This window comes from Psychrobacter sp. FDAARGOS_221 (assembly GCF_002313155.2).
Classification (GTDB): Bacteria; Pseudomonadota; Gammaproteobacteria; order Pseudomonadales; family Moraxellaceae; genus Psychrobacter.
Map to the genome: position 1 here is coordinate 57,672 of NZ_NWFK02000001.1, position 115,343 is coordinate 173,014.

Consider the following 115,343-nt stretch of genomic DNA (forward strand, 5'->3'; position numbering starts at 1 on the left):
TCGCTGAGCAAACGCCGTTTTATATGATAAAGCCATTAATGGTACTAAGCAGTGTGGGTGTCAGTGTTAATGTGCAGTTCGAAAGTACTAAGTGCACGGTTACGTTTACAGCTCTTAACTATCGATATAGAGACTTTTCAAAAACTAAAGTAATTATTGGAGTGTACTAATGTTCGAGGTGTATAACTCTGATGGATCACTACAAGTGACTGCAAACCAAGCTTATGATCTGTCACTGACATCAACTATTATACAACAGCAAGCAAGTGCTACTTATATCGATCCAAGTAAAATATACGCACTGCAACCCGTTGCAGATGACGATAGCGGTGTTACTCACCTGTTCTTCAATCCCAATAAACCAGACGGATTGATTCAGATAGCTGGTAGTACAGGTGCTAAAGTGCATATATTTGATTATATGTTGCCTCAGGCACGACAAAATGAGTATGGGCTAGAAGTATATGACAGCGATGGTGTAATTACATTTAGTAGTCGCTACCCAAGTCTGAATGTTATTGATCATATCAAAGCTGATGCTGGGATTGATGCTCAAAGACACGGCAGACGTAATTACGGTACTACTAACTTAGCAATTGTCCCTAATAAAATACCATTCATCATCCAACTTGGAGGTGTTGCTAATCTCGCGTACTTTATTACTACGGTATGGACTATAGAACAAGGAGAGTTGTGCTGGTATACAAAAGCAGTAACCACCGCACCCCCATTCGAAAACTTTGAATCCAGCTCCGCAATCGACTTTTTGGTTATCGACACAAGCCACTTTTAAATAAGTACAGCTTGGACTGACGATTAAAGCATCTTTAAATGCTATTTATAATAGCCTCAAAGATGCTTTAACAAGGTTAGTATATACAATACAAAGCAATAAAAACCAGTTAAAATGGGAACGTTTAAAAGGCGTTTTAACTGGGTTTTTTGTTCTCATTTTGACTGGTTGCGATTCTCATTTTTAGCGACCGGCTACATGGGATGAAACCGTATACGGTCTCAATCGGGAAAATAAATTGTTTGTCACTGTAGTTGTTTTTACACAGCTGTAAGTATTGCAATAGCTCACGACGGAACTGGCGATAAATACCTTGATGACGATGAGAGCGTAAGTGGTGCTGTGTCGCGCGGCCACCATCAACAGTCGCATTCTCTGGTCGCATTAGCTTGATTACTTTATTATCATCCTCTGGATGGGCATAGACCAGCTTTTGTGTGCCTTTACCAAGTAATTCAAGTTCTTCTACTGCAATCATGTTGATCTCGCTTTATATGCTATGTTGGTTCAAATAAAATAAATCTGACTTTAAACAATGGTCTATAAAAACAGCGTCTATCGAAAAGGTATTGATTTGGCAAATAGGGCGTCTTTGGTTTGATCTACCAATCTATTGGCTTCACGGCGTATTTTAGCCAACCCTTTTTTCTTTTCTGAGCGCATACGTTTACGACGGTCCTCTTCTAAAGTACTGGGTAACACCAATGCTTCTGCAGATTTATTTAGAATAATATCTTGGATACAAAGTGCTGGTACCATTTGATATACCGGCATGACGTTTTCGTTAATTAAATCTCTAAACACAGTTTCATCAATCGGAAGCATGATGTGCTGTAGCGTATAATTCAGCACCTTTTGAGCGCCCTGTCTTGAAAGAGTATAAGCACCAGCACCTAAGTGCTTGCCTTTTAAAGGGATTAATTGACGCTGTTTTTCGATAGATGTTTGTTTTTTGGTGTTTAACAGTACTTTGTTATCTACTGTTTCAATCTTAATGATATCCCAACTCGGCTTAATCCAGTCAGAGTTGTTTAGAAAAAAAGCAGCATCTTGCCCTAAATATACATCGTCCTCAAAAACTGTGAAGTGAGATACGCCTTCATCAAGTGCTTTTTTCCATACCGCCACATGACTCATCATGCAAGCCAATTCAACCGGTGTTAAATGATCAGGCTCAAGCTCAAAGGGTAGGGCTTTGTCAGTAATATACTGCTTAGCCGTCTCAGGCGTTAGTGCATCAAAAAACTCAAAATCGACTTGCTGCTTGCCAAATTCTTTTTTGATATGTTGACGGCGCTCTGTTGCCGACTTTAGACTAATGACATAATTTTTCATAACAAAGTGACCTATGGCAGTTATTTCGATTTCGCTTTAGCGGTCGCTAAATGTTTCATAGCTGCAGATTTATTTTTTAACATGCGCATTTGCTTCTTAAGGTTATAGCTGGCGTCTCTTTTTTCTCTATCTTTACGCTCAATATTTTGTTCAGTCACTGAGCCTAAGATATCGCTATCAATGCCTAAAGGTCTGACCGGAGCTGGCCAAATACCCAAACCTTTACCATTTGCACTTAGCCAATTTTGGAAAAAGATATCAACTGGCATGGAGATAGGTTTGCCTTTGGCAACGAATTCAGCAGCACCTTGACGTGACCAAATCAGTCCAAGACCGCGAATTGGAAAATAAAAGGCATGCCATAAGCTATGACCCTCTAGTGTCGTGATGTCATGCGCTAGCTTTTTCTTCTTTGAAGCCAGATTCACCAAATACCAGTCTAGTTCAGGATGCTCATGTAAATAGGCTAAAGTCGCATCGATAATCCTCTTAAACTCAGATGTGATTTTCAAGTCATCTTCAAGCACAACCAAATAATCAGCATCAGTCTGCAAGAATTTCTCGGCACATTGGTAATGGCTTAAATAACAGCCAATTTCAGAGTTTAGTAAACGTCGACCCAGCTGTTTTCTAGTTTTAGTATCATCATAGTCCTCAAACTCTGATAGCTGTTTGCCGCGTCCATCATAAGCCGAGACACGCTCAAAAGGCCAGTTCACAGCGTTTAGCTGTTCTGTTGCTTGCTTTAAACGTTCTTCGCTACTGTCTAGATTAATTAAATAAGTGACTGTTTTCATATGATGGTCTTAACCGATTAGAGATGATAAATAACACATTAAACCGCAACATATTGTCAGCTCTTAGCTTGAATATAGGGCGGTAAATATAAAGACATATCCTTAATATGAGGATGGTGTTACGAGTTTGCAAGCAATGCCGATGGAAGGTGCGACTCAAGCTTTTTATTCATGGCCTCGCTGACTTGATCAAACAAGCTTGGATCAAGTTGATCCATACTCTGAATACAACCATATTTAATGGATGGGTCAGACAAATCTTGCAAAAACTGGGGAACACTACTGTCATTTTTTAGATAGTTCAAATTAAGATTAGGCAGCAAAGTGGCTTGATTTTGCTTAATTTTAATATGGTTCATTAATGACACTGGGTCAAATTGATTGATGTCACGAAATTTGTGCTTGATCTGGTTTTTAAGTAGTTTTGGATTATCGAGTAAATATGACTTAATGGTTTGCTTGTCATTGATATGAGGGTAGTGGTGAATTTCAAAAAACTTATTACCTGCGTAGACCTGCTCGGCACCCAGCATTTGTGCAGTGGTGTATTTGGGTTGTAAGGTCTTATTAAATACGTCGTGTAAAAAGGTGCGATATTTTAACTTAGTCTTTAATATGGTCTTTTTACGCCAATGACCACGAATAATAATATTACCGTTGCTGTCAATGAAGTCACTCACTTGAGCGGGCGAGTTAAAGAAAAAGTCATCATCAAGACTGATGAAGTAGTCAGTTAAGCCAGGAATATTCCATAGCATGGTTTCAATAGACAAGCTGTTAAAGGTCGGCAGATACTGCTCATAACCATCAAATATTTGTTTGTGATCAATGATTTGAATTTTGTCTTTGTCACAAATGCCTTCTGTCACAAAGTCATCAATAAACTTAGGTTTTTGGCCATCAGTGACGATATAGATATGACGACAAAACGGGACGTACTTTAAAATAGAGGCCACGTTGTAGTATATTTCATTGACGCTATTAAATCGGGTCGGACTAATGGCATTCGATGGAATATCATCTTGCTGCAGATAAGGCGCTCGTTTTTTATTTAAAACGGGATCATCACCATCTACCCAGGTGAGTACTAGGTCAAATTTTTGATCGCTTTGAGACATGATTTCTCCGTTTTATAGGGTTGTGCTTGTTTACAAGATATTTATAGGGTGTATTGTTATAACGTTTTTAGCTAATTGCAGTTTTTAAAACAATGGACTTCATAACGGCATTGTTTAAAATAAGGGTTGTTTTAGACTACTGCCAATAATCTTTCAGCCAAGGGCTAGGCTTCACATGGCGATACCATTTACCGCCGCCACCTTTGATTGCATCAGGTGGATTAATTTCACCATGGAAGATGACGATTTTAGCGCCTTCTGGTAAACGCGGTGCCTTCACAAAGTTTAACGGACTAGGTGCCATGCACTGGTATTTGAAGCTGACACACCAAGTCTTATCCCAATATTCTAAGTGATGATGTTTACGCAAGTAATTAGATAAGTAGGCCTGTTCATGACGCACTTCATTACGTATGGTAGAGAAGTTAGTTTCAAAGTTGCTTAATAAATTCGGATAAGTATTCTGTCCTACTTTAAAGCGATATACAGAACTGTTACCAATCATACGCCAGGGCTTCTTCCAATCACGAATAATCACCACGCTGTCATCATGCTTGGCTTTGTATTCGAAGAAAGCATCGATATTATCAACAATCACAATATCAATGTCTAAAAACAAAGCTGTGCCTTTTAGATCATACAGCTCAGGCTTAAAGGTAGTTAGTTTTTTCCAGCCACGTTCAGGCAAACCTGAAGGCAAATTTAACTCAGGGATAGGGTAGCAGGTTACATTGCTATTAATGCCAGTTGAGTCGTCAGTTAAGCAAACCATTTCAAAGTCTAAGGTTAGGTTACGCTTAACCATGTTGTACAAGCGGTTGACGTATTCAGGGCCATATTTGGTACCCCATTTCATGCAAATGATATAACGCTTATCATCGCTATCATTTAAGTGATGATTAGATTGACTATCAGGCTGAACGCTGGTCTGGGTATTACTCATGGAAGACTCGTGCAAATAAGTGATTTATTTAAATAGATTTTAGCAGATTATGCAGCTATTTGGCTGTTGTATTTTAATCGCACTGTTTTTCAGTTACTTAATAATTGTAAATATAGTCAGCGAACTAAAAAAAAGTGCCCCCACTTATGATAAGCAGGGACACTTTTTAGTCTTATGGTATAAAACTTTGAATTTTGTAAAACTTAGGGCTATTACCAATGACTACTCTTTGTAGACTGATACAACACTAGGTAATACATACAGCAAAGTTGTTATTATTCGTCAGCCTTTGGCTTTTCACGTAAACGAATACCTAGCTCACGTAACTGACGGTTGTCAACTTCTGCAGGCGCTTGAGTCAATGGATCTTCTGCTGTCTTAGTTTTCGGGAAGGCAATCACGTCACGGATTGAGCCAGCACCAACCATTAACATGATTAGACGATCTAGACCGAAGGCTAAACCACCGTGAGGAGGCGCACCATATTTAAGCGCGTCTAGTAAGAAGCTAAACTTCTCATCGGCTTCTTCTTTAGAGATACCTAGGGCATCGAATACTGCACGCTGCATCTCAACCGTGTTGATACGTAAACTACCGCCGCCAACTTCAGTACCGTTTAATACCATGTCGTAGGCAATAGATAATGCCGTTTCTGGGCTATTTTTAAGCTCTTCAACAGAGCCTTTTGGCATGGTGAATGGGTGGTGCATTGCTGTCCACTGGCCATCATCTGTTTCTTCAAACATTGGGAAGTCAACAATCCATAATGGTGCCCACTCACAGGTCTCCATATTCATATCAAGACCGATTTTGACACGTAGTGCACCCATCGCATCGTTCACAACCTTGGCTTTATCAGCACCAAAGAAGATGATGTCGCCATTTTCAGCGCCAGTACGCTCAACCAAGCTCACCAGAACCTCATCGCTCATATTTTTGATGATAGGTGACTGTAGGCCTGACTCTTTGTCAACACCATTATTGATGTTGCTAACGTCATTTACTTTGATGTATGCCAAGCCGCGAGCACCATAGATGCCAACATACTTAGTATATTCATCAATTTGCTTACGCGTTAATGAACCACCGTTTGGAATACGTAGCGCAGCAACACGGCCTTTAGGATCGTTAGCTGGACCTGCAAACACTTTGAACTCAACGTCTTGCATCAAGTCAGCCACGTCGACTAATTTTAATGGAATACGTAAGTCAGGCTTGTCTGAAGCATAGTCACGCATAGCGTCAGCATAAGTCATGCGTGGGAACTTGCCTAGGTCAACATCAAGCATCTTTTTGAATAAGTCTTGGATTAGACCTTCGTTGATGTTCATGATGTCTTCTTCATCTAAGAAAGACGTTTCGATATCAACCTGAGTAAATTCTGGCTGACGGTCAGCACGTAAGTCTTCATCACGGAAACACTTAGCGATTTGATAGTAACGGTCAAAGCCAGAAACCATCAATAGCTGTTTGAATAACTGTGGTGACTGAGGTAGGGCAAAGAAGTTACCTGGACGAGTACGTGATGGCACAAGATAGTCACGAGCACCTTCTGGAGTAGCACGCGTTAAGATAGGCGTTTCAACATCTAAAAAGCCGTGATCATCAAGATAACGACGGATAGTAGAGGTCGCTTTGGCACGGAACATCATACGCTCAAGCATTTGCGGACGGCGCATATCTAGATAGCGATACTTTAAGCGTAGGTCTTCGTTGACTGTGGTATTGTCATCATTCAGTGGGAATGGCGGTGTTTCTGATTTCGCCAACACTTCAATTTCTTTGGCCAGTAATTCAACTTTACCACTGGTCATATTTGGGTTTTGAGTGCCCTCATAACGCTCACGAACACGGCCTGTAATTTTTAATACATATTCAGGACGTGCCGCATCAGCAGTTGCAAACGCTTCTGGTGTATCTGGATCGATAACAACCTGCAAAATACCTTCACGGTCGCGCATATCCAAAAAGATCACGCCACCATGGTCACGGCGACGATGAATCCATCCTGCTACAGTGATGGTTTGCTCTAGTAACGCTTCGGTTACTGCCCCACAATACTCGGTACGCATCATAAATTGTCCACTACCTATAATAAATTATAAAATTAATAAACTATAAAATTAAGAAGGTTCTCTCAATAAGAATTTTTATCAAACGTACATTATGCCTAATCTTGGCAATTGTTACAACCAAAACCCCCTTGAAATTATGCAAAAGCAAACGCATATTACTATCACCAGACAGATTATTTATAAAGGCGTGCTTTAAACATCAACGCATGCCATATTATTGACCGATTAAGGACTATTTATGTTGTTTCACCCTGCAAAAAATCCCGTTGAGCTTAAAGTTATTCATTTAAACAAAGTTCAAAATGATCGCCGTAAAAGTTTAATCCATGTGATGGAAGACAAAAATGCGGTCAAACAGTTCCAAAAGAAATTGGCCAAAAAAGCCAAGCATAAGCTCAAGGAAAAAGGCAAATCAAAACAACAAAAACGTATTTTTGTGCTTGATTTTGATGGTGATATCAAAGCCAGTGCCGTCAAGCACCTACGTGAGGAGATTAGCACCATCATCAGCACAGCCAAAAAAGGTGATGAAGTTGTTGTGCGCTTAGAATCAGGCGGCGGCATGGTACATAGTTATGGTTTAGCAGCGGCGCAATTAGTCCGTTTAAAAGACGCAGGGCTAACTTTGACCATTGCCGTCGATAAAATTGCTGCCAGCGGCGGTTATATGATGGCCTGTGTTGCTGATAAAATTTTAGCTGCGCCATTTGCCGTGATTGGCTCGATTGGTGTGGTGTCGCAAATACCTAACTTTAATAAGTGGCTCAAAAAGCACGACATTGATTATGAGATGTTTACTGCTGGTGAGTACAAACGCACGGTGACTGTGTTTGGTGAAAATGATGATGAAGACCGCGCCAAATATCGCGAAGAGCTTGAGCAAACCCATAATTTGTTCAAACACTTTGTCACCACTTATCGCCCACAGCTAGACCTAGCTAAGGTAGCCAATGGTGATCATTGGTATGGTGAAGATGCGCTACATTTAAGCTTGGTTGATGAGTTGAAAACCTCTGATGCTTATTTATTAGAGCAAATGGACAGTCATCAAGTGTATGCCATTATGTCGCGTCAAAAGCCAACGCTTGCCGAAAAGCTAGGCTTTGCTAATGCAGCTCATTCTGCGGTATCTGGTTTGGTTAACACTGCCACTCGATCAGCGATTGGTGTGCTGGGTGATAAACTGCCTGAAGTCATGAGCAAAATTGAGCAAGACAAACGCTTAAAGTTTTAATACTGTGATTATTTTTATTGCTGAGCTCTTTATTGCTGAGTTGCAAGTTGAGTAACTGGTTGAATGACCTGCTAGGCTAAAAACAGACGCCAAAAAGTTGGCATAACACGCTACAAAACAGCAGCTCAGTAAATAGCAATCATGGTTAAATATGCTCAATGATAATAAAAAGCGACCTTAAGGTCGCTTTTTTGTGTGGATTTATTGAGTAACAACCTGAATGATAAGGGTCAGTAATCAATAACCACGGATGGGTATACTATGAGTAATGCATTGAGTCATAAATTGTTTTTAAAGTCCCCTTCAATTTTAAAGGCGGGTATCACAGCAGCATTGACTGCCTCTGTTGCCCTAGGTTCTGGCTGTGTCTGGAAGCCTGATTTGGCAGCGACTCAGCTTAAGCAATGGGAATTGCCAACCAGTCGTTATGTTGAAGTATCTGATGCTAAGGTGCATGTGGCTGAGTCGGCTTTGTGTCACAGCACAGCAGTGACAGACTCAAACAAGGCTTTAGCTGCCAGTGCTGCTAACGGTAATAGTAGCAGCACATTGCTGCGTCACCCCAGTACGATTAACTCACAACCTCATCAAACACAAACTCATCACGCTCAAGCTGATCCATCACAATCAAGCCCAGCACAAGCAGCGACGACTGGTGATGGGGTAGAGACTTTAGTTTTAATTCACGGTACTTCCGCAAGCTTACATACCTGGAATGGCTGGACCCGCGAGCTTGAGAATGACTACTGTGTGGTGCGCTTGGACTTGCCAGCCTTTGGATTGACCGGACCATATACTGAGCCTAGCAAGCGCTATAGCATGGACAATTATGTCACCACGGTTGTGCAAGTGATGGACAAGATTAACATCGATAAAGCAACCATCGCCGGTAACTCATTGGGCGGTGGTGTGGCCTGGTTAACTACGCTTCAGCATCCTCAGCGTATTAATCGCTTGATATTGGTTGACTCGATGGGCTTTAAATTTGAACCTAAGCACATTCCTGTCGGTTTTAAGCTAGCACAATATCCGGTTCTTGATCCTATCGTTGCCAAAGTTCTGCCCAAAAGTTTAGTACGCAAAAGTATCGAAAGTGTCTATGTTGATGACAGTAAGATTAGTGATGATCTGGTGACGCGCTATTTTGAATTAACCCGCCGTGAAGGCAATCGTCAGGCATTAACCCAGCGTATGCGTGAGGGTATTGTGATGGATGAGGTCAGTGAACTTGGCCGTATTCAGCAGCCGACTTTAATTATGTGGGGTAAGCAGGATGACTTGATTCCTGTTGACAGTGCTTACAAATTTAAGCAGGCTATTCCTAATAGCAAACTGGTTATATTTAATAATTTAGGCCATGTACCCCATGAAGAAGATCCTAAAGCTACTGCTGCTGTGGTAAAGCAATTTATGCAATGAGGTGTTTGTGACGTTAATCACAGATGTCAGCACAATATGTTATAAAATTAAGCTCGCTATTTCGATACAGCATCTCAGTTTATAAATACAGGGAAGTGACATAAAATGACTAACAATAATAAAATTCAAAACTCATCATTGAAGAGCAAACAAAAGACCAAAAAACTGTCGACACCTATCAAATTAGCTGGCTTGACACTAACTGCAGGCGCGCTTGTTGCCAAAGCAGTATGGCGACCTGATATGTCGCTTGAGCAATTGCATCATTGGCAACTCCCCAACAGTATGTTTGTACCTATTAAAGATGCCAACATACATGTGGTGATGTCTGGAAAATGCATCACCAATACAGATGATGCTTACAAGTCGACTGAAACCATCGTTTTATTACACGGCACCTCAGCAAGCTTGCACACTTGGGATGGCTGGACCAAAGCGCTTGAGTCGGAGTATTGCGTGCTACGTTTGGATATGCCGGGATTTGGATTAACTGGGCCATACACCGATGAGAATAAGCGCTACACATTAGACAATTATGTCGATACCGTGATTAAAGTTATGGATGCGCTTGGTATCGGTAAAGTATCGATTGCAGGTAACTCATTGGGCGGAGGTGTGGCATGGCTGATGGCATTAAAATACCCAAATCGGGTGAATAAGCTGATATTAGTCGACGCCTCAGGGCTTAAATTTAAATCTAAAAGCGTGCCGATTGGTTTTAAACTGGCGCAATATCGTATGCTCGATTCGCTCATTACCAAGGTGCTGCCTAAGCGTCTTATTCGCGACAGCGTACAAAGTGTTTATGCGGATACCTCCAAGGTTACTGAAGCGCTGGTCAATCGTTATTATGAATTGGCATTACGCACAGGTAACCGCAAAGCATTGATTCAGCGAATGCGTGAGGGGTTATCGACTCGGCAAGTGGGGCAGTTATCTGATATCACACAGCCGACGCTCATTATTTGGGGCAGGCAGGACAAACTCATTCCAATCGATAGCGCTTATCGATTTGAGCAGGCGATACCCAACAGCCAATTGGCAATTTTTGATAACCTAGGCCACGTTCCTCAAGAGGAAGACCCAGAGGCGACAGTTGCAGTGGTGAAGCAGTTTTTGCAGTCATCAGCGTTAAATGATTAGACTTTAGTTCAGCAAAACGATTAGCTGTTTATCTGCTAGTCAGTAGTTTATTTTTCTATTTTGTGATTAGTCTGTGTCTTGTGACTAGTCTGTGCTTAGCACCGGCAATTGGTCATGTTTTAAACTCGCATTGTAAGACCATATGGCCTTTAAAGCGGGCAGTTTATCTAGGTCAATTGAGGTGTAGTCACCTTTGACATTTAACTGTCGATAGTCAGGTGCCCGCTTTAGTATCGATGTACCACTGAAAGAATAGCTGATTTTTTGCTGCTGGTTATCGGTGACTGTGATGGTAATACTGTTGGAGCCTTCCTTTCCGCCTAATGATTGCCGCCAGCGATTGTTATGCAGACTGTTGAGGTCTTTTACTATTGCTTCAACCGCCTCAGGGTGTTGTTGAATATTGTAGGAGATTGTTTTGCTGGTAAAAGGATAGGCTATGTCAATGGCAGTGACCTGTTGATGAAGAGGCGGCGGCTCGCTCGTCAATTCACTTCTAAGCTGAAAATAACTTTCTAAAAAATAAACAGCGGCGATGGCTGCTAGTATCACAGTCGCTAAAACAAGATAATTAAATGGTTTGGCTGATTTCATAAAGCGTCATTTATAGTGCGTAAAAGGAGTGGATGCAAAGTCGATAGTGAGTATACTGTACACCAGCTTTTGAGATTAGCAAAAAGGCAATCTAAAAACCAGACGAGTTTAACCTGAAAGCTGATAGTAAAGGGTAGAGTCGATGAGTATGCACCAATCACGCCTTGATTTTGAACAGTTTCACCCTCATAGACTCTCTAATTCATCATATAATATTTTGATAATCGTGATTTTTTAATCGCAATGTTTTAATTTTTATTTTATTTTTTTAATACTACGTTCACCTTTTAACAACACGCTTAATAACACTCTTTTATTGATACTTATTCTTATAATGACTAGTCAACGAACGGCCAAATGCTAAAGTATTTAACCTTGCGACGTTTATTTATAATGTAGCGCGCATCTGGTTAATTTAATACCATTTAACCTTCTTTGACTATGACAAAAATAGCTGACCCAAGCCAAAATTATGACAAACGATACCAATAGTAAACCCTCTTCTGATCAAGACATGACAGATCAAAATAGCTCGAGTCAACATACGCAGCATAAAGCGGATAACCGTCAAAAAAATCAGCAACAGCAATCAGATAAATCAGCAGTAAAACCGGTTATTACGCCGACCAATGACATTTTGACTGCTAAGCAACTAAATGAGCTGCCAGTTTTGGCAAAAGACCGTCATTTTTTAAGTCGTTTGCAGCGTGAGATTACTCGTCCTAACAAAAACATACCGCCAAAAGTTGTGGCTGAAAAACAAGCCAAGTTTGAACAAATCAAACAGCGTTCGCAGCAAGCGGTACAAGAGCGCATGGACAGCATTCCTGATGACATGCCAGCGCGTCTTAATCATGAGCTGCCGGTCAGTAAGCGCGCTGAGGATATTGTCCAAGCCATTATCGATCATCAGGTTATCATTGTGGCCGGTGAAACTGGATCGGGTAAGACCACTCAGCTGCCCAAGCTTGCCATGATGGCAGGGCGTGGTGTGACCGGTCAAATTGGTCATACACAGCCCAGACGTTTGGCAGCGCGTAGTGTGGCTAACCGTATCGCTGAAGAGCTAGAAGAGCCACTGGGTGATACGGTCAGCTTTAAGATTCGCTTTAATGAACAAGGCACGGCCAAGTCGGTAGTCAAATTGATGACCGATGGTATCTTATTGGCTGAGCTTGGTCATGATCGATTTTTGTCTCGATACGACACCATCATTATTGACGAGGCGCATGAGCGAAGTCTAAATATTGACTTTATCATGGGTTATCTTAAGCAGCTGCTGCCTAAGCGCCCAGATCTTAAAGTCATCATTACTTCGGCCACATTAGATACCGGCCGCTTTAGTGAATACTTTGCGCAATATGATAAAGCCAAAAAGAAAATGATTCCGGCGCCGGTTATCGATGTCGAAGGTCGTGGTTATCCAGTAGAAGTGCGCTATCGTCCGCTAACTGACACGCCTGTGGGCAGCTCTGATGATGACAGCTATGATGACTTTGAGGACAACTTGCCTCGAGCGGTAGTGGCAGCGGTAGAAGAGTGTTTTGAAGATGCGGTAGCCAAAGGGCATCCTGAGCATGCTGATATCTTAATCTTTGCAGCTACCGAAGCTGAAATCCGAGAGATGCAGGAGGTATTGATTGCGCATGGGCCGCGTCATACTGAAGTGCTGCCGCTGTTTGCGCGTCAATCTTATTCTGAGCAGCAGCGTATTTTTAAGCCATCGGGTCGTGGCCGGCGTATTGTGATTGCCACTAACGTTGCTGAAACCGCGTTGACCGTACCAGGTATTCGTTACGTCATTGACTTAGGTTTTGCTCGTATTTCACGTTATTCGTATCGTTCACGGGTGCAGCGTTTACCGATTGAAGCCATTTCCCAAGCGGCAGCCAACCAGCGTAAAGGTCGCTGTGGTCGTGTGGCACCTGGTGTGTGTATTCGTCTATATTCAGAAGAGGACTTTGCCAGTCGTCCTGAATACACTGAGCCTGAAATTCTGCGCACCAACTTAGCATCGGTTATTTTACAGATGGCCAATCTACGCTTGGGCTCGGTTGAAGACTTTGACTTTATTGAGCCGCCAGACAGTCGTCTGGTCAAAGATGGTCGTAAACTGCTTGATGAATTAGGCGCGCTTGCACCCAAGCGTCCGGACGCTAAAAAGCCATTGGCAAAGCAGACCTTAAATGATGTTAAACTGACGCGTGTTGGTCAGAAGATGGCGCGCATGCCTATTGATCCAAGGCTGGCGCGTATGTTGGTTGCCGGTAGTGACTTTGATTGTATGCTAGAGATGCTGATTATCGTTGCGGCACTTGCGGTTCAAGATCCGCGAGAGCGTCCGGCTGAGAAGCGAGCACAGGCCGATCAAAAGCATGCTTTATTCCGTCAACCAGACTCTGACTTTTTGTTTTATTTAAGTCTATGGCAAGCGCTGTATGCCGGAGGCAGTAATAAGCTAAGCAGCAGTCAGCGCCGTAACTTTGCCAAAAAGCACTATCTAAGCTTCCCGCGTTTGCGTGAATGGGAGCGTACTTATCGTCAGCTAGAGCAGATGGTCACTGACTTAAAGCTGCTGACTGACTCGGGCACCGCACAAAAAGATATGCCCAAAAGCTTGCCGCAAGCAGCACTTAATGCAACAGCGCAAGCCAAAACCGCTAACAAAAAAGCCTCTAAATCAAAATCTGCTAAAGGCAAAAAGACTTCACAAAATCAGTCGTCCAATCAAATCAGCACCCAAGTGTCTCCAGTACTGATTGCCGACGCTGATGACGTCAATGATGAGCTGCGTGCGGTGAAATATGCCAACTTGCATAGAGCCTTATTAACTGGTTTGCTATCCGTGATTGCACACAAAACCGATCAGCGCGGTGAATACCTAGCTGCTCGACAGCAAAAAGCCAAGATTTTCCCTGCCAGTACTGTATTTAAGCAAGCACCTGCTTGGGTGATGGCGTTTGAAATAGTTGAAACCTCGCAAGTGTTTATGCGTACTGTGGCGAAGATTGAGCCGGAATGGATTGTCTCGGCTGCCGGTGATTTGCTTAAGTATCACTACTTTGAGCCGCACTGGTCGAAGAAGACCGGTCGAGTACGTGCTTACGCACAGATTAGTTTGTTTGGTCTGATTGTGGTCGCCAAGCAGTTGACTAACTATGAGCAAGTCAATCTAGAAGAGTCACGCGAGATCTTTATTCGTGATGGCCTAGTCACGGGTAATTTCGGTCGCCAAGCACCGTTTTTACAGCATAACTTAGAGAAGATTGCCGATGTTGAGCGTATCGAAGATAAGCTACGTCGCCGAGACTTATTGGTTGATGAAGAAGATCTGTATCAGTTTTATGAGCGTAAAATCCCCGCGCATATTGCCAGCCGTAAGGCCTTTGAAGACTGGCGTGCTGAAGTAGAAAAAGAAGATCCGCAGTTCTTATTCTTTACCGATGAAGATGTGCTCAAAGAGACGGCACCAACCACAGGGGAGTTCCCTGAGATTTGGCAATTGGGTGATTTAAAACTGCCGCTTAAATACGTTTTTGATCCAGCTTCAGAAGATGATGGAGTCAGCATTCGTGTGCCATTGGCGGCCTTACCACAGTTAGATGCGGTCGAGCTGCTATGGGGTGTGCCAGGTTGGCGCTATGAGCTGGTATTGCAGTTGTTAAAATCTCTGCCAAAAGACATTCGCCGTAAGATTGTACCGATTCCAGATACCGCCGATCAGCTGTATGACGAGTTAGAAAAGAATCACCAAGTAGGGCTGCTCAATCAATTGTGCCAAGCCTTACAGCGTCGAGGCGTGGTCGGGGTGACGGCCAATGACTTTAATCCTTCAGCCATTGATCGTTATCTACAACCACAGATTTGTGTGGTCGATGATAAAAACCGCATTATCGAAAAGGGTCGTGACTTAAAGGCACTGCAGCAGCGTCATGCATCAGAAACCAGTCAAGCGCTAAGCTCAAGCAAAGACACTGAAGGGGTACATACTGAGTTCCCAGAGCACTTTAGATTCAGTAAGAACCGCCATAGTGCCGGTATTGTTATGAAGGAGTTTTCGGCCTTAGTCGCTGATGAGGCGGGCGAAGCGGTTACTATCCATCAGTTTACTGACGTGACTGCGGCTTTAACCGCGCATCGCAAGGGCGTGCTGACCTTAATCAGGCTGCAACTGGGCGCCAAACAAAAGCAGCTGACCAGCCAAATTGATAAGACCTTCAAGCTGGCATTTGCACCACTTGGCGATATGGAAAAGTTAAAGACCATTCTCGTCGATGCCACTTTAGATGCGACGATGGAAATTCATGCGCCGCAGTACAATGATCACAAGCAGCTGCTACCGGATAATGCCGATCAGGCTGCGTATAAGCTGGCCAAGCAATTGCCATTTGATGAGATTGATTTTAACAAAACAGCCGAAGTGCTATTGGCGCAGTTTTTATTGCAAGGGCAGACGGTTCTTAAGCTGTTAAAAGAGGTCTATAGCCGTTGGCAGCGTATCCGTCGTAGTCTGCTGATGCTCGATCGTGAGATATTCGGCGAGTCGATTGATGATATTGAAGATCAGCTCGATGATTTGCATTTATCGGACTTTGTGTACCGTATGGATTATGAACATTGGCAGCAATATCCTCGCTATTTAGAGGCGTTAGAGATACGCATTGAGCGCCTTGAGCACAATCTTGATGGTGACCTAGATGCGGTTTATGAGCTGGATGTGCACATGGAGCGTCTCGCTGGCCGTGCTGACGATGACAGCATTAGTGAATACCGCTGGCTGGTTGAAGAGTTTCGCATTCAGCTGTTTGCACAGCCAATGAAAACCCGTCAAGCCGTATCACAAAAGCGTCTGGAAAAAACGTGGGCCAAAGTGACTGCCCGTAAATAGCTGTTTGGGCTGGATAATTTGGAGCCAATCTCGCTTTTCGCTACTATCTGCCAGTCAGGATGCGGCATTCGCTAAGCGATACACTGTCTCTTACTGCGTGAGCCAGTGTATCGCAAGCTGCTGCAACCCATCTTGACCGTCAGTATATCCGCTACAATCGAGGCTAAACCGCATCCCACGGCCACATTCAAAGCCTTTAAAAATATCGTATATAGACTGGCATCGAGTTTGTTGGATTTCGTCCCTCGACACCAACCTACAAATTATACAAGATACAGATCCCTTCCTTTGTTAAAGGAAGGGTTGGGATGGATTCTATCTCGTCACGTGCTCTTTTTTATCAATACGGAATAAATTTAAACTAAGCCTATGCATTCTCGTAACGAACCATCTATTAAGCTCGCCGACGACATCCGCCAGTATTTGCAAATCCATCAGCTTAGCGATAGCTTGCCGGCGATTAGTTATGAAATACTGGCCTTGCAGTTGTTAGACAGTATTGAGCAACAGCAGCAAATTGAGGTTTTATTTAATCAATCAATACCGCAAACTTGCTGTGATCCAAAATCACCAGACTTTGACCCTATTAAAGCCATTGTGCTATTAAAAGATTCAGATTATGACGAAGCCTGCTGGCTGTGTTTTTTGCTGATATATACCAATGACAGCGAAGACAACGATTGGGCGTTTATGCGTTTATTGTATGGTGCTTTAGGATTATCAGAGTCTAAGCTGACATGGCAGTTTATAACGCAGCAGGTGTCATCAGTAGATGAGGTCTTGCAAGACGTTTCGGAAGCACTGGCATCGCATCATCCCAAGCCGAAGTTTGGTCATCATAGAGCTTATGAGTCATTGGCTCAGTTGCCTGCGGTGTTTAACAGCTATATTGGCTTTATAGGTGAGCAGGGCGGACATCGTGCTTTATTCAAGCCTGAGTCAAATAGGGCTAAGTCAAATAAGGCGGAAGCTGATAAAACGGCTTATTTTCAAACGCTATATACATTGATACGCCAAAATATTTATCGATTTGGACGGCTATCGACTTTTGAATATCTGTGTTTGCTCGGCAAAATGGATTTGGCAGATGTGGCGCCAGACAGTTGTTATATAGCAGAGGCCAGTGGTCCTAAACGTGGTGCTAAGCTGTTATTTGGTATGTTAAACAATGAGCAATTAGATGCACATGCGGTTGGTTTAGCCGATTATTTAGATGTCGGCTATCAGCAAATGGAAGCGGCTATTTGTCACTGGCAAAAGTCACCGAAGCGTTATATCGCTGTCAATCATTAAATATAGTTAGCGAAATACTAATCGGTTACGGTGTTAACCTCGCTAAGCCTACATTTGTAGTACTTGCGCTTGGTTGCCTTGTAACCATTTTAGATTTCTTTAACTATACTCAGTCTAAAAAGCCTGAATATATAAAATTTGAACACAAAAAAGGAATACCGCTTGGGTATTCCTTTTTTTATTTTACGCTAATCAAAAGCATTTATATTATTAAGATTCCCAGATAACCGATGAATCAATTTGGTCAATGCTGCCGCGGCCAGTTAGTAACATTGCCATTTCAAATTCGTGTTGCAGTATTTTAAGCGCTTTTTCAACACCATCTGCACCGGCTGCGCCTAATGCTTGAGCAATGGGCTTACCTAATAATACTGCATCAGCTCCTAATCCCAGTGCTTTTAGAACATCAGTACCACGGCGGATGCCACCATCAAGCAGTACCGGAATACGCTTTTCAACGCGCTCAACCACTCTAGGCAGTGCTTCAATAGTTGGCGGTGCAGTGTCTAGCTTTCTGCCACCATGATTAGAGACAATAATCCCTGCTGCGCCGATATCAATGGCACGCTGTGCATCTTCGGCACTGACAATGCCTTTAATTAATACTGGTAGCTTAGTGTAGGCAATAAGCTCTTCAACCAGTTGCCAGCTGACTGGTACTGGTCGGCCAATTTTGTAAGGGGTAACCAAATCATCTGGCAAATTAAAGCCGATTTTCTGCTCTTTGTTGCGTACCGCAGAGGCCACTGAGTCTAAGGTAATACAGATGGCGCGGCAACCGTTGGCTTCTACTTGCTTGATGACGTCTTTGGCAAACTGTTTGTCTTTTTGAATATATAGCTGAAACCAAATAGGTGTGGTCGCTACTTGTTGAATGTCTTCTAATGAGGTAGAAGTAAAAGAGCTGATCACACAAGCGGTATTGGCTTTACCAGCCCCTTTAACAGTCGCTAACTCACCATCAGGATGCATGATTCTTTGAAATGCGAATGGGTCTACCATAATGGGGTAGTCTAGCGTATCACCAAATAAGCTGACTTTAGTGTCTAACTCGCCTGCTTGATTTAGCACTCTAGGGTTTAAGAAGATATCGTCAAAAGCGCTGTGATTTTTGTTAAAGGTAATCTCTTCGCCAGCGCCGGTTGAGACATAGGCAAATGCGCTTTGACTCATGTGTTTTTTTGCCAACACTTCAAAGTCAAACAAGTTGGTAACTTGCGATAAGTCGTTGATAGGATAGTTTTCAAGTTCGTGTTGTAAGCTTTTATTTTTCATAGGGGACTTCCTTATTCTAGTTATATTTTAAATACATTTTATTTAAGGGTTGTGACTTCAGTGTCTAGTTTTATGTTTCAAGCTTTGGTGTTCAGGACTGGGTCAGCACGTTGATTAAAAAATATACTCAAGACCAGCGCCTAACGCAAAGATATCACTGTCACCATTGGCATATACAGCAGAATTATTGCCTTGAGCATCAGTCACCGTTCCAACAACGCCGCGCACATCTTCTGCTTTGTTATAGCCGGTATAGGCATGGGCAATGATATTTTTGCGCAAGTGATACTGACCGCCGACCACATATTGCTGAGAGTCTGCACCACGCACACCGCCAAGATCGCTACTGTTGTTGTACTGCGCATATAAGGTTGTTGGACGCGATAAACCATCTACTCGCCATTGTGCGCTCAGTACATAGCCTTTTTCTTTAGTCGCCATGTCATCATAATCGGCCTGTTGATATAGAGCACCGATAGTGACTGGCAGATCTGAGATGCGTTCTAAATCGTAGGTTGCTGTGGCACGTACCACATCGCCGGCAATATCGATGTCTTTATCGTAGGCAATACTGGCGATTAAGCCGCTGTCTTGATCGTAGGTGACATAGCCGCCGTAACCTTCGCTATCTGCAGGATTGTCAGAAGGCTCATCTGTACTGTACATCAAGGCAACCTCAAACGGCAGATTGTCCTTTTTGGGCGAGGTCCATAGTGCCATATTAGAGACACGAGGAATGGCATCGGTCATATTTAACGCACGCACATCAGGCTCAGTTGCAGAAAGTGCTGTTGTGCCATTGTTATCCCAGTAACCACGGGCGACAACCACATTGTTTATCAAATCAATCGGCGTCCAGTATCTACCGACGCGCAATGTGCCCCAGTCTTTATTGCTTAGACCCAAAAAGTTACTGCGGTTTTGTAAGCTAACGTCAGTACTGCCAGCGACATCTACGCCAAATTGCAGTTGATAAATAACATCGGTATTTTCGGTAATGGCTTCAGAACCTTTCCAACCAATCGATGATTTATAACTGTTGATATCGGTATAGTCTGTACTGTGCTTAGCCTTAAATGATTGGTTATGTTGGGCATTAAGTCGCTCAATTTCCTGACGGTCTGCTTTGAACTTACCATCGGCATAATCGCCGGCAACAAATAAATTACCAAACATGGTTGGTTCTGCATAGGCTTGAGTTGATAAGGCAGTGGCGATAGCAAGGCTTAGCACAATTTTTTTCATAAATATCACTATATAAACACTAGATTAACGTAAATGATGGATATCAAAATCCAATAAAAAGGTTGGTTATAGACGTTATAATCTAGCTTATGATAGGCAGATAAGCAAATGCAATTATTAAGATATTCTCTTTATATTTAAAAATAAAATAATTTATATTAAGCAATTAAGACTGCTATTTAAGCTAAATTGGTCGAGGTAAATTATAAGTCTAACGGGATTCATAGACGCTCTCTTTTGGTTTATTTTTTTTGGCTTATTTTTTATGATTTATTAGGTAAGAACATATTATGAGTATATGCTTTATCATTATAAGGGGCGAAAAGAGTGACTGTTATAGTGAAAAGGTAAGCAGTTCTATCCGCTTGTTAAGCAGCAGGCGTGAATGGTTTAAATAACGTTAATGATTTAAGTAAAATAAATGGTTTAAATAAATTAGGAGCAAAAAATGAAGCAGATGATTAATGAGTTAGAGCAGCAGCGTTTTGATTATTTGATTAACAAGCAATATGATCAATTTGAAAAGCTATGCGATCCACAACTGCGCTATGTGCACAGTAGTGGCAAAATTGATGACTTAACATCTTATATGTATAAGCTAAGACACGGCTATTATAATTATCAAGACATCCGCTTTGACATCGATAACGTGATTGATATGGGCGAGTATGTGATGGCTACCGGTGACTTGCATCTAAAGCTGCTTGCTGAGGATAAGCCGTTATCATTACAAAACAAAGCCATTTCTATTTGGCGCAAACATGAGGATGGCTACAAATTCTTGATGTACCAGGGTACTGCGTTTTAGGTTGGCGGCTTTAAATGCTTAATACCTATTTTAATTAAATGCTAGGAAGTTATACATCATGTCAATGCATAAAGCTCATGCTTTAACGGCCAAAACAGCAAATTTTATCAGCTATATTTTAGCTTTCATTATTGTCATGTTGACTTTAAGTTTAACCGGTTGCTTCAGCAATAGCAGTACAGAAAAATTGTCGAACGCAACGGTAGTTCAGTCACCCCAAACCCAGACTCATCCGAACATTGAAAGTGCGATTGAGGTATCAGAAGTTAAACCAGTCGGCATTAACAATAAACCTTCAGAGCCTATCGCCGGTCTTGATGTGCTTGAAGTTTATACTGCAAGAACCACTGATGACGGCATCCAGTTGCGGTTATTTAATTACGATAAAATAGTATTTGTTAAGGCGCTAATACCGACAGAAGTACTGGCGTACTCTGATACGAATTCAGAACAGGCTTTTGAGTTAGGTGATCGGGTGCAAATCGTAGGGGATTATAAAAGAGGTTCAGATTACAACAATGTGACTGTGGTCAATGTTAAAAAAGTTCATAAACTAGGAGCAGATCCCGCTAAAGTCGCTTGTGAAAGTGTTGAGGGTAGAGAGTGGCGATTGGTCGGTATGGCGCAAACACCCACATGTGTTACCAACTATACAGATGCTGGCAAGCCATGTCAGTCATCCGATGAGTGTCAGGGTCATTGTATGGTAGGGCACGATATAGAAAGGGCCACTTGTGCAGCAAGTAATAGTTACTTTGGCTGTGGTGCAACCATTGAAGACTTTAGAGTAACCGGCTCAATTATCTGCATTGATTGAATTTAAAGTATGGCTGAACTTATGGCCATTGTGGCCATTGGTCAACAGGTTGGCCTTGTTTGTTAATCTATATATTTAAGGTTGCGATTAAAAATAAGTACTTAAAATTAAGGTCTCATAGTAAAACCACAGAGCAAAAGCGACACATGAGGGTTAGCTTATGTCAGTTAAGCAACAACACAGCTTGTTCGATGCAGATAGTGAACCTGACCTAACAGAGCCGGTGTCATCTTTGATTGTTAACGGCAAGTTTAGGCAGAGCAACTATCCAGCACACTTACATCCAGATGGGCGAGGTGTAGTGATTGATGTGCCAGAGGGCAGGCTGTATTATGCGCCGGCTTATTTTGATACTCACACCAGTGATGCCTATTTGGATGCCTTGTTAGGCTGTGATGATATAGATTATAAAACCCATGACTGGCGCGCTGACACACAGCCCGATGCTCATCAATTTCGACATATTGACTGGCAGCAAGACAGTATTAGTATGTTTGGCAAAACTCATCTGCTGCCTCGATTAACCGCTTGGTATGGTGACGAAGACTGTCATTACTCTTATTCTAATATTGCGCTGACGCCTAAGCCATGGAACGACTTACTGCTAAGCATTGGTGAGGCACTAATGCCGGTATGTCAGCGCCGGTTTAACAGTGTGCTGCTCAATTGGTATCGAGATGGCAGGGATCATATGAGCTGGCATGCCGATGACGAGCCAGAGCTTGGCGTCAATCCCTTGATTGCATCGGTCAACTTCGGTGAAAGCCGCCGCTTTTTATTACGTCGTAAGCAAGATCACAGCTGTAAATTAGAGATAGGTTTGCATCATGGCAGTGTGCTAGTAATGGCTGGTGCGCTGCAGCACCATTGGCAGCACAGTGTACCCAAACAAATGCGAGTAACTGGACACCGTGTTAACTTAACGTTTCGAACCATTCAGGTGTAGCTATCGCAAATAAATTGCTGATTAGGCTTATTTTTATGCGCTAGAAATGCTTATTATGTTTTATAATAACGCACAATCGAACAATCAAACCACAAAGGTGCATTATGAACCCATCATTTATCAAAAAGTCACGCTCTGCCATTATGCTATTAGCCGCTGGCCTTATCACTACCACTAGCTTTGCCAATAGCGAAGCGCGTCTTGATACCGTAAAAAGTGTTTATGCCCATGCACTGTATGACATTCAAACCACAGGTGATTATGAGGCAGCAGAAGTACTTTATCCTTTTGCAAATAGGGATTTAAGATACGCTATCGACTTGATTCAAAGTGACAGTGGTGTTGATGATGAGGGTGCGCTTACTGAGTGTCATCAAGCAGGTTGGGGCTTAAATCTGTTAAGCAGTAATGGCTGGGGGCTAGAAGAAGCGACTGCGCTTGATTTTACAGAGTTGGGCGGCGGTGACGTCAGAGTGCGTATTGACTTCGATGGCGGCTATGACATTAAAGACTATTCGTTGCTGTGCAATGGAAATAGCTGTGAAATTAGCGATAGCATCGATGTCGATGGCGTATCTGCTTTGGCCAATATCATGCAAATGTGTCTTTAACCTTGGTTAGTGCTAAATCTGATTAGCGTTAAGCCCGGATAGCTAAATGGCGGATAGTTAACAGTTGGATAGCTAAAAACCAAAGACACAGAATACGAAAAAACAGAGGGCGGATAGCTATGAATAAAGCAGCCATTCCGGCGCTATTAATATTTGCAGCGACACTATTGGGTGCGACCACAACGAGCCATGCTGAATTTGGCAAAATTGTGGATGCCGATGGTTATGTTAATGTGCGTCAAGCGCCAAGTAATAGCGGCAAAATATTAGGGCGAATAACCTCCGGTAAATTTGTCTATGTGTATGACGATGAGACGTATGACAGCTGGCTATATGGCTATCCTCAATTTGATCCAAATAATGAGTTAAATGGCTATATTCATCATTCTAGAGTGCGCTTTATCGATAGCGATAAGCAGGGGATGAGTACCGAAGTTGCGATGAGTGCCTTTGATGCAGCACAGCAAACCATTGAGTTTGCAAATGACAAAGTTCGGGTCACTATCGAAGCGCAAGACTTTGATTATCCTGCCAATAAGCATCAATTTACAGAACAATGTCACCATGACGGTAAACCATTAACCAGCTGCTACCTGAGTCATTATAAAGGTCAGCCTTTTTGGGGAACCGATGGCGGTGAGCCAAATAATATGAATCACTATAAGGCAATCACGGTAAGCATTGGCGATAACACCATTCGTATCCCGCAAAGTGATATTGAAAGCTTGTTTAATATCTATTTGAGAGATACTAAGGTTTATTATGATGCCAATACCGATAGCGTCTATATATCAGCTACAGAGGGTGATGGTGCTGGAACATATCGAGTGCTGTTTGCCATTGAGCAAGGGCGTTATATCGGCAAAACAGTGGTGTAGGGTGTAACTGTTTTAAGCGCTCAAGCGTTTTAAAGGCTTTATAAGTTAAAAAGCTGCTGTCATGTGATAGCAGCTTTTTTTATTTTTGGTATGGTTACTGGTATTCAGTCGTACTGGTTATTCAGGCTGGCACTAACATTTAGTGTTAGACTCATAGACATCTGGCGGTAGGATAAAGCCTTGCAGCCCGCAGGTTTTAATCAAATCCAGTGCTACTTTAGGATCGACATCACTCAAATCCATCTGTGCGTCAAAATCGGGATAGGGGTCTGCATCAAAGTCCTTATAATCGTAACCTAGCAGCTGAGATAAGCTTATGATTGAAGAGTCACCGTCACGCGTGACGACCACCACATGATGCAAGTCCGCATATTCAATCTGCTTTATCGCTACATACCACTTTTTATTAATAGCGATATCGTAGTCAAAATCATACTGTTTCAGCATCGGTGGTATCACAACCACAGGCACCACGGTCATGTAATCCACAGCCGGTTCATCATGACTGATATTATCTTCATTCTTCAGACGCAAATACTCCCAAGTATAAGAGGTCAGCGTATCTTCAAGGCGATTGTGAAATGCCTCATACATATATAGCATCGACATAAAACCTTGAGTCTGCATGATTTCTAGCTCAAAGCAGTTGGCACTTTGCTCAAAGTTATCGGCACATAGGTTTCTTAAAAAGTAGAAAACCGCTTTAGGGACAAAATAATCGACATCTTTGCATAGCGCAATTAAGTTTCTAATGGTAGCGACAGACACTTTGGCCACAGGTTTTGCGCGAATACGAAAAGGGAAGGTGGGTATGGTGTTTTCAAAGAAGTCACGGATGGCTTGTTGTTCTTCATCACTATAAATATTCATCTGCAATCCTCGACTTGTGTTAGGCAGTCCAATCTTTGACTGTATTGTACTTGGTGTTCTACTTTAACTGTATCTATTTTAACCGTATCTGTAGATTAGGCAATATCTGCTTTAGCACTAAGCGACAGTTAGTGACGTTTATAAGCGTTGATAGTTATTAATGAGATTGATAGCTACTGATGAGATTGACAGTATGTACTGGTTTTATATTAATTAATTAATAATAAATATATGTTAAAAATGGGAGGGGCTATGGAGAATTTCGATAAGTATGCTGAGTATACTAAATCTGAAAATTGGGGCGAGATTTGTCGGTTAAACGGTGTTGAGCTTGATTCATTTGGTACTAAAAAAGAGCTTAGAGTATTATCAGAATATTTGGAAGCCGATGAAGTGGTGTTTGCTCTAACCTCAGGTATTATGGATCAAACAGAGACCTCAAATTCATTTGATTTTGGTTCAAATACGTGGCTTGTGGTTTTAACCAGCGATCGATTTTTGTTCCTTGACCATGCGATGTTAACCAAATCTGTTGATACCCAAAGCATTCGTCATGATCATGTGCAAGCTGTATCTGCCTCTCAAGGATTTATGTTTGGCAAGATAATGATTGATTTGGGCAGTAGAATGTTAGTCATTGATAATGCTCATAAATCAACGGTTAAGGTAATTGCCAGTTTGGCCAATAAGTGGCTAAAAGAGCTGGCCGATAAAAAGTCGCAACCAACTGCTTCTGCGAATGCTACTTATCAAACCCCATTATTCGATATGTTAGAGCGCTTAGATAAGCTTGCTACATTAGGTGCCCTGACAGATGAAGAGTTCGAATACGCTAAGCAAAGATTGATTGCTTCTGAACAATTTCAAGCTGAAAAAGCGCGTTTCTTATCGTCTCTACCACAATAGCTTGACGATAAAGTAATAAAAGTCATTAACTAGTAAACGCAAAAACCAGTTATACCACAAGAGTATGACTGGTTTTTTTATTTGTTAGGGTTAAATAAATAAGGTCAAACAAATAGTTTTTCTTCGAAGCAACTTCGAAGTTCTATGTTGATATCTAATCAATTATCTAGTGAAGGTCGATAGGCCGTAATGTTGACTGACGTGCAGACAAGGTGAAGAAAACATACGCCAAGCTATAGCTAATGGTCAGTGACAGTAGCATAGACACTAAGGTATGACTAAAGAAATGGTCACCAATAAGCATTTTATATAGACCCAGTGTCCAACCAATGGCGGTTACTGTTTTAAAAATTAGGTAACGATGGCGATATAAACGCGGTAAAAAAGCAAACGCATATAATGCAAATCCAGTGCTGGCATGAGCGGCTGGGAAGCAGCTATTAGTTGAGTCAATTAAGCTGCTTGATCCACTTAAACCACTGGCTAGGCTATGACCAATACCAAGATAGGGCTGAGTGCCGCCAAATAAGGCAAGATCACTGGGACAACTGACATGGGTTGCTGTTTTTAATAGGAAAATGCTGGCAGGTATCATCATCAAAGACACGATGAGATAGCCGATTTCACGGTTTGATAATCCGATGCTAGGTAAGCCGATAATGGCATTTTTGGTTGGCGGATGAGCGTTATCTTTATGTTTGGCTGTGCCGTGATTGGTAGAATGATTGAGCTTCAGATTACTGAGGAATGTCAGCAATAAAGTCACACCAAACCCAATCAACAGGTATTTGGGTACATCATAAAATATAAAAGTCAGCGGCTGCGCGCCTTTTGATAACAGCCAGTGCCCATCGACAAAAAATAATCGATTAATTAATACATCTAATTGGCTATGGTCAAAACCAAAGACGGCGATGAGGGTCAAACACATCAGCTTAAAACAGGTGGCGCTGTCAAAATGATTGCTGCGAGAGTTCATTTTAGTGATTATCCATTTTAAATTAAATAGACAGGTGGTGAACTGGCCTGATGGATTTAGTATAGGCAGCAAAGTATGAAGATAGCGTTAAGGTGAGACGGTTTATTTGGTTTAAATTTGTGTTTGGTTATTTACCTCGCGTTAGAGGTAGGTTTATTCATTTAGATAAAACTCAGCCATACCATCAAGCTCAGTTTTTACTTGTTTCCAATGCGGCATGACTTGAGTCAGGAGTCGCCAAAAGCGCTCGCTGTGGTTGTGCTCAGCGATATGACACAGTTCATGCAATATGACGTAATCAATGCATTCTTTTGGCGCTTTGACCAAATGCGGATTCAGCACCAAGTTGCCTTGAGCCGAGCAGCTGCCCCATTGTTTTCGCATGGTTAGTAGCTTAAAGGATGGCGATGCGCTTACCCAATGTGCTTGAAATAATGCCAAAGTAAGACGTTCAGCAAATATAGTTTTTGCTTTTTGTTGATACCAATTATTAAGCAGGGACTTTACTTGTTTACCACGTTTATCTGCATCATCGATCGCTTCACTAAGCGTAACCGTCAACTTACCCCTTACCAGCTTGACGTTAGGTGCTTCATCAGGGTCAACCACCACTTTGAGTACATAACGACGACCCAAATAAAACTGTGGTTCACCGCTCACATAGCGCCTCGGCAATACACGATTGGTCTGACTTTTGAAGTCTTGTAGATGTTGCCAAATCCAGCGAGCACGCTTTTTTACAGACGACTCAACAAAGTCATCCGTTGTATTCGGCGGCACGATGACTTCTACTCGCTCATCAGGATGTACCTTGATACGCAGCTTACGAGCATTGTCTTTATGCACCAAGGTATAAGCAATCTGATGCTCACCGTAATAGAGTATCCGAGCTTGATGATTTCTATCGGTATTCATGAGTTATCACTCATCATCATTGGCTTCTAGATAGCCCAAGACGCGCGATATTAATCACCTCATCTGCCAGCTGTTTTGCATTGTCCATACCGATAGCTTTAAACAGCATCGGGATAAGCTTTAAGCGAATGTCTTTTTCCATCTGAGCTGGATTTAATGAGTTCTCGTTAACCGCTTTATTCACCGCTTCGTCAATGTCAAAAGCGTATTTGACCATAGCCTCTTCATCAAGTCCGTTATCTGCCAGATAGTCGGCATCAAACAGATGTTTGAATAACCCAAAATAAGCCTGCGCATGCTTGTTGTGTTTGCCCGACTCATCAACAAAGGCGTTGGGTACATCCGGCATATTGCGCGCTTTCACATCTTGCTCGAAGTCTGCAAACATCATGTACTGCTTGACCGGGGCATCGAACATGGCCTTGGCGTCTTCAATGGCTTGTTTTAACAACTTGGAGAAGTGCTCTTGAGCATACGGGTCATCAGCCAAATCTTGCTCAATCATTTTGGTGACACGGCTGGTTATTTTATCGGTTTGGTTGCGTGCTTCCGCATCACTCAGCTGCTTAGGCTTGATGTCTTTGCCTAAGTTATTGACCAGATAGGCGCCTTCGGGCTCTTTGACTTCAAGACCTGCGATATGCTTGTTCAGCAGGTTTCGGATATCATCCTCATACTCGTCAAAGTCGATGATCTCGTTGGCATCTTCACGCACTTGTTTACGCAGCTCAACAAAGGCTTTTAGGTCTTGCTTATAGCGCTCACGCTTACCCTCAAAGGCCGGATCTTCGAAGTAGGATGCTGATTGCAAAGCCACTTTCATCACATTGCTAAACTCAGTCAAAGCAGAATAAAAGTCATCACGCTTCTTAAGATTGGCATCAATAACGACGCCGTCTATTTCTTGCATCTTAGGAGATAGCGACTGACGCAGTGCCTGACCGTCTTGCTTATTGCGGACATCGGAGAAGATAGCCCAGACCTTTTTATGCAGCATGGGCAGTTTTTTATATTCCGTATCCATCGCGTGATACATGCCAGCCAAGTCGTCAATATCAAAGCCGCCTTGGGTACGCTCTGCTAGGTCTTGATACTTCTCAATGGTGGTATCGAGCTCTTTTAAGATACCGCGATAATCAATCAAATAACCAAACTGTTTATGCTCATGTAAGCGGTTCACGCGGGCAATGGCTTGAATCAAGTTATGACTTTTTAATGGCTTATCGATATACAGCACCGTGTTTTTGGGTTCATCAAAGCCAGTGAGTAGCTTATCGACCACGATCATAATATCGGGGCCGTCTTTTTTGCTAAACTCATCAATAATATCTTTGGTATAGGTGGTGTCATCCATGCCATATTTGGGTGCGACATTCTGCTGCCACCAGTTTTGAACAATGTCTTTGCTCTCTGCATCGACCACTTCATGACCCTCACGGGTGTCAGGCGGTGACATAGCAACCACGGAGGTAACTTTGCCTATTGCATCGAGGGCGTGCTTGTAGCGGATAGCTGAGGCTTTTGAGTCACATGCCAGTTGTCCTTTTAAGCCTTGCTGCTTAAAGTTTTGGAAGTGGTCTGATATGTCATGCGCAATCAGCTCAATACGACCTTCGACTTGATACACTTGACCTTTGCGTGAAAACTTTCGTTTTAAATCTGCTTTTTGCTCAGTGGTTAGCTTTTGAGTAATACGATCAAACCATTTATCTATCGCGGCATCATTGGTATTGAGCTCAGGTATACGCTCTTCATAGAGTAGGGGCGTAACGGTCTTATCCGCCACCGCTTGCTGCATGGTATACGAGTGGATGATTTTGCCAAACTTGTTTTCGGTCTTATCGTCTTTGAGTAGTGGCGTACCGGTAAAGGCAATAAACGCAGCATTAGGCAAGGCTTGTTGCATACGGATATTATTCTCACCATTTTGGCTGCGGTGACCCTCATCGACCAACACAATGATATTCTCACTGGGGTTATAAAACTCATCGTATTGCGCCGCTGCCCCAAACTTATTGATAATAGAGAAGATAATACGCTCATTACCGTGACCGACCTTTTTGGCCAAGTCACGGCCAGATAATGCTTTCGCTTTGGTTTTGTCTTTATCACTGAGCGCACCGGCTGAGATAAAGGTGCGTGCAATCTGGTTTTCCAAATCAATACGGTCGGTCACCACAAACACGCGGCATTTTGCCAGTTCAGGCATCCATATCAGTGCTTTGGATAAGAACACCATGGTAAATGACTTGCCACTGCCTGTGGTATGCCAAATCACGCCGCCTTCACGACTGCCTTTGTCATCAAGCTTACTAACGCGTTCAACCAGTGCCTTAATGCCAAATACTTGCTGATAGCGCGCCACAATCTTACCGGCACGGCTATCAAACAAGGTATAAAAGCGGGTCATATCCAGCAATCTGTCAGGGCGCAGTAGACTGATAATCAATCGATCTTGATCAGTTACGGCAAGCTCACCTGCGTTAATCAATGACTCATATTCCTGCCTATCACTGGCTTTGCGATGTCCAAACAGCGCATCTAATCCATCTTGGCTAATACGCTCATTTTTAAGGCGATTAAATTCTGCTTCACCAATCTCTTCTTCAGTCCATTTTGACCAAAATTTCTCAGGCGTATTACAGGTAGCATACAGCCCCTCATAGCCATTAATCGCCAGTAGCAATTGACTATAAGCAAACAGATGCGGAATATACTTTTGACCCTGATTGCGCAGATGCTGCGAGATGGCTTGGCTATTGGTAGATTTGTGCGGATTATTAGAGTCAGGGCGTTTGGCTTCTATCACCACCAGTGGCAGACCATTCACAAAGCAGACGATATCAGGAATCACATTGCCTGTGGCATCGGTGTTTTGTACCACCATCTCTTCGGCGACGTGATACGCGTTATTATCGATGTTTTCCCAGTCGATTAGCTGAATGGTCGGCGAGGTGCGCTTACCGTCAATAAATTCAGTCACACTCACGCCATACAGCAGCGCATCGTATATGGTCTCATTAGCGCGTAGCAGACCTAAGTTCATCTGCGGATTGAGCTCGCTTATAATTTTATCAATGCTTTTGTCTGACAGATGATGCGACTGACCTTCAAACATAAAGGTTTGCTGACTCAAAAACTCACGCAGCACCGGCAACAGCATCACTTGGTTAGTGCTGATTGAGTTACCGCCAGTATGGCTGCTCGTTGCTTGAGCGTTTAGTTTAGACTGGCGCAATTTCAAGCACTGTTCAGGCGATAGATAGCGATAACCCAAATTCATTAATAAGGTGAGGGCAGGTATCTTGGCACTAAATTCTTCTTTGAAGTTAATACTTGGGCTAGTGTGCATATCAATATCAAATCCCGATTCAATCATCATCAATCTCCAGCACTGTGCTCAACGCTGGCAGGGCTGGGTCGGTGTACTTAAGTGTGTTGTTATGGTTATTATCTCTATAAATCACTATCACTATAAGGTTATTATCTCTAAATGAACCGCTTTAAACAATGTGAACTCAAGATACACTTATCTCGATAGCTTTTTATCCAGCCAATAATAACAACCGGCACACAGCACACCACTGATGACAATAACCGTCAGCAGAACTACGTCATCAACCGATACACCCTTTCCAGGTCTACTAAACAACAGCGGTGACAACCCATAGACAAAGCCGCTAACCAGCACAGTAGCGAGGCTAAGTTTGCCAAATGCTTTTAACAGCGTGAGGTAAATAAAAAATGGGATATAGACTAATAGGTAATAGAAATAAAAGGTGTATAGGGTTTTGAATAAGCTGATAAACTCTGCGCTAACTGGCAGCTCAAGGCTTTGTATCAGGCTATCAAACTGCATACTAATAGCAAAAGCGATAGCAAGCACCAGCGCACCCACCAAAGGCGGTATAAAGAGTTTGTTAACGGTATTGACGACAGTTTTAAGAAGGTTCATTTTGGTGGGCAAGTTAGGTCATCCTTGATTTGTTTAATGCCTGGGTTTATATAAGATAGGCAAGCGTACCTTATCCTATTTATGTGACGATACAGCCAAAAGCACTAACTCTGTGAGTCTTTAATCCACCATGTAGAGCGTACAGCACTGCTTAAGTAGCCAATCCCGCTTTCCGCTACTATCTGCCGAGCTCATGGCGTGCGGTCTATCGTGACTAGAGTCGTTACTGCTGCCACGACACCGCCGCTAGCCACAGTCCGCAGCGCCATGACCTACGCCAGTATATCCGCTGCAATCGGGGCTAAACCACACCTAAGGCAACGTTTATAGTTTTTAAAAGATAAGCTTGCGATGTATTAATCAATAAAATACCTATCAAATTTAGCTATTATTGATTAGTTAAATAGCTTATCAATAATTATTTTTTGAACTTCAGGATGAAACTCTTCATACATAGTATTTGAGCGTACGTTATTTTTCTCGATTTGTTTTTCAATTGTGAACTTGTCAGTAACTACCCACTTCACATTTCGACCAATACTAACAATTGTAGAATCAGTTACTATGACATTATCTAAGATAATACCAATTGCTTTGACAGTGATGGGAGCACCAAATGCAGCAGCTTTGATGTAAATAATATCACCTACTTTTAGTGATTTAATAAACTGATGTAGTTCTGGCGCATCATCTTCACCCCAGCCAGGACCTGCAATCCCATTATCAATAAACTCCTGACTGACGTCTTCATCATAGTATGCACCTACTGCAAATATAGCCATTTTTCAATCCTTTTAAAGGTAATTTAATGGGTAGCTTAGACTCTATACATTACCAAATATATTGCTTAAATTCAGAATTTATATTCTCATTAACTGAAACCACATTAAAGCCATTTATGATAAGCTCTTTAACAACTGTAGCAGCAGGATGATATTTGCTAGTAGTACTATGAGAAATTGGAAGGATTGTATTACTAAACCCTTCTAAAGCTTGTAAATCAAAATCATTTTTAGAGCCATGATGAGGCACTTGAATAACATCAACAAAATCTACATAGTCAGGATAAATATCCTTGAGTTTATAGCAATGGAAATCACTATCACCAGTATATATACATCCTGACATACAGAGACACGTATAAAAACCGTTTAAACTGAAAGAAAGATATTTACAAGATTTGGTATGGTAAGGTTTATAACTATCAGAATTATTCGATAAATCTGGTCCAGAGTATAAAAGCATGGAGTTTTCGTTAATTTTCCCTGCTAATTTATCGTAAATAGAATGTAATATTGGACGAATAACAGCACTTTTTAAGCTATTAATAACATAGTCGGCATCATTCTCTAACATATTAGTACTAAAACCTACTTTATTTAATTCTCTGCTTAGTAGAAGCCTACGTACCTTGTCTTCATAGTTATAAGGAATAAATACCCAATTTATTGTCTGATTACTGATTGACGATTGAATAGTTAAAGGGGTACCACTCTCAATCTCAGTTATTGATTTAGATTCACTATTTATTATATCTTCTAAGATAAGAGGTCTATAATCTCTATTTCTATCTTCGATATCATTAACTGGTAAAACTTTAATAATAGTAGTATTAGAACCAAAATAAGATTCTGGGTCTTCAATTATTTGTCTGAGTTCTGCGGGGTAATGATGATAAAAATTTAATAATAAATTTCTTTGCTGGTTGTTTAAAAGAGGAAGAACAACCACTTTAATCTGTTTCGTTGATTTTTTTAAATCAGGTATGGATGATATATGGTCGTTGTCGAAGTGGGATATAAAGAGTATATCTACTACTTCATCTTTAAAAGCCTGTTCAACTATGGGTCTTGCTCTTACATGAGAGGTCGTTCCACAATCATATACAATGTTGAAGTCACCATGACGTTCTGAATAGAAAGCACCTTGACCTACAGGATGGAATGTACGTATCATCAAACTAAACCCCAACCCTAACTTTCCCCGTCAACAACACCTGCATCAACGCCTTTTTCTCTTGCTGTAAATCGGCAAGCTGTTGTTCCAGCAATTCGATTTCTTTATCGGCATTGGTTAATACCGCAACGATTTTTTGTTGTTCTTCGAGACTACTAGGAATTTGGACAGCTATATTAGCTAAATCTCTACCATAAACATGAATGATAGTAATACCTTGAGCTTTACGGGCAATTTCATGTTTTTTGAAATGTGTTAAAAGGTGAGCCATGAATATTGGATTTATAGATTTCTTTGGTCTCAAGATATTGATGTCACCTCCAAGTAGAATATCATCTTCAAGGACAGCAGTGGCATTAGCTAAATCTATTCCCGTAGTAGTGGTAGAAGCAGGGATTAAAACATCCCCTTGTTTAGATTTAATAGAGTTTGTTTCTAATGTTCTGCTTTTTACATCTCTAATAACTTCTCCATAGTATGTATACAGTTCACCATATAGGACACACTTATTACCACTATCGGTAATTTGACCTTTAGATATACCTTTACCTCGTTTGAAAGAGTACAAGTCAGATAATTTTAAGTTCTCCCACTCACCCTCAAACGGTTTGCCATTTCCATCGAGCAAACGCTTTTTACCGGTTAACAACTGTTGCATCAACGCTTTTTTCTGCTGTTTACTGTTATCAATCAAACGCTCAGTGGTATCAATCGCATTATCCCAAGTGGTTAGGATTTTGGCGATTTTTTGTTGTTCGGGTAGAGGAGGCAGCATGATTTTAAAAGATTTGATTTGTTCAAAGTTCAAACCTTGTCTGTTGCCGCCTGCTTGAAACCTCTCAATTTGTTTTTGACCCTCAAAAGATAACAAGTTGTATTGTAGAAACTTATTATCTAAATCCTTTTTTGGTCTAATTATACATACGTGCTGATTTACGTTAGCTTCTTTTAAAGTTGACATAGCAACTCTTCCAATTGAGGCACCGGTTATGTTCAATAGAACATCCGACTCAATGACTGAGCTGTTTTTCATAGAGCTATGCTGTTCTTCATCTATATAGGCAACATCAGATAAATCTAAACTACCCCATAAAACGTTTTGGCTTCTAATTAATGGGATTCCATAACTTTTATATGTGCTACTTCCTCCTTTAGGGGTTTTACCACTACCGATTTTATCTGTTAAACTTCCAAGCGTTTTAACTTCCCATCCATTAGGCGTCATAACCAAGCTCCTTAAGATAGTGTTCCATCTCAGACTCTAAGCTGGCAAGCTCTGCTTTGAGTGCCAAACGCGCCTCACGTACCGCCACAAGATCAATCTCTGCCTCAGGCTCAAAGGTATCGACATAACGCGGAATGTTTAAGTTAAAGTCGTTCTCTTTAATCTCATCAAGGCTGGCAACATACGCATACTTATCAACAAACTCACGTTTATTATAGGTCTCAATGATTTTTGCTAAGTTCTCATCCGTCAGCTTGTTTTGGTTCGAGCCCGACTCATACTCACGACTGGCATCGATAAACAACACCGTATCGTCCGTTTTATTCTTCTTAAACACCAATATCGCCGCAGGAATCCCCGTACCAAAGAACAGCTTTTCCGGTAAGCCAATCACCGTATCAAGCAAGTTTTCTTCAATCAGTTGCTGACGGATTTTGCCCTCACTTGAGCCACGGAACAGCACACCATGCGGCACAACCACGCCCATACGACCGGTATCGTTTTTCAGCGTTTCAATCATATGAGTGATAAATGCATAATCGCCCTTGGTCTTAGGCGGCAAGCCACGATGGAAGCGGCCATGCTCATCATCAGCGGCATCCTCGAAACCCCATTTGCTTAGAGAGAACGGCGGGTTAGCGGTCACCACATCGAATTTTAATAAGTTGCCTTGGTCATCAAGCAGCAGCGGATGACGCAAGGTGTCGCCCCATTCGATACGGTGGTTGTCCTCACCATGCAAAAACATATTCATTTTTGCCAGTGCCCACGTTGAGCCAATCGCCTCTTGCCCAAACAGCTCATAGTTTTTGCTGCCTGAGTTTTTGCGTGCCATCGCGCCGCATTTAATAAGCAGCGAGCCTGAGCCACAGGCTGGGTCACATATGGCATCACCCGCGACAGGGTTTAGAATAGTCGCCAACAGATTTGACACCTCAGGCGGAGTATAGAACTCGCCCGCACTCGCGCCAGAGTCGGCAGCAAAGTGCTTAATCAGATACTCATAGGCATTACCAATCACATCAAGGCTACCCACACGCGATGGGCTAAGGTTGAGCATCGGCTTACCAAAGTCTTCAAGTAAGTGACGCAGCAGCTCGTTTTTCTTCTTCTCATTGCCTAAGCGGTCGGTGTTAAAGCTGATGTCTTGGAACACGTTTTTCAGCTTATTACCGTTGGCCTCTTCAATGGCGTGTAGCGCCTCGTCAATACGCTGACCATTGCCGGGCTGATGACGCTGCTCGTATAAATCCCAAAAGCTGGCACCATCCGGCAACACAAAGCGCTGGTTGCTCATCAGCTCTTTGACCAAATCCGCATCGCCATACTCCTCCATCAAGGTGTTGTATTCATCACGGTACACATCGGACAAATACTTCAAAAACAGCATGGTTAAGATAAAGTCTTTGTAAGTATCGGCGCTAATCACACCGCGGAAGGTATCACACGCATTCCAGACGGCTTTGTTAATCTCGGATTGACTGATTTGGGTGGTGGGCATGAGAAGGTCCTTAACAGTATGAATAGGGATTGGCAGTTGCTCATAACGACAGCACTCAACACCTGCGTACAGATATTGAGTGGGTGTAGGGACAATGAGGGCGTGTTGTCACGGAAGGATATTGTAAGGTTTATGTTTAGCCTAAGCAACTGTTCGCAACGGGTAACAATAGGTAGCAACAGGCAGCATTAGCCACATTGGTCGCTCTTATCGCTTACCAATGATTTAGTACGCAACGGCTTAATAGCTACTGCATTATCACTAACCAATAGCTTAATACTGGCAGCTCATAGGATTCATAAAGACTTTGGTCAACGGGCGATAATCAATATCACTATAAGAGTAAGTTAGGCTGTAATTATTGGCCTTCATAAACTCATTAGATAAGAAATAATCCTCACAAGCCTCTTGCTTAGCTTCAGGGGCGGTTAACGCCTCAATAAACGCTTGTTTTTCTGTGGCATCTAACGGGGCGGTAATGCGGTACTCGATAATGGCTGAGCGTGAGGTGAACATGGCGGCAAATACTTCAACTACGCTGTTCATCTGTACCGGTAGCGACTTGCCATAGTCGTTGCTGACGATCTTAAAGGCTTCGCGTACCAGCGCAGGATCGGTATAAACATAATTGTCATCGACAACGCCGGCATTTTTTAACATCGCATCCATTTGTGACTCAGCAAATGCGGCATTAGACAGGAGTAAACAGCAAATTGCTGGTAGTGCTTTTTGTATTAGAGCGTTCATTAGATCGTCCAGTGATTAATTAGTGGGAATAAGTGCTTGATTATAGCATTGAGGATTGATGGGTAGGGGAATAATTGGGGTGGGTGAGGTTATCAATATTGATTAGCTATTTGATGAAGTGAGGCAATGTTCAACTTAGAATTGCGCAATATTAACGTAATTTAACATATTAAATCTTAAAGTCACCGTTAAATAATTGAACCACAATTGCGATAACTGTTAATATATCAGTGTAAAGAATTAAAACAATTTTCAACGCTAAGCACAATAACTTAAATGGAGAAAATAATGCTTACACATGTCCCTGACGTAACTTTTAAAACTCGTGTTCGTGATGAATCTATCGGTGGTGAAAACCCATTCAAATGGTATGATTTAACCACTGATGAATTATTTGCCAACAAGAAAGTAGTGGTATTCTCACTACCTGGCGCATTCACACCAACCTGCTCAACCAGCCATTTACCACGTTACGAAGAGCTTTATGATGAATTCAAAGCACTAGGCGTGGACGAAGTGGTTTGTGTATCAGTAAACGACGCATTCGTTATGTATCAGTGGGGCCTAAAACAAGGTCGTGAAAAAGTATTCTTACTACCTGACGGTAACGGTGAGTTCACTCGCAAAATGGGTATGTTAGTTGAGAAAGACAACCTAGGTTTTGGTATGCGTTCATGGCGCTACTCAATGGTTGTTGACAACAAAGAAATCAAGAAAATGTTTGTTGAGCCAGGCTTCCAAGACAATTGCCCAACTGACCCATTTGAAGTATCTGACGCAGACACTATGTTAGAGTACTTAAAAAGCCAGAAGTAATTAGACTCATAAATGCTTAACTGGCTGAGCCATTAAGCATTGATATTGATAGTCTTAATTATTTTATAAACTGCACCGCTTTAATTTGAAGCGGTGCAGTTTTTTTGTGGGTGAAGGTTTTGGTGCTATTATTGCAAACTGTTGAATCTAATAAAGTAAGAAATCTAATAAAGTAAGCCGTTTTTAAGGAAGGGAAAGCCCATGCTTCGTTTTATTGCGCGTCATAGCACCTTGATTATGCCACTGTGCGCCGTTGTGGGCTTTATCTCGCCTGAACTATCCAATATGGTGTTGGCCTATTTGCCAGAAGTACTGTTCTTTTTGATGTTTTTTACTTTATTGGGCATCGATCAATACGCATTATTTAAGCGTATTATCAGCCGCTATGTTTGGATTTTTGCGGTGCTGCAAAGTGCGGGTTTGAGTCTATTATTGGTCGCTATTGCTTATCTGCTCGGTGTTCGAGGTGACTTGCTATTGGCCATAGCCGGACTAGCAGCCACAGCACCTTTGTTTGGTAGTGGTGCGCTGGTTAATGCGGTCGGCTTTGATGCGCTATTGGCAATGGCAAAAACCATTGCTGCCACATTGGTAATGCCGGTTACTTTGCTAGCGGTGCTGTGGCTATTGGGTGATACAGATGCCCACTTGGATCTGGTAACTTACTCCAAGCGCTTGGTGATATACATCATGATGCCTATGTTGCTTGCAGTCGTGGCACGTCGGCTTATCGCACCGGCTACTTTGGCTCGATACTATCCAAAAATTGCTCAGTTTAATATTTTGCTGCTGCTTTTATTTCCATTGGGACTGATGGCAGGGTTTCGCCAGACTTTTGATAACAATCCATGGGAGGCTTTATCATTATTGGCATTAAGCTCTGTTTTGGCGTTGTTTTTTTATTTTAGTGCCTATTTTACCTATCGCCGTTTTGGCTATGAGAACGCCATTGTTGCCGCCTTAGTTTGCGGCGGCCGTAATGTATTACTCGCTTATACCATCACCGTTCCGTTTATGGGTGCTTTGTTTTTACCATTGCTGGGTGCATTTCAGTTGCCAGCGTTTTGCTTGCCGATGCTTGGTAAGTATATGGTTAAGCGTCATCGAGCGAGAGAAGAATAGAGTAGGGGTTTGCGGGGTTTAACTGAGGTTTAAGTTTCTAAATGATTAAGTCTCTAAGGAATATCAAGTAAAAATTAATATTCTGAGTCTATAACTCTTTTTATGATTAAATTAGGAACAACTGTGAAAGCAAATATTACAGGTTTTGGACAATTGACTGGTTCAGAAATAGAAGCTTTTGAAAAGAAATACTCTATAAAGCTTCCTCAGGAGTATAGAGCTTTTCTATCTAAATATAATGGGGGTACAGTAGATCCAGATACTTTTGTATTTCACGATGAAACAGATGCCTCCAGCATAAATTATTTCTTAGGGATAGGATTAAAAGAATACTATTATAATTTATCCTATACATTAGATATGTTTAGGGATAGGGTTCCTGATAACTTATTTCCTATAGCTAAAGACCCAGGTGGTAACTTAATTTTAGTAGGTTTATCAGGAAATGAGTTAGGCAAAATATATTTCTGGGATCATGAGTTTGAAGCAGATGGCAGTAAACCAGATATGTCAAATGTTCATTATTTATCTTCGAGTTTTGATACGTTTTTAAATGGACTTCACGAATTCGTCGATGATGAAATTGAAGAAGACTAAAGTCTGTAACTATCCTTCAAGCAGTCGAGCTATTAAAACAGCTGTCTTAAGTCAGCTTTGCTAGAATCTTAGGCTTGGCAAACATAGTCAGGGATGTGCCACTAAGCACAACAATAGCGCCAACCAACATCATCAAAGAAAGTTTTTCGTTTAATAAGATAAAGCCTAGCAGAATGGCGAACACAGGAATTAATAATGTGACAACGGTGGTTTTAGTCGGTCCAATCGCTTGAATAAGTTGATAAAACAATACCATCGCAACAGCCGTTGAGAAAAGAGCAACCATAATCGCTGATCCCCATGCTTGCCAGCTGATTGAGTGAGCTGGAAAATAGAAAATGACGATAGGCAAGGTTAACAATCCTGACGTTACCAGTCCTGATGAAGCTATCGTTAACGGCTTGATACCCGATAAATAGTGTTTGGCAAGGTTGCCGCCAATTGCGTAACAGACACAGGCACCAATCGCCATAGCAAACGCATTCATACTGGTTTGTGTACCAGAGGTCATGCCGTTATACATCAGTAGGATAACGCCAAATAGTCCAATAATTAGACCTAATATCTGCCACTTAGTGAGTGCTTCTTTAAAGAATACATAAGCTATCAGTCCCGTCATCATGGGTACTGACGCATTAATAACTGCACCAGTGCCTGCATTCATATCACCCAGTGCAAAAGCATAGAGCATAAACGGAGCGCCTGTGCTTAATGTGCCAATCAAAGACAGTTTTAACCAGTTTGCTTTGAACTCGCTAAAGTGAGAGGGTTTAAGAAGAATAGGAAGCATAGCAATTCCAGCTAATCCGACACGTAATCCTCCAAACACAGGTGCACTAAATTCAGGCACACCAACACGCATAAAAATAAAGGATGCACCCCATATAAACGCCAAAAAAATAAAGATACTGTAAGTTTTTATTTGAGTCATATGCTCAGCGCCTATAATAGATATTCCATTAAGTATAACGACTATTTAGCTATTTATACCACATCTTCCTTTCCAACAGGGTACATTTGGCAGGTTTTTCTGAATCAATAACTTGTCCAATACGAGGTGTAGCAGTTGCAACGATAAGCTGGTCACTTTGTGGTTTGCCAGCTTAATCTCCTCAAGTCGTTACCAGAATGTTTGCCGATGTTGGGCAAATTTATACCCTGGCCAAGTTTCAGGTGGTTCTTTCCTTTAAACACCCCTAAAAAAGGCCTACCAAATATGACGGTAAGCCTTATGTGCTTAATGAAGTAAGTTGAAAGTCTAAAAAACTCCAATTTTTAAAGGCAATAAAAAGCCGCCTTGGAGTCGGCAGAAGTATTCAGTTATTAAGAATAGTGATTACGAAGATTGTGATACTGCTACTGAATGTGAGCATACAGCAAGAACAATTTGTTCAACCATCGTGCCTGGAAAAGCAATATGGATATTCTCTGGTGTTATATATTCACTTTGGTGGCTTTTTTTCACCTCATTGTTCAACCCATAAGCTATGTAAGCAGTCTGTGTGTATCTATTTTGCTGGCAATCAACCACATAAAACTGCTGAGAAAACTTATATCCAGCATTAAGATAGTTGCCTTTTAGATAAATATGCTTAACAAACGCTGAAAAATAAACACCATTTGGATCTTGATTTGTTCTATATTGCTTAACTGAATCTGTATCAATCTCAAATTGAGTAGTGTCATCAATCGTAATCCCTAAATTTACCCAATTATTGGCATTCGCTGAAATACTGATGGCGCTAACCACAAGCATAGAAAGAAGCTTTTTCATATTATTATATCCTGATAGAGAATTAAGTTTAAATGCTTGATGGTTTCTAAAGACTTACTATTATATCAATATACTTAACTATATTTTATATAATAACTTCAATAATTGCTTATAAACTACAGGTAATAAAAAAACCGCCACTGGGGCGGTTAAGTTTATGGTGAATGTTACATAGAGCTGTTAAAATACAGACCTACAAACCTATATATTGGAAGAGTGATATCCAGTTTTGGCATTTAACACTATAATGCTCGCAAGTATCTGGGATTTTTAACCTCTTATAATTAGGATCAGTTATTTTTAGCTGGCTACCTTGCTCGGCAGTTATAACAGTGGCGTTTTCATTCTTAGCAACACAGATATTAGATAAATCGTCCTCATTTCTACTAATGCTAGAGTTTAGCTGGGTAATATTTAATAGTTCAGCCTGTATTTGAATGAGATCAATCTTGTAATCTTTTTTATAAATTTTACTTACGTTGAATTCTTCCATGAACTGAGTAAATATTGATTCATCATATTTCATGAGGATTATCTTATCTTTAACTTCCTCGTATATGTGTTCAGAAATCAAGAAACAAATATGTCTCGATAGAATACTAGCTTCTAAATCATCCCATACGTTTTTAAAAATCGAAGGGGGGTAGTAGCGATAGCAAAGGTCTAAAATGGCATTTGTATCGATGCAATACTTTATCATCCAAACACCTTTTGTTCTAGATAAGATAACTGCTCAACATTATTTAAATTTAATATCTTCATCGCAGTATTGACAGATAAGTTACTATCCCATACAGCAGAAATTACTTGTTGCAAATAAATTTTTCCAAATTTATTTGCAGCAGAATACTGTCTACCTGTTTTTCCAAATCCCGCACTACTCTTGGAAGATAGCTGCTCCAAATAATCATTTAGCTCTTCTTGAGAGATTCTACCAGTGAGCTTTAATTGAATTGCAATAGCTTGCTTGCTCACTTTCAATTTTTTCCTAATAACTTCGACATTATTTTTCAGGGATAATTTATTATCATAATTTTCCTGAAGCTCTAACTCAGGCACAAGCACATATCCAGCAACTTCATTGCAATATTTTTCAATATCATAATTACTTTTCAGTATTTTTCCATCGATTGCACTTTCACGCAGACCCAAATGAACTAATTCATGAACCATGGTAAATAGTTTTCTAGAGTTGGTTTGACCACTAGAAAGAATGGTAATAATAGGCAATAGAGGGTAATAGAGAGCCATACCCTCTGAACCGATTTTTTTACGTGATATCTCAAAAACTAATATGTCTTTTTTTTCGACTAAAATACGCCATGATTTATAATAGTCATCATCACCGTCTACTTTAAAGTTAGCATTAGAAACTCCTAAGAACTCCCTAATAGCCAAAGAATCTTTTAAACTATTATTTCCTTGTAACTTAAGCTTGAAGGATGATGGCTCAACATCTAAGCACTCATAGGTATAAATTAAGTCCTCTCGACCGCTAGTTACCTCTTTAATTACTCTTTTGAGTTGGTATTGGTTTTCTTCATCTAATATATCACTTTGGTTTCGATGATCTATCAAATCAGGAAGATTGGACTTCTGTAGTTTATTTGATAAAAGATAGAATTCAGGTATCAGTAGAACCTTAGCGATATTCTCAAGTTGATTAAAGGTAAGCAACTCTGAATGCTCACTATTCTCGGCCTTTATGATTTTGTTTAATGGCACTCTAGATTTTTTAGACAGCAGTTCCCTAGAAAGCGACAATTGCTCTCTATAATGGCGTAAGGCCATTGGGGAATGAGTTATGAGTTTATTGGCCATATTCTCACTGTCTTTTTATTTCAAGTGGTAGTTAGGCATTTTATCATATCTAGTTGATACTCGATATTTAATTTAATTAATACATCAACCTCTTCTTTTCTCGTTGAACAGTTCTGCTTCAACACAGTCCGCAGTTTCAAAATCAATATCATAGCCATCGACATGAGTCTTGTAATATTCGAAGGTGAGAAAGTTAACGCAACCACAGGTAAAATACTAGTCACCTATCATGTCAATATTTGGGACGAAAAGACCAAAAAATTCAAAACGAAACTGGTTGAGCAGTCTAAAACTTTTAAAATGGACTATGATTAGTTTTAAACAACCTTTTCTTATAATGATATCTTTTAAAGCCAAGTTTATGGTTTAAACTTGGCTTGTTTTATTATTACCTGCATTTCTTTAGACGCCTGCTACAAATCCTTTTACTTACCATGCGCGCTACTACCACCCGGCAGGCACTCACACGACTCACTCCAACACTTAAATACGCGCATTATCAAATCCATAATTAATGGTAACTGGATGACAAAGAGCCTTTAAATTATTAGCAAAGTTATCACCAGGGGTAGGGTAGTAATAATCCAGTGGCATAGCCTCAGCGAGTTCATTTCGCATTGGATCTTGAGATAGACGCCATACAACTGTACCGGCTGAATCAACCTCGGTGATTTCAGCAATTTTAATACTCATATTAGTGCAATTTGCGCTTTGTAGCATCATAGTGCCAGCACCGTCAGGATGCATCAATGGCTGATCTGATGGATTTAAAACCCACATACTTACTAACAAGTTACCTTCAGGATCATACCTTGAAATAATACTGTCTTTATCAAAGAACATAGGGTTTCCTTCTTCCGATAAATCAATCCAGTTTTCAGCGTTGGCATTAAGACTGAGACCAACAAAAAATAGTAGTATAAGCTTTTTCAAAATCACCTCCTGAGTTAATTTAAAAGCTTTGCTAATCCTGGTTTAATATAGTTAGACTTAACCTTTTTGACCTTATATACAACAACTTTTCAATTTACGATTAAAGCCTATCTCAACTTCTTCTTATGTTCGATCGCCACATCACAAATCTCGAAGTGTGCATGACGGCTATCAATGATAGGGAAATCAGGATTTGATGGCACAAGCTCGCAGTATTCAATGAAACCTTGTTTGTCATTCGCAACAGCAAGATTATGCTGCTTATAGTCGTCTCCAACATAGTCAGCGACAGCCTGCTTTGGATTGCCTTCATAAGCTGTTTTATAAAAGGCCATGGCATGTTTTCAAATGCTACTTAAGCTGTTATCTAAACTATTGTATTCTGCTATTGTTGAGGTTCACTATTAAATATAGCTTAGGCAGGTGTCTAGCGTAGGGGTAGTTGTTTGCAAGTTTTTAATTAATACCAGGCTACTATTGCTATATTTATCTTTTATTGGTTTCAATACCAACAATAATACCAACATTTTATATAATCTGATATAGCTCTTTATAATCCCAAAGTGTATCAAACGCCCATAAAAAAAGGCCTACCGAATATGACGGTAAGCCTTGAATACGTACTGATATAAGAATTTGGTGGGCCCAGTAGGACTTGAACCTACGACCAAAGGATTATGAGTCCTCTGCTCTAACCAACTGAGCTATGAGCCCTGAATATTAGCTAATAGTATAGCGTTAATAGACGCATTATATTACCTGATTTATATTTTTTTGCAAGCCAAAATAGCAGGTTTTACTCAACTTTTTTCAATTAGATCCTGAATGGCCTCAATGCGGGCAGCTTCGATAGCAGCCCCAATAGCGCTGCCTTGTAAGCTGCTATCAACATCCTTAATGCTAATCTTTTGATAGGCCTCAATATAACGCTGAAACTCAAGTTGTTGGTAGCTAAGCTCAAACACTTTGTGTAAGGTCATTAATGCCATTAAAGTTTCAGGGTCTTTATCAGCTTTGTTGGCAGCAATTAGTGCTGCTATTTGTGATGCTTGGGGCTGATTGCTAATAAAGTAGGGAAAACTATTGATATAGCTGCTATTAAACTGAGCAATCTTTTTAGGCACCTTCAAAGACGCAGCCAATTGCTTTGACTGTTCGGACCACTGTTGCAAGACTGCAGATGATATTTGAGCGTCATCATCTAACTCATTTGGTGTTACTGTATCATGGTTGTTATGAGCATCTAAGCTGGTCTTAGTAATAAACTTATTGGAAATTTCATAGATGGTTTTAATTAAAGAAGGCGCTGCAAAGCTGCTCATCAATATACTCCAGCGCTGCGTTAAATCTAGTGACATAGACGCCGCTAATTGTAGCGCTTGGAATACAAAGTCTTGGTGAGTAACAGTGGTTTGATGGTCATTAAAATCAAAGGCTTGTGCTAAATTAGGCAATACCTGTGATAAAGCACCCAAGTCGAGCAGACAGTCTATATAAGCCTGTGGTGCTGATTGCATCAGTGCACGGCTGGTTTCTTGCCACACTCGCTCTGCCGTTAAGTGCTGTAATTCATCAGACTCGATAATTTGAGTAATAAGCTGCTTGGTTTCATCTGCGATACTAAATCTATAGTCTGTGTTATAAAAACGACCATAAAAACGAGCAATGCGTAGCACCCGCAATGGGTCTTCGCTAAACGCCTCTGACACATGACGCAATACCTTGTTTTTAATATCGTCAATACCGCCATAATAATCAATGACTTCACCACTGACCGGCGTATCATCCACTAAGCTTTTAACCTCTATCGCCATGGCATTGATGGTCAAATCGCGCCGTTTTAGGTCTTCTTCTAAGCTGACATCGGGTGCTGCATAGACCTCAAAACCTTTATAACCTTTACCTGATTTACGTTCGGTTCGAGCAAGCGCATACTCAGCCCTGGTTGTCGGGTGCAAGAAGACAGGGAAGTCTGCGCCGACTTGAATAAAGCCAGCATCGAGCATCTCCTGAGGTGTGGCGCCAACTACCACATAATCTTTATCGGTAAAATGGCGACCAAGAAGTTGATCTCTAACAGCACCGCCTACGATATAAACTTGCATAGCTATCCCTTGTGGTTAGTTATTATTTATAGGCCAATTAAATCATTTATTTCAGTAGCTATTATAGTACCTGTTTTAGTAGCTATTATAGTACCTGTTTTGGTAGATATAGTTTTTAGTACTTAAAAAGTGAGAGTGGAGCATAGGATTTTAGTCTGAGTCAATAATTAAGATTATTTAAATCTATAGCCACAGCGTTTTTGCTATAATCCTTATTTAGTACTGTCGTATCGTAATGAGCGACTAAAATTGATACCTATATATCGTTATGATGTATTGCAGATTATCACTGATACTATTAACAATTTAGATTATACTCAAGCAATAGTGGAGTTAATATTAATGATGATCTCAAATAAAAACCAGTTAACTAAAGCTTTGGTCAATGTAGCAGATCATGAGCTAATCAGACTGGTTTACGTTAGCAAAATTAGCAAAGCAACCAGGTCTGACCCTCTATTGTTTGAACATATCAGATTGCATGCTGAGGATTATAACCGCAAAAATAATATCAAAGGCATGCTTTGTAATGACCATCAGTATTTTTTGCAATGCTTAGAAGGTCAAAAGCAGTTAGTCGTGCTTTTAATGCAGCGAATATTTGATGATAAACGCCATAATAAGGTAAACATTATCCTGCTAAAAGATATTAAAGAGTTTATCTTTCACGATTGGCGCATGCGTAGTTTTAATCTTGATCAAAGATTATGGACACCAACTTCGCTTCAAGCTAATAGTCCTGAGTTAAAGGAGTTCCTGCCATTTAATCCCCTAACCTGGTCACCCTGGTTTATTGAGCATTTTTTAAAGACTATGCAAAAGTTTGATGACTCTCATCAGAGTTATGAAGCCGATCAGGAGTCTTATAATATTATCAGAGACCCACAGTCACGAATGATTAGTTGGTTTGATTCAGGTGTTTTACACTGGGTGTTATTTGGGTTGGTCGTGCTGTTGCTAATCTTATTAATCAACTTTAATACACTTTTTTAATTTGCTGATTTAATCCAAATCCTACTTTCTAATTCATAGCAGCCTATTTAGGTCAGAGTTAGATATAAAATAAGCCAGCAAATGCTGGCTTATTTTATGACTCAAAATTTTATAGACGTAGATGTAAGTTGCCTAGCAGCGCTTAGCAACTTGCCTACACATTAATCATTTGCGTTGGCTTCAATATCTTGAGCTTCAGTAACCGCTAGTGCAGTCATGTTAACCACACGACGAGCAGTAGCTGATGGCGTTAAGATATGAACTGGCTTGTTAGCGCCCAGTAAGATTGGACCAATTGATGCGCTGCCAGTTGCTGTTTTTAACAGATTGAAGGCGATGTTAGCAGCATCGAGCGTTGGCATAATCAATAAGTTAGCTGGGCCATTTAACACGCTATGAGGGAAGTCATGGCGACGAATGTTATCATCTAACGCTGCATCACCATGCATCTCGCCATCAAACTCAAAGTCAACACTCATCTCTGTCAACAGCTCATAAACACGGCGCATTTTAATAGCGCTGTCACGGTTAGAGGTACCAAAGTTTGAGTGCGATAGTAGAGCTACCCGTGGTTTGATGCCAAAGCGTCGCATTTCATTAACGGCAAGCACTGTCATTTCGGCTAATTGCTCAGCGGTTGGGTCTTCATGAATATAAGTATCGGCGATGAATAAGTTGCGGTTTTGCATTAATACCGCGTTCATAGAATAAAAATCAGTAACATTATCAAGTTTGCCAATGACTTTGCGCACATAGTCTAAGTGCAGGTGATAATGGCTGAAAGTACCACAGATCATACCATCGGCATCGCCTTTTTCTACCAGCAATGAACCGATAAGGGTTGTTTTACGACGAACATCACGGCGGGCTAGTTCGATACTGACGCCATTGCGTTTGTTCTTCTCGTAGTAGAATGACCAGTAGTCTCTGTAACGTGGATCATCATCTTGATTAACAATTTCAAGATTCTCACCCGCTTTTAAGCGTAGGCCAAGGGCTTGAATTTGTGACTCAATAATAGCAGGACGACCCACTAAGATTGGCTTAGCCAGACCTTCATCGACAACTACTTGTACTGCGCGCAATACATCTGGATCTTCACCTTCACAGTAAACGATACGCTTAGGATCTTCTTTAGCACGCGCGAACAGCGGCTTCATAACGAAGGCTGAGTTATAAACGAAAGCAGACAACTTCTGACGATAAGCTTGGAAGTCATCGATAGGCAGGGTAGCAACACCAGACTCCATCGCCGCTTTAGCAACAGCCGATGCAATCTCAATGATTAAGTTTGGCTCTAGTGGGCCAGGGATAAGGTAGTTTTTACCGAAGGTTTTACTAGAGTCAATGTATTTCTGACCTTGTAGCGGTGTGGCTTCAACGTGTGCCATTGCTGCAATCGCGTGTACACAAGCAATCTTCATTTCCTCATTGATCATGGTAGCGCCCACATCTAGTGCACCACGGAAGATATAAGGGAAACATAACGCGTTGTTTACTTGGTTTGGATAGTCAGAACGACCCGTTGCCATGATTACATCATCACGTACTGAGTGTGCGACTTCTGGCATAATTTCTGGTGTTGGGTTGGCCAGTGCGAAGATAATTGGATCGCGTGCCATACGCTTAACCATATCAACGCTTAAAATGCCTGGCATTGATAGACCTAAGAATAAGTCAGCATCGTCCATCACATCGTCAAGGGTTTTAGCCTCTGTATCACGGGCATAGCGCTGCTTAGTTTCGTCTAAGTTTTCACGCTTAGTAGAGACAATACCACGCGAGTCAGATACGAAGATATTCGACTTTTGCACACCTAACGCACAGATTAAGTCTAAGCAAGAGATGGCTGCGGCACCGGCACCTGAACAAACGACTTTAATGTCTTCAATCTTTTTATCAATAAGTTGTAGTGCATTAATTAACGCAGCACCAACGATAATGGAGGTGCCATGTTGGTCATCGTGGAATACCGGAATGTTCATACGTTTACGTAATTCACGTTCGATTTTGAAACATTCTGGTGCTTTAATATCTTCTAGGTTGATACCACCAAATGTTGGTTCAAGCGCAACAACTGCTTCAATAAATTTGTCTGGATCATTTTGAGCGACTTCGATATCAAATACATCAATACCAGCAAATCTTTTGAATAAAACACCTTTACCTTCCATCACAGGCTTAGATGCCAATGGACCGATATTTCCTAAACCAAGTACCGCTGTACCGTTAGTAATGACACCAACTAAGTTGCTACGCGCTGTATATTTTGCTGCAAGCTTTGGGTCTCTTTGGATTTCAAGACAAGGTACGGCAACCCCTGGAGAATAGGCCAGTGCTAAATCGTGTTGGTTTGCAATTTGCTTAGTTGGCGTGACAGAGATTTTACCAGGAATAGGGTGCTCATGATAATGCAGCGCTGATTGCTCAAACTGCTCCTTATTCATTGCACTGATATTATTTGGTTCTGAGAGGGTGGTATTAGAAGTATTATTGCTCATGTTTAAGACCAATTATCTTTTGAAAAATGAAACCCGCAAATGGGAAACTCAAGGTGTAGTGGAACGATTAGACCGTTAAGGTCCTTTTTATAATATTACCAACCTGCCTATGACGAAATCTTACTAATCCTTAGTAAAACCGAGTGTATCAAAACTAATCGTTGGTATGACACCCTCTTTATTAACATCATTGTTAGGCAACTTAATTGGCAATCTGATCCTCTTTTAAAGAGAATTAATTAAGTAGGGTTGTTAAGTATACTCATTTTTAAGCGCTTAAACATAGTCGTAATAACAATTATGACTGCGCATAATTAATGACATACTTAATATTATTAATTTGTCTTATTTAGCCATTCAGTTTTAAAGTGTAGCGTTTTAATAAGTCAGTTAATTGACAAGTTAAACGGTTTGAACCGCTTATGAATTGCTTTGATTTTTAAGCCATTGTAATAAATGACCCTAAATACATAAGCTTGAAATAAGCTAACCTAAAAAGCGCTATAAACAAACTAAAAACGACGTTATAAGACAATAAATAATGCCGCTTACGTTAGTAATGGTACGATTATACAGGTTTCGACACTGTTTATCTTGCGTAACAGACTAACTAATTGATTTTTTGTATGAATAATGTTTTGGCTACCTCAAAAAAATTATGATGAGCAGCTAATAACCAACGGCTTGGCATCAGCTGCTGGCGGTGTTGTGTACGCCTCAGTAGCAATCGGTTGCACTTGATAAGGCGTGGTTAGTAGTTTAAATAAGCGATCTACTTCAGAAAAGTCGCCAGACTCGGCCTGAGTGATTGCTTTTTGTGCCATCGCATTACGCAGTACATAAGCGGGATTGGTGCTTTGTAGTATGTTGATGACTGGCGATAAATCCGCAGGCTGAGACACGCTATAACCACTGCCAATTAACTGCTGATTGACATGCGCCACATATCTGTCTTGCCACTGCTGCCATAGCACGCGCTGTTCATCGTCAAGCTCATCATTCATGTGCTGTAATAACTGTGCTTCATGAGGATGGTTATCAGCGTCGAGCACGGCTATTAGTGCTCTAAAGCTGTTGGTATAATCTAACTTGTTGTCTTCAACAAATTGTAAAAACTCGAACGATAATTTTAATGTCGCATTGATATCATCGACATTTAGTTGCTTGTCAGAGTCTGTTTTATTAGCGTTAGCATTAGTGTCTAAATTATTATCTGCTTCAACTAACCCTTCCCAAGGCAAACCCATTTTGCGACAGATGCCTTGCTGATAGTGACGCATAAAGTCTGTTTCATAGTGCGCCAGACATTGAGCCAAGGTATCTCTACTGATGTCTTCTTGAGTATCGCCAATAACAGTCTTACCTGATAATTGCATAAAATGCAGCATCCAAACATTTAAGTTCCAGTGACCAATGGCCGGCTGATTTTGATAGCTATAGCGCCCGGTATAATCCGAGTGGTTATTAATCCAAGCTGGATCAAAACGTTCTAAAAAGCCAAAAGGTCCATAATCTAATGTGGTACCGGTAATGGATAGATTATCGGTGTTCATCACCCCGTGAGCAAAACCTATTAACTGCCAATCGGCAATCATAGTTGCAGTACGTGATACCACCGCTGATATGAAGTCTGCTACTGGCGTCTGTGAGTTGGTTAGCTCTGGATAATAGGTTTCGATCATGTATTTAGTAAAGCCGCCCAATAAATCAGGCGCGAAACTGGCTATCCACTCAACATGCCCTAGGCGTATGTGGGTGTCAGCAACACGCATTAACGCCGCGCCTGGCTCTATCGACTCACGTCGTACTGGTGTATCAGAGGTGACAAAGCCGAGTGAGCTTGATGAGCGCACGCCTAGTGATGTCATCGCATGGCCACATAAATATTCTCTAATGGTACTGCGTAATACCGCACGTCCATCACCCATGCGTGAGTAGGGGGTCAGTCCAGCCCCTTTTAGATGCAAATCAGTGAGCTGACCTTGCTTGTCTCTGACTTGAGCCATTAATAAGCCACGTCCGTCACCAAGCTGTCCGGCCCATTGTCCAAACTGGTGCCCAGCATAGGCCATCGCTAAAGGTTCAAAACCTTTAGGTACTTCTTCACCCGCCAATATCTGTACCCAGTGCTGCATCAGGTCAGGATCTTCATCCCATCCCAATTGACCAGCAACGATCGGGTTAAAGTGACCCGCTCTGGCATTTTTTAAAGGAACAGGCGGCTGTTTGTTATACAAGCGGGAGTCGAGTGTGGCATAGCTGTTTTCAAAGTTCATAATGTGGCTTATTTTTATAAGTGTTGATGATTGGATTTGGTTTTAATAGTGAGATTTAATTTTAATAGTCAGTTTTGATTTTAATAGTTAATTGTAACGGTCAAATGATAACACGAGTATCTAGTCAATTATTGATTTGAGCACTGTTTAAACATAAGCCAAACACAGGGGTAATAAAACATATTTAAATAAACAAGTGACAGGATTAATTTCGCTTAGCCCAAAATAAAAAACCCTTCCGGAGAACGAAGGGTTTCAATTTATTATTATTATCGTGATTTTTATTATTAGTTATTATTCATTTTTTTATTTTTATAGCTTTTATATTTACCGCATTAAAATAACGAGCATTGGCCATAGGTTAGGCAATGAGCAGTGATTAAACCGCTCGATAGCCACCTATAGTCTGAAACGCTTGTTTTAAGTTTTGATCGTGAGCTTTGATTTTGTTAGCAATCAGTTGATATTGATCTTTTAACTGCTCATCAACTTCATGTAACTTATCGGCTAACTTATCCTTTTTCATTTGTACCGCTTTGGTCTTAATGGCCTGCCACTCTTTAACAGTGTCATTAAACAGCTGATATTCAAACTGAATACGGTCATTAAAGCGATGCAACTCTGCTGGGACATGACTGTTGACAATCGTTCCATTTTCATCAGTGATATCGGCCAGCTTTTGCTGTGCACGTTTGAACTTCATATTCACTTCGGCATGGCGGATGGTCATGTCATCTACCACACGAAGATCTGAAGCCAGACCTACTTTAGCGAGTAGACCAATTAGCCATTTTGTAGGATCATATTGCCACCATTTAACACCATTGCGATAGTCATACTGGAAGAAATGATGGTAATTATGATAACCCTCACCCCAAGTCGGAATCGCTAAAATAGCATTGTCGCGTGCTGTATTGGTGTCGGTATAAGGACGGGTACCGTACATGTGACATAGCGAGTTAATAAAGAAGGTAAAGTGATGGTTAATCACCAAACGTACCAAGCCCGCCAGCAATAACGTGCTCCAAACATCGCCAATCAGCCAACCGATAGCGCCAATTAAACCAACGTTAGCGACCACAACCCAAGCACCATAATATTTGTGCTGAATTTGAAGTACCTTGTCTTTGGTCAAATCTGGGATGTTTTTATAATCAAAATTACCGCTTGGATAGTTTCTTAGCATCCAGCCGATATGACTAAACCAAAAACCACGTTTGGCTGAATATGGATCATCCATTGGATCGTCCACATGTCTATGGTGGGTACGGTGACCAGAACACCAGTCAAATGCGGAGCCTTGAACCGCTAAGGTTGCGCCAGCCAAAAAGAAGTTACGAACGGCAGGGTGTGCTTTATAAGCACGGTGTGACATTAATCTATGATAACCGGCAGTAATACTAAGCCCAGTCCATGCACCCACAGCAGCAAAAGTAAGCCATACTGGGGTACTTACCTTATGAGTGGCCAAATACCAAGGGGTAATCAGTGCTGCAGCGATAGGCGTAGCAACCAACACCACAGCAGGCACCCAGTTGACAGGGGCGCGTTTAAATTCGCGCTCAAGTGTTTCAAGGTCAGTCGACTGTGAAGCCGAATTGACTGTTGCTTTATTTGAAGAGTTGCTGTTGGCCTGAGGGGCAGAGAGTTGCTTTTTTTGAGCGGCGGCAGGGCCACTTCGTAAAGCTGAGATGACAGGTAAAATAGCCGCGGGTGAGACAGCAATGGAGGTTGCTATTTTCTTACTGCCGGCTACCGCTAACGCTACTGTCAGTGATGACACTTGTTTGCCTGTGTCTAATAACTTTAAAAACTTTTGTCTGTTGAACTGCATGCTTGTTGCATTCCTTGCAAGTAAATATAAATTTAATTCACGGCTAGAATAACGCATCTTTAATCGAAAGTGAACAGGTATTCACTAAGAATACCGATAATTGTTCAATAAAGTGAGGTTTGTTACTGACTGTAAACCATTTATTAATAGCCTAGCAACATATGCTTAAGTGCTAGCGTCAAAACTGGATTCTGAGTATCCGTTAAAAACCGCACTTATTAATGCATAGGACACCAAAATACAGAACTCTAAAATACAAAATTCAGAGTACTAAAATAGCATTAAAATAAAGTCACTAAACGACTGGGAAAGTCACTGATAATGTAGTTAACACCGAGATTAATAAGACGTTTCGCATGTTGTGGCTCATTAACGGTCCAAGCAGTGGTAGTTAATTGATAATGTCGAAAACTTTGTAGCAACTGCTGGCTTGATTGAGATGGTAAATCATATAGTGGGAAAAACAAGCCCACACCTTGGCAGCCCAAACGTTTAGCGATTAATGCCGTATCCATTAAAGGTGCATTGGTCGACATTAACATCGTAGGCTGAAAATCGGCATGTTCATCTTTAGTTACCATGCTTGCTGTGTCGACTGCAAATTTTGGCTCTACTAATAAACCACGTGGATACTGACTGAGCACAGGATGATTAAGCATGTACTGATGCAAGGTGACATCAAAACTGGTTAGGGTAATGGGTAGCGGCTTTAAGCTTGGGTCTAAAAGAGCCTGTGCTAATGCTTGAGTAAGACGCTGATAATTGCTTCGCTCGTGGGTTTTGACTTCTAATTCGATACGCTGATAACCATTGAGGTAGGGGGCCATGTCTTCTAATAACAGGTGCCGATTCCCTTGCAGCGGATATCTTAGTAGTTCCGTACTGTTGCACTGATCAATACGTGATTGCCTTTGCTGCAGTCTTGATAAGGTATCATCATGATGAACCAAAAGCTTATTATCGGCAGTCAGTTGTACATCAAACTCTATGCCAACCAGTTGCTTCGGATAGCGTCGATGCAGCTGTTGCAGATGATCAAAACCAGCGGCACTGTTTTCAAGTTGTTCACCACGCGCACCACGATGACCAAGTAAATAGCTTTGTCTAGGATTTAAGGCGGCAGCAGGTCTTGTTTGATACACATTAAAGCGATTTGTTGTGTTATTAGGTTTTGATGAGCGGTTTGAAGGCTGGCGAGTCGTCATAGTATTTATTCAAAGTAAGTTGATCAGGTTAGGTGTAAGGTATGATGGGAATCAGATGCAGTTTTAATAAGTATAGTTGTTACGGCTTCAAACTTAAAAGCTGTTTATCGTAGAATAGCTAAAATTAGAGGTGAATGACTAAAATTATCCTCTGGAATTGATCGATGATCGTCAACTAGGTTAAACGATATAAAGCGCATAGGCTTAGTAAGAGATACTGATAGATAGTTATTGATAAACACTGAGTTGACTTTAACTAAAAGGCAAATATCGAATAACAAAACAATCCATTAACAAAATCAGCTGCTATGGCGTATAATACCGTCAAAGCTGTTCCGATATAATAATTGATTACCTAAGAGGTTGTTTATAATGATGTTAAGTCACACCCGCAGTTGTGCTCGAAGCAAGGTCGTTGGTATTGTTTTACTAAGCACACTGACTGCCGTCGGCTGTAACAAAAACCCTGATGCAGAAGAGGGTGGTGCCAATCAACAACAAGTTGATAACGTGTTGGTGCCTGTCGTTGCTTGTGATGACAGAATGGTAGCAGCACAGTTAGAACAAGCGGTTAAAGCTAACTTGAGCACTCAAGCACAGCGTCAGTTTAATGCCTATGCCGAAAGCGCTGGTGAAACCTTAAGCACCAGTAACTTAAATAAAGCGACAACCTCAGTATTGGTCGATGTTGCTAATCCAGTGATGATAGCTGAAGCCAATGATCAAGGCATGGTCACTTGTAGTGCTAGCCTAAGCTTAACTTTGCCAAATCAAGACGTGGCACGTGCAACCAAGGTCTATTCTGCATTAGAAGATCGCAGCCTTGAGAGTGTGTTGCAAGCGCAAAACATCTCATTGAACAATAATATGTTAGTCGCAAGCGGTGTCAATTATATGGTCGGTATGCAAGGCGGCCAGACTCGAGCGCATCTGGTAGGTCAGCCAACTATCTTAGTCGCAGCCTCTGATATGCTAGCTAAGTCACAGTTTCAATCGACGCTGGATGCAACTTTAGCAACGCCAAGAGTTAGACAGCCTAAGCCTGAGCCATCTTTGCCAAAAGAGCCAACTATCAGATCTGAGCCGCAAGTACGTCCTGAGCCAGAGCCAAGAGCGGCTGCCAAAAAGTCTGAGCCAACCAAAACGGCGCCAGCCAAGTCACGTTCTAGCGAATCAGCAGCACCAAAAAAATCAAGTTCGAGCCAATTAAGCTCAAGCCAATCGGTTGGGCCTGCTGGTCAATCTAAGTCTTCAAGAGCTGAACCTGACAACAACAAAGCGTCTAATACGCGATCTCAAGCGCCTGCTAAATCGTCAAATGATGCGTCAGACACTCAGTTAGGCCCTGCTGCTAACAATAAAGTGGTGAGTCCTAAAGAAAAGGCACCGGTTGATCCTATTGGTGAGAAAATCAAAGAGATTACCAATAATGATGAGATCGATGTGGTTATCATCGAAGAAGAAGGTACTTATTAATAGCAAGCCTGTTTAAGTGATAAATAATTGGTTATCCCAATTGTTTGGTAGTTGTTTAGCAGTTACTTAGCAGTCGTTTAGGATTTGCTTAAATGAAATCAGCGGTTAACATACATAAAAGTGATGTTAACCGCTTTGCGTTTTACCAATCAATAAATAGCTAGCAACTAACGAGCAGCTGGCTTATTATTGAGTCAAGCCATCTAAGATAGTCTTATCCCAAAGCACTTCGTTAGACTGCTCAAGATTGGCGCAATATCTTGCCAGCACAAACAACCAGTCTGATAGACGATTAAGCAGTTTGGCAGCACCAGCGCTCATGGCCTGAGGTTGCTGTGTGCGTAAGCTGACAGCTTGACGTTCACAACGGCGGCAAACGGTACGCGCGATATGAGTCTGACTGACTAATACTGAGCCGGCTGGCAGAATAAAATCTTTTAGCGGTAACAAATATTGGTTTAAACCGTCAATTTGTGACTCTAACCACTCAATGTGAGCGTCTTCGATACCTTTGTATTCAGGCATCGCTAATTCACCGCCTATATTAAATAGCAGGTGCTGAATGATACTGATACTGTGTAAAATGTTTTCTAGGTCTGGTTGATCACTATTGATGCTGTCTGCTTTATTAGCTTGGTTGGTAAGCTGTTGAGCGTGAGCGGCAATCATGCCAATATGTGCATTGAGCTCATCCACATCTCCCATCACTGTAAATAGTTGATCGGCTTTGCTAATGCGATCGCCATTTGCCATGCCGGTGGTGCCATCATCGCCGGTGCGGGTATAAATTTTTGATAATCGGTTGCCCATTGTGTTTCCTAATTGTTTTTCCTAATTATTTTAAGGTTACGACATTGATGTTATAACACTGTGTGAGTAAATATAGCAATTTTTATCGAGCTTAGGTAATATGAGGGGATTTAAATTTATTGCTGCTCTAGTTAGCCAGTCTGCAATTGCCCAGATTTAATTTTTATTACTCATTTTTTATTATTTAGTTTTTATCATTTTTAGTTAAGGTTTTGAATATGTCATTACAGACCCATATTGTTGCTACACCTGATTTTATGACAAAGCAGTTTGCTGACAGTCAGGCTGCGTTAAAGATATATGACTCGATGACCACCAACAAGCGTGTGTTTGAGCCGTTACAAGCAGGTAAAATTGGCATGTATGTCTGTGGGATGACCGTTTACGATTACTGTCATATTGGCCATGCTCGTGTAATGGTAGCCTTTGATGTGGTGGCTCGTTGGCTACGTCATGTGGGATATGATGTCAATTATGTGCGTAATATCACAGATATTGATGACAAAATCATCGCGCGTGCCAATGAAAATGGTGAAACTATTGGTGAGTTAACCAAGCGCTTTACCCAAGCCATGCACGAAGATGCAACCGCTTTAGGCTGTGTTTCTCCGGATTTTGAACCGCGCGCTACGGATCATATCGATGAGATGTTGAGCATGATCGAAACGTTAGAGCAAAAAGATCATGCCTATGCGGCCAGTAATGGTGACGTCTATTATGCGGTAGAAACCTTTGCAGACTATGGCAAACTGTCAAAACGTAAACTTGAAGACTTGCAAGCTGGTTCACGTATTGATGTCGATGCGGATAAGAAAAACCCGTTTGACTTTGTATTATGGAAAGCCGCTAAAGTAGATGAGCCACAATGGCCATCTAACTGGGGTGGCGGTCGTCCAGGCTGGCACATTGAATGTTCTGCAATGGCAACCAAATGCTTAGGTAATAGCTTTGATATCCATGGTGGTGGTCACGATTTACAGTTCCCACACCATGAAAATGAGATTGCTCAATCTGAAGCGGCAACTGGCTGCACCTATGCCAATAATTGGATGCATGTGGGCTTTATTAATGTCGATGGCGAGAAGATGTCTAAGTCATTGGGTAACTTCTTTACCATTCGTGAAGTGATGGAGAAGTTCCATCCTGAGACCATTCGCTTCTTTATTTTATCAAGCCATTATCGCAGTCAGGTTAACTTCTCAGACATCGCATTAAAAGAAGCGCATTCTGGGTTAAGCCGTATTTATCAAGCGCTAAAAGTTGCTGAATCTGTACTAGAGTCGCCAATCGATGCAGTTAGCTTAAAAGCAGCGGCGACACAAGGCTCGCATATCGAAGACTTTATTGCTGCGATGAATGATGACTTTAATACACCGCAAGCAATCAGTGTATTATTTAGCCTAAGCAAAGAAATCAATAAACTGGCCCGTGAAGTGGGTGACCAAGCCGATCATGAGCAGCTGTTGGCGTTAGCCGTTACTTTAAAATCATTGGCTGGCGTGCTTAATATTGGTCAGTTAAACCCAACTCAGTTCTTGCAGGCTCAAATCGGTGCAGCCGCAGAAGGTCAATTATCAGATACTCAGATTGATGATTTGATTCAACAGCGACTGGATGCAAAAGCCAATAAAGACTTTGCACGTGCGGACCAAATCCGTGATGAGTTGCAAAATGCAGGTATTGAGCTAGAAGACGGTAAAAATGGCACCACTTGGCGTCGTACTTAGTTATTTTTCTAAGTGCTGTTTTCAGTGCTGTTTTCAGTGATGTATTAGTGATGTCTTACTGATATAAAATCATTTGCGTCACTTGAACTTACTACCTTCTATTTGTGTAAACTTTAAAAAAGCCTGCTCAGCAATGATGCAGGATTTTTTATCATTTTTTGTTGCGTTGCCTTGTCAAATTAACCACTATCAATCATCATTATTTGTTTAAGCCAATTTAATCTAGTTTAAGTAAATAACTTTAACCCATCGATAGAGTGACCCAGTAGCTATGGATATCCATCTAAAGTCTGATAAATCGCGCAACGTGTTTTACAACCTACTTGCATTGATAATGACAGTGCTGATCGTTGTTGGTGGGGCGACTTTTGGTGGATTATCGAGCAGTTATGCTGAGACGAGCCAAAGTCAACAACAGACTAAAACGGACGGCAGTAGTCAAACATCCTCACAAGATAGTGATGAGTCGCAGGAAGAATCAGGCTCTTTGATGGGATATATTAAAGACAGTCTCGATTTATATGGCAGTAATGAGTCTGAAAAGGAGGAAGAAGAGGAGCCTTATTTAACCCACAATTTACAAGCAACCAATGAGCTAACCGGTGAATACAACGAAGCTTATTTTGTTGTTAATAAACTCAACTCTGGTTTGCCACAGCCCAACATTTCTCCAAATTTAGAAACCCCTTTATCAACTTTAGAGTTCTTTAATGCTGCCAATATTCGCAAGGACTTTGCCTTAGCGTCTTATGCACTTAATCTCAATTCATTCGATGAAGGTAAACAAGTCAATATAGCCTCTGACTTAGTGCGTAAGCTTGACTATCTCTTGAATGAAAAAGACTTGTATGTCTTTGATGATGTTCCTGATAGAGCCGATGGCTTGGTTGAACCGTCTTTAGGTAGTACCAATCCAATCGAGGGCATTCCAAGACGTGCCATCAAATTAGGCTCGATTGATTACAAAAATCGCAGCATGCCTATTTATCTTGAACGGGTAAAAGTAGAAGGTCAGCCGCCGGTCTGGGTGTTTTCATCACAAACCGTGATGAGTATTGAGATGTTATATGACATCCATAAGCCCGCATACTTTGAGCGTTATATCCCAGATTGGCTATTGGTCAAGGTATTTGGGTTAAGGCTTTGGGAAGTGCTGGCGATGTTGGTATTTATGGCTGTGACTATGGGTCTTGGCTTGCTGATGAGTAAAGGTGCTGCCAAAGCCATCAAAGCCTACTCAGACAGAAAGCTGCAGCAAGTTGAGGAAAATGAGCTGTCGCTACATGGCAAAGGCATTACTGATTTATTTAGTAAGATTACGGCACCATTGACGGTCTTTATTAGCTTTTTGCTGATGTTTGCTCTGGTATCGGGCAGCCTGCCTAAGGTTAGCGCTATTGCTACTTCGTTACGTCCAATTATTTGGATAGGTCTGATTATTAGTGCGTTGTGGCTTGGGGTGAGGGGTACTAACTTTTTTGCAGATCGTTACCAAGATCATCAAATCGATACACTCACCGAAAAAGAATTTAATATTCAGCGCATACGTATGACCTATGTGTCTATCTTTAGACGCGTGTTCATCTTTGTGATTGTATTGGGCGGGCTGTGGATCAGTTTGGCTGAGTTTACTGATTTAGAAGGACTGGGTAAAACATTGATGACATCGGCTGGTATTGCTGGTGTGATCATCGGTATTGCGGCTCAGCCAACCCTGGGAAACATCATTGCAGGATTCCAAGTGGCATTGACGCAGCCAGTGCGTATTGGTGACACCGTTATGTTGAATGACATCTGGTGTGAGGTTGAGGACTTGCGTTATACCTATGCGGTATTAAAGACTTGGGATGACAGACGCTTGATTATTCCGATGAAAAATTTGGTGACTGAAATAGTAGAAAACTGGTCGCACACTTCATCCACTCAATCTTCTTGTATCTACTTATACGTAGATTATGGTGCAGATATTGACAGTATTGAGAAAAAGTTTGTTGAGTTAGCACAAGCACACGAGCTGTGTAGTGAGGAGATTGAACCACAAATGCAAGTCACTGGGGTAACAGAAACCACCATTATCTTGCGAGGTAAGTTAACTGCGGACTCTCCGATTAATGCCTTTAACTTAGAATGTGACATTCGTAAGCAAATGCTTGATTATCTAGGTGAACAACATACTGATCATCTGCCAACCGACCGAATTACTTTAGCGCCGCGAGCAAGCGAAAATAGCTAACTAAAAGTTTTTTATTAGAGTATAAATAAGCCATAACCCAAGCTTTGGTTATAAGTGGTTACATTTCAATTACTTTCTGGGGCTGACTGAACAAATTCAGTAACTCACATTAGCAATTAATTTGTTATAATATGCTGCTAATTTCTCCCAGCCAAGAGGTTTGTATGTTGCGAATCGTAGATGATGCCCTAACTTTTGATGATGTTTTGTTGCTGCCAGCATATTCTAATGTGCTTCCAAAATCTGCGTCATTAACGACGCGCCTAACCGAAGATATTTCTTTAAACCTACCTATAATCTCTGCTGCAATGGATACCGTAACCGAATCAGAGATGGCCATTACTATGGCTCAACTTGGCGGTATGGGAATTGTGCATAAAAATATGGATATTGATCGCCAAGCGATGCAAGTCCGCCGTGTGAAAAAATTTGAAGCCGGTACCGTTGTTGACCCAATCACTGTAACCCCAGATATCAGTGTTGGTGAATTACTACGCATCACTCATGAAAATAACATTTCAGGTGTGCCAGTGGTTGAGCCTGGTAGTGGTCAAGTGGTTGGTATTGTGACGCATCGTGATGTCCGTTTTGAGACCAATCATGATCAGCCAGTTAGCAACGTCATGACACCACAAGATAAGTTAGTGACCGTTAAAGAAGGCGAGTGCAACGAAAATATCAAAAAACTGTTGCATGAACATCGTATCGAAAAAGTATTGGTTGTTGATGATAACTTCGGCCTAAAAGGCATGATTACGGTCAATGACTTTAACAAAGCAGAAAACAACCCAAATGCGTGTAAAGATTTGCAAGGTCGCTTACGTGTTGGTGCTGCGGTAGGTACTGGCGCTGATACACAAGCACGTGTTGAAGCCTTAGTTGAAGCAGAAGTAGACGTTATTGTTGTCGATACAGCACACGGTCACTCACAAGGCGTTATTGATAAAGTGGCATGGGTTAAAAAGAACTTCCCACACATCCAAGTTATCGGCGGTAACATTGCCACTGCAGATGCTGCATTAGCCTTACGTGATGCTGGTGCCAACGCTGTTAAAGTGGGTATTGGTCCTGGTTCAATTTGTACCACTCGTATCATTGCTGGTGTTGGTGTGCCTCAGATTTCAGCCATTGACAATGTTGCTTCTGCGCTAAAAGACAGCATTCCATTGATTGCTGATGGCGGTATCCGCTTTTCAGGCGATATGGCCAAAGCTATTGTTGCTGGCGCGTCATGTATCATGGTTGGTTCACTGCTAGCAGGTACTGAAGAAGCACCAGGTGAAGTTGAGCTATTCCAAGGTCGTTACTACAAAGCATACCGTGGTATGGGTAGTTTGGGCGCGATGTCAGGTTCTAATGGCTCATCAGATCGCTACTTCCAAGATGCCAAAGATGGCGTTGAAAAATTAGTACCAGAAGGTATTGAAGGCCGTGTTCCTTATAAAGGCCCTGTAAGTGGTATCGTTAACCAAATGGTTGGCGGCTTACGCTCTTCAATGGGTTACACCGGTTGTGCAACTATCGATGAGATGCGTACCAAGCCTGAGTTCATCAAAGTAACCGCAGCAGGCATGAAAGAATCTCACGTGCATGATGTACAAATTACTAAAGAAGCGCCTAACTATCGCGTGGGTTAATTCTTTAGATTCAGTCGGCGTTTAATAAGCAGACGTCAGCTTATCTAAGTATTGATTGTATTAGATTATTAATTGTTAAAGACCAAAAGAGAACACTCTTTTGGTCTTTTTTATGTTCAATACATTAATCTTTATTGAATTGATAATTAGCACATATAGAGCAGTGGCAAACCTAAAAATGTTCATAGAATAGGCCGAGCTGTGTGGTAATATAAGGGTGTAAAAACACAACTTAATTACTATATGCACAAGCATGATGTCTGCTAAAAAAGCAATACGGCTTCAATAAATGCATGCGCTTGTTTTAACTGATTGAATTGATTGATTTTATGTCGATTGTTTTTGGTATAACTCTTTTTTAATTAAGCGGTAATAAGTCATTTTAAGCATCGTTTGATAAACAACTTTGTTTTAGATGTTTAATTATATGATGCTTATTAGTAGATTTGCTTTGAGGGATTTTACCCCTGTGCTTAATAAAATATTGTGTTTTCTAATTTGATATTAATAACGATTTTGAATTTGAGGTATCTATGAGCTATTTTGGTACAGATGGTATTCGCGGACTGTTTGGCAAATTCCCAATTACACCTGATTTTGTTCTAAAGTTAGGTTATGTCACAGGACAAGTGCTGGTTGAGCAAAATAAGAATAAAAACAAAAAACCCAGTGTGGTTATCGGTAAAGATACCCGTTTATCTGGCTATGTGATTGAAGCGGCTTTACAAGCAGGCTTTAACTCAGCCGGTGTCGATGTCCATATGATTGGCCCGTTGCCAACCCCTGCGATAGCCCATCTGACCCGTAGCTTCCATGCCGATGCTGGTGTGGTTATTTCTGCCTCGCACAACCCGTATTATGACAACGGTATTAAGTTTTTCGCCGCCGATGGTCGCAAGCTAAGTGATGAGATGCAAGAGGCTATCAATGCTAAACTTGATGGCATCGTCGAAGGTCATGCTGATTATACTCAAGACGATCCAGCGCAGCTTGGTAAGCACTTCCGTATTAATGATGCCAAAGGCCGCTATATCGAATTTTGTAAAGGCAGCTTCCCGTATCAATATGACTTATCTGAGTTAAAAATTGTCATCGACTGTGCCAATGGTTCAGGCTATAGCGTTGGACCACGTGTATTAAGAGAGCTTGGAGCTGAGGTCGTGGCCATTCATAATAAGCCTGATGGTATTAACATTAACGATAAGTGTGGCTCAACCTATCCAAGCACCATTCAACAAGCAGTGGTGGAGCATAAAGCAGATGTCGGTATCGCCTTAGATGGTGATGGTGACCGTATTGTCATGGTGGATGAAAACGGTGAGCTGGTCGATGGTGACGGTATCTTGTATATTTTAGCGATTAAGGCTGAAACCAAAGCGCAAGGTGTGGTCGGAACTCAAATGAGCAATATGGGGCTACAACTGGCGCTAGAAAAAGAAGGCATCGAATTAGAGCGTGCTAAAGTAGGCGACAGATATGTGATGCAAGGGCTTGAGTCTAAGGGTTGGATTTTAGGCGGTGAGCCATCGGGTCATATCTTATGTTTAGATAAGAGCCGCACCGGTGATGCCATTATTGCAGGGCTACAAGTGTTGGCTGTTATGGCGCAAACTAATCAAACACTGAGTCAATTAACCGAAGGCTTTAGCTTATTGCCACAGTGCTTGGTTAACGTGCGTTTGGAACAAATGCAAGACCCTTACGACTTCCCTGAGCTGGTGAAAGCATTTGAAGATGCTGAAAAAAAAATCGAAGGTCGAGGCCGTATTTTAATTCGTAAATCAGGTACAGAGCCATTAATTCGAGTGATGGTTGAGCTTGATGACCAACAGCAGTGCGATGAGCTGGCACAGCAATTGGCTGATCAAGTTAAACAGGTCATGGCATAAACTAGGCTTTGAGTTAACACCCTAACCGAGCCGTTGGCTGCACCATGTGCATAAAGTTGATAATAAATATAATTTAATCAAAAGGGGCCGATAATGGACTTTAGCGATCAAAGACTATCCTATGAAAAAGGGGCTTTATCAGAACCGATGCTGTTTGATAATCCGTTGCAGCTATTAGAGCAATGGGTACAAGAGGCCATTGATCTAGGTGCGCCTGAGCCCTATGCCATCAGCTTAGCAACCTGTGGAAGTGATAACATGCCAGCGGTTAGAACGGTGTTGGTGCGTGAGATCAATGCGATGGGATTGGTGTTTTATACCAACTATTTGAGTCATAAAGGTGAAGACATAGATCAAAATCCGCATGCTGAAGCGTTATTCTTTTGGCATGATATGCAGCGTCAGGTAAGATTGCGTGGTGCAATTCGTAAAGTAGACCGCGCCAAAACCGATGCCTATTTCCAAAAGCGCCCTTATGAAAGTCAAATTGGCGCCTGGGTCAGTGAGCCTCAAAGTGGTGAAGTGGCTAGCCGTGAAGTGATGGATGCCAAGTTTGCGCAGTTAAAGCAGCAGTATCCAGAGGGCAGCCAAGTGCCAACGCCAGAGTTTTGGGGTGGCTATCAGCTTGAAGCGACCCAAATCGAGTTTTGGCAAGGCCGACCCAATCGACTGCACGATAGACTGCTCTATAGTCTAGATACTAAGTCTGATGCCACTCAAAGCCACAACTGGGCGGTTAAACGTTTGTTGCCTTAGGCCAAACACCTTCAAATTAAACCAAGAGATTTATTGAAATAAAAAATAACCAGGATAATTGTTTTTATGATTCGTTTTGTTAGTTTTAACATTAATGGTATTAGAGCCCGTCAACATCAATTAGAAGCGGTGAGAGATATCATAGATCCAGATGTGATGGGTCTACAAGAGACTAAAGTGCATGATGAGCAGTTTCCATTAAAAAATGTTGAGTCGCTGGGCTATCACGTTGAGTACTTTGGTCAAAAAGCGCATTATGGTGTGGCATTGGTTTCAAAAGTTGCGCCTATCTTTGTGCAAAAAGGTTTCCCAGGTGAGCCAGAAGATGCTCAAAAACGCTTTATCCATGCTCGCTACGTGTTTGATGGTCAAGAAGTGGATGTGTTAAATGGCTACTTCCCACAAGGTGAGAACCGCAAACACGAAACAAAGTTTCCAATGAAGCGTGAATTTTATGCGTCATTGAATCATTATATTGATACGCTAAAAGCTGAGGGCAGAACGCTTATTGTCATGGGTGATATGAATATTGCTCCAGAAGATACAGATATTGGTATTGGCGAAAAAAATGCTAAGCGCTGGTTAAGTCAGGGCAAAACCTCATTTTTACCTGAAGAGCGCGAATGGTATACAGCATTAATGAGCCGCAATTTATTTGATACCTATCGTTTGCACTATCCAGAAAGCAATGAGATGTTTAGCTGGTTTGACTATCGCAGCCGTGGTTTTAATGATGATCCAAAACGTGGTCTACGTATTGACCATATTTTGTGCACTGAAGATATCAAAGATCAGTGCATCGATGCAGGTATCAGCTATGAGCTGCGTGCGATGGAGAAGCCATCAGACCATGCGCCAATTTGGGCAAGCTTTGAATTCAAGCCGCTTTAATTTAGAGCATATTAATTTAAACCGCTTTGATCAAAGTTTTAAACCTAAATAACGCGTTATTAAAACTTAGCCAATCTAAAAATAACAAATCAATTAAGGATAATTATGCCAGTAGGTAACATTGCCCCACCTGAGATTGTTCATGCTATCCCCGGTGTTGATATCGGTATAACAGCAGCAGGTGTTCGTTATAAAGACCGTGATGATTTAGTAGTGTTTAGTATTGCTGATCAAGCTTCTGTTGCTTGTGTCACCACCAGCAATCAGTGCTGTGCTGCGCCAGTATTGTTAGTGCGTGAGCATTTAGCCAAATTACAACAGCAGACTGAAAAAACACAGACACCGCGTTATTTACTTATCAATACCGGTAATGCCAATGCCGCTACTGGTGATGTTGGCTATCAACGTGCGTTACAAACTTGTGAGGCACTGGCTGAAAAAACAGGGACGCAAGCGGCGCAAGTATTGCCTTTTTCTACTGGTGTGATTGGTGAAGTTATTAACCGTGACGCTATTATTACTGGGCTAGATGCGTGTTTAGAAAACTTAGGTGCTGATAACTGGACGGCGGCTGCCAATGCTATTCGCACAACGGATACCGTGCCTAAAGTAGACAGTACTCAGATTAATCTAGATGATGGCACGGCATATCATGTCACTGGTATCTCAAAAGGTGCGGGCATGATCCGCCCTAATATGGCGACCATGTTGGGCTTTGTGGCGACAGATGCACCGATTGCGCAGCCACTATTACAAAAAATGCTGGTTGAATTGACCAATCAATCGTTCAACCGTATTACCATAGATGGGGATACTTCGACCAATGATTGCTGCGTGTTAATCGCGACTGGTGAGCATGATGAGCAGTTGATTGACTCTGAGCAACATCCACACTATCAGGCTGTATTTACGGCATTACAACAAGTTTTCTTACGTCTTGCGACCTTGATTGTGCGTGATGGCGAAGGCGCAACTAAATTTATTACGGTCAAAGTGACCGGCGGTAAAACCGTTGAAGACTGCTGCGATGTGGCCTATGCCGTTGCACATTCACCGTTAGTCAAAACTGCCTTTTTCGCAAGCGATCCAAACTGGGGTCGTATCGTAGCGGCTATTGGTTACTCAGGTGCTGAGCATCTTGATGCTAACCTAGTGAGTGTTAACCTTGATGATGTTGCGATCTGTACCCGTGGTCAATTAGATACCAGCTATAGTGAAGAGCAGGGCCAAGCGGTAATGAGTCGACCTGAGATTACCATTCATATTGATTTGGGTGTGGGTGAGGCGACAGATACGGTCTATACCTGTGATTTATCTCATGAATACGTTAGTATCAACGCAGATTATCGCAGTTAGTGGCTTTAATCGATTGTGAGAAGTAACGTTTCGGCTATCACAGCTTGGTCATTAATGGCTGTTGTGGTAGCCGTTAGTTACTTGCTTGCTTGCTGCTTCTAAGTTGCAGCAGCACCTTCAGGATGAGGTCTGTATTTAGAGCTATTGTGCTAGGTGGTGCTGCAACTGATGTTGCTTGTGCACCGCCAGTGCTGCGAATCAATGACAAACTTGAGCTAATCAATGAAACTTGCTCAATGAGGCCCAACCTGATTAAATCATATAAAAATCAATAAATAATTAAATTAAACTTAATAAGTTTTATAAATTATTAAGTTTTACAAAATAATGATGGAAAATGAGAGGATATGTTTTTATAATAGCCGCTATTTTCAGATCGCAGATGAGGCTTTTATGAAATATTTACTGTCTTCCTTAGCTTTGGCGTCGTTAGTACTGACCGCTTGTACCACTACCACAACCAGTTCAACGTCACAAATGAGAGGTGCTGTAAAAACCGCACAGTCTCAAGCTGCATCACAAATTATTCATATCCCTTCTTTTTTGATTGAGGTCAGCCCGCAAAAGGCACCTTGTGAGATTGCAACCACTGAGGGCTCAAGCGTCAGAACTCAGTGCTTGTATTATCGTCAAACCTTCCAGAAAAACTACAACACCCTTAGTGGCGGCATCAAAGATTTTGATTTTGAGCCAGGCTATCGCTATATACTTGATATCAGACAAGATGCCGTAGCCGATGATGTAACCGGTCAGCTTCGTCCCTTATGGACTTTAAATAAAGTGGTATCAAAAATTAAAGAATAGTGCCTAATTTAACATTATCCTAATTGATCACTTTATTCATAAATGAGCTGTATTAATAACTAGGCCGTAATGATAATAGTAAGTCGGCTATTTTATTGAGTGGACCGTAATGCTGATTAAGCTTGCTTAAAATGGTCGGCAAATAAGTCTGCCAGATAGCGCGCTAAAGGGTAGGGGATATCGTGGCCCAATCCAGCGATGAGCTTAAATTCAGAGTGGCGGATGGTTTTGGCCAAGCATTGACCATGAGCGGGCGGTAATAATCGGTCGTGCGTACCGTGAACAATTAACGTCGGCTGCTCGATTTTACGATCAATCTCTACTAATGAGCCTGTGGCCAATACTGCCAGTAGCTGACGCGAGACGCCTTTGGGATAAAAGCGGCGTTTATAGAGCAGTTTAGTACGGGTTAATGCTCTGCTTTCATCAAAGAAGTCCGGCGAGCCAATGGTTTTAAGTAAGTGCAGGTTATTGTCGATAATAACTTTCGGGTCTTTATTATCAGGGATAGGTTTGGTTAAGGCGCGCAGCGCATCCAGTCTTGGTGGCGGTAAAAATGGGCGATTGTTACTGGTCGCTAGCAAACCAAGACGAGTCACTCGCTCTGGATAGTTGGCTGCCAATATTTGCGCAATCATGCCGCCCATAGACATACCCAATACATGACAATGTTCAATTTCAAGCGCGTTTAACAGCTGATTGACATCTTCTGTCATATCAAACAAGGTATAAGGGATACTCTCGTTTTCAATCTTAATCGGCAAACCCAGCTTAAAGCGTGACAGTAATTTAAGCTTTTTACTAAAGGTTTTGTGTTCTTTAGTCAGCTTATTTTTGTGCTTTAATTTACTCGATTTGCCGATATCACGGTTATCAAACCGAATCACCTGAAAGCCTGAATCAATCAGACGCTTACAAAATACATTAGACCAAACCAGAGACTGAGCACCTAACCCCATTATCAATAGGATAATAGGGTCGTCTTCACGACCGCCACGTTCTAAATAAAACTTATATTTTGGGGTTTTAATCTTATACGCACGCATAAAGTCTGCGTATTTAGACGGTTTGGTTTTGATTTGATAAGGCTTTTGCTTTGACGGCATAACTGATGACCTAGGTACTTTCAGTTGTAGTGTGGCAATAATTACCTCGGTCAATAAATAACTCTAAACCAATAACTCTGAAGAGGGTTAGTAACCTTGGTAACTGTTTATACTAGTAACTGTTGATACTAAAGCAGCTAGGTGTCAGTTTGATGAAAGCCAATGCAGCATATTGCTAGGCAAGATTAATGTGCAAGCTATAGCATGTGTTGTTTTAACTCATGCACAATGTAAGGTTGGAAGTATTCTGGTAAATCGTGCGCCATGCCTTTAATCAATCTGAACTTAGCATGTGGAATATCACGAGCCACTGCCTTACCGTGTGACGGCGGTAATAGCCCGTCTTCACTACCATGCATAATCAAGGTTTTTGCAGAAATAGACTGACTATAGGATTTAATAGAGCCTGTCATCAAGATGGCAGTCAACTGTTGGATAGTGCCGGTAGGATAGAAGCAGCGATGGTAGCGTAGACGTGATAAATCTGCGACTTGCTGCTGGTCGATATAGCCCTGTGACCCGACTGTCTGAATGAACCACTTGCCGTGATCTACCACATCTTCTTCTTGATAGCTGGCAGGACGTTTGAATAAAGTATATAGCTGTCTTGGGTGTGGCGGCTCAAGCATCGGTCGGTTATTGGTCGAAAATATCAGCGCTAAGCGATCAACCAAATGCGGGTATTTTGCTGCAAAAATTTGGGCAATCATACCGCCCATTGATGCTCCAAGCACATGAGCCTTACGTAGCCCTAAAGCTCGTATTAAGTTTGCCACATCATCAGCCAAATCGGTTAAGTGATAAGCCACTTTGGTGTGAGAGTTATCTATGCCAAATTGCATCTTTAACATGGCGCCTAAAAAATTAACACGTGGCAAATCCTTGCGGCGAATTTTGGTAGATAAACCAATATCTCTGTTATCAAAGCGAATCACATAAAAGCCGGCATCGATAAGACGCTTGATAAAGCTCTCAGGCCAGAATATCAGTTGTGAGCCAAGGCCCATGATTAATACTAACGGAGGGTGATCAGGATTGCCGCCGACTTCAACGTACAGTTCGATATCGTCTGAAACTTGAATAATGGCTTGCTGCATAAGTGGTGACAGCGGTGAGGGGTGCCAGTGGTGCTCGGAGGCGACATGTGACATAGGAGTCATAAATCCTTTTTTGACGGCTTTTACAGGTTGATTAGATGGTATTAAGCGATTTGATTTTTGAAAAGTAGACTTAGATTTCTACCATTTCAAAATCAAGCTTGCCCACACCACATTCAGGACAAGTCCAGTCATCTGGAATGTCTTCCCATTTTGTGCCTGGCTCAATACCTTCTTCCGGACAGCCCAGCTCTTCGTCATAGATCCAACCACAAACGATGCATTCCCATTTTTTCATTACTAGTCCCTTACTCAATAAGTCAATAAAGCCCAAATTATACCCACATCTGCCAATGACAACAAGACACTATCACTAGCCTGATAATGAGCGGGTGCAGTCATCAATATTACAACAATAGATATGTTAAAATAATAGGTTAAAAGCTGTTATTTCGCATCATGTTTATAGCCGAGTTTAATTCTTACGGGAAGTATTTATGAGTAATCAAGCCGTTTCTTCATCACATTCAGAATCTGCCACTTCAGCGACTGTTATCGTAGATTCAGAATCAAAACGTCATCCTTTATGGCGTGCTATTCGCACAGTGCCAGATTTTCCAAAGCCTGGCATTGATTTTTATGACATCACGCCTTTATTACTCACTCATGTCAATGATGTGATTAATGCGATGTTGGAGGCTTTGCCAGAAGGTTTGATGGATGAAGTCGACTGTTTGGTTGCGGTTGAAGCCCGCGGATTTGTGTTTGCTAGTTTATTAGCCGGGCGTTTGGGCAAAGGTATGATGTTACTGCGTAAACCAGGTAAGCTACCGCCGCCAGTCGCTAATAAATCTTATGCTTTGGAATATGGCAGTGACACGTTGGAAATCCAAGATGGCATGCAGCCAAGCAAGGTATTGTTGGTCGATGATATCCTAGCAACCGGTGGTACGTTAAAAACGGCCTACCATTTATGTAAAGAAGCAGGCCATACAGTCGCCGGTGTTCTTGTACTACTAGACCTAGTGGCGCTACATGATGAGTTCCCAATTCCGGTTTATACGGTTTTAAAAGGTTAGTGCTTAAAAGTCACCATAAACATTAGCCCTAGCAACTTAGTGAGCCAAAAAAAACTCTACTTAAGATAGCCAGTATCATCGCTATCGAAAGTAGAGTTTTTTTGTTTAGGTTCTTTAACTTAAGCTCAAAAAACTAAAGCTCAATGATTTAAGCGTTATAACCTAAGGTTTATTTTTTCAATTGCATTAATGCTTTTGCTAGTTCATCACGTGCAGTGATAAAGCCGTCAATACCTTTAGGTAATAGATGCTGAGTGATGCTGTCTTGCTCGTAAGCGGCATTAAACTCATCTTCAGTTAGAGTAACTTTTGGCATGGTTTCACTGATCAAGTCAGCTGATAAGGCTTGAGTGACAGGTGTCTCTAATGCAGCCAACTCATCCAATAAATCTGGTGAAATAGTCAATAAATCACAGCCAGCAAGTGCTAAGATTTGATCCACACTTCTAAAGCTTGCGCCCATCACTTGGGTGTTATAGCCATGCTGTTTGTAATATTGATAGGTGCGTTTGACTGATTGAACGCCCATGTCATCAGCAATAGGAATGTTTTGGCGATTTTGCTCACGTTTTTGCCAGTCTAAAATACGACCGACAAATGGAGATATTAAAGTAACGCCGGCTTCTGCACAAGCCACTGCTTGATGCTGACCAAAGATTAGGGTTAAGTTACAGTGAATGCCTTCTTTTTCTAATTGCTCGGCTGCTTTAATACCTTGCCAAGTGGCAGCAATCTTAATCAAAATACGCTCTTTATCGACGCCAGCACGCTGATAGGCATCCATAAACTCATGCGCTTTTGCGATGGTAGCTTCGGTGTCATAAGACAATCTGGCATCCACTTCAGTTGATACACGACCTTCGATCAATTTTAGAATATCGCAGCCCACTTGAATGGTTAAATCATCAATAACCTTATCAATCATGTCATCGCCATGACTTGAGAAGCGGTTTAAAGTGTCCGCAAGCATCGCTTGTTTATCAGGATGGGTCAATGCTTTAGTAATTAGGCTTGGGTTAGTCGTCGCATCGACTGGCTTTAGGCGAGCAATAGCGCTTAAGTCACCGGTATCTGCCACGATGGTCGTCATAGTTTGGAGCTGCGATAAAGCATTCATGATGTATTCCTAATTTATTGCTAAGGGATGAAAAAATATCAAGGGTTATTGTTTTAACTTTTATGCTAACGTTATGTTTAACAGCATTTATTTAGATTAAGTGGTTAGCACTGGTGTAAATGATGATAGCGTATTACACTAGATCTAGATGCTAAGCGATCATGCGTCTCATTATACTATGTGTTTATGAAAATTGTGTTTATCAAAATTCGATTGATGATAACTCAGTTGATGAAAACTTTTTGTCATTAGTATCGATTATTATCAGTTTGTGACTTGTATTTTTTTTTGAAGCTAAAGTTGTGAAGCTTCAGTTTTGAAGCAAAGTTTTGCGGCTTAAAATTTGTGGCTTTTTATTTGTGATTCTATGATTGAATTTTTACACATGTCTGATAGGGTTGTTATCATTCGCACTAAGGCTGCTAATTTTATTTATTTTGGCCGCGAAAGTTGACTATAATAATCAAACCAAAGTAATAATCAGAATTAAATTAACCGCTTATTGATGGTATCAATAGCGGGCGTATCATTCATATTAACCATATTAACGTTTTAAATTAATCCATTATCATAACACGACCTATAGGCTTTTTTATGACATCATCCACAAATAACAACAACGCTCCTGCAAAAATTTCAGATGCGGCAGAGACAAAATTAGATGAGCTACGCCAAAAAATTGACCAAGTCGATGGTGAGATTTTGCAGCTGATTAGCAATCGCGCCAAATTGGCACAGGGTGTTGCTGAGTTTAAAAAAACGTATGCAGATGAAGTGGATTCAAACCCCATATTTTATAGACCAGAGCGTGAAGCGCAAGTATTAAAAAACATCATGAAGCGTAATCAAGCGTCAGACAGTCCAATCAGTGATGAGAAAATGGCGCGCTTGTTCCGTGAAATCATGTCAGTATGCTTGGACTTAGAAGCACCGCAAAAGATTGCATTCTTAGGCCCTGTCGGTACCTTTACGCATGCAGCAGCATTAAAGCACTTTGGTAAAGCCTCTACTACAGTGCCATTAACCACCATTACTGACGTCTTCCGTGAAGTTGAGTCAGGATCGGCGATGTATGGTGTTGTACCAGTTGAAAACTCATCAGAAGGTGTGGTAAATCACACGCTAGATGGCTTTTTAAGCTCTTCATTGAAGATTATTGGTGAGGTTGAATTACCTATTCACCAAAACTTCCTAGTTGCTAGCCACACCAAAGTGGATAGCTTAAGTCGCATTTATTCTCATCAGCAGTCACTGGCACAATGTCGTCATTGGCTTGATGTGAATTATCCAAACGTAGAGCGCGTTCAAGTTTCTAGTAATGGTGAAGCGGCGAGACGCTTGAAGAATGAATGGCATTCAGCGGCCATCGCTGGTGATGTGGCTGTTGCAGAATATGACCTGCATAAGCTGCATGAAAATATTGAAGACAACCCAGGTAATACCACACGCTTCTTAATTATTGGACATGAAGATATCGCACCTTCTGGTCAAGACAAGACTTCAATCTTGGTCTCTGCTCATAACAAAGCCGGTGCCTTGATTGAAATCTTACAGCCTTTGTCTAAGCATGGCGTGTCAATGACCAGTATTGAGACCCGCCCTGAACGTCCAAACAAATGGGCCTACGTATTCTTCATTGATATGGAAGGTCATATTGAAGATGAAAATGTACGTGCCGCCATTGAAGATATCCGTCCGATGGTGAGAGACTTACGTGTGTTAGGCTCATACCCACAAGCAGTGATTTAATTTAAATCAGCTAAAATAGATTTGGGTGTATACTATACTATTGTTCATTTACGGTTCGTTTAATTAGTCAGGTTGCCACATGAGTCACAAAACATTTTCTACCCCAGCTTACGATAGCATTAATGAGTTACACGTTTACCAAGCCGGCAAGTCAGTTGATGAGCTAAAGCGAGAGTATGAAGTCAATGACGTGCTAAAGCTTGCCAGTAACGAAAATGCCTTGGGTAGTTCACCAAAAGTGACTCTGGCCATTACCGAGCAGCTTGGTAAGTTGGCACGCTATCCAGATTGCCAAGCAGAAGACCTAAAGCTGGCCATTGCCCAATTTGCTGATAAAAAGCGCAGTCAGGTTACTTTAGGTAATGGTGCCACTGATTTATTGACAGTGATTGCGCGCAGCTTTGTGGCGCAAGATGACGCTGTGATTTATAGCGAATATGCGTTCTTTTTGTATGCGAGACTGGCCAAGATAGTTGGTGCTGAATCGGTGGTTGTGCCGGCAAAACGTTATGGACATGACTTAGATGCCATGCTCGAGGCAGTTGAGCAAGCGCCCAATACACGTATGGTATTTATCGCCAACCCTAATAACCCAACTGGCACACTGCTAACTCAGCAGCAAATACATGACTTTGTCAGTAAGCTACCTGCGCATGTATTGGTAGTGCTTGATGAAGCCTATGTTGAATATTGCCCAGAAAGTGACAACAGCGCGCTGTTAGATGAGTTTGATAATGTGATTATCGTGCGCACCTTCTCTAAGGCTTACGGTCTAGCCGGCCTACGTGTTGGCTATGCATTAAGTCATCCTGACGTTGCAGCTGTGCTAAATCGCACGCGCCAACCGTTTAGTGTTAGCTCAGTGGCTCAAGCCGCTGCAATTGCGGCACTTGATGACCAAGACTTTATTGCTAAAGTTCATAAAATCAATGATGGTCAGATGCGCTGGATTTGTAAGCAGTTCGATGCGCTAGGTCTGGACTTTGTGCCATCGCACGCCAGCTTTGTGATGGTGAATGTGGCCAGTGTCGGTGATGCTGATGAAATCTATGAAGGGCTATTGCAACAGGGTGTCATTGTACGCTCACTACGAAGCTATGGACTTGAAGGCTGGCTGCGTATGACAGTAGGCACTCCAGAAGATAACACACGTCTCATCGATACCCTACGTGATATCTTAGAGTCACTGTGATTTATCAATAATCTATTTTCATTGTCTGTGATGCTGTGCGATTAATTGTGATTGGCTGTGTACAAAGGCACTGATTAAAATATAAATCGTTTTGAATTAGAAAGTTAAAATTAGAAAACGATTAATTAGAAAACTATTAAACTGTTAGTTATTAAATAGGTAGTTTAGCCATGCTGTTTGAACAGGTTTGTATTATCGGATTAGGCCTAATCGGAGCAAGCCTCGCTCAAGCAATCAAGGACAGACAGTTGGCTGAAAGGCTAGTCGCTGTCGATCGGCAAGCCACCAGTATTGATGCTGCCATTGAAGCAGAAGTCATTAGTGCCGGTAGTGATACCTTAGCCGATGTGGTTGAAGGCTGTGACTGTATTATTGTGGCAGTCCCGGTAAAAGCGGTTGGTGCTGTGTTTTCTGAGATACAGCTCGCCATGCAGCAAGGATTAATCAGTGCTGATTGTATTATCAGTGATGTATGCAGTACCAAGCAAAACGTGGTCGAAGCGGCCAAGCAGGTGTTTGGTGAACTGCCTTCGGGACTGGTACCTGCGCATCCGATTGCTGGCGCTGAGCAGTCAGGCTTTAATGCGCGCCGCGGTGATTTATTCGTCAATCACAGTTTGATTATTTGCCCAATAAAAACAACCCACCCTGAAGCACAATTACAAATCAGTGATTTGTGGCAAGCGGTGGGTGCTACCATTATGAAAATGGATGTGGCACATCATGATGCGGTATTGGCTTACACCAGTCATCTACCACATTTATTGGCTTTTAACTTAGTAGAGCAATTGGCCAGTCACGATGACAATATGGATATATTTCGCTATGCCGCTGGCGGGTTTAGAGACTTTACCCGTATTGCAGCCAGCGACCCTGTGATGTGGCATGATATTTTTATCGCCAACAAGCCTGCGTTATTAACTGCTTTAGATGAATACAGTGATTATTTAGTTAACTTACGTCATCTGATCGAACAAGAAGACTCGACTCAATTGCTGGGTTTATTAGGTCGAGCCCAATCAGCAAGAAAGCATTTTGGTCATATGTTAACCAGCACCCCTTATACTAAAAAATTAACGGAAACCTCTCATACGGAAAATTCTATGGCTCAGTCAACTCAGGCGTCTAGCACTTACATTATTACACCCAGCCGCACAATTGAAGGCAGCATCCAAGTACCAGGCGACAAGTCTATTTCGCATCGCAGCATCATGTTTGGTAGCTTGGCAGAAGGCGTAACTCGGGTGACTGGCTTTTTGGAAGGTGAAGATGCTTTAGCAACCTTGCAAGCGTTTCGTGATATGGGTGTGACCATTGAAGGTCCAGATAACGGCAATGTGGTGATTCATGGTGTTGGTATTAATGGTTTAAAGCCAAGCCGTACGCCACTGTATATGGGTAACTCTGGCACTACCATGCGATTGCTGTCTGGTATTTTGGCGGCGCAAAAGTTTGATAGTGTGTTGACCGGTGATGCCAGCTTATCAAAACGTCCGATGGAGCGTGTGGCTAAGCCTTTACGTGAAATGGGCGCAACTTTACAGACCACTGGAGAGCGTGGTACCGCGCCGATTAGCATTACTGGTAGTGATAAACGTGGCAACCCACTGCATGGTATTACTTATGATATGCCAGTGGCTTCAGCACAGGTTAAGTCTTGCTTGTTATTGGCTGGCTTATGGGCAGAAGGCACAACGACAGTCATCCAGCCTGAGATTAGCCGCGACCATACTGAGCGTATGCTGTCCGCCTTTGGCTATGAAGTGCAAGTCGATGGCAACCGTATCAGTGTCGAAGGCGGCGGTAAACTGACTGCCTGTGATATCGCTGTGCCTGCCGATATTTCATCAGCAGCATTTTTCATGGTTGCTGCAAGTATTGCTCAAAATAGTGAAATTACCATCACTAAAGTGGGCATGAACCCAACACGTACCGGTATCATCGATATTTTAAAGCTAATGAATGCGGATATCAGCTTATCGAATGAAACCTTTGTTGGCGGTGAGCCGGTTGCGGATATCACCATTAAGTCGGCACAACTAAAAGGCATTCATATTCCAGAAGCGCTGGTACCACTAGCCATTGATGAGTTCCCTGTATTATTCGTAGCCGCAAGCTGCGCCTCAGGTCAAACGGTATTGACCGGTGCCAAAGAGCTTAGAGTCAAAGAGTCGGACCGTATTGCAGTGATGGCCGATGGGTTGACACAGTTGGGCGTCGACTGTACGGTAACTGAAGATGGTATTATTATTGAAGGTAAAGGCGTTGAAGGTAAAGGTGCTGCTACCCTAAACAATGATACAAAGAATGCGACTAACCATAATGATGACTTGCCAGCAGTATTTGGCGGCGGCGAAATATACTCGCATCACGACCACCGTATTGCCATGAGCTTTGCAGTTGCCAGCTTAAGAGCCAGTGACACCATTACCATTAAAGGTGTCGAAACCGTTAATACCAGCTTCCCAGGATTCTCAGAGTTGGCCAATAAGATAGGTATGAATATCGCAACCCGTACCCTGTAGTCCTTTCGACTAGGCAGTTGTTTTTAACGCTATAAAACAAGCCATCCCTGCAGCGGGTGGCTTTTATTTATTCAAGGCTGTACAACAAACTCCCTCACTGGAATCTAGTTATGTCCTCTCACTCACTTAATAACGTACACGCTAAGCCAAAACCAGCCGTCATACGCACCACCAATAAAGGGGTGTTAACCGCACTGGGTGCTTTCTTAATTTGGGGTAGTTTTCCCTTTTATTTCAAGCAATTGGGTGAGTACAATGCGATCGAAATTATTGGTCATCGTATTGTGTGGACCTTTGTTTGCTTAACGATTGTATTAGTAATCGGTAAGCGCTGGCAGTGGGTGACTACTTTAAAGAATAACCCGCATTTAATTTGGATTACCTTTGTTTCTGGATTAATTATTGCTTGCAACTGGCTAACGTATGTTTGGGCGGTCAATGCCAATCAGGTGCTAGAAGCCAGCTTGGGCTATTTTATCAGCCCATTAGTCGGCATTATGCTGTCACTGGTTTTCTTAAAAGAAAGGTTGCGACCATTACAATGGATAGCTGTCGCTTTTGCCTTGTCTTCGGTGCTGATACAGGTAGTGATGCTCGGTAAATTACCGATTGTGTCTTTGGTATTGGCGCTGTCTTTTAGTGTCTATGGGGTGATGCAAAGACGCACGCCATTACAGGCGTTGGATGCCTTATTTTTAGAAACCGCATTACTGCTACCGCTTTGCATTTGGTGGTTCTTACAAGCGGATGTGGCCAGTGCCAATATTGAGTTTTGGTGGAGTTCTGAGATTTGGTTTTTGATGTTGGCGGGTCCGATTACCTTGGTGCCTTTGTTGCTGTTTAACAAATCAACTAAGATGGTAGCCTACAGTATCTTAAGCTTTATGAATTACTTAACACCGACCATGATTTTCTGTTTGGCAGTATTTTATTATCATGAACCTTTTGATACCAAGCGTTTAATGATTTTTGGTTTAATTTGGATCGGCTTGGCCTTGTTCAGTATCGATCTGTGGCAAAATCGTCCTAGCAAAGTGTTAAAGCAGCTGCAAAAGAAACAAAAGAATGGTGAGCTTTAATCGATAAAAAACAACCATTATTCAAACGCTATTGATTAAATATCTATTCATTCAATAACTGAAAGTAAATAATATTTTAAGTAAACAATATTTTAAGTAATCAACATTTTAAATAATAAGCAGTGGGGCAGGATGAACTCAGCAGATAAAGTAATCATCAAAGGCTTAAAAGTACAAGCCGTTATCGGTGTGTTTGATTGGGAAAGAGCGATAGAGCAGCCGTTGGTCATCGATGTCACTATGACCACAGATATTACTAAGGCGGGTAAAAGTGATGATATCGCTGACGCGATTAACTATAAAGAAGTGTGTGATGACATTACTCTGTGGTGTCAGCAGCAACAAGCCAAGCTGATTGAAAGATTGGCAGAGTATATCGCCCAAGGAATTTTGGATAAATACCAAACCAGTGAAGTAGAGGTGACGGTAGCTAAGCCAACGGCGATTGCCGAAGCCGATGCGGTTGCGGTACAAATCGTACGCAGTGCTAGCTAAATTATCGGACAACGCTCAGTTAACCCAAGATAGCGATAGGATAAGCGTTATGAGCCCTATGGATAGTCAACAAAATAGCCTAAGCAGAGAAAAATCAACGTTTAAAAATGCATCTGCGCAAAAAGTCTCTGTTGATAACAACTCTATTGAAAATGCATCTGCTGAAAGTAACCACAAGCTACTAGTCAGCAGTGAGCCTCATCACAATCAGTTGCCTATCATCTCGGCTGTCCGTCCATTATCAGAGCTGAATCATACTGTCGCCATCGGCTATATTGTAGAGCTGGGCAGTAATGAAAATGCCAATCCGCATCTTGCGCAAGCCCGCAATCAGTTGTCTTCGCTATGTGATCAAAGAATATGGTCGACTGCCTTTGTTAATCCCGATTATACCGCTACCATAGACAATCCAAAGCCAGATTATACCAATCAATGTGGGCTGTTAGTAATGTCTGAGGGGCATCAAGACGTATTGGGTTTAATTGCCGCCACCAAAGACATAGAGCGACACATCAAGCAGGGCTTTTTTGACTCACAACCATCAACTTCTATACAAACTTCAACGTCACGCACAAAGAGCTTTGACTCAGCAGCGTCTACCACCACAAACGTTAAACCTGCCAATCGCCAAGTACTGATAGACATTGATGTATTAGCGTTAGTCACAGCCAATGGTGTGATTGCCATTAATGAAAGATACCCATTTAAGAATCATGAGTGGGTCGGTATTAATGAGCTATACACCAAAGGCTGTTTTTCCCATATCTGAGCCAATCAAAGACATTTAGATAAAGCCAATCAGGTTTTATTAATCTGATTGGCTTTATCGATTCTGGAAATATAGACAAAGAATTCTAAAATGGTTACAAGGCAAACGAGCGCAAGCACTACAAATGTAGGCTTAGCGAGGTTAACACCGTAACCGTTATAGGCTTAGCGGCTCTGAAAAGAACTCACATACTTGTTATACAAGCTCTCTGCGTGTGATAGCGAGGCTTGGTTATTAAACATCGCCTTAATTTTGCTCTCAGATTGCTTGTCGCCAGTCAATTTTGACAACACATAATATCTTTCTAACGCCACAGGTTGCGTGTCTTTTAAATTAGTAATCATCTTATAGATTGAGTCGGGCTTGGTGTATTCAGTCTTGAATGAACCCTGATATTCATTGAAGATAACGAATAACTGAATGTCATCGACCATCTCTGGATACTGAGTGGTCTGCTTAGTGTCTAATTTGCTATTTAAAACACCTTTTAGATATGAGACCACATCACTTCTGGCGTTATCGATTGAGTAATCGAAGTACTGATAGATAGACTGAGTGTTTGGGTTAAATTGCTTAGCATCTTGCAGTAGTCCTTTAAGACCTTGCTTGAACTGATTGATGTCAGTAATGATCGAAGTATTAGAGTTCGGTTGTGATGTATTGCGATTATTAACGCTAGTGAAGATCAGCAGCTGGTGAAAATCTCTTATCGCTTCCTTATCGCCAAGTTTAGCGGCAGCCTGTATGTGTGACGCATGCAGTTTTAGATAATCTGCCTTGGACTCTGGTAAGTCATACGCGCCACGCAATGCATTACGTAGTAACTCTGCCATTTGTTTATGCTCAGCAGCCGTTAGATTACCAGTAGATTGCTGCTTTTGTTTTAGGGCAACGTATTTATCAATAGAAGGCTGCTTTTCACGCTCGGCAGTACGCTCTTGTTGTGCCTTATCAATGGCCATTAATGTTGAGTTACAGCCAGTGACGGCAACGGTTGATGCTAATAGGGTTGATAATAAAAGTTTAGATTTCATAAAGGTCATGATTTCCTTGTTAGATTATTAAAAAGTAAATTTGTTTTGGACAGGTTCTAAATCTTATGTAGTAATAATTTAATGATGGCTGACTATCATTTATTATTTTTGTCTTAGGTAAAGTTAGACGCCCAATAATTAAAACGTACGTTAAACAATACCCAGTGAGCTAAGTATTTTCAAATGTACAATGGTATGCAAATGTTGTTATTTATGTACTTTTTTATGTCAATTGATATGCCATATGCGGCAGATTAGGTTAAGCGAATTTAAGAAAATTTTCAAGATAATCAAGCTTCTGAATGCTAGGCGTACCACATTAAAGTCAATTATTAAACCAAGATGTTTTGCTTATATTCTTAAGTTAAGTTAATATAAACGCCTATTTTCTTAATCTTAAATTAAGGTATGTTCATCGCAACAGATTCAGATGTAATTAAGCTCATTGTTAAGCTGCTCCCCTTAATAATCATTGTTGGCGTTATTAGTCTTGTTTGGTCTTTAATGTCTAGTGCTTGGGAGCGTATATCTCAAACATCTGTTTTGCAATTTATATCTCAAACACTTGGCTGGACAAACTTTCTCGTATTAATTGTAGCTGTTATTGTTGTAGGTTATATCTTAAAGTTTATTATTAAAAGTAAGAAAAGAAAGCAGGAGCAGGAGGAGAGGAGACGCTTGTCTGAGGAACGACACAAATTTTATCTAGATATGTATGATGATGATGAAGTTGTTGATCGTATTATGGACAAAGAGCTTTGGGTTGGAGAAACGACAGAACAACTAGAATTTTCATTGGGCTACCCAGAAGAAACAGAAAAAAAAGTATTAAAAACAAAAACCAAAGAAACATGGAAATATGATCATAAGAGTGGAAATCGCTATGGTACGAGAGTCTATGTTGAAAATGGTGAGGTTGTAGGCTGGGAATATAAATAGTTTTTGATGATGATTTGTTGAAGCGTCACATAAAATTGCTTCTAGTGATTCATTGTGCTAACCAGTTTAAAATAATGATTCTGTCGTTATCACTTCAAAATAAAAAAGGCCAACTGCTAGCAGTTGGCCTTTTTGATATTTACCAGATCAGGACATGGTCTAATAAGTGAGTGAGTATGGTAGTGATTAACTATCATTCATTATTCATTATTTTTGTACTTTTTTATGTCAATACTTTAGATATCATTCAGGGTTGAGACGCTGTCCTAATTGCAAGGCAGCAGCCAATTGATAAGCGGTTTGCGCCACATTAGGGTAGGCGCCTGCAAGTATGTTTTCTAATGCATCTGGCTTTTGAATACTGGGCATTACTACATCAAAGGGTAGGTTGTTAAAACGGTTTTGAGCGCTTAAATCTCGATCTACACTGCCACAGATAGCAATCACGGGTAAGCTTGGATTGATAGCCTTGGCTCGCAATGCTACACCACTGGCAACTTTACCCATAGCGGTTTGGGCATCAAGTTTACCTTCACCAGTAATCACTAAGTCAGCACTGGCTAAATGTTGGTCCAGTTGAACCACTTCAGAAATCGTATCAAATCCTGATTTGAGTCCAGCTTGGCAATAAGCCATCAGCGCAAATCCTAAGCCACCTGCAGCGCCTGCACCTTCAACATCTGCACAGTTTGGTTTGATATTGTGAGTGCCAGTTAAGCTGAAAGCAGCAGAATCAGTGACAGCGGCAAAGTGAGCCAGTGCTTGATCTAAAGTGAGTATGTCATCAGCAGAAGTGGCGCCTTTTTGGGGCCCAAATACATGGCTGGCGCCAGTAGGACCACACAGTGGGCTGGTTACATCGCAAGCCACGGCAATCTTAATCGTTGACAGTAAATCTTTTAAAGGTGAGGCATCAATACTATGAGTATCAATAAGATTCGCACCGCCTGCGCTTAGCAGGTTACCATTGGTGTCGAATATTCTGACGCCTAACGCTTGCAACATGCCAGCACCTGCATCATTAGTCGCACTGCCGCCTAATCCAATCAGTAGTCGTATGGCGCCTTTACCAATAGCATCGGCTATCATTTCACCAACACCATAAGTGGTCGTAATCAATGGATTACGTTCAGCCGATGCTAATAAATGCAATCCGCATGCTTCAGCGACTTCAATAATCGCCATGCCATCATGCGTTAAGAAGTATTTGGCGGTAACAGGGCGCATCAACGGATCATGCACTTTAATTTGCTGCCACTCACCATCTAATACATAGGATAAGACACTTGAGGTGCCTTCGCCGCCATCAGCGAGTGGCAATAAGTGATATTCGGCATTAGGGTAAACCTGACTAAAGCCTTCTTTGATAGCGTTACAGACCTCAATAGCGTTTAGGCTTTCTTTAAATGAGTCTGGTGCGATTAGAATATTCATTCAGCGCCTTAGCCTTACAGGTTTATCACAAATAAGAAGCCAGATTACTCAGCTGAACTCTCAGTTTCAGTCGCATCATCCTGACTAGGCTCATCTTCTGCAACCTCTTCATCAAAAGCGGCATCTAGCGCTTGTTGTACCGCTTCAATACGTGCTTGGCATACTTTATAAGCGGCTATAGATTGCTCAACCGTATTCATCAGGTTATCGATGTCTGGTTCATTAGCGTTTTGCAACTCTTCGGCATTGGTTTTTAGAATTTGATACGCATCTTTGAATGTTTTTGGTGCGGCTTTTTTACGGGTACGTGTGGCCATAATAGAATCCTTATAATCAATAAAATGAACAAGTTTTAAGTGTGTAAATGAAAGGTCGATAAAAGTAAATCAGTATATAGTTAGGGTCTAGCTTTGATCGGCTTCGATAGAATCCGTATCAGCAGTTGAGTGTTTATTGACATCATAGACCACAGCTTTCACCTCGCCATCACTCATAGATACTTTAACAAAGTCGCCTTTTTCGATACTGGACACAGAATTAAGGTACTTATCTTCTGAGTTTTGGACAAAGGCATAGCCTTGATCAAGCAGGCGGGCAGGGTTTTGGATCAACACCACTTGCTGGTAATAACGTACTTGCTTAGCCGCATCTGAAAGACGCTGATAACTGCTTTCCTTGATAGTTTGATAACGTGTATCAATGGCGCTGCTGGCACGTGATAAGTGGTTATAGCTTAGCTGCTGAATTTGCTTCATATTGGTATTGCTGGTCATAGAAGCCTGACGCAGCTCAAATTTAGCATGCTGTTTAATGGTATTAAAGTGCGAGTCACTTAAATGCTGCCAGCGCTGCAAGTTATAGCTGCTGGTGTTTTGAATGGCGGTGAACTGACGCTCGGTCGCCATTGCTGCTTGGGTAACTTGTTGCTGACTGGCATGCCAAATGGTGTCGGCAAAGTCTTGAGTACGCTGCATTAGGCTGGCTAGATGATTGGTAATACCGGCTATCACCTTTGACGGCGTATCAAAGCTGGTGTGCGCCACTTCATCCAAAATGACATTGTCACGCTCATGACCGATACCAACCCAGACCGGAATCGGCTGCTCGGCAACCAAAGCGGCTAGCTCATAATCGTTCAGATACGCCAAGTCGCCAACCGCACCGCCGCCACGAATAATTACCATCACATCGGGCAGGCGATCATATTCTTTTTTGAAGGTGAGTATGCCTTTGGTGATGGCGTGACGTATCTCTTTGGGCGCATGATTGCCTTGAAATGTAGCATAGTGATAGTGAAAGTGACACGCCCCGGTATGCTGCAATCTATCAGCATCGGCTCGGAAGTCTCCAAGACCAGCAGCTTTTTCGGGAGCAATAACCAAGACATGCTCAATATCAAAAGGGTCAGGGACTTGCTTATTTAAGTTGAGTAAACCTTCAGCACTTAAGCGCTCTAGCATGGCGGCATATTGGCGCGCTAAGTCACCCAAGGTGTAACTTGGATCTATGTCATTAATCGCCAGTGAAAAGCCGTATAATGGGTGAAAAGTAGCGGTAACATTCAACAATACAGTGACGTCACGCTCAAGCTGCATACCGGTGACACGCTCAAATTTGCCCAGTACACGTGCCGCTTTAAAGCGCCATAAGTTACCTCGACAACTGGCAATCACTTTGCCGTCATCATCCTTTTCAGCCAGTTCGAAGTAATAATGCCCGTTTTTGCTCGATAGGTTGCGAATTTCGGCTTTGACCCACACGCTGTGCTGAAAGGTTTCTTTGACGACCAGCTCAATGGCTGCCAGATAATCGCTCAACCTAAGAACGGTATTTTCTAATTCATCGGCTACAGGGTCGATTAACTCATCGCTATCAAAGTTTTCGGCATCAAAGCCTGAACCGTCTGAGGGGAGAGAGTCGAGGCGAGATAAGTCTGGCTTAGGCATAGTATCAGTCTGTATCAGGGAGGTGGGTTTTATAATTATTATGCTTGTTTCATAAGCAGAAGGGTATTATAGCCAGTATGACATCAATCTCAACTTTTGGTTGTGGTAAGTTTGATTTTACTAGTTTAGCAGTGTTGTGAGAGCTTGATAACAAGAGAAAATTTAAGATAAGAACGGCAGATTTCAGTAATCATAGAAACAGTCAATTTAAAATTCAAGAGTTAAGTATGTTTGAAACTAAGTTAAACGACTTTTTTAAAAAGATTTCTAACGATGATAGTCTAGATGAATGGTATCTAAGTCAGTTTATTGATAGAAATGTTAGTACTTTGTCGGCTCAAGAGGCTTTTCACGCATCTAATACAGTAGTATGCAAAATTAAAAGTGATATTTATTCAGATAATCTATATGAACTACTCGAAATTCTTATAAGTTTAAGAATACACTCTGATACCAATGAAATCCCTCCCATATTAATCGATAATCCTAATCTCTTTGAGCAAATTAAAAGTCAACGCTTTGAAAGCTATATTAGAGTGCCGGTAAGCAAGCTTGAGAGTATTTTCGATTTTAAATTAATCAAATGATAATTGACTAAAAAAAGCAATGGGAAACTTATATGATTTACAAGTGGTTTAATCCAGACATGAAGTATGCTAGATATCTTGGTAAAAATGACTCTGATGAAAGCTCAATGTGCTGGGATAGCCCTATCTTAGGAGATCCCTTGCCACCTCTATCGGAATGGGAAACTCCTTTGCTGGTTCAGTTTATAGGGAATGGGCAAACAAAAAATAAAATCATCAGTGATTGTGTTTCATCAGGCGTACAGAAATTAATCAGTCAAAAAGCGGTTGATGCGTTGGCGGATATTTGGCAAAAGCATGCCACATTATATCCTGTTAAATTAGAAGACAAACCAGACACAGCGTATTATATGGTAGTGGTGCATACAGTGATTGATTGTATTAACCGTGAACAATCAAAAGGCATGATACAAATTTCTGGTAAAAATGCAGGGAAAGGTTATTTTGGAAGCATGACTAAATGGGTGTTTCGAGAAGATGAGATAGGTGATAACTGCATGTTTGTGTTACCTGATAGTGCGACCAGTATTTATGTGACAGATGAATTTAAGCAAAGAGTGATTGATGCAGGGTTAACTGGGTTTGGTTTTGTTAAAGAACCTTATGATGAAGATCCTTTTATTAGTTGAAAATAATTTATTTCAAAATTGCTTGCGAGTGATTGATAAGAACTTCTACGTTTAAGCTGTGTTGTTCCAAAAACAGTAAAAAAGGTATGTAAAATGGCAGATAATAATTTGTATGATAACAAAGAAGATGAGTTTGAAAGTGAGTTATCGTTGCTGTTCGAATTATTTGTTTATTATTTTATTGCTACTGTAGATGCTAAGGTTCTATTAAAAAAGTTATTTAAAACACCTAAAGGCACATGGGTCAGCTTTAAAGAGCTCAGTAAAGACGTGGATGTTAGCAAGCATATGGTTTATGACAAAGAATATGAAAAACTCGATATGTATATTTGTTGGTTGGAAGATATGAATTCACCTATAGATGAATGGAGATTAGTGGCTTTTTTTGAAAATAAAGAATTGTACTCACAGATTTTGATATTTAACTTAAATACATTACGAGATAAAAACGATCAAGTCTAGGTTAGAAAAATAGTTGACGATATTTATGCTGAGGTCAAAATGTTAGACGAGCTTGATGACTTAGATGGCAGTTTTATTTTTAGTGGTCATCCTTTAAAGTTTAGCAGTGTTGTGAGAGGTTGATAACAAGAGAAAGTTTAAGACAAGCACGTCAGCGTCAGGTTTCGTTGTCTATGGTTAAAGCTACTAGATCTTTAGACGGTAATTTGTCTATAAATAATGCAGGAGTTAAATAATGACACATATAGCTGATAAATTAGATAAAGCAAGTTCTTTAATTGAAATTAGTGAGTTTTCATCAGCATTTAATTTATTAAATGAAATTATTATAGATGCTGAAGCAAACAAAGAGGAAGTAGCCGATGCTATAAATCTAAAAGGATTAATCGTCGCGATGTACTGCCCTAATATAACTGAATATGATGAGGATGAAACTGGTTTAAAGTATTTTATAAAAGCATTTGATTATAACCCTTATGAGTTAGGTGTTTTATTCAATATATTAAGTTCGTTTGATGATCTGGATATGAGACAAGCCTATACGAGAAATAATAAACATATGTTTATTAGGGCTTATGAGATTTTAAAAAATGAACTATTTGATAGTCTGGACGATGAAATGAAAGAGCAACTAGTGAATCAAACAAATCAGTATCATGAATTCAAAAAACAACTTTCAGCCAAACCAAGTTAGAAAAAACCGATACAGTTTATAACTTTGAAGCTGATGAGCTCCATACCTATCATATTGGTGAGCTGGATGTTTGGGTTCATAATGCAAACGCAATAAATTTTTAAATAAAAAACAAAGGTTCAATATGATTTACGAATGGTACAACACTGATATAAGATATGCTAAGTATTTAGGTAAGAATGATTCTGAGCTATGCTGAAAAAACCGTAGACAAAAACTTGGTAAACTAAGGAAGACAAATAGGAGTTTACCATGACAAAGAAAGCTAAAAGATACAGTGAAGAATTTAAAGCAGAAGCAGTTAAAGCAATAGAGAATAATGGTGGCAATGTTAGTGCTACAGCTAGGCGGTTAGGGCTGCCAATGCAGACACTGGCTAACTGGCAACGAAAAGCCAATCAAGGCATGCTCAAGGGTACTAAGCAATACGATCCAGAGCTTGTTTCAGCCCTTGAAGAAATGAAGCGTTTAAAGCGTGAACTAAAAATAGCACAAGAAGAACGAGAGATACTAAAAAAGGCCACGGCGTACTTTGCGAAACACGGTCAGTAAGGTACGCCTTTATTGACCATCACAAATATGAATTTAGCATTACCAGCATGTGTAAAACCCTTGATATTAAACCATCAAGCTACTATGACTGGACCAAGCGTAATATCAGTGCTCAGCAAATACATCGTAACCGCTGTGAGCTGCTTGTAAAAGCTGCGCATAGTGAGACTAAAGAGCGATATGGTTATCAGCGTCTGCATGCACATTTAAGTGAGCATGGACATGAGATTAGCAAGTACATGGTGCGTAGTATCAAGGAAGAACATGACATCAAATGTAGACGTCATAAACGCTTTAAAGTGACAACGGACTCAGACCATAACAAGCGAGTCTATCCTAATTTTCTTAAACAACAGTTTGGCGTTAACCGTCCTAATTGTGCTTGGGTCAGTGATATAACCTATATTTGGACAGATGAGGGCTGGCTTTATTTAGCAGGCGTCAAAGACTTATATACCAAAGAATTGGTTGGCTACGCTATCGATAAACGCATGAAAGCAGATTTAGTCTGTAGAGCCTTAAATAAAGCAATCAAGGATAAACGACCTAGCCAAGGGCTTATTGTACATTCAGATAGAGGCAGCCAGTATTGCAGCGAAGATTATCGCAAAATGATCAGTAAATACGGTTTTAAAGGATCTATGAGTGCGAAAGGTAACTGTTATGACAATGCGCCAATAGAGAGCTTCTGGGGCGTTTTAAAGAATGAGCTGATATATCATCATAATTACAAAACTCGATTTGAAGCAATCAACAGTATCATAAAATATATCGAGTTAGATTACAATCAAGTCAGGATTCAGCAGAGTTTAGGTATGAGATCGCCAAGACAAGTTTGGATGGATTTCTATCGTCAAGCTGCCTGATCAAAATCTCCCAAGTTTAGGTGTACGGATTTGACGGCAGGGGTCAGAGTGATTGATGCAGGATTGACTGGGTTTGGTTTTGTTAAAAAGCGTTTTGATGATGAAGATCCTTTTATTAGTTGAAAATAATCTATTTCAAAATTGCTTAAGAGTGTTTTATAAGAAATTCTGAGTTTGAGCTGTGTTATTTTGACGGGCAGTGGTTGTTAGCCCGGTTAGATGTAAAAGCTCTAATAACTTCATATATTATCAATGTAAAGATTACTAAATAAACGGTAAACCAGATTATATATAAAGGGTTCTTGGCCAAAAATAATGTTGCGTAATTAATATCTATAAATTTTGCAGTTTCAGTTAAATTTAGAATGAACATGGATATTAAAAAATAAAACACATATAGCGTAACTTTCATTTGATCTAAAGTATTAATTAACGCTGTTATTGAAATTAATAGAAATAAAACTAAGCTGCTTATTACTATTAGTACAAAGTCTGAACCTCCAGTGCCTTGGAGATCTGAAATTCTAACTAAATCTCCTTGTTTTAAATAAGAGTTAATATATAGCCCTCCATTTCTTTCGACAAGTAAACTTGTTAGAAACAACATAAAGCTGAAGAAGACTAATTTGGTATGAGACAGCATGCTTAGGAAATACTCCCTTATTTAAATCTTAAAATAACTGGAACTAAGCTACCATATAGATGGAGCAACCAGTTATATCCCTCAAAAAATACTTTAACAGATAACGCATGTATTGCATCACTAATCTAAGCCTGTCGATAAAAAGGATGTGTTGAAATGTTATTTGATCCTATAAAAAAACGAAAAAATGCAATGATTGATTTTTTAATCAATACTAAATACGATCCTGATAGTCCGATGGGTAATATAAGCTTATATAATATAAATAGTTTGATTTCATATTGGATGGTAGGTTTAAAGTCTGAAACAGAGGTAATTCTTCCCAGCCATATCCAATGGATACAACAAGCCATTGATGATAATGAAATAGTTAAGAATCGTTTTGGAGAAGAAGATGATGATCCTTATTTCCATAAATATCAGCTATATGAACACTTAGCCCTTGCCAAATGGCTTGCTACTGGTAAAGACAGTATCAGCGACTGGCAACATGCAAAAACTATCTATGGTGATAATTATGTCAAACGTCAGTGGTGGGAAACCAGAAGTCTTAAAACATATGGTTTAGATGATTATTTAGCATTGTGCATACAAGCCCAAGACTATGAGACTGGCATCAAAGAATTTGAACACTATTATGGTCAAAAAAACATCTCATTAAAAAGAAAAACCATCACACCAAGAGAGTATGGCTATCTGGTTTGTCAAAAACAATTAAACCCCATACACGACAATCAAACCATGATAGAAGTGGGTGGAAAATTATTAGCCAAATATTTAGAAAATACTTGGTTAGGCTATGGTCAATTCACAAGAGCTGCGACGTGGCTTAAGATTGTTTATTGGCATCATGGTGAAGACTTAACGCCAGAGCAAACTTTACTTAAAATTTATGAGAATATGCCGAGTATTGAAACGCCTGAGTTTATAAAACCTAAACTTTAAACACTGAAGGTTGGCAAAAGCGTCTATCTTATAAGCTAGAATGACGCTACTGGATAAACAAGGCAATGCAACCGCCACTATTATTTGTCAGACTGCTTTAGATGAAACCGATACGGTTTATAACTTTGAAGTACAAGACTTTAGTACCTATCATATTGGTAAGCTGGGTATTTGGGTTCATAATGCAGACTGTTGTGGTTTAACCTATGAAGCTGCTCCTTATCATACTAACGTAGGAAGTTCGGTAAAGTTAAAAGCACCAGGCAATCCTCAGCAAGCTTTAAATCAAGAATACCTCAGGTAGAAGGATAGCAGTAGATAAGGATAATGGTGAGTTTGTTGTTTTCGATAAAACCCAAGGATCAACATATCATGGTCATGTTAGGAGTTGGAATGAGCTTACGCAAGAAATGAAGAATATATTAATAAAAGAAGGTCTGACTAATTGAAAAGGGAAAATACAATGAATAAGTATTACGAAAAGCCAAAACTATATAAAGTGCGAGAAGTTGAGGACTTCTTAAAAAATAATAAGATTAATGATTTTGTTAGTGGGGTAATTGGTCTTGCTTTATATTCTGAAGATAGAAAGGAAGTTAAAGAGTTGGTTGTAAAAAGCTTCTTAGAAAACAATAATAAAGAAATAAAACTGGCTTGCATAAAAGCATTATCTCATATTGCTAGAATAGATAGAAATTTGAAAGAAAAAAAGGTGTTTAATGAGTTAGATAGATTGAGTGATATAAGTTTTTTCTCTCCTAGTCTTATTAGATGATATAGATATTTTTAAACAAAAATAATCTAAGAGACTGTAAATATCCCATTCTTAACACAACATCATTATGAATGCTTGACAATAAATTTTACGTTTGAGCTGTGTTATTTTACGGGGTAGTTACAGATGAACATAAAAATTTTTAAACGAACTAATCTAAGCCTATCGCTACAGCAGATATGCCATAACGACAGACTATCATGATACGTTAAACAAGCTGACCCATTTTGCCACTGTGATAGTCCTCATAAGCTTGCACGATACGCTCTTCGGTATCCATCACAAACGGACCATCGAAAATAATGTTGTCTTTTATGGTCTCACCGCCTAGTAACACCAACTCGACATCGACATCACTTGCCGTCAAAGTGACACTGTTACCCGTGGATAAAACCGCGATAGACTCTGAACCAAGTTTGCGTCCGTCGGGTAAGGCCAGTTGACCAGTCACCACATAAACGCCAAGCTCTTCAGCACTTTTTTCATCCACATTCAAAGTAACGCTTTGATTGGCAGGTAAGCGAACATGCGCTAATAAGTTGGTGGTTTGGGTCTGAATAGGACCGTCATAACCCTCAAGATGACCTGCAACGACGCGAATGGTGGCCTGATCTTTATTAAACTCTGGAATTTGGTCGCTTTTATATTCTTGATAGCTGGGTTCCATCAGTTTTTTGTCAGCGGGCAAGCTTGTCCATAACTGTAATCCGTGGCGACCACTGGTTGGTTGTTCGGCATGGATAATACCGCGCCCTGCATTAATATATTGGGCATCGAGTGCGTTTAACTCACCTTTGAGACCTTTGCTGTCACGATGGGCAACACCGCCCTCAAAAAGATAACTAATCACCTCAATACCAGCATGTGGGTGCGGTCTATCACCTATACCACGCTTGCTTTGATGGTTGTAATGATCAACAAACACATAAGGTCCAATAGACAATCGATCACGCTGAGGTAGGGCACGCCATAACAGCATATCGCCGTCATCAATGACTTTTTGTGCGGATAAAACATCGGTAATTATTCTTGTGTAATTTTGCATAATCGGCTCTTTATATTAAATAGATTTAATGAGTATATGGTTGCTTGTTTGGTGATTATCAAGTGCTGTGGCTAAGTGTGCTGTATAACCATTGGCAGAGTTCAAGACCTATACTTACGTTTTAAAAGACCTATGCTTACTTTTTAAAAGACAGAGTAAAAGCTGTTAAAGCTTGGAATAATTTGCCAGAATCGGGCGAATCTTTGTGCGGATGTGATAAACTTTGATATAACGCCGACTTTAAAACTTGGACGGCGTTGCTGTGTGATTGCGGTATTGTTTTAATTGAAAATTTACAGGATATTTGCCATGAAGTATGTCTCTATACCCTTGATGTGTGGTTTACTGGTATTAGCTGGTTGCAGTGATAACAATGCAGACAGTCAGTCAAATGATGCGGAAACTACGACAGACGTCCAAGTAGTCGGTGAAGAAACAACTGAAAATGATGCTGTAGAGGCATTAGAGAGTGAAGAACAACTACTGGCTGAAGCTGAAGAAGTCGAGGCAGTAGAAGATGATCTGATGGATGAAGAAGAATTCGAAGATGACTATGTCAATCCAGATGCCGGTATCCCAAACGTTTGGAATACAGGGTTTGGTCAAGGCTTCGCAGAGTATTATATTAATGACGCTAAGGGGACTATCCTTAGAATTACCTGTAATGTTGGTGCAGGTTCAGAATACGACCATTCAGCAGTATTAGAATATCGTGGTGACTCATATAGCAATACTGATTCAGAATATCCAGTTAAGCTGTTGGTTGATGATGCCATAGAGGTGGCCGCCCCTGAGTCTACTAATTGGCGTAATGGCGGAAATGCTTGGAATGAGCTGGCTGAGAATGTTGCACAAGCCACTAAGATTGACGCTTACTTACATAATAAAAAAGTCGCCACTTTCACGCCGTCACCAGCCAACGTGGCAAAAGTCGCCAGTGAACTTGCTGATTGTCAGGCAATGATTTATCAAGACCAAGAGAGCTGGTAATTGCTAGCTGCTAGCGAAAGCCGCATAGTTTAGCTTTAAAAGATTGAATATTTAACTGAGTCGTTGATTTCATACTTGACGACTCACTCTTAACAAGGTTGGTTTAGAAATATAGTCACCGAAATACTAAACGGTTATGGTGTTAACCTCGCTAAGCCTACATTTGTAGTACTTGCGCCCGGTTGCCTTGTAACCATTTTAGATTTCTTTGACAATACCAGCTGAGCATAACTAAAACTAATAACCAAAACCAATAACCAGAACTAATAAAAGGGAATTTATAATGACCAACCATTACACGCCAGCCCCGCAAGCCTATGGCTTCGACCTGACTATTAAACAACTACTCAATCGCTCTAAGTTGACTGCCCAAGATCAGCAGATTGTCTACGCTGATAAAAAGCGCATGACTTACAGTGAGCTGTTTGTGCGTATTGCAAAATTGGCCAATGTGTTAGAGAGTCTCAATCTACAAAAAGGTGATGTGATTGCCGTGATGGATTGGGATACGCATCGCTTTTTAGAGTCTTATTTTGCCATTCCAATGTCGCAGTACGTGCTGCAAACGGTCAATATTCGCCTGTCTCCGGACAAAGTGCTGTATACCATTAACCATGCTAAACCTAAGGTGCTGCTGTTAAATTCAGAATTTGCACCAATGGTGAAAGACTATCAATTTGAGAACTCGTCTATTGAGCATATCATCTGGATGGATGACAACGGTATGAGTAGTGATGGTGTGTTTGGTAGCAATCAAGCGCGTGTGGTCGGAGAATATGAAGCGCTGCTTGATAACGCCAGTGATCAATATGAGTTCGCTGATTTTGATGAAAATACCATTGCCGCTACCTTTTATACCTCAGGCACAACCGGTAATCCAAAAGGCGTTTTCTTTAGCCATCGTCAAATCGTACTACACGCATTAACAGAAGCGGCCAGTTTAGGGGTATTACCGCAGAAGCAAGGCTTAGTGCTGGGTGATGTGTATATGCCGATGACACCGATGTTCCATGTGATGGCATGGGGCTTCCCTTATACCGCAACCATGTTAGGGCTTAAGCAGGTGTATCCAGGTCGCTATGCGCCAGATGTAATGTTAAATCTGATTGAAACCGAGAAGGTAAGTATCACTCACTGTGTGCCGACCATCTTGCAGATGCTGCTTAAGCAAGCTGAAGCGGAAGGCAAAGGCTTTAATGGCTTGAAGATGATTATTGGTGGCTCGCGTCTGACCAAAGGCTTGGCAACCACAGCGCTGTCAGCAGGTATTGAGGTTTATACCGGTTATGGTATGTCTGAAACCGCACCGCTTATTAGTCTAACTGAGTTTCGCTCGGATGATCCTGAGATGACATTGGAAGAAGATGTCATGCGTCGTTGCTTGACCGGCAAACCAGTGATTATGGTAGAAGCTGAAATTTGGGACGGTAATGGGGAGGCTCTGAGTCATGATGGCAAACAAACCGGTGAGCTGGTATTGCGTGCGCCTTGGCTGACCCAAAGCTACTTTAAAAACGCCGATGCCGGTGCCGAGCTGTGGGAAGGCGGCTATATGCATACGCAAGACATCGCTTATATGATGGCTGATGGTACGCTGGGTATTACAGACCGTCTAAAAGATGTGATTAAATCAGGCGGTGAGTGGATTTCTTCGTTAGAGATTGAGACCATTTTGTCATTGCATCCTGCGGTCGCTGATGTGGCAGTGATTGGAGTGCGTGATGAAAAATGGGGTGAGCGTCCGCTGGCGGCACTGGTATTGAAGCCAGACTGCCAAGATGTGGCCATTGAGGATATCAAAGCCATTGCTGAAAAGGCTGCCGAAAAAGGCATGATTCCAAAATACGGCGTGCCAGAGCAGTATAAAATTGTCGATGAATTGCCTAAGACTTCAGTAGGTAAGCATGATAAAAAGAAAATGCGTGAGATTTATGCCGGACAGACTCAGATCTAAACCTGTTTAAGAGTAAGCGTATTAGTTTAGAAAACGTTAAGTTGTTTTATGGTTAGTAAAGCCGTTACCCTAAGGGTGACGGCTTTTTGTATAAAAATCAATGTGATAGTATAGCCGTCTTTTTAGGGCTTTATTAGGGCAATAATGACCATGAACCATTCAAATAAAGAGACCACGCTGCCGTCATCTGAAACAGACGCGACAGCAGGTAGTACCGAGGTACTGTTTGAGCTGATTGATATCAAGCAGGGCCTACAAATAGGACTGATGACCTTAAATCGTGAGAAATCACTCAATGCGCTAAGTACCACTATGTGTCAGCTAATGAGTGATAAGCTTACCGAGTGGGAACAGTTGGATACGCTTGTCGCTATTGTCATCCATGGTGCTGGCGAGCGTGCGTTATGCGCAGGCGGTGATATTCGTCAGCTATATAGCGCCCGTCAGCAATGGGACGGTGAGGGCGTTGCGCCGCCAGAAGCGGTAGACTTCTTTGCCAGCGAATATCATTTGGATACCCAAATGCATGAATATCACAAGCCGATTATTATTTGGGGCAGCGGTATTGTGATGGGCGGCGGTATGGGTATTCTAAGCAGTAGCAGTCATCGTATTGTGACTGAGACCACGCGTGCTGCGATGCCAGAGGTGAATATTGGGCTGTTCCCAGATGCGACGGGCAGTTGGTTCTTACAGCGCTATCCTGCTAAGACTGGTTTGTTTATGGGTTTGACCGGTGCTGATGCCAATGCCAATGATGCGCTATTGTGCAACTTAGCCGACTTTAAGGCGAGTAGCCAACACTTTGATAAAATGCTGCGCTGCTTGTGCGAAGCAGATTGGCACAGTGCTTTATCTGAATCGGATACAAATAGCCTAAGCAGTACAGTAAGCCTTAGAAATAAGCTGCACGCGGTTGCAACTAACACCTTAAATCAATTTAGCATTGAATCTGCTAAAACGGTTGAGTTTGCGCCCAGTAATGTGGCTAAGTTTATGCCGTCTATTCAGCGCTTAATGAACTATGGCGGACTTGAGGCCATTGATGCCATCTTGCAATCAGATGAGAAACTTAAGCAGTTCTGCCCAAAATGTGTCGATAGTGAGTGGTTCCAAGCAGCAGTGGCTAACTATCGCTACGGCTGTCCAGTGACCAAGGCCATTACTTACGAGATGTATCAGCGTGCGCATAATTTGTCATTGACCGAGGTGATGGCGCTTGAGACCAATGTGGCGCTGCACTGTGTCATTTATCCTGACTTTAGTGAGGGCGTGCGTGCCTTATTAATCGACAAAGACCGCAATCCGCAGTGGAGTCGCAGTTTGGCTGAGTGTTTGGATAGTGAAGGGCAGGCGTATATTCAAGGGCATTTTGAGTCGCTAGCGGCGGTTTAGAGGTTATATCGCAACTGAACAACCTATTCATTTAATAATAGGCAAATTAAAGTGGGTATAAACAATGAAAAGAGCAGCTTATAAAGTAGATGTTCAAATATTGAGCCGTTTACCGATGCATGATTATCGAGATTTAGCTTCTTGGCTTAATCTCCATTTTAAAATGCTACCTAGTATGACACCGACTCGGTGGAATATGATCGAACCTATCAATCGCCCTTTTGGTGAGGATACCGACTGGGAAGAAGAGATGAGACTGCTATTCGACCCGACACTTTGGCCAAGTTTTTATTGGAGGCGTCATAAAAAAACACAATCAAGGGGTAGCTTCTCTAGAGCTATTGATAATAGAACAGGTCAGTTATTACCCACTCATTCTAATGAGAGTATAACAAGTATATTGTCTCAAACTAATATGGATGAATTGATTAGCTATGTCAAAACAAGCTCAGTTCAGTTTAAAGCAGATATCGCTTTTATTGATGTTTGGAATAAGAATTACTATGAAACGGTAATAAAAGAGATTAGAGTCTTTCAAGCAAGTGAGTTTTTTGAAGATATTTACCTTACTACTCATGATCTTAGACACTGGTTAGATGATATCTATTGGGGGACTGTATTTGGTGATGCTTATGTGCGTTTATTTGGTATGGATAAGATATTGTCTGCACCTGTATATAAAGTAGAGCAACTTAGTGATGATACGGTATATTTGCAATTAACTGAAAATATTACAGACAGTTATGAAAAATTTGAAGAGTTTCAAAAAATACGCCAAGCGGTAAAAAATCATTTAGATCCGATGGCATTCTATCAAAAAGACAAAGCCTATTATCCATGGGGTCAAGGTGTTTTTCCTGATCATGAGTTAGCAAAAAAAACTGCTGGTAGTGTGTTTCATGTGCCTAAATTTCATCTACTTTCTGATTCGGTATTAGATTGGAGTAAAATATAGACTAAATTAAGAAAAATAACAAACTCATCCCCTTTAATACGTCTATGGTTAATAAATAATACAAGGTTATAAGGACTAAACAACCAATAGCGAGATATAAAATTGAGTTAGAGACAAAAATTTTAAGCCGTTTACCGATGCATGATTATCGAGATTTAGCTTCTTGGCTTAATCTACATTTCAAAATGCTACCTAGCATGACACCGACTCGGTGGAATATGATCGAACCTATCAATCGCCCTTTTGGTGAGGATACCGACTGGGAAGAAGAAATGCGACTGCTATTTGACCCTATACTTTGGTCAAGTTTTTATTGGAAGAGAAATAAAAAAACTAAGTCTTCTGGTGAATTTAGCAGTGCTATTAATCTTGAAAGGTATCTACCAATTCACTCTCAGGAGTCTATTGACAGCGAATTAGGCCAAACTAATATGGATGAATTGATTAGCTATGTCAAAACAAGCTCAGTTCAGTTTAAAGCCGATATTGCCTATATTGATGTTATGCATGATGCCTATCGAGATGCCGTGTTAGAAGAGTTAAAGCACTATCAAAACTCATATGCGGTTTCTATTAGTCTATTGACCCAAAATCTTAGACACTGGTTAGATGATATCTATTGGGGAACCGTATTTGGTGATGCTTATGTGCGTTTATTCGGTATGGATAAGATATTGTCTGCACCTGTATATAAAGCAGAGCAACTCAGTGATGATACGGTATATTTGCAATTAACTGAAAATATTACAGACAGTTATGAAAAATTTGAAGAGTTTCAACAAAAACGCCAAGCGGTCAAAAATCATTTAGATCCGATGGCATTCTACCAAAAAGATAAAGCTTATTATATATATGGTCAAGATTTTTTCCTTGACTTTGAGTTAGCAAAAAAAACTGCTGGCAGTGTGTTTCATGTGCCTGAGTTTCGTCTACTTTCTGATTCGGTATTAGACTGGAGTAAGAAAATATAGACTAAATATAGTATAGAATTTTACGCTCACCCAACACAAACTAAAGATATGATAATTAACAATTTACCTTAGGATAAACTTATGAGCATGATTGCTGATCTTGATTCTTATGAGATGCATTCCGAAATCAATGGAATTGATTTAAAATATTATGCCATCTTCTTCTTTTATCTCATAGAATGGGCTTATTCAAGAGAATTACTTTCGGATGAGTTAGAGCATGACAACTCATTCATTAATGAGTTAAAACGAGTGAGAAATCAAGAGATAGATTGTTTTGACTTTCTATCAACTCAGCTGGACTTTAAGCTTTGTACCAGCTTTTTTAAAGATGACATAGTCGCTGAATTTGTTGGACTATATATTGATATTGACTATGATCCTGACCTAAGAAGACATATGTGGAGTTATGGTAATGAGTTTATGTTCCAAAGACACTTAATAACGAATACTTATAAACCTAAAGAAAGCAAGGCCTTAATGGAGGATATAGATAATGCATTTAAGACTTTTATAGAGATTAACTATCCTGATAAGCTCAAAGATTATTTTCCTATAAAATACAAAAGATAGCTTTTGAATATATCTTATTTATTTCATTAAGTACATAAAGGCCATCTTTCCAATATAAAAATGAAAAGCTGAGTTTAGACTCAGCTTTTTTTACGCATATTTATAAACCATAGGACCTCAGTAGCTTTGAAGACGCACTCACCAACAGCCCACGCATCTCTTTAGTGGATGTTTTTGCAGGTGAAGCGTTTAGCAAAGGAGTGAAAGACATTGAGGTAGGGTTGAGATACATCATAAACATAATACTAAAACAGGCAGAAATGCTGATTTTAAATTTAAAAATAAGCCATTAAAGGATTAATTATGTTTAAAAAAATATTGTTAGATTTTTTGTTGTCTGTAGAGGCATCAGCAGCAACAGGAGAGCTAGATGAATGGTATTTATCAGATTTTGATGACAAATATGTTAACAGCATTGATTATGAAACTGGTTATGCGATGCTCATCGATTGCTGTGAAATTTGGCTTCAGTATCCTAGGTTTACATTTGAGCTAATTGACCCCTGCCGTCAAATCCGTACACCTAAACTTGGGAGATTTTGATCAGGCAGCTTGACGATAGAAATCCATCCAAACTTGTCTTGGCGATCTCATACCTAAACTCTGCTGAATCCTGACTTGATTGTAATCTAACTCGATATATTTTATGATACTGTTGATTGCTTCAAATCGAGTTTTGTAATTATGATGATATATCAGCTCATTCTTTAAAACGCCCCAGAAGCTCTCTATTGGCGCATTGTCATAACAGTTACCTTTCGCACTCATAGATCCTTTAAAACCGTATTTACTGATCATTTTGCGATAATCTTCGCTGCAATACTGGCTGCCTCTATCTGAATGTACAATAAGCCCTTGGCTAGGTCGTTTATCCTTGATTGCTTTATTTAAGGCTCTACAGACTAAATCTGCTTTCATGCGTTTATCGATAGCGTAGCCAACCAATTCTTTGGTATATAAGTCTTTGACGCCTGCTAAATAAAGCCAGCCCTCATCTGTCCAAATATAGGTTATATCACTGACCCAAGCACAATTAGGACGGTTAACGCCAAACTGTTGTTTAAGAAAATTAGGATAGACTCGCTTGTTATGGTCTGAGTCCGTTGTCACTTTAAAGCGTTTATGACGTCTACATTTGATGTCATGTTCTTCCTTGATACTACGCACCATGTACTTGCTAATCTCATGTCCATGCTCACTTAAATGTGCATGCAGACGCTGATAACCATATCGCTCTTTAGTCTCACTATGCGCAGCTTTTACAAGCAGCTCACAGCGGTTACGATGTATTTGCTGAGCACTGATATTACGCTTGGTCCAGTCATAGTAGCTTGATGGTTTAATATCAAGGGTTTTACACATGCTGGTAATGCTAAATTCATATTTGTGATGGTCAATAAAGGCGTACCTTACTGACCGTGTTTCGCAAAGTACGCCGTGGCCTTTTTTAGTATCTCTCGTTCTTCTTGTGCTATTTTTAGTTCACGCTTTAAACGCTTCATTTCTTCAAGGGCTGAAACAAGCTCTGGATCGTATTGCTTAGTACCCTTGAGCATGCCTTGATTGGCTTTTCGTTGCCAGTTAGCCAGTGTCTGCATTGGCAGCCCTAACCGCCTAGCTGTAGCACTAACATTGCCACCATTATTCTCTATTGCTTTAACTGCTTCTGCTTTAAATTCTTCACTGTATCTTTTAGCTTTCTTTGTCATGGTAAACTCCTATTTGTCTTCCTTAGTTTACCAAGTTTTTGTCTACGGTTTTTTCAGCATAGCTCAGATTGCTCAAATGAAGCATTAGGAGAAGCGGTATTTGAAGCCCTTAAGCATAGCAGAGAAATGCCGCTAGATGAATTTGATGAGCTGTTTCGTTCAGGTTTTTTAGAAAGGAAATATGCTGAATTTGAAAGTTCGTTGATGGAACGTTTTAATTATAAAAATAAACGCCAACTTTATAAAACTATGAAAGCAGTTTATGTAAACGGTATAGAGAATCGTGTTGAGCTAGTATCTACACACCAAGATAGTTTAGATGGCTTTTGTGGTATTGAGGAGTTAAAGCCGATAGTCACTTCATTTGATGTTTCAGCTGAGATATTGGGAGAGAAAATAAGAGAGGCCTATCAGCTTAGTACCAGTAAATATAAGTAGTTTAAGACTAAGCAGGATACTTTATAAGCACCTAATCCTTTGTTATCACAAAAAATAGGAAACGGAATTAAAAAAAGGTGAGTTATTTTTATACTTTGACACGGTGTAAAAATAACTCACCTTTTTTATGCTTAGTAAATGCAACTTTAGCCTTTCAAACATTAAGCACTCACCAATAGCTTACGCATCTCTTTAGTGGATGTCTTTGCAGGTGAAGCGTTTAGTGAAGAGGTAAAAGGTATTGATGCTGACGACTTTGCCCGAAACTTAGCTCATAAGCTCGCGGCGGCTGGTGTGGGCTGTATTGCAGCAAGTGCTAAAAACCAAAGCTGTGATGCTGGGGCAACCGTGATAATGAGCAAATGCTCAAAGTTGTTAGCCAAACCAAGCTCAATAAAACTGACACCGTATATAACTTTGAAGTCGATGAATTCCATACTTATCATATTGGTGAGTTCGGGGTTTGGGTGCGTAATGCTTGTTCCCCAAGGTTTCAAGGAGCAAGTCAGTTGACTTTAAATAGATTAGATAAAGTACTGTCAACTGCATCTGACTCAACAGTAGGTAGTGGGGTAAAGAATTTTACCCAAGTACAATCAAGAAGCAGATTGGCGGACTATAAATGGTTAACTGCCAATCCTAAGAGTGTGATTAGAGATGATATAAATCTAAAAATCACTGAACTTCAAGATAGTACAAAAATAATTTTAAGAGATAGTAGTACTGGTCCAAAAACTATTGAAATTCAAAAATCTAATGAAGGTAAGGTGATGGAGATTAGATATGAAAAACCATAACACGAAACCTTGGTGTGATGTGGAAGATCCATTAAAAAAGTACTATAACTTATTAAATGATCAGGATTTGAAAAAAGTAGTTGATATTACAACTAGACAAAACTTGAAGCTACCCTGCTTTCAAAAAGAACTCATAGAGAATGCATTACTGTTAATAGATTTTTCTGATTATCATAATGCATTTTCACAATTTCAACTTTTCTCTGATTTAATTAAACAATTCAGAAGTCAAGGAAGTTATTTACTTTGGATGCCTTTGAATAATGACGATTTGAATAATTTCAGTAAATTCAATCCTTTAATGATAGCGAAAACGCCTTTTGAAGTTGGGTTCTTAACAAAAGCTTCAGAATCAATGATGCAAATGCTGACAGGTGGTTTTATGGTGATAGACTCTAAGAATCAATTTATTTCTATGATTATAGATGGATATTATATGTTAAGCATAGTTTATGACATTTCTTTAGCTAATATTTTTCAAAAATATATAGATAATTGGCGTGTTGTTCGCGAAAATCTAGATGAAACCACAGCTACTACTCTATTGACTTGCCAAGCTGAGTATGGCTGATATTTATATAGTCAGCAAACGTAGCGTGGGTGCAACTGAGTGAAACCCACGTATTAAAACTAAACTCAAACACCAAAATCAAAGGCTGGGCTTTAAATCCAGCCTTTTTTACCTATAAAATGGTCTTAATGTTCGGTGGAAAAGAGCTGGTGAGTATGATCCTTTTTAAACAATTATTTTTCAGGAGGATTTTATGAAGGTTAAGTTAAGAAATATTGACGAATGTGATGAATTCTACAGAAGACTTATAGGAAATGTCGATCTTAGCCATGATAAAATATATGAAGTCATAGAAATACAACAAAGTTCATATCGTCTTGAAGGTGATAGGAAAGAACCTGCTTTATATGATAAACGAATGTTTGACATTGTAGACCCCACTATTCCTGAAGGTTACATATACCAATTTTACTATGAAGACAGCGAAGAGTTTCATGGAGATGAAGATGGTTTTATATGGCGTGATTTTGAAGAGGAGTATAACATAACGCCAAAATGCTTCGCTCAAAGAGCTTTTTTTGATTTTTATTTTGACAAGCATGAAGAGCAGGTTGCTATTTATAATGAATACATAAAAAATAGAAATAAGTTGGATTAAGATATTTTTAAGTATTGCTTATGGTTATAAATTAAAATTGAAAGCTGGATTAGAAGGGTAAGTTGTTTTTATACTTTGACAAGGTGTGAAAATAACTTACCCTTTTTTGAATATAGTAAATGCAAGTTTATCTTCATTAAAAATGACTTATACCAATAGCTTATCAGATTCTGTAAAAGCTGTAATGCTGGGGCAATTGGTGCCGCTGTTGGTGAGATGGTTGCGATTATTTAGAGAGCTATTTAATAGAGCAAGGCTTTGAAGCACAATTGTCTGCTGAGCAAAAATAGGACATTCTTAATCTTAATAGATCTAAATTAGTCACTGGTACAGTAGATGCGACTTATCAATTTTTTTATAGGAAAATCAACCGTTTTTTAGTATTATGCATAAGTTGCCGCAAACACAAGGCCGTGTTTTAAAACAAATTTAAAGGATTATTAAATGGATTTTTCGCAAATCAACCCGCCTTATAGCCCCAGTGCGTGGCTCGACATGGACGCACTAGACCACAATATTGCACTGGTCACACAGCAAACCCAAGCGGTTAACCTGCGCTTAGCGACTAAGTCTATACGCTCACTCGACGTTCTACACTATATCAAAGACAACTCACCCAACTATATCGGCCTGATGTCGTATGCGGCTGATGAGTCTGTGTATCTATTAGAAAATGGCTTTGACAATATTTTATGTGCTTATCCAACCTTAGATATGCAGAGTGTGGCTCAAACTTTGGAATATACCAGACAAGGGGCGACCATGATTTGGATGGTCGATCGTCCAGAGCAAGTGGATGCATTAAGCCAAGTTGCCAAGTCACATCAGACCACTATAGAAGTTTGTCTTGATATCAATATGTCGATGCCATTGCCGAAGCTGTATTTTGGCACCAAGCGATCGGCGTTAATGAGCAAAAAAGACGTCAAAAATCTACTTAAACACATCAAAAAACAGCGTCATATCAAAGTGGCAGCACTGATGGGTTATGAAGCACAAATTGCTGGATTACCTGAGCACTTACCGGGTAAAACCAGGCTCAGCCCAGCGATCAAAATGCTCAAGCAGCGCTCTAAAAAACAAGTCAGTCAGCGCCGCGGCTCATTAGTAAAATGGCTTACCAAGCAAGGCTTTGATCTGAAGCTGGTTAATGGCGGTGGTAGCGGTAGTATGGACTTTACCTCAAGTCAGCCAGAAGTCACTGAGATTACCGTGGGTTCAGCCTATTACAAGCCTGCTTATTTTGATTATATGGATAGCATGAGCGAGTACCAGCCAGCCGCTGGGTTTGTATTGCCAGTAACTCGCCAACCTGAAAAAGGGGTCATTACTTGTCACAGTGGTGGCTTTATTGCTTCTGGAGCGACCGGCATTGATAAAGCGCCAGTGGTTCATTATCCGCAGGGTTTATCAATTTTAACTGACGAAGGTTTTGGTGAAGTTCAAACCCCACTTGCAGTAAATACCAAAAAGTTAAATAACGCAGCCGTTCCGACAATCGGTTCAGCGGTATGGTTCCGCCATGCCAAAGCGGGTGAGCTGTGCGAGCATTTTAATGAATTAGTTTGCTATCGTGATTCACAAGTTATAGAGGCAGAAGGATCTGCCCGTACCATGACAACGTATCGAGGAGAGGGAAAATGTTTTCACTAACACAGTGGCAAAATAGCAATAAATGGGAAAACTGGGTCGGATACGTCACCGCAGAGCCGGATGAAAAATTAACCCCGTCATCGGTAGAAGAGCTACAGCAAATTGTCAAACAAGCACGCGCCGATAAAAAACGAGTGCGTGTCACCGGTGCGGCGCACTCTTTTAGTGGTTGCGCGAAACCGGAAGAGATAGCGGTTAGCTTGCATAATATGCGTGGTCTTATCTCTGTTGATAAAGAGAAAAAGCAAGCGACCTTACATGCAGGTACCTATTTGCATGAGATTGGTGATGCGTTGCGTGAACATGGTTTTGCACTTGAGAACATGGGTGATGTACAAGCCCAGACCATCGCTGGGGCTGCCAGTACCTCCACTCATGGTACAGGCATTACGCTTGGCTCAGTGGCCAATCAAGTGGTTGGCTGGGAATGGGTAGATGGCAAAGGTGAGCTACATACTCATGAGCGCGGCGATCCTGAGACAGATGAGCTGGGCAATGCGTTACACGCAAGCTTGGGTATGTTAGGTATCTTTACCAAGCTGACGATACAAGTCGTTGATCTGTATGGATTACGCGAGTCAAATGAGCGCTTAGAGTTTGAAGAAGGGCTGGCAGGCTTCCATGACGCGGCACACAGTCACAGACACATGGAGTGGTTCTTGTTCCCAGGTACCAATAAGCTGCAACAAAAAACCTTATCGGTTATTCCGCCAAAACCGATGAAGCGCAGTCAAAAATTAAAAGATAGCTTTGATAGTATTGTGACCTTAAATGGTGCTTTTTATCTGTTATCAGAGATGGCGCGGATGAATCCTAAATTAACCAAAAAAGTGAGTCAGATATCGGCCAGCTCTATTCCTAATACCCATCGTGAAGGCTACAGCTACGAAGTTTTCCCAACCCCACGTGGTGTTAAGTTTAATGAGACTGAGTACTTTATTAAGCTTAGTGACTTTGAGCAATGTATTACCGAAGTCAATAATGTGTTGTTAGAGGACAATAAGCTGTCGCATTTCCCAATTGAGGTGCGTACGCATAAGGGTGAGACCGGCATGCTTAGCCCAACTCAAGGTGAGGACTGTGCAGTATTATCTTTCCACGTGTATAAAGGCATGGACAGCGAACCCTTATTCAACTGGGTTTATGAGTATATGAAAAAATGGCAAGGCCGCCCACATTGGGGTAAGGTAAACAAACTCAGCAGTGAAGAATTACACGCCTTGTACCCTCAATTGAAGCGCTTTTTGGAGATTCGTGAGCAGTACGATCCAGATAAAGTGTTCTTTAACAGCTGGTTTGAACAGAAGTTTAAATAGTTTTAATAGCAGTTTTAATAACAGTTGGCTGTTTCAATAACACTGACTTAATTCAACACACTGTCAAAAATCTCAAGTAGACTCAATCTTACGGGCTGATAATTAGCTTGATTGGGTCTTCTGCCTCAATGTCGTTTATTAAACATTTCTGGTGAGCGTAACATTCTTGCCGGATTATTTTGTTTTGTCTGTTTTGTCTGTTTTTTTGGTTTTTTGGTACGATTAGGCTACACTAAACAACATACAATATTTATTAAATTGATTTCATAAGTTGTTATCAAACGCCATAATTAACAAACTAATTAATGATGCCAAATACCATGAGTAATAAAGCCCCTTTTAGCCAGAATCTAGCGACCAATCCTCAAGTGATGAGTGATGATGGGTTATCAAATAATGCCTTATCACACACAGGCGTATCTGATAAAGCCCTCATCAATTCTGTCAGCAAGCTAGGTTTTAAATCAAGCTTAGCTAAAGCAGGTCTGATAAGTGCGTTTTTAGTGGCACCACTTGCAGCTAATGCCTGTCAGATTCCAAAAAGCTTTTACTCTAATGTGTTTTGTACGCCTAGCAGTCAACACTTCTTGGCATTAAAAGACTCTGGGCAACCGGTAGCATTAATTAACAATCAAGGTCGACCAGTAGCAGATTTGACCCGTTATGACCGCGTTGATGTTAGTAAGCTAAAAGATGGTGTTATACCGGTGCAACGATACGGTAAAGTCGGCTACATTAACCTGTCAGGGCGTGAGGTTATCCCGCCAGTTTATGATGCCATTACCAATGACAGCCAAACCTCGGGTTGGTCACGTGCGTCAAGCAGTAACCGTATTGTGGTTAAAAAAGGCGGTAAGTTTGGCGTTATCGATACCAATAATAGAGTAGTGGTGCCATTTTCTGCCAGTTACCAGACCATCAGTGATTATAATGGCAATTTAGCCAGTGCCCGTCGTAATAATCAGACCCAGTGGTTAGATATTAATGGCCGTATTACTAATGGACCGTCAACCCCAGTTATCGCGCAAACAACGGTAGAACCGCCTATCATCACCTCGATTCCTGCATCTAGCACTAGTATCTCAAATAATAGGCAAGGCTTAGCTATTCCGGTTGCTGCATCGAGCACGCAAGGCACTAATTATCCGGCAGTGACCACCAGTAATAAAATTACCGTATTGAATCAAAACGGGTCATCTTCACGCCTGCCAACCAGTGTGGCAACGCCTATTACCCCAACCAACCCTGGCTTGGCTAATAATAGCTCTGCTTACAATGGCTCAACGCCATCTACCACGGTAACCACTAATGCTACCATTAGAAGACTGCCGTCTCGATCAGCCAGTGGCACAGCAACGACGCCGACTACGCCAACATCTATCCCTAGTGCAGAAGTCATTAAGGTAGATCAAAAGCCAAGACCAAGTCCTATGGATAGAGAAGTATGGCAACCTGAGCAGCGTGATGGTAATTGGGGCTTTGTTAACCGCTCTGGGGTGCCTATGATTACCTTCACCTTTAATCAAGTGACGCCATTCTCTGAAGGGCTGGCCGGGGTAAGAATGCAAGACAAGTGGGGCTTTATTAACTTAGCAGGTGAGCTGGTTATTCCATTTGACTACTCAGAGTCATCGGTACGCCGTGGCAATGGCGCAACCTATAAAGGCGTACAGCCCTTTGTGTTTACCGGCGGTAAAGCTTGGGTTTCCAATATGCCAAATGGCGCACAAATGTGTATTGATCAAGAAGGTCGTTACGTTGGTTGTTAATGGATATTACCTTTAATGACTTATATGAATGATTAACCCTATCTGATGACAATAAAAAAGCAGACCTTTTAGGCCTGCTTTTTTGTGACGTACAATATTTGCTATTTATGCTCTATTATTTAGACTCATCATACTTGGCTTCAAGCGCTAAAGCACGCTGATAGCTTTCAAGTTTAGCAAGGTTTTGAGCATAGGCTTGAATATTAGGGTATTTACCCAATAGTCCGCGCTGCTCTAGCATGATTAAGTCAAACGACAGCATAAAGTCTGCACCGGTTAGCTTATTTGCAACGATATAACTTTTACCTTCAAGCTCATCATTGAGATAGCTTAGTAGGTTATGCTTCTCTTTGGCAATATAGCCATTTAAGAAGTCATTGTCAGTCACGCCGGCTGCTTGAGTAAATAACTCAAGCAGCATAGGCACCATCAGCGAGCTTTCTGCAAAGTCCATCCACTGGAGGTAGCTGGCGTAGTCTTTGCTATCAATCGCAGGGCGCAAACGATCGGCTGCAAAACGCTCAATCAAAACTTGAGTAATGGCGCCAGACTCAGCGATTACTTGACCATCAAGCTCAATCACAGGCGATTTACCCAGTGGGTGTGCTTGTTTTAAGCTGTCAGGTGCTAGGTGAGTTTCTGCATTGCGCTGATAGCTAACAACCTCATAAGACTGACCCAGCTCTTCTAATAGCCATAAGATGCGTAATGAGCGAGACTGGTTGAGATGATGTAATGTAATCATAAGATGTGTCCTGATATTGGTGTGAATTACGCTTGTAGCTTGTTGATTAAGCGTTTGGCAACATCTTCAGATGACGCTGGATTTTGACCGGTAATTAATAAGCCATCTTCAACCACATATGACTGCCAATCAGCACCTTTCTCATATTTACCACCATTTTCTTGTAGCGCATCTTCTAATAAGAAAGGAACCACATCAGTTAGGCCAACGGCCTCTTCTTCAGTGTTACTAAAGCCAGTGACTTTCTTATCTTTTACCAAATACTCGCCATCGACTTTCACGTTTTTAAGCGCAGCAGGCGCATGGCAAACGAAAGCAACTGGCTTATCTGCATTTACAAAGTCTTCAATCAATGCGATTGATTTTAAATCAACTGCTAAATCCCACATTGGGCCATGACCACCTGGATAGAATACCGCATCATAATCAGCAGCATTGATATCGGCTAGTTTATGCGTGGTCGCCATTTGCTCTTTAGCAGCAGTATCTTGTTTAAAGCGCTCAGTAAACTCAGTTTGCGCATCTGGTGTATCACTGTTTGGATCAAGTGGCGGCTGACCGCCAGCAGGTGAGGCTAGTGTAATCTCGGCGCCAGCATCTTTAAATGCATAGTAAGGCGCTGCAAACTCTTCTAACCAAAAGCCTGTTTTTTTACCGGTATCGGCAAGACGCTCATGCGAAGTTAGTACCATTAAAATTTTCATAGTTATCCTTGTTATTTATTGTGAGTTATATACTTAGCGGAAGAGAGAAGAGTACTCTCCTCTCTCTTCTTATTTATTATGTTGGGCTATTCAGGGTCAGCAACTTTAACCACAGTCTTACCAAAGTTATTACCCTCTAGCATATCAACAAAACCTTGTGGCGCATTACCTAGACCATCGACGATGTGCTCTTTGGTTTTAACTTTACCTTCTGAGACCCATTTACCCATAGTTTGTAAGAACTCTGGGAAGTGATCGCCATATTCTTCAAAGATGATAAAGCCTTTAACGGTTAAGCGCTGTCTTAAGATAGTGCTCATAAGCAGGCTTAAACGATCTTTACCATCAGGAAGCTCGGTCTGGTTATAGTGAGCAGCTAGACCACAGACAGGGATACGTGCATGGGCATTCAGTAGTGGTAATACCGCGTCGAACACACGGCCGCCTACGTTTTCATAATAGATATCAATACCATCTGGGCAAGCTGCGGCTAATTGATCTTCAAAGTCGTCAGCACGGTGATCGATACATGCATCAAAGCCTAATTCTTCAACCGCGAATTTGCATTTATCTTCGCCACCAGCGACACCGATGACTTTTAGACCATGCAATTTACCTACTTGACCGACCGTTGCACCGACTGGGCCTGTTGCTGCAGCGACTACTAAGGTTTCGCCGGCTTGCGGTTTACCGATATCGGTTAGACCCATAAAGCCGGTAAAGCCTGGCATACCTAATACGCCTAAACCATAAGATGGGTTCGACATGTCATTGGTCAGCTTATACACGCCCTCGCCATTGCTAACAGCGTAGTCTTGCCAGCCTGAATAAGCGATAACGATGTCACCTTTACTAAAGTTATCTAAGTTTGATTCAACCACTTGTGACACAGTCGCACCCAGCATCACATCGCCCACTTCTAGTGGGTCTGCGTAGCTTTTAGCATCACTCATACGACCACGCATATAAGGATCAAGTGATAAATACAAGGTGCGAAGTAGCATCTCGTTATCGCTCGCACTAGGAATCTCAGCAGTGGTTAGCTCAAAGTTGTTATCTACTGGTTTGCCGTGAGGTCGGCTGGCAAGTTTTACTTGGCGGTTGGTATTATTCGATTGGATATTGTCAAAGCTCATGTTTTTTTATCCTTATTATTTATTATATGAATCGACTTGTTGCTCGTGAGGCATCTATTAGGTAAGCAATACGCTGCACGTTGGCTGCACAAATATTTTGGTTCAATAATCATTGTAATTCAGCCAACTGCCAGGTCTGTCGTGCTTTTGTTTGACTATGCACAAGTCTAGTAACTGTTTTTAGAGTCCTTTTTACAACCCTCACACAACGTTTTAACAGCACTGCTTAATCTATTTCACGTTTAAGCCTGTGTAGCACGTTGTAAGATACGGCGTGATGCCTCTAAATCATTGGCTTTGTGCTCACCAAGTTTGGTCATGCCGTGGGCTTCTAACTGTTTGATGATAGGGTCAATAGCCGTTTCATCTAAGTCTGCATCCGCAAAGTTAATTGGTAAACCTAAGTCTTTAAAGAAGTTCTCAGTACGTACAATGGCTTCTTCGATAATAGCGTCCTCTGGGTTGTTTTGAGAGCCTTGACCGTTATCGGCACTGATATTCCAAACGTTTTGCGCATATTGTAGTAGCTTGTCTTGCTTACTGTCTTTTAGCTCACGCATTAGCGATGGCAGTACGATAGTCAGTGTACGAGCATGATCGATGCTATGTAATGAGGTTAGTTCATGACCAATCATGTGAGTGGTCCAATCTTGCGGCACGCCTGATCCGATTAGACCATTTAGCGCCATAGTCGCTGTCCACATGATATTTTTACGGACTTCTAAATCATCTGGATTGGCTTTTACTGCTTGACCTTCAGTGATTAAGATTTTAAGTAAGCTTTCAGCGAATGCATCTTGTACTTTAGCGTTAACTGGGTAGGTCAGGTATTGTTCCATCACGTGAACAAAGGCATCTGCCACACCGTTCATCACTTGACGCTCAGGTAGCGTTAAGGTTTTAAGTGGGTCTAGGATTGAGAATTTTGGATAGGCTAGTGGGTTACCAAATGGTAGTTTTGCTTGACGTTCACTATAGTTAATCACGCCGCCGGAGTTCATTTCAGAGCCGGTTGCAGGAATAGTTAATACCGCACCTAAATCAATAGCTGAATCGATACCTTTGGTAAAGCTGGTCAAAGCGTCCCATGCTTTATCGTGCGAAACCTTATTTGAACCATCTTCTTCAGTCAAATGAGATACCAGTGCAACAAATTTACTGCCGTCAATCACTGAACCACCGCCAACAGCCAAGATAAAGTCGATGTTATTTTCATTTACCATATCTGCTGCTTTCATAAGCGTGGTGAATTCTGGGTTTGGCTCAATACCACCAAATTCAAATACTTCACGTTTACTGCCCTCAGCATTTAAAGCATCTTTTACCTCGTCAAGGGTACCGGTGCGCTTGGCTGAACCACCGCCATAAGTGATAAGAACACGCGCATCTTTTGGTACTAAGTTTGATAGTTCTTTGATTTGACCTTCACCAAATACGATGCGTACTGGGTTGTAGTATTGGAAGTTATTCATAAATAATCCTTGATTGATTTGCTAAAAATGAGTTCGAAATAAAATTGTTTTAGAGATTGAAATTTAAATCTGAGAATATGCGATTAGTAATGTTTGTTTCAAAAGAGAGTTCAAGTTACTGAACTAATATCTGCAAGCTTGCATAGGTAAGTAAGAGATACAGAATAAAGCCGCAAAATCGGCTGGCTCATATTTGATGATTGATATAATACAGTTAGATTAGACCGGTCGTCTAGTATTTTTACAAAACTATCTAATAAATAATGAAACGGTTAATGGCGACTCATTATAGGGATTAATAATGTCAAATATATGATGGGTTGTGTTGTGAGTTATAAGTACTGCATCAGCTCAATAGGCGCACCGTTAACTTCAACAAAAGCCACGATTAAGCCGTCACTGGGGGAGTTGGGTTCAATAATAATCTTTTTACCTTCAAGCTCTTTTTGAAGATCATCGACCACAAAAGCCACATGCGGAATGGTCTTTACAATATCAGGATAAGGCGCATCATCCCAGTAGCGTTGCCACTGAATGCCGTAAGGGTTGTTTTCATGATCAGAAACCGTCATTTTTAAATGCGGCAGATCAATCTCACCTTCAAAGCGCTCTTGAGTGGGGATGCCGATATGGTTAAATTTCATGACAATATATTCCTGATATTCCTTTTTAACAGGTCCTGTTAAACAGGTGTATTTACAACGCTTAAAGTCCAAGCTCTGAGACAGTCATCTGCCATACTTCAGTCAGTGAATCATTGGTGCGACTGGTCTTCGCAATAAGGCTAGCACCAAGCCAAGCATAGTACCATCGCTTTGCAATACTCATCGCGCTTAAGTTGTCAGCGGTTGGCACGGAGCCATCTTTCCAGCCGGCTTCAATTTGCTCGCTAATCCAATGAATGGTCTGCATATAGCCCCCTGCCAATGCCTCACGCATTGGGTCAGAGATATCTGAAACTTCACCACTTAGCTTAACCACCAGACACTTTTCATGATCACAGCTGGTTTGTTGGGTGTCATACCAATATTGGAAGTAACTATGTAGCTTCTGTTGAGCGGTGATGTCTTGGTTTGATATGGCTTGCAGGCGGTTTTTATAGTGCTCAAAATAGCCTTTAATGATGGCTTCACCAAAGGCTTCTTTTGAAGCAAAGTAGTGATAAAAAGAGCCTTTAGGGATACCTGCGGTGTCTAAAATTTGTTTGATACCAACCGCAGTGAATCCTTTATTGGCAAGTAATTTGTAACCAGTTGCCAATAAATGGGATTTGGTGTCTGTGGCTGGCGCGTTTAAAAAATCCGAATTATTGGGGGTCATAGGGTTATCCTAGCGTTTATGCCGATGCTTATCCAATGTTTACAGGTAAGGTTTACAAAGGTTAGCAAGTTATAACAAATATTTTATAGAAACTACTTGTCACGTTTTTAAGATAAGTATTCTCTAAACCAACTATTTGAGGCAATTAAAAAAATATTACAAGACGTGATTGTTAACTAAATGCTGACTAATAATTATAACTGAGTAGGGGATTGATGAAACATTGTATGCAGAGCACTCAGCCCTTTAGTATATGCTGAACAAAGGGTAAACTCTAATGATGGTCGCTAAATTATAAGCGATAAACGATAAAGCACAAGTGATGCTGTTAATTGCAATAACTTAGACACTAACTTAGACACTTGCTTTTAAAGTCAATATTGTCTTTAAAAGCAAGTATTGTCTTTATAAATTAATATCGTAAGCCTAAAATCATAAGCATAGCACTTTAAAATAACAAATTTTAAAATGAATAATTTAAATCGTATCAAAAAATAAAACCAATAATAAAAAGGATCTGTTATGACTACGGAAGCCAATGCAGTAAAAACATTTTTCGTAAGCGCTGAGCGTCTTGAGACCATCAGCAACATCGCCAGTGATTATCTTAGTAATCAACAAGACAAACCGCTGGTTCAACAATTTATAACCACTTACTATCGAAACCTTGATGTCAGAGTAGCTGATAAACAATCT

105 protein-coding genes and 1 tRNA gene (2 of these 106 cut by a window edge) are annotated in these 115,343 nt (G+C 41.0%); 58 read left to right on the forward strand and 48 right to left on the reverse strand.

Going from position 1 to position 115,343, the window contains the following annotated elements; translation table 11 throughout:
- Positions 1–170, forward strand: partial view of a hypothetical protein gene (locus A6J60_RS00285; RefSeq protein WP_096064223.1) — the 3' portion only. 139 nt of this gene lie to the left of the window's left edge; 170 of the gene's 309 nt are visible here — the last part of the coding sequence; its start codon lies beyond the left edge, outside the window; it ends in the stop codon at positions 168–170.
- Positions 170–793 (forward strand): hypothetical protein, encoded by a 624-nt coding sequence (locus tag A6J60_RS00290; protein WP_096064224.1) that lies wholly within the window; start codon positions 170–172, stop codon positions 791–793. Before A6J60_RS00285 ends, A6J60_RS00290 begins: the two co-directional genes overlap by 1 nt.
- A gap of 136 nt (positions 794–929) precedes the next feature.
- Here the strand turns inward: A6J60_RS00290 and A6J60_RS00295 are convergent, their stop codons facing one another.
- From A6J60_RS00295 to aspS, 6 genes are all read right to left on the reverse strand, one after another.
- Positions 930–1,271 (reverse strand): YrbL family protein, encoded by a 342-nt coding sequence (locus tag A6J60_RS00295; RefSeq protein ID WP_227526001.1) that lies wholly within the window; start codon positions 1,269–1,271, stop codon positions 930–932.
- A 77-nt stretch (positions 1,272–1,348) separates the two neighbouring features.
- The gene (locus tag A6J60_RS00300) at positions 1,349–2,128 is read right to left on the reverse strand and encodes a glycosyltransferase family 25 protein (protein WP_096064225.1); all 780 of its coding nucleotides are present in this window, start codon (positions 2,126–2,128) and stop codon (positions 1,349–1,351) included.
- A gap of 20 nt (positions 2,129–2,148) precedes the next feature.
- Positions 2,149–2,925 (reverse strand): glycosyltransferase family 25 protein, encoded by a 777-nt coding sequence (locus tag A6J60_RS00305; RefSeq protein WP_096064226.1) that lies wholly within the window; start codon positions 2,923–2,925, stop codon positions 2,149–2,151.
- Positions 2,926–3,044: 119 nt separating this feature from the next.
- Positions 3,045–4,043, reverse strand: coding sequence for a Stealth CR1 domain-containing protein (locus A6J60_RS00310; protein ID WP_096064227.1), 999 nt, complete (start codon positions 4,041–4,043; stop codon positions 3,045–3,047).
- 136 nt (positions 4,044–4,179) lie between these two features.
- A complete protein-coding gene (locus A6J60_RS00315) occupies positions 4,180–4,899 on the reverse strand; it encodes a glycosyltransferase (protein ID WP_096066389.1) in 720 nt (239 codons plus the stop codon).
- Between the two features lie 362 nt (positions 4,900–5,261).
- Positions 5,262–7,061, reverse strand: coding sequence for an aspartate--tRNA ligase (aspS, locus tag A6J60_RS00320; RefSeq protein ID WP_193777988.1), 1,800 nt, complete (start codon positions 7,059–7,061; stop codon positions 5,262–5,264).
- A gap of 238 nt (positions 7,062–7,299) precedes the next feature.
- Here aspS and sohB point away from each other — a divergent pair, with 238 nt between their 5' ends.
- The 3 genes from sohB (at position 7,300) to A6J60_RS00335 (ending at position 10,857) form a co-directional block, all read left to right on the forward strand.
- Positions 7,300–8,295, forward strand: coding sequence for a protease SohB (gene sohB, locus A6J60_RS00325; RefSeq protein ID WP_096064228.1), 996 nt, complete (start codon positions 7,300–7,302; stop codon positions 8,293–8,295).
- A 261-nt stretch (positions 8,296–8,556) separates the two neighbouring features.
- Positions 8,557–9,714, forward strand: a complete 1,158-nt coding sequence (locus tag A6J60_RS13480) for an alpha/beta fold hydrolase (protein WP_227526002.1) — start codon at positions 8,557–8,559, stop codon at positions 9,712–9,714.
- 105 nt (positions 9,715–9,819) lie between these two features.
- On the forward strand, positions 9,820–10,857 hold the full coding sequence (locus A6J60_RS00335) for an alpha/beta fold hydrolase (protein WP_227526003.1): 1,038 nt from the start codon (positions 9,820–9,822) through the stop codon (positions 10,855–10,857).
- An 84-nt stretch (positions 10,858–10,941) separates the two neighbouring features.
- Here A6J60_RS00335 and A6J60_RS00340 read toward each other — a convergent pair whose 3' ends face one another.
- Positions 10,942–11,451, reverse strand: a complete 510-nt coding sequence (locus A6J60_RS00340; protein ID WP_096064229.1) for a hypothetical protein — start codon at positions 11,449–11,451, stop codon at positions 10,942–10,944.
- A 472-nt stretch (positions 11,452–11,923) separates the two neighbouring features.
- Here A6J60_RS00340 and hrpA point away from each other — a divergent pair, with 472 nt between their 5' ends.
- Positions 11,924–16,339 (forward strand): ATP-dependent RNA helicase HrpA, encoded by a 4,416-nt coding sequence (gene hrpA / locus A6J60_RS00345; RefSeq protein WP_227526004.1) that lies wholly within the window; start codon positions 11,924–11,926, stop codon positions 16,337–16,339.
- Positions 16,340–16,708: 369 nt separating this feature from the next.
- On the forward strand, positions 16,709–17,632 hold the full coding sequence (locus A6J60_RS00350) for a hypothetical protein (protein ID WP_096064230.1): 924 nt from the start codon (positions 16,709–16,711) through the stop codon (positions 17,630–17,632).
- Positions 17,633–17,842: 210 nt separating this feature from the next.
- Here A6J60_RS00350 and A6J60_RS00355 read toward each other — a convergent pair whose 3' ends face one another.
- Both A6J60_RS00355 and A6J60_RS00360 read right to left on the reverse strand, forming a co-directional pair.
- Complete coding sequence (locus A6J60_RS00355) at positions 17,843–18,907, reverse strand: alpha-hydroxy acid oxidase (protein ID WP_096064231.1); 1,065 nt, start codon at positions 18,905–18,907, stop codon at positions 17,843–17,845.
- 114 nt (positions 18,908–19,021) lie between these two features.
- Positions 19,022–20,152: a porin gene (locus tag A6J60_RS00360; RefSeq protein ID WP_096064232.1), complete on the reverse strand. Its 1,131-nt coding sequence runs from the start codon at positions 20,150–20,152 to the stop codon at positions 19,022–19,024.
- A gap of 448 nt (positions 20,153–20,600) precedes the next feature.
- On the opposite strand from A6J60_RS00360, the gene A6J60_RS00365 reads away from it, so the two are divergent.
- The 5 genes from A6J60_RS00365 to A6J60_RS00385 all read left to right on the forward strand — a co-directional run bounded on the left by A6J60_RS00365 (position 20,601) and on the right by A6J60_RS00385 (position 24,212).
- Complete coding sequence (locus tag A6J60_RS00365; RefSeq protein WP_096064233.1) at positions 20,601–20,960, forward strand: nuclear transport factor 2 family protein; 360 nt, start codon at positions 20,601–20,603, stop codon at positions 20,958–20,960.
- Positions 20,961–21,018: 58 nt separating this feature from the next.
- Positions 21,019–21,777, forward strand: a complete 759-nt coding sequence (locus tag A6J60_RS00370) for a hypothetical protein (RefSeq protein WP_096064234.1) — start codon at positions 21,019–21,021, stop codon at positions 21,775–21,777.
- A gap of 160 nt (positions 21,778–21,937) precedes the next feature.
- Positions 21,938–22,723 (forward strand): alpha-ketoglutarate-dependent dioxygenase AlkB family protein, encoded by a 786-nt coding sequence (locus tag A6J60_RS00375; RefSeq protein ID WP_096064235.1) that lies wholly within the window; start codon positions 21,938–21,940, stop codon positions 22,721–22,723.
- Between the two features lie 104 nt (positions 22,724–22,827).
- Positions 22,828–23,334: a hypothetical protein gene (locus A6J60_RS00380; protein WP_096064236.1), complete on the forward strand. Its 507-nt coding sequence runs from the start codon at positions 22,828–22,830 to the stop codon at positions 23,332–23,334.
- Between the two features lie 119 nt (positions 23,335–23,453).
- Positions 23,454–24,212 (forward strand): SH3 domain-containing protein, encoded by a 759-nt coding sequence (locus A6J60_RS00385; RefSeq protein ID WP_096064237.1) that lies wholly within the window; start codon positions 23,454–23,456, stop codon positions 24,210–24,212.
- Positions 24,213–24,344: 132 nt separating this feature from the next.
- Here the strand turns inward: A6J60_RS00385 and A6J60_RS00390 are convergent, their stop codons facing one another.
- Positions 24,345–25,082: a hypothetical protein gene (locus A6J60_RS00390; protein WP_096064238.1), complete on the reverse strand. Its 738-nt coding sequence runs from the start codon at positions 25,080–25,082 to the stop codon at positions 24,345–24,347.
- A 252-nt stretch (positions 25,083–25,334) separates the two neighbouring features.
- Between A6J60_RS00390 and A6J60_RS00395 the strand changes: the two genes are divergently transcribed.
- Complete coding sequence (locus A6J60_RS00395; protein ID WP_193777989.1) at positions 25,335–25,988, forward strand: PH domain-containing protein; 654 nt, start codon at positions 25,335–25,337, stop codon at positions 25,986–25,988.
- Positions 25,989–26,154: 166 nt separating this feature from the next.
- Here the strand turns inward: A6J60_RS00395 and A6J60_RS00400 are convergent, their stop codons facing one another.
- The 9 genes from A6J60_RS00400 to A6J60_RS00440 form a co-directional block, all read right to left on the reverse strand.
- Positions 26,155–26,967: a phosphatase PAP2 family protein gene (locus tag A6J60_RS00400; RefSeq protein ID WP_096064240.1), complete on the reverse strand. Its 813-nt coding sequence runs from the start codon at positions 26,965–26,967 to the stop codon at positions 26,155–26,157.
- A 153-nt stretch (positions 26,968–27,120) separates the two neighbouring features.
- Positions 27,121–27,882 carry a M48 family metallopeptidase gene (locus A6J60_RS00405; protein WP_096064241.1) on the reverse strand — a complete coding sequence of 254 codons (762 nt, stop codon included), beginning with the start codon at positions 27,880–27,882 and terminating at the stop codon, positions 27,121–27,123.
- A 16-nt stretch (positions 27,883–27,898) separates the two neighbouring features.
- A complete protein-coding gene (locus tag A6J60_RS00410) occupies positions 27,899–31,264 on the reverse strand; it encodes a type I restriction endonuclease subunit R (protein WP_227526005.1) in 3,366 nt (1,121 codons plus the stop codon).
- A gap of 147 nt (positions 31,265–31,411) precedes the next feature.
- A complete protein-coding gene (locus A6J60_RS00415) occupies positions 31,412–31,849 on the reverse strand; it encodes a hypothetical protein (RefSeq protein WP_127891420.1) in 438 nt (145 codons plus the stop codon).
- Between the two features lie 383 nt (positions 31,850–32,232).
- Complete coding sequence (locus A6J60_RS00420; RefSeq protein WP_096064243.1) at positions 32,233–32,619, reverse strand: hypothetical protein; 387 nt, start codon at positions 32,617–32,619, stop codon at positions 32,233–32,235.
- Positions 32,620–32,668: 49 nt separating this feature from the next.
- Positions 32,669–33,793 carry an MBL fold metallo-hydrolase gene (locus A6J60_RS00425; protein ID WP_096064244.1) on the reverse strand — a complete coding sequence of 375 codons (1,125 nt, stop codon included), beginning with the start codon at positions 33,791–33,793 and terminating at the stop codon, positions 32,669–32,671.
- A gap of 4 nt (positions 33,794–33,797) precedes the next feature.
- Positions 33,798–35,018 carry a restriction endonuclease subunit S gene (locus A6J60_RS00430; RefSeq protein WP_096064245.1) on the reverse strand — a complete coding sequence of 407 codons (1,221 nt, stop codon included), beginning with the start codon at positions 35,016–35,018 and terminating at the stop codon, positions 33,798–33,800.
- The gene (locus A6J60_RS00435; protein WP_096064246.1) at positions 35,008–36,519 is read right to left on the reverse strand and encodes a type I restriction-modification system subunit M; all 1,512 of its coding nucleotides are present in this window, start codon (positions 36,517–36,519) and stop codon (positions 35,008–35,010) included. The genes A6J60_RS00430 and A6J60_RS00435 overlap by 11 nt, the downstream gene beginning before the upstream one ends.
- A gap of 273 nt (positions 36,520–36,792) precedes the next feature.
- The gene (locus tag A6J60_RS00440) at positions 36,793–37,266 is read right to left on the reverse strand and encodes a hypothetical protein (RefSeq protein WP_096064247.1); all 474 of its coding nucleotides are present in this window, start codon (positions 37,264–37,266) and stop codon (positions 36,793–36,795) included.
- Between the two features lie 288 nt (positions 37,267–37,554).
- Here A6J60_RS00440 and A6J60_RS00445 point away from each other — a divergent pair, with 288 nt between their 5' ends.
- The 3 genes from A6J60_RS00445 to A6J60_RS00455 all read left to right on the forward strand — a co-directional run bounded on the left by A6J60_RS00445 (position 37,555) and on the right by A6J60_RS00455 (position 39,801).
- Positions 37,555–38,082, forward strand: coding sequence for a peroxiredoxin (locus tag A6J60_RS00445; protein ID WP_096064248.1), 528 nt, complete (start codon positions 37,555–37,557; stop codon positions 38,080–38,082).
- A 201-nt stretch (positions 38,083–38,283) separates the two neighbouring features.
- Entirely contained in the window at positions 38,284–39,204 is a 921-nt protein-coding gene (locus A6J60_RS00450) for a lantibiotic ABC transporter permease (RefSeq protein ID WP_096064249.1), read from the forward strand.
- Positions 39,205–39,327: 123 nt separating this feature from the next.
- Entirely contained in the window at positions 39,328–39,801 is a 474-nt protein-coding gene (locus A6J60_RS00455; RefSeq protein WP_193777990.1) for an SMI1/KNR4 family protein, read from the forward strand.
- 46 nt (positions 39,802–39,847) lie between these two features.
- On the opposite strand, the gene A6J60_RS00460 is transcribed toward A6J60_RS00455, so the two are convergent.
- The 4 genes from A6J60_RS00460 to A6J60_RS00475 all read right to left on the reverse strand — a co-directional run bounded on the left by A6J60_RS00460 (position 39,848) and on the right by A6J60_RS00475 (position 43,396).
- Positions 39,848–40,732, reverse strand: coding sequence for a DMT family transporter (locus tag A6J60_RS00460; RefSeq protein ID WP_096064251.1), 885 nt, complete (start codon positions 40,730–40,732; stop codon positions 39,848–39,850).
- Positions 40,733–41,137: 405 nt separating this feature from the next.
- Positions 41,138–41,575, reverse strand: a complete 438-nt coding sequence (locus A6J60_RS00465; RefSeq protein ID WP_096064252.1) for a surface-adhesin E family protein — start codon at positions 41,573–41,575, stop codon at positions 41,138–41,140.
- A 193-nt stretch (positions 41,576–41,768) separates the two neighbouring features.
- Positions 41,769–42,275 carry a DUF4411 family protein gene (locus A6J60_RS00470; protein ID WP_096064253.1) on the reverse strand — a complete coding sequence of 169 codons (507 nt, stop codon included), beginning with the start codon at positions 42,273–42,275 and terminating at the stop codon, positions 41,769–41,771.
- Complete coding sequence (locus A6J60_RS00475; RefSeq protein WP_096064254.1) at positions 42,272–43,396, reverse strand: ImmA/IrrE family metallo-endopeptidase; 1,125 nt, start codon at positions 43,394–43,396, stop codon at positions 42,272–42,274. The genes A6J60_RS00470 and A6J60_RS00475 overlap by 4 nt, the downstream gene beginning before the upstream one ends.
- A 162-nt stretch (positions 43,397–43,558) precedes the next feature.
- On the opposite strand from A6J60_RS00475, the gene A6J60_RS13335 reads away from it, so the two are divergent.
- Positions 43,559–43,711 carry a hypothetical protein gene (locus tag A6J60_RS13335; protein WP_193777991.1) on the forward strand — a complete coding sequence of 51 codons (153 nt, stop codon included), beginning with the start codon at positions 43,559–43,561 and terminating at the stop codon, positions 43,709–43,711.
- A 168-nt stretch (positions 43,712–43,879) separates the two neighbouring features.
- On the opposite strand, the gene A6J60_RS00480 is transcribed toward A6J60_RS13335, so the two are convergent.
- From A6J60_RS00480 to A6J60_RS00495, 4 genes are all read right to left on the reverse strand, one after another.
- A complete protein-coding gene (locus A6J60_RS00480) occupies positions 43,880–44,329 on the reverse strand; it encodes a hypothetical protein (RefSeq protein ID WP_096064255.1) in 450 nt (149 codons plus the stop codon).
- 107 nt (positions 44,330–44,436) lie between these two features.
- A complete protein-coding gene (locus A6J60_RS13485) occupies positions 44,437–44,664 on the reverse strand; it encodes a hypothetical protein (protein WP_227526006.1) in 228 nt (75 codons plus the stop codon).
- A 302-nt stretch (positions 44,665–44,966) separates the two neighbouring features.
- A tRNA-Ile gene (locus A6J60_RS00490) sits at positions 44,967–45,043 on the reverse strand.
- A gap of 86 nt (positions 45,044–45,129) precedes the next feature.
- Positions 45,130–46,434, reverse strand: coding sequence for a tRNA cytidylyltransferase (locus tag A6J60_RS00495; RefSeq protein ID WP_096064256.1), 1,305 nt, complete (start codon positions 46,432–46,434; stop codon positions 45,130–45,132).
- A 342-nt stretch (positions 46,435–46,776) separates the two neighbouring features.
- On the opposite strand from A6J60_RS00495, the gene A6J60_RS00500 reads away from it, so the two are divergent.
- Complete coding sequence (locus A6J60_RS00500) at positions 46,777–47,427, forward strand: BLUF domain-containing protein (protein WP_193777992.1); 651 nt, start codon at positions 46,777–46,779, stop codon at positions 47,425–47,427.
- Between the two features lie 161 nt (positions 47,428–47,588).
- On the opposite strand, the gene A6J60_RS00505 is transcribed toward A6J60_RS00500, so the two are convergent.
- The 4 genes from A6J60_RS00505 to A6J60_RS00520 form a co-directional block, all read right to left on the reverse strand.
- Positions 47,589–49,928 carry an NADP-dependent malic enzyme gene (locus A6J60_RS00505; RefSeq protein ID WP_096064257.1) on the reverse strand — a complete coding sequence of 780 codons (2,340 nt, stop codon included), beginning with the start codon at positions 49,926–49,928 and terminating at the stop codon, positions 47,589–47,591.
- 656 nt (positions 49,929–50,584) lie between these two features.
- Positions 50,585–52,204 carry a protein adenylyltransferase SelO gene (locus A6J60_RS00510; RefSeq protein WP_096064258.1) on the reverse strand — a complete coding sequence of 540 codons (1,620 nt, stop codon included), beginning with the start codon at positions 52,202–52,204 and terminating at the stop codon, positions 50,585–50,587.
- Between the two features lie 379 nt (positions 52,205–52,583).
- Positions 52,584–54,038 (reverse strand): fatty acid desaturase, encoded by a 1,455-nt coding sequence (locus tag A6J60_RS00515; protein WP_227526007.1) that lies wholly within the window; start codon positions 54,036–54,038, stop codon positions 52,584–52,586.
- A 281-nt stretch (positions 54,039–54,319) separates the two neighbouring features.
- Entirely contained in the window at positions 54,320–55,243 is a 924-nt protein-coding gene (locus A6J60_RS00520) for a glycerophosphodiester phosphodiesterase (RefSeq protein WP_096064259.1), read from the reverse strand.
- Between the two features lie 372 nt (positions 55,244–55,615).
- Here A6J60_RS00520 and A6J60_RS00525 point away from each other — a divergent pair, with 372 nt between their 5' ends.
- On the forward strand, positions 55,616–56,719 hold the full coding sequence (locus tag A6J60_RS00525; RefSeq protein WP_096064260.1) for a hypothetical protein: 1,104 nt from the start codon (positions 55,616–55,618) through the stop codon (positions 56,717–56,719).
- A gap of 186 nt (positions 56,720–56,905) precedes the next feature.
- On the opposite strand, the gene A6J60_RS00530 is transcribed toward A6J60_RS00525, so the two are convergent.
- Complete coding sequence (locus A6J60_RS00530; protein WP_096064261.1) at positions 56,906–57,529, reverse strand: cob(I)yrinic acid a,c-diamide adenosyltransferase; 624 nt, start codon at positions 57,527–57,529, stop codon at positions 56,906–56,908.
- 218 nt (positions 57,530–57,747) lie between these two features.
- Here A6J60_RS00530 and cysS point away from each other — a divergent pair, with 218 nt between their 5' ends.
- The 8 genes from cysS to A6J60_RS00570 all read left to right on the forward strand — a co-directional run bounded on the left by cysS (position 57,748) and on the right by A6J60_RS00570 (position 68,822).
- Complete coding sequence (gene cysS / locus A6J60_RS00535) at positions 57,748–59,256, forward strand: cysteine--tRNA ligase (RefSeq protein ID WP_096064262.1); 1,509 nt, start codon at positions 57,748–57,750, stop codon at positions 59,254–59,256.
- A gap of 271 nt (positions 59,257–59,527) precedes the next feature.
- Positions 59,528–61,489: a mechanosensitive ion channel family protein gene (locus A6J60_RS00540; RefSeq protein ID WP_096064263.1), complete on the forward strand. Its 1,962-nt coding sequence runs from the start codon at positions 59,528–59,530 to the stop codon at positions 61,487–61,489.
- 164 nt (positions 61,490–61,653) lie between these two features.
- Entirely contained in the window at positions 61,654–63,126 is a 1,473-nt protein-coding gene (gene guaB, locus A6J60_RS00545; protein WP_096064264.1) for an IMP dehydrogenase, read from the forward strand.
- Between the two features lie 533 nt (positions 63,127–63,659).
- Entirely contained in the window at positions 63,660–65,015 is a 1,356-nt protein-coding gene (gene glmM / locus A6J60_RS00550) for a phosphoglucosamine mutase (protein WP_096064265.1), read from the forward strand.
- A gap of 93 nt (positions 65,016–65,108) precedes the next feature.
- Complete coding sequence (pdxH, locus tag A6J60_RS00555) at positions 65,109–65,771, forward strand: pyridoxamine 5'-phosphate oxidase (protein WP_096064266.1); 663 nt, start codon at positions 65,109–65,111, stop codon at positions 65,769–65,771.
- 66 nt (positions 65,772–65,837) lie between these two features.
- A complete protein-coding gene (gene xthA, locus A6J60_RS00560; RefSeq protein ID WP_096064267.1) occupies positions 65,838–66,662 on the forward strand; it encodes an exodeoxyribonuclease III in 825 nt (274 codons plus the stop codon).
- A gap of 105 nt (positions 66,663–66,767) precedes the next feature.
- Positions 66,768–68,018 (forward strand): bifunctional glutamate N-acetyltransferase/amino-acid acetyltransferase ArgJ, encoded by a 1,251-nt coding sequence (gene argJ / locus A6J60_RS00565; protein WP_096064268.1) that lies wholly within the window; start codon positions 66,768–66,770, stop codon positions 68,016–68,018.
- 393 nt (positions 68,019–68,411) lie between these two features.
- A complete protein-coding gene (locus tag A6J60_RS00570) occupies positions 68,412–68,822 on the forward strand; it encodes a DUF4377 domain-containing protein (protein WP_096064269.1) in 411 nt (136 codons plus the stop codon).
- A gap of 116 nt (positions 68,823–68,938) precedes the next feature.
- Here A6J60_RS00570 and A6J60_RS00575 read toward each other — a convergent pair whose 3' ends face one another.
- The 3 genes from A6J60_RS00575 to A6J60_RS00585 form a co-directional block, all read right to left on the reverse strand.
- Positions 68,939–69,928, reverse strand: coding sequence for an alpha/beta fold hydrolase (locus A6J60_RS00575; protein WP_096064270.1), 990 nt, complete (start codon positions 69,926–69,928; stop codon positions 68,939–68,941).
- Positions 69,929–70,125: 197 nt separating this feature from the next.
- Positions 70,126–71,079 (reverse strand): alpha/beta fold hydrolase, encoded by a 954-nt coding sequence (locus tag A6J60_RS00580; RefSeq protein ID WP_096064271.1) that lies wholly within the window; start codon positions 71,077–71,079, stop codon positions 70,126–70,128.
- A gap of 79 nt (positions 71,080–71,158) precedes the next feature.
- On the reverse strand, positions 71,159–71,323 hold the full coding sequence (locus A6J60_RS00585; protein ID WP_096064272.1) for a rubredoxin: 165 nt from the start codon (positions 71,321–71,323) through the stop codon (positions 71,159–71,161).
- 199 nt (positions 71,324–71,522) lie between these two features.
- Between A6J60_RS00585 and A6J60_RS00590 the strand changes: the two genes are divergently transcribed.
- The gene (locus A6J60_RS00590) at positions 71,523–72,104 is read left to right on the forward strand and encodes an adenine phosphoribosyltransferase (protein ID WP_096064273.1); all 582 of its coding nucleotides are present in this window, start codon (positions 71,523–71,525) and stop codon (positions 72,102–72,104) included.
- 169 nt (positions 72,105–72,273) lie between these two features.
- On the opposite strand, the gene A6J60_RS00595 is transcribed toward A6J60_RS00590, so the two are convergent.
- Positions 72,274–73,221, reverse strand: coding sequence for a transaldolase (locus A6J60_RS00595; protein WP_096064274.1), 948 nt, complete (start codon positions 73,219–73,221; stop codon positions 72,274–72,276).
- 594 nt (positions 73,222–73,815) lie between these two features.
- On the opposite strand from A6J60_RS00595, the gene pheA reads away from it, so the two are divergent.
- The 6 genes from pheA (at position 73,816) to A6J60_RS00625 (ending at position 81,030) form a co-directional block, all read left to right on the forward strand.
- Positions 73,816–74,970 (forward strand): prephenate dehydratase, encoded by a 1,155-nt coding sequence (gene pheA / locus A6J60_RS00600; protein ID WP_227526008.1) that lies wholly within the window; start codon positions 73,816–73,818, stop codon positions 74,968–74,970.
- A 79-nt stretch (positions 74,971–75,049) separates the two neighbouring features.
- A complete protein-coding gene (gene hisC, locus A6J60_RS00605; protein ID WP_096064275.1) occupies positions 75,050–76,162 on the forward strand; it encodes a histidinol-phosphate transaminase in 1,113 nt (370 codons plus the stop codon).
- A 170-nt stretch (positions 76,163–76,332) separates the two neighbouring features.
- Positions 76,333–78,687: a bifunctional prephenate dehydrogenase/3-phosphoshikimate 1-carboxyvinyltransferase gene (locus A6J60_RS00610; RefSeq protein WP_096064276.1), complete on the forward strand. Its 2,355-nt coding sequence runs from the start codon at positions 76,333–76,335 to the stop codon at positions 78,685–78,687.
- Positions 78,688–78,797: 110 nt separating this feature from the next.
- Positions 78,798–79,766 (forward strand): EamA family transporter RarD, encoded by a 969-nt coding sequence (gene rarD, locus A6J60_RS00615; RefSeq protein WP_096064277.1) that lies wholly within the window; start codon positions 78,798–78,800, stop codon positions 79,764–79,766.
- Positions 79,767–79,898: 132 nt separating this feature from the next.
- A complete protein-coding gene (gene folB / locus A6J60_RS00620; RefSeq protein WP_096064278.1) occupies positions 79,899–80,261 on the forward strand; it encodes a dihydroneopterin aldolase in 363 nt (120 codons plus the stop codon).
- 49 nt (positions 80,262–80,310) lie between these two features.
- Complete coding sequence (locus A6J60_RS00625; protein ID WP_096064279.1) at positions 80,311–81,030, forward strand: hypothetical protein; 720 nt, start codon at positions 80,311–80,313, stop codon at positions 81,028–81,030.
- A gap of 164 nt (positions 81,031–81,194) precedes the next feature.
- Here A6J60_RS00625 and A6J60_RS00630 read toward each other — a convergent pair whose 3' ends face one another.
- On the reverse strand, positions 81,195–82,064 hold the full coding sequence (locus A6J60_RS00630; protein WP_127891421.1) for a hypothetical protein: 870 nt from the start codon (positions 82,062–82,064) through the stop codon (positions 81,195–81,197).
- A 408-nt stretch (positions 82,065–82,472) separates the two neighbouring features.
- Between A6J60_RS00630 and A6J60_RS00635 the strand changes: the two genes are divergently transcribed.
- Positions 82,473–83,003: a hypothetical protein gene (locus A6J60_RS00635; protein WP_227526009.1), complete on the forward strand. Its 531-nt coding sequence runs from the start codon at positions 82,473–82,475 to the stop codon at positions 83,001–83,003.
- A 243-nt stretch (positions 83,004–83,246) separates the two neighbouring features.
- Here the strand turns inward: A6J60_RS00635 and A6J60_RS00640 are convergent, their stop codons facing one another.
- The 3 genes from A6J60_RS00640 to xseA form a co-directional block, all read right to left on the reverse strand.
- On the reverse strand, positions 83,247–84,437 hold the full coding sequence (locus A6J60_RS00640) for a glycerate kinase (RefSeq protein ID WP_096064281.1): 1,191 nt from the start codon (positions 84,435–84,437) through the stop codon (positions 83,247–83,249).
- A gap of 44 nt (positions 84,438–84,481) precedes the next feature.
- Complete coding sequence (gene xseB / locus A6J60_RS00645; RefSeq protein WP_096064282.1) at positions 84,482–84,754, reverse strand: exodeoxyribonuclease VII small subunit; 273 nt, start codon at positions 84,752–84,754, stop codon at positions 84,482–84,484.
- 87 nt (positions 84,755–84,841) lie between these two features.
- On the reverse strand, positions 84,842–86,383 hold the full coding sequence (gene xseA, locus A6J60_RS00650) for an exodeoxyribonuclease VII large subunit (protein ID WP_096064283.1): 1,542 nt from the start codon (positions 86,381–86,383) through the stop codon (positions 84,842–84,844).
- Positions 86,384–86,610: 227 nt separating this feature from the next.
- Here xseA and A6J60_RS00655 point away from each other — a divergent pair, with 227 nt between their 5' ends.
- From A6J60_RS00655 to A6J60_RS00700, 8 genes are all read left to right on the forward strand, one after another.
- Positions 86,611–86,970 (forward strand): hypothetical protein, encoded by a 360-nt coding sequence (locus A6J60_RS00655; protein ID WP_096064284.1) that lies wholly within the window; start codon positions 86,611–86,613, stop codon positions 86,968–86,970.
- 32 nt (positions 86,971–87,002) lie between these two features.
- Complete coding sequence (locus A6J60_RS00660; protein WP_096064285.1) at positions 87,003–87,599, forward strand: imm11 family protein; 597 nt, start codon at positions 87,003–87,005, stop codon at positions 87,597–87,599.
- Between the two features lie 93 nt (positions 87,600–87,692).
- A complete protein-coding gene (locus tag A6J60_RS00665) occupies positions 87,693–88,061 on the forward strand; it encodes a hypothetical protein (protein WP_096064286.1) in 369 nt (122 codons plus the stop codon).
- Positions 88,062–88,296: 235 nt separating this feature from the next.
- On the forward strand, positions 88,297–88,755 hold the full coding sequence (locus A6J60_RS00670) for a hypothetical protein (RefSeq protein WP_096064287.1): 459 nt from the start codon (positions 88,297–88,299) through the stop codon (positions 88,753–88,755).
- Positions 88,756–89,007: 252 nt separating this feature from the next.
- Positions 89,008–90,173, forward strand: a protein-coding gene (locus A6J60_RS00680) for an IS3 family transposase (protein ID WP_096064200.1) whose coding sequence is annotated in 2 segments (ribosomal slippage) — positions 89,008–89,266 and positions 89,266–90,173 — 1,167 coding nt in all. Because the reading frame shifts where the segments join, the coding sequence is not laid out codon by codon here.
- Between the two features lie 799 nt (positions 90,174–90,972).
- Complete coding sequence (locus A6J60_RS00690) at positions 90,973–91,761, forward strand: hypothetical protein (protein WP_096064289.1); 789 nt, start codon at positions 90,973–90,975, stop codon at positions 91,759–91,761.
- Positions 91,762–91,801: 40 nt separating this feature from the next.
- Complete coding sequence (locus A6J60_RS13340; protein ID WP_193777993.1) at positions 91,802–92,065, forward strand: polymorphic toxin-type HINT domain-containing protein; 264 nt, start codon at positions 91,802–91,804, stop codon at positions 92,063–92,065.
- A gap of 159 nt (positions 92,066–92,224) precedes the next feature.
- Positions 92,225–92,536 (forward strand): hypothetical protein, encoded by a 312-nt coding sequence (locus A6J60_RS00700; RefSeq protein WP_096064290.1) that lies wholly within the window; start codon positions 92,225–92,227, stop codon positions 92,534–92,536.
- Positions 92,537–92,744: 208 nt separating this feature from the next.
- Here A6J60_RS00700 and A6J60_RS00705 read toward each other — a convergent pair whose 3' ends face one another.
- Positions 92,745–93,581: a pirin family protein gene (locus A6J60_RS00705; protein WP_096064291.1), complete on the reverse strand. Its 837-nt coding sequence runs from the start codon at positions 93,579–93,581 to the stop codon at positions 92,745–92,747.
- A gap of 309 nt (positions 93,582–93,890) precedes the next feature.
- On the opposite strand from A6J60_RS00705, the gene A6J60_RS00710 reads away from it, so the two are divergent.
- From A6J60_RS00710 to A6J60_RS00740, 7 genes are all read left to right on the forward strand, one after another.
- The gene (locus A6J60_RS00710; protein WP_227526010.1) at positions 93,891–94,571 is read left to right on the forward strand and encodes a hypothetical protein; all 681 of its coding nucleotides are present in this window, start codon (positions 93,891–93,893) and stop codon (positions 94,569–94,571) included.
- A 283-nt stretch (positions 94,572–94,854) separates the two neighbouring features.
- On the forward strand, positions 94,855–96,525 hold the full coding sequence (locus A6J60_RS00715) for a fatty acid--CoA ligase (RefSeq protein ID WP_096064292.1): 1,671 nt from the start codon (positions 94,855–94,857) through the stop codon (positions 96,523–96,525).
- A 150-nt stretch (positions 96,526–96,675) separates the two neighbouring features.
- On the forward strand, positions 96,676–97,920 hold the full coding sequence (locus tag A6J60_RS00720) for an enoyl-CoA hydratase/isomerase family protein (RefSeq protein ID WP_227526011.1): 1,245 nt from the start codon (positions 96,676–96,678) through the stop codon (positions 97,918–97,920).
- 64 nt (positions 97,921–97,984) lie between these two features.
- On the forward strand, positions 97,985–98,875 hold the full coding sequence (locus A6J60_RS00725; protein ID WP_102993939.1) for a hypothetical protein: 891 nt from the start codon (positions 97,985–97,987) through the stop codon (positions 98,873–98,875).
- Between the two features lie 137 nt (positions 98,876–99,012).
- Positions 99,013–99,846, forward strand: coding sequence for a hypothetical protein (locus A6J60_RS00730; protein ID WP_102993940.1), 834 nt, complete (start codon positions 99,013–99,015; stop codon positions 99,844–99,846).
- Between the two features lie 81 nt (positions 99,847–99,927).
- Positions 99,928–100,419, forward strand: a complete 492-nt coding sequence (locus tag A6J60_RS00735; protein ID WP_096064296.1) for a hypothetical protein — start codon at positions 99,928–99,930, stop codon at positions 100,417–100,419.
- Positions 100,420–100,722: 303 nt separating this feature from the next.
- Complete coding sequence (locus tag A6J60_RS00740) at positions 100,723–100,962, forward strand: hypothetical protein (RefSeq protein WP_096064297.1); 240 nt, start codon at positions 100,723–100,725, stop codon at positions 100,960–100,962.
- Here the strand turns inward: A6J60_RS00740 and A6J60_RS00745 are convergent.
- Positions 100,963–102,128 (reverse strand): IS3 family transposase gene (locus tag A6J60_RS00745; protein WP_096064200.1). Its coding sequence is split into 2 segments (ribosomal slippage): positions 100,963–101,870 and positions 101,870–102,128, totalling 1,167 coding nucleotides; the frame shifts between segments, so codons are not numbered across the junction.
- Between A6J60_RS00745 and A6J60_RS00750 the strand changes: the two genes are divergently transcribed.
- The 7 genes from A6J60_RS00750 (at position 102,063) to A6J60_RS00780 (ending at position 109,270) form a co-directional block, all read left to right on the forward strand.
- On the forward strand, positions 102,063–102,566 hold the full coding sequence (locus A6J60_RS00750) for a contact-dependent growth inhibition system immunity protein (RefSeq protein WP_227526166.1): 504 nt from the start codon (positions 102,063–102,065) through the stop codon (positions 102,564–102,566). The two genes, A6J60_RS00745 and A6J60_RS00750, sit on opposite strands and share 66 nt — an antisense overlap.
- Positions 102,567–102,928: 362 nt before the next feature.
- A complete protein-coding gene (locus A6J60_RS13495) occupies positions 102,929–103,363 on the forward strand; it encodes an HINT domain-containing protein (protein ID WP_227526012.1) in 435 nt (144 codons plus the stop codon).
- Positions 103,350–103,934, forward strand: coding sequence for a hypothetical protein (locus A6J60_RS00760; protein WP_096064299.1), 585 nt, complete (start codon positions 103,350–103,352; stop codon positions 103,932–103,934). Before A6J60_RS13495 ends, A6J60_RS00760 begins: the two co-directional genes overlap by 14 nt.
- Positions 103,935–104,127: 193 nt before the next feature.
- Positions 104,128–104,532 (forward strand): hypothetical protein, encoded by a 405-nt coding sequence (locus tag A6J60_RS00765; protein ID WP_096064300.1) that lies wholly within the window; start codon positions 104,128–104,130, stop codon positions 104,530–104,532.
- A gap of 444 nt (positions 104,533–104,976) precedes the next feature.
- Positions 104,977–106,185: an alanine racemase gene (locus tag A6J60_RS00770; RefSeq protein ID WP_096064301.1), complete on the forward strand. Its 1,209-nt coding sequence runs from the start codon at positions 104,977–104,979 to the stop codon at positions 106,183–106,185.
- On the forward strand, positions 106,173–107,501 hold the full coding sequence (locus A6J60_RS00775) for a D-arabinono-1,4-lactone oxidase (RefSeq protein ID WP_096064302.1): 1,329 nt from the start codon (positions 106,173–106,175) through the stop codon (positions 107,499–107,501). Before A6J60_RS00770 ends, A6J60_RS00775 begins: the two co-directional genes overlap by 13 nt.
- A 320-nt stretch (positions 107,502–107,821) precedes the next feature.
- On the forward strand, positions 107,822–109,270 hold the full coding sequence (locus A6J60_RS00780) for a WG repeat-containing protein (protein ID WP_227526013.1): 1,449 nt from the start codon (positions 107,822–107,824) through the stop codon (positions 109,268–109,270).
- Between the two features lie 115 nt (positions 109,271–109,385).
- Here the strand turns inward: A6J60_RS00780 and A6J60_RS00785 are convergent, their stop codons facing one another.
- From A6J60_RS00785 to A6J60_RS00810, 6 genes are all read right to left on the reverse strand, one after another.
- Positions 109,386–110,015, reverse strand: a complete 630-nt coding sequence (locus A6J60_RS00785; protein ID WP_096064303.1) for a glutathione S-transferase family protein — start codon at positions 110,013–110,015, stop codon at positions 109,386–109,388.
- Positions 110,016–110,041: 26 nt separating this feature from the next.
- Positions 110,042–110,719: a type 1 glutamine amidotransferase domain-containing protein gene (locus tag A6J60_RS00790; RefSeq protein ID WP_096064304.1), complete on the reverse strand. Its 678-nt coding sequence runs from the start codon at positions 110,717–110,719 to the stop codon at positions 110,042–110,044.
- Between the two features lie 86 nt (positions 110,720–110,805).
- Positions 110,806–111,855 carry an NADP-dependent oxidoreductase gene (locus A6J60_RS00795; protein WP_096064305.1) on the reverse strand — a complete coding sequence of 350 codons (1,050 nt, stop codon included), beginning with the start codon at positions 111,853–111,855 and terminating at the stop codon, positions 110,806–110,808.
- Positions 111,856–112,097: 242 nt separating this feature from the next.
- Positions 112,098–113,327 carry an iron-containing alcohol dehydrogenase gene (locus tag A6J60_RS00800; RefSeq protein WP_096064306.1) on the reverse strand — a complete coding sequence of 410 codons (1,230 nt, stop codon included), beginning with the start codon at positions 113,325–113,327 and terminating at the stop codon, positions 112,098–112,100.
- A gap of 332 nt (positions 113,328–113,659) precedes the next feature.
- Positions 113,660–113,971 carry a VOC family protein gene (locus A6J60_RS00805; protein ID WP_096064307.1) on the reverse strand — a complete coding sequence of 104 codons (312 nt, stop codon included), beginning with the start codon at positions 113,969–113,971 and terminating at the stop codon, positions 113,660–113,662.
- A 61-nt stretch (positions 113,972–114,032) separates the two neighbouring features.
- Positions 114,033–114,647 (reverse strand): TetR/AcrR family transcriptional regulator, encoded by a 615-nt coding sequence (locus tag A6J60_RS00810; protein WP_096064308.1) that lies wholly within the window; start codon positions 114,645–114,647, stop codon positions 114,033–114,035.
- 522 nt (positions 114,648–115,169) lie between these two features.
- Here A6J60_RS00810 and A6J60_RS00815 point away from each other — a divergent pair.
- Positions 115,170–115,343, forward strand: partial view of an NAD-glutamate dehydrogenase gene (locus tag A6J60_RS00815; RefSeq protein ID WP_096064309.1) — the 5' end (the start) only. 4,707 nt of this gene lie beyond the right edge of the window; 174 of the gene's 4,881 nt are visible here — the first part of the coding sequence; it begins with the start codon at positions 115,170–115,172; the stop codon falls past the right edge of the window.

What these genes read in the sequence shown, in the direction of transcription:
- A6J60_RS00290 (WP_096064224.1), top strand. Translation starts at nt 170, where the DNA reads ATGTTCGAGGTGTATAACTCTGATGGATCACTACAAGTGACTGCAAAC.
- A6J60_RS00295 (WP_227526001.1), bottom strand. Translation starts at nt 1,271, where the DNA reads ATGATTGCAGTAGAAGAACTTGAATTACTTGGTAAAGGCACACAAAAG.
- A6J60_RS00300 (WP_096064225.1), bottom strand. Translation starts at nt 2,128, where the DNA reads ATGAAAAATTATGTCATTAGTCTAAAGTCGGCAACAGAGCGCCGTCAA.
- A6J60_RS00305 (WP_096064226.1), bottom strand. Translation starts at nt 2,925, where the DNA reads ATGAAAACAGTCACTTATTTAATTAATCTAGACAGTAGCGAAGAACGT.
- A6J60_RS00310 (WP_096064227.1), bottom strand. Translation starts at nt 4,043, where the DNA reads ATGTCTCAAAGCGATCAAAAATTTGACCTAGTACTCACCTGGGTAGAT.
- A6J60_RS00315 (WP_096066389.1), bottom strand. Translation starts at nt 4,899, where the DNA reads ATGAAATGGGGTACCAAATATGGCCCTGAATACGTCAACCGCTTGTAC.
- aspS (WP_193777988.1), bottom strand. Translation starts at nt 7,061, where the DNA reads ATGATGCGTACCGAGTATTGTGGGGCAGTAACCGAAGCGTTACTAGAG.
- sohB (WP_096064228.1), top strand. Translation starts at nt 7,300, where the DNA reads ATGTTGTTTCACCCTGCAAAAAATCCCGTTGAGCTTAAAGTTATTCAT.
- A6J60_RS13480 (WP_227526002.1), top strand. Translation starts at nt 8,557, where the DNA reads ATGAGTAATGCATTGAGTCATAAATTGTTTTTAAAGTCCCCTTCAATT.
- A6J60_RS00335 (WP_227526003.1), top strand. Translation starts at nt 9,820, where the DNA reads ATGACTAACAATAATAAAATTCAAAACTCATCATTGAAGAGCAAACAA.
- A6J60_RS00340 (WP_096064229.1), bottom strand. Translation starts at nt 11,451, where the DNA reads ATGAAATCAGCCAAACCATTTAATTATCTTGTTTTAGCGACTGTGATA.
- hrpA (WP_227526004.1), top strand. Translation starts at nt 11,924, where the DNA reads ATGACAAACGATACCAATAGTAAACCCTCTTCTGATCAAGACATGACA.
- A6J60_RS00350 (WP_096064230.1), top strand. Translation starts at nt 16,709, where the DNA reads ATGCATTCTCGTAACGAACCATCTATTAAGCTCGCCGACGACATCCGC.
- A6J60_RS00355 (WP_096064231.1), bottom strand. Translation starts at nt 18,907, where the DNA reads ATGAAAAATAAAAGCTTACAACACGAACTTGAAAACTATCCTATCAAC.
- A6J60_RS00360 (WP_096064232.1), bottom strand. Translation starts at nt 20,152, where the DNA reads ATGAAAAAAATTGTGCTAAGCCTTGCTATCGCCACTGCCTTATCAACT.
- A6J60_RS00365 (WP_096064233.1), top strand. Translation starts at nt 20,601, where the DNA reads ATGAAGCAGATGATTAATGAGTTAGAGCAGCAGCGTTTTGATTATTTG.
- A6J60_RS00370 (WP_096064234.1), top strand. Translation starts at nt 21,019, where the DNA reads ATGTCAATGCATAAAGCTCATGCTTTAACGGCCAAAACAGCAAATTTT.
- A6J60_RS00375 (WP_096064235.1), top strand. Translation starts at nt 21,938, where the DNA reads ATGTCAGTTAAGCAACAACACAGCTTGTTCGATGCAGATAGTGAACCT.
- A6J60_RS00380 (WP_096064236.1), top strand. Translation starts at nt 22,828, where the DNA reads ATGAACCCATCATTTATCAAAAAGTCACGCTCTGCCATTATGCTATTA.
- A6J60_RS00385 (WP_096064237.1), top strand. Translation starts at nt 23,454, where the DNA reads ATGAATAAAGCAGCCATTCCGGCGCTATTAATATTTGCAGCGACACTA.
- A6J60_RS00390 (WP_096064238.1), bottom strand. Translation starts at nt 25,082, where the DNA reads ATGAATATTTATAGTGATGAAGAACAACAAGCCATCCGTGACTTCTTT.
- A6J60_RS00395 (WP_193777989.1), top strand. Translation starts at nt 25,335, where the DNA reads ATGGAGAATTTCGATAAGTATGCTGAGTATACTAAATCTGAAAATTGG.
- A6J60_RS00400 (WP_096064240.1), bottom strand. Translation starts at nt 26,967, where the DNA reads ATGAACTCTCGCAGCAATCATTTTGACAGCGCCACCTGTTTTAAGCTG.
- A6J60_RS00405 (WP_096064241.1), bottom strand. Translation starts at nt 27,882, where the DNA reads ATGAATACCGATAGAAATCATCAAGCTCGGATACTCTATTACGGTGAG.
- A6J60_RS00410 (WP_227526005.1), bottom strand. Translation starts at nt 31,264, where the DNA reads ATGATGATTGAATCGGGATTTGATATTGATATGCACACTAGCCCAAGT.
- A6J60_RS00420 (WP_096064243.1), bottom strand. Translation starts at nt 32,619, where the DNA reads ATGGCTATATTTGCAGTAGGTGCATACTATGATGAAGACGTCAGTCAG.
- A6J60_RS00425 (WP_096064244.1), bottom strand. Translation starts at nt 33,793, where the DNA reads ATGATACGTACATTCCATCCTGTAGGTCAAGGTGCTTTCTATTCAGAA.
- A6J60_RS00430 (WP_096064245.1), bottom strand. Translation starts at nt 35,018, where the DNA reads ATGACGCCTAATGGATGGGAAGTTAAAACGCTTGGAAGTTTAACAGAT.
- A6J60_RS00435 (WP_096064246.1), bottom strand. Translation starts at nt 36,519, where the DNA reads ATGCCCACCACCCAAATCAGTCAATCCGAGATTAACAAAGCCGTCTGG.
- A6J60_RS00440 (WP_096064247.1), bottom strand. Translation starts at nt 37,266, where the DNA reads ATGAACGCTCTAATACAAAAAGCACTACCAGCAATTTGCTGTTTACTC.
- A6J60_RS00445 (WP_096064248.1), top strand. Translation starts at nt 37,555, where the DNA reads ATGCTTACACATGTCCCTGACGTAACTTTTAAAACTCGTGTTCGTGAT.
- A6J60_RS00450 (WP_096064249.1), top strand. Translation starts at nt 38,284, where the DNA reads ATGCTTCGTTTTATTGCGCGTCATAGCACCTTGATTATGCCACTGTGC.
- A6J60_RS00460 (WP_096064251.1), bottom strand. Translation starts at nt 40,732, where the DNA reads ATGACTCAAATAAAAACTTACAGTATCTTTATTTTTTTGGCGTTTATA.
- A6J60_RS00465 (WP_096064252.1), bottom strand. Translation starts at nt 41,575, where the DNA reads ATGAAAAAGCTTCTTTCTATGCTTGTGGTTAGCGCCATCAGTATTTCA.
- A6J60_RS00470 (WP_096064253.1), bottom strand. Translation starts at nt 42,275, where the DNA reads ATGATAAAGTATTGCATCGATACAAATGCCATTTTAGACCTTTGCTAT.
- A6J60_RS00475 (WP_096064254.1), bottom strand. Translation starts at nt 43,396, where the DNA reads ATGGCCAATAAACTCATAACTCATTCCCCAATGGCCTTACGCCATTAT.
- A6J60_RS13335 (WP_193777991.1), top strand. Translation starts at nt 43,559, where the DNA reads ATGAGTCTTGTAATATTCGAAGGTGAGAAAGTTAACGCAACCACAGGT.
- A6J60_RS13485 (WP_227526006.1), bottom strand. Translation starts at nt 44,664, where the DNA reads ATGGCCTTTTATAAAACAGCTTATGAAGGCAATCCAAAGCAGGCTGTC.
- A6J60_RS00495 (WP_096064256.1), bottom strand. Translation starts at nt 46,434, where the DNA reads ATGCAAGTTTATATCGTAGGCGGTGCTGTTAGAGATCAACTTCTTGGT.
- A6J60_RS00500 (WP_193777992.1), top strand. Translation starts at nt 46,777, where the DNA reads ATGATGATCTCAAATAAAAACCAGTTAACTAAAGCTTTGGTCAATGTA.
- A6J60_RS00505 (WP_096064257.1), bottom strand. Translation starts at nt 49,928, where the DNA reads ATGAGCAATAATACTTCTAATACCACCCTCTCAGAACCAAATAATATC.
- A6J60_RS00510 (WP_096064258.1), bottom strand. Translation starts at nt 52,204, where the DNA reads ATGAACTTTGAAAACAGCTATGCCACACTCGACTCCCGCTTGTATAAC.
- A6J60_RS00515 (WP_227526007.1), bottom strand. Translation starts at nt 54,038, where the DNA reads ATGCAGTTCAACAGACAAAAGTTTTTAAAGTTATTAGACACAGGCAAA.
- A6J60_RS00520 (WP_096064259.1), bottom strand. Translation starts at nt 55,243, where the DNA reads ATGACGACTCGCCAGCCTTCAAACCGCTCATCAAAACCTAATAACACA.
- A6J60_RS00525 (WP_096064260.1), top strand. Translation starts at nt 55,616, where the DNA reads ATGATGTTAAGTCACACCCGCAGTTGTGCTCGAAGCAAGGTCGTTGGT.
- A6J60_RS00530 (WP_096064261.1), bottom strand. Translation starts at nt 57,529, where the DNA reads ATGGGCAACCGATTATCAAAAATTTATACCCGCACCGGCGATGATGGC.
- cysS (WP_096064262.1), top strand. Translation starts at nt 57,748, where the DNA reads ATGTCATTACAGACCCATATTGTTGCTACACCTGATTTTATGACAAAG.
- A6J60_RS00540 (WP_096064263.1), top strand. Translation starts at nt 59,528, where the DNA reads ATGGATATCCATCTAAAGTCTGATAAATCGCGCAACGTGTTTTACAAC.
- guaB (WP_096064264.1), top strand. Translation starts at nt 61,654, where the DNA reads ATGTTGCGAATCGTAGATGATGCCCTAACTTTTGATGATGTTTTGTTG.
- glmM (WP_096064265.1), top strand. Translation starts at nt 63,660, where the DNA reads ATGAGCTATTTTGGTACAGATGGTATTCGCGGACTGTTTGGCAAATTC.
- pdxH (WP_096064266.1), top strand. Translation starts at nt 65,109, where the DNA reads ATGGACTTTAGCGATCAAAGACTATCCTATGAAAAAGGGGCTTTATCA.
- xthA (WP_096064267.1), top strand. Translation starts at nt 65,838, where the DNA reads ATGATTCGTTTTGTTAGTTTTAACATTAATGGTATTAGAGCCCGTCAA.
- argJ (WP_096064268.1), top strand. Translation starts at nt 66,768, where the DNA reads ATGCCAGTAGGTAACATTGCCCCACCTGAGATTGTTCATGCTATCCCC.
- A6J60_RS00570 (WP_096064269.1), top strand. Translation starts at nt 68,412, where the DNA reads ATGAAATATTTACTGTCTTCCTTAGCTTTGGCGTCGTTAGTACTGACC.
- A6J60_RS00575 (WP_096064270.1), bottom strand. Translation starts at nt 69,928, where the DNA reads ATGCCGTCAAAGCAAAAGCCTTATCAAATCAAAACCAAACCGTCTAAA.
- A6J60_RS00580 (WP_096064271.1), bottom strand. Translation starts at nt 71,079, where the DNA reads ATGTCACATGTCGCCTCCGAGCACCACTGGCACCCCTCACCGCTGTCA.
- A6J60_RS00585 (WP_096064272.1), bottom strand. Translation starts at nt 71,323, where the DNA reads ATGAAAAAATGGGAATGCATCGTTTGTGGTTGGATCTATGACGAAGAG.
- A6J60_RS00590 (WP_096064273.1), top strand. Translation starts at nt 71,523, where the DNA reads ATGAGTAATCAAGCCGTTTCTTCATCACATTCAGAATCTGCCACTTCA.
- A6J60_RS00595 (WP_096064274.1), bottom strand. Translation starts at nt 73,221, where the DNA reads ATGAATGCTTTATCGCAGCTCCAAACTATGACGACCATCGTGGCAGAT.
- pheA (WP_227526008.1), top strand. Translation starts at nt 73,816, where the DNA reads ATGACATCATCCACAAATAACAACAACGCTCCTGCAAAAATTTCAGAT.
- hisC (WP_096064275.1), top strand. Translation starts at nt 75,050, where the DNA reads ATGAGTCACAAAACATTTTCTACCCCAGCTTACGATAGCATTAATGAG.
- A6J60_RS00610 (WP_096064276.1), top strand. Translation starts at nt 76,333, where the DNA reads ATGCTGTTTGAACAGGTTTGTATTATCGGATTAGGCCTAATCGGAGCA.
- rarD (WP_096064277.1), top strand. Translation starts at nt 78,798, where the DNA reads ATGTCCTCTCACTCACTTAATAACGTACACGCTAAGCCAAAACCAGCC.
- folB (WP_096064278.1), top strand. Translation starts at nt 79,899, where the DNA reads ATGAACTCAGCAGATAAAGTAATCATCAAAGGCTTAAAAGTACAAGCC.
- A6J60_RS00625 (WP_096064279.1), top strand. Translation starts at nt 80,311, where the DNA reads ATGAGCCCTATGGATAGTCAACAAAATAGCCTAAGCAGAGAAAAATCA.
- A6J60_RS00630 (WP_127891421.1), bottom strand. Translation starts at nt 82,064, where the DNA reads ATGAAATCTAAACTTTTATTATCAACCCTATTAGCATCAACCGTTGCC.
- A6J60_RS00635 (WP_227526009.1), top strand. Translation starts at nt 82,473, where the DNA reads ATGTTCATCGCAACAGATTCAGATGTAATTAAGCTCATTGTTAAGCTG.
- A6J60_RS00640 (WP_096064281.1), bottom strand. Translation starts at nt 84,437, where the DNA reads ATGAATATTCTAATCGCACCAGACTCATTTAAAGAAAGCCTAAACGCT.
- xseB (WP_096064282.1), bottom strand. Translation starts at nt 84,754, where the DNA reads ATGGCCACACGTACCCGTAAAAAAGCCGCACCAAAAACATTCAAAGAT.
- xseA (WP_096064283.1), bottom strand. Translation starts at nt 86,383, where the DNA reads ATGCCTAAGCCAGACTTATCTCGCCTCGACTCTCTCCCCTCAGACGGT.
- A6J60_RS00655 (WP_096064284.1), top strand. Translation starts at nt 86,611, where the DNA reads ATGTTTGAAACTAAGTTAAACGACTTTTTTAAAAAGATTTCTAACGAT.
- A6J60_RS00660 (WP_096064285.1), top strand. Translation starts at nt 87,003, where the DNA reads ATGATTTACAAGTGGTTTAATCCAGACATGAAGTATGCTAGATATCTT.
- A6J60_RS00665 (WP_096064286.1), top strand. Translation starts at nt 87,693, where the DNA reads ATGGCAGATAATAATTTGTATGATAACAAAGAAGATGAGTTTGAAAGT.
- A6J60_RS00670 (WP_096064287.1), top strand. Translation starts at nt 88,297, where the DNA reads ATGACACATATAGCTGATAAATTAGATAAAGCAAGTTCTTTAATTGAA.
- A6J60_RS00690 (WP_096064289.1), top strand. Translation starts at nt 90,973, where the DNA reads ATGTTATTTGATCCTATAAAAAAACGAAAAAATGCAATGATTGATTTT.
- A6J60_RS13340 (WP_193777993.1), top strand. Translation starts at nt 91,802, where the DNA reads ATGACGCTACTGGATAAACAAGGCAATGCAACCGCCACTATTATTTGT.
- A6J60_RS00700 (WP_096064290.1), top strand. Translation starts at nt 92,225, where the DNA reads ATGAATAAGTATTACGAAAAGCCAAAACTATATAAAGTGCGAGAAGTT.
- A6J60_RS00705 (WP_096064291.1), bottom strand. Translation starts at nt 93,581, where the DNA reads ATGCAAAATTACACAAGAATAATTACCGATGTTTTATCCGCACAAAAA.
- A6J60_RS00710 (WP_227526010.1), top strand. Translation starts at nt 93,891, where the DNA reads ATGAAGTATGTCTCTATACCCTTGATGTGTGGTTTACTGGTATTAGCT.
- A6J60_RS00715 (WP_096064292.1), top strand. Translation starts at nt 94,855, where the DNA reads ATGACCAACCATTACACGCCAGCCCCGCAAGCCTATGGCTTCGACCTG.
- A6J60_RS00720 (WP_227526011.1), top strand. Translation starts at nt 96,676, where the DNA reads ATGAACCATTCAAATAAAGAGACCACGCTGCCGTCATCTGAAACAGAC.
- A6J60_RS00725 (WP_102993939.1), top strand. Translation starts at nt 97,985, where the DNA reads ATGAAAAGAGCAGCTTATAAAGTAGATGTTCAAATATTGAGCCGTTTA.
- A6J60_RS00730 (WP_102993940.1), top strand. Translation starts at nt 99,013, where the DNA reads ATGCATGATTATCGAGATTTAGCTTCTTGGCTTAATCTACATTTCAAA.
- A6J60_RS00735 (WP_096064296.1), top strand. Translation starts at nt 99,928, where the DNA reads ATGAGCATGATTGCTGATCTTGATTCTTATGAGATGCATTCCGAAATC.
- A6J60_RS00740 (WP_096064297.1), top strand. Translation starts at nt 100,723, where the DNA reads ATGTTTAAAAAAATATTGTTAGATTTTTTGTTGTCTGTAGAGGCATCA.
- A6J60_RS13495 (WP_227526012.1), top strand. Translation starts at nt 102,929, where the DNA reads ATGCTCAAAGTTGTTAGCCAAACCAAGCTCAATAAAACTGACACCGTA.
- A6J60_RS00760 (WP_096064299.1), top strand. Translation starts at nt 103,350, where the DNA reads ATGAAAAACCATAACACGAAACCTTGGTGTGATGTGGAAGATCCATTA.
- A6J60_RS00765 (WP_096064300.1), top strand. Translation starts at nt 104,128, where the DNA reads ATGAAGGTTAAGTTAAGAAATATTGACGAATGTGATGAATTCTACAGA.
- A6J60_RS00770 (WP_096064301.1), top strand. Translation starts at nt 104,977, where the DNA reads ATGGATTTTTCGCAAATCAACCCGCCTTATAGCCCCAGTGCGTGGCTC.
- A6J60_RS00775 (WP_096064302.1), top strand. Translation starts at nt 106,173, where the DNA reads ATGTTTTCACTAACACAGTGGCAAAATAGCAATAAATGGGAAAACTGG.
- A6J60_RS00780 (WP_227526013.1), top strand. Translation starts at nt 107,822, where the DNA reads ATGAGTAATAAAGCCCCTTTTAGCCAGAATCTAGCGACCAATCCTCAA.
- A6J60_RS00785 (WP_096064303.1), bottom strand. Translation starts at nt 110,015, where the DNA reads ATGATTACATTACATCATCTCAACCAGTCTCGCTCATTACGCATCTTA.
- A6J60_RS00790 (WP_096064304.1), bottom strand. Translation starts at nt 110,719, where the DNA reads ATGAAAATTTTAATGGTACTAACTTCGCATGAGCGTCTTGCCGATACC.
- A6J60_RS00795 (WP_096064305.1), bottom strand. Translation starts at nt 111,855, where the DNA reads ATGAGCTTTGACAATATCCAATCGAATAATACCAACCGCCAAGTAAAA.
- A6J60_RS00800 (WP_096064306.1), bottom strand. Translation starts at nt 113,327, where the DNA reads ATGAATAACTTCCAATACTACAACCCAGTACGCATCGTATTTGGTGAA.
- A6J60_RS00805 (WP_096064307.1), bottom strand. Translation starts at nt 113,971, where the DNA reads ATGAAATTTAACCATATCGGCATCCCCACTCAAGAGCGCTTTGAAGGT.
- A6J60_RS00810 (WP_096064308.1), bottom strand. Translation starts at nt 114,647, where the DNA reads ATGACCCCCAATAATTCGGATTTTTTAAACGCGCCAGCCACAGACACC.